Below are 112,075 nucleotides of genomic sequence, written 5' to 3' on the forward strand. Positions count from 1 at the left end.
GCGGCAAGGGTGGGGGCAAGGGTGGAAGCAAGGGGTCAAGTCGTGACGGTGCGATGGAGATCGAAACCGGGCTGATACCCAGTTCAGTCAACGCAACAAACCCTACGCAGGTAAGATCTTTCAAAATTTTCGAAGGCAAGGGATGTCGCCGCGACTACGCACGGTTTTGCCCGACGAAACCGATGGGTAAATGCGACCTTGAAAGCCAGATCGAACGGCTTTCACCTGCGTGCAGAGATTTCGTCGAGAAGCATCGGTGAAGTTGCGTGGCTATTATGCTAATGTAGCTATCTCTCATTCGATGCGTCAGTCTGACGATAGGTCCTCAGCTGACCGTCTGTCGAGCATGGCCGCGGGAAATAAACATCCCTGACCGGAGCCGGTTGCGGGGCCTGTAGCTGGAGGGCCGTCGACGGGCCATGAGGAGAAAAAGGGCGAGAAACCGGGATCGCGACGCAAATCCTATGTCCGACAATCGGAACATTGCCGCTGCGATCGAGGCTTGCTACGACGCCGCGTTCGAGTTTAGGCAGTGGCCCGCAGCGCTTCAAATGCTGGCCCACTCCCTAGCAGCCACAAGTTGCGTTATCCGCACCTGCGATCCAACTCACCCGTTTCGTAGCGATCAGCGATCGCCGACCGCGCTCAGACCCGATTCGACCGAACATGCCGAATTCGCCGCCCTTTGGATCGAAAGAATCGAAGGTGCTCCCGATCCGCATGAACGTAGACCGCGCAAGAGGTTGGCAAAACTGACAGACAGCTTCGTTGTCGAGGATGAGATCACCACTCGTGATGAGCGCGAGGTTCTCCCTTATTACCAAGAAATCGCGCGTCCAGGCGACCGGGAATGGTGGGCTGCAATAGACTTCATGGTGAAGGATCGAAGGTGGATGCTCTCGATGTTTCGTGACGCTCATAAGGGGCCATTCTACCGGAATGAAGCCGAGGATTTCTTGGCGATCGTTCCGTCGATGGTTCGCATCATCAGTGCTGCGGAAAAGGTTTGGGAAACGGCAGTCGAACCGAACCTGGCCATTCTGGATAGGATGGGAAGCGCAGCGCTGTTGCTGAATTGCCGAGGCCGCGTCACCCGCTACAATAAACACGCGGAAGCTCTGCTTGGTACTGGCCTCGTTATCCACGGTGGTCGTCTCCGGGCGGCAGATCGGCCCAGTGATTCACGCTTGCAGAAATTGATCGCAGGCGTGGTCAGCCAATGCGGCGACTTGAGCGACGGGGAGCCCGTTTTGATTGCCCGCGAGGGTTCGCCATGGCTTCTTGCTGAAGCCATGGCGATGACCTCGTTCGTCCATGACCTCTTTAACGGCGGAGACGCGCTCCTCTATTTTACCGATCTTGTGGCCGAACCGGCGCTACCCAAGCAACTGATAAGGCACGCCTTTCAACTAACAGCAGCCGAAACGCGGCTGGCCTGCCGCCTTGCCGATGGCCGAGGTATCGGCGCGGCAAGCTCTGCCCTGGGAATTGGCCGTGAAACCGCCAGAACCCAGCTCCGTGCAATATTCTCGAAAACAAGCACCGGAAGTCAGGCGGAACTCGCGAAGCTCTTGTCCCGATACCAAGGGTCCTCCACGCATTGAAGTCGCGGTGTCACCCGTTCGGGTGAAGCCCTGACGGTCCAAGGGTTGCATTCTGCGCTGAATCGGGGCCGTGGCACTTCACAACAACAGGCGCCGGTCTCGATCCGATACGTCTCAAGCGGGGCGGGCGGTCAGACGATATTTGGTTTTTGCAACGGCGCGTGCCTGAATCCCTCTGGTGTCCGACTAGTGCCTTCGGGCCGAAGAGGTGAGCAGAAAACATCGCGTCCGCTATTACATTAGCAGTAGGAAATATATTGCCAAACGGCGGCGCGAGGCGGATCATCAACGCCCGCACCTCCGATCGAGAATTGGAAAGACAGGGCTGATCGGAGCTTGCCGATCGTACCGAACGCCAGGAGGTTCAGATGAAACTGCGTGCTTGCCTGCCAAGTGCAGGATGGACAGCTATTGCCTTAATGAGTTTCGGCACAGGTGCTGCCATTGCTTACGCCGCGGACAGTCCGTTGCAGTCGCAGCTTGCGGCGCCAAGAGTATCGTTGCCGGGGGAACTCGACATCACACACTGCGTCGCTCTGGCCGCTGCCGGCCAATCACTGGCCCCGCAAGACTTGAAGGCCTACGAGGAGGCCCAGCCGCCATTGTGGGATGACCTGGGCTCCCTGAGCTATCCGATCAGCACAAAGAGCGCCGATGCCCAAAAATACTTTGACCAGGGGCTGCGGTTCGCCACCAACTTCAATCACGCGGAGGCGCGACGCGCCTTCCGCAAGGCACAAAGCCTCGATCCCGACTGTGCGATGTGCTTCCTCGGCGAGGCACAGGTCCTGGGCCCGAACATCAACGTGCCGATGGATCCCACCGCAAATGCACCAGCGATCACTGCTCTTCGAAAGGCGCAGGCGCTTTCATCCGGTGCCACCGAGAAGGAGCGGGGACTGATCGAGGCGGTCGCCACGCGGTATTCCGAAGATCCCAAGGCCGATCGAAACACCCTGAACGCCGCCTTCGCCGATGCAACTGCGGCGCTTTCCGACAAATATCCTGACGATCTCGAACTCGCTGTGCTGGCCGCAGAGGCCGGCATGGACACGCAGCCTTGGGACTATTGGCAGCCGGGCGGCAAGGAACCCAAGGGCCGCACCGCCGACATCCAGAGGCGGCTGGAAGGCGTTCTCGCCAGGAAGCCCGACAATCCGATGGCGATTCACCTCTACATTCATCTTGTTGAGGCCTCGGATCGTCCGGAGCGCGCCGAGCCCTACGCGGACCGGCTAGCAGCGCTGATGCCGGGGGCCGGACACATCGTCCATATGCCGAGCCACATCTACTATCGCGTCGGCCGCTACACGGATTCGCTGAAGTCCAACGAAGCTGCCTCGAAAGTGGACGAGACCTATCTCGCCGAAACCGGCGCTACCGGTGTCTATCCGCTCGGCTACTATTCCCACAACGTGCACTTCGTATTGGTTTCGGCCCAGCTCCTCGGTGACTCGAAGACGGTGCTTGCAGAGGCTGAGAAGCTGGACAAGTTTCTGACTAACGAGGTGGCCACGGCAATACCGATCGTGCAGCCGGTGAAGGCAGCTCCGTATTTCGCCTGGGCGCAATATGCCGAACCCGATGCGATCCTGGCTAAGGCCGAGCCGGCCGGCGCGCCGCCTTACATCACATCGATGTGGCACTATGCGCGCGGCGTCGCCCTGGCCGAGAAGAAGGACGCCTCGGGCGCGCGAGTCGAGGCGGACGCCATCCACAAGATCGCTCAGGAAACCGACTGGTCGGTGCACGATGCCTGGGGAATCCCGGCATTGTCGGTCCTGCAAGTGGCCGAAGATGTCGTACGTGCCCGCGCTGCGCAGGCCGAGAATGACGTCGGCGGCTCGATAGCCTTCTGGAAGAAAGCGGTCGAAACGGAGGACACGATCCCCTACATGGAGCCTCCGTACTGGTATTATCCCGTGCGGCAGTCCCTCGGTGCCGCCCTCCTCAAGAACGGTCAGCCGGCGGACGCGGCGAAGGAGTTTGTGGCGGCGCTCCACCGCGCACGCAGCAGCGCCTGGGCACTGTTCGGGCTGCAGCAGGCGGCGGAAGCCCAAGGCGATACTGCCGCCGCAACGAAAGCCGCGGACGAACTTTCCAAAGCCTGGAAGGGCGATCCGGGCATGCTGACGCTGGAACGGCTCTGAACCTCATCCCGGACGGGACCGCTGCGGTCCGTCGACCGGGCTCCAACCAATCAACCAATTTCCGATTTGTCGGAACGTCTGCAAGCGCTTTTCTGACGTTATTCGAACGGTAGAAATCCGCATGCAGGTTCCGTACAGATGACCGATGCGACCCCAGTGATCGGCTCTGGTTTCAGTCCGATTCAGGTCCGACAGTATCCGGCTTAGCAGCAAAACGTGGTGATCCCGACAGTCCATGGCGAACCAGTCTCCGTTTGAGAATTCCCTGATAACGGGCAAAAACTGGGAGTTCGCGAGAAACGAGCGCTTTGCATGGGGCGGAAAATCAATATTGCATTGCGATGTCAGCTACTTAGCGGAACATTCCCTGCGCGGTGGATCAGGAAAATTCGCCCCGGACATCAGGAAAATCACGCAGCCAGGGATGATTCATCAGGGAAACCGGCTGTCGTTGCGCGGGATCTGATTGCGAGTTCTTGGGATCGAATTGTCGTAGTCCGGGAACGCCTTGCTGTATCGCAGGGAACGTAGGCGCGATTGCAATTGTGAAGTGATAAGGGGTGGCAACGATTTGACGCTTCCCGAAATTTAAATGCGACAGGCTGAGATCTGACTGTCGGATTGGAAGTCGGACGGCAGGAAAAAGAGGGGCGTCTTCGCCCAAGCGTTCCATTGAAAGTCGTCGGCTGGACCTCGCGTGCGCATGCATATCGGTCGCGGAGAACATCGTACAGCTGTGCAAGCCATCGGCACACAATAGCGTTGTTGGGGCGTCTCGGGATCAAGGCAGACTTTGCATGGCTCTGGCCATCGACGAGCCGTTCGCAAATCTGGTCGGTTATCTCCGCAGAACACTTGGTCGGGCCATAGATGTCCTTTTGCGGTCTGGGCGCATGCTTTCATTTTTTGGGCAGCGCCGCCCTACTTGCTCGGCTTCTGCATTGGTGATCTTCTGTCGAAAAATAATGGAGGAATGACCATGTCAGACGCGAGACAAGAACCGTCCCAGTCGACTCAACAAACAGAGGAACAGAAGAGAAGTGCAGGTACTCGCGGAAAATTTTCCGATATTTCTATCAGCGAGCTGAGCTTAGATGAGGCCATAGCACTCAAAGCCTTGCGAAAGTTCGACTTCGAATTCGTCGACTACAATGTCTACGACACGCTTAGTAATTTCGGTGGCGGGACGCTCGTGCTAGTTGAGACTTTTCGGCAACCGGAGAACGAAGTTGGACGAGTGGCTCATGATTATCAAGTGCTTGTAAAAAATGGAAAGGGAATAGTCTACAACGACTACACTCAAGCCTTGCGTCTCGGCTCAGAGCGGGCGGATTTTCTGTCTCGACTGGTTTCCCCGGATACAGTTCTCGCGCTTCTGACCCTTGTTTTGGTGGCAGCGTTCTTGGCGTTCTGGGGGGTTTTCAAAGAAAAGACCCCGGAAGTGTTGGGTGTCGCTCTCACAACGGTCATTGGCTTTTGGTTTGGGCGTCAATCGAGGACAACGTCAAACACAAAATGACCAGATGCAATGCGCCTCACTTTCGGTGGTGTGACTAGCTGAAAAGCGGGGCAAGACATGGGTAGTATGGCACTCACTAAGTCCTTGGAGGAGGACAATGGCATCTCGGGTGACGATCGATGAACAATTGCATGACACAAATGGCGGTGGGACCAGGCGCGATCCTGCACTGAGCCGTCAATTCACTGTAGCATGCCCGCTTGGTACTTGTGTAACGTTCAAGTCGACTATGTATTCATTGACGAACAGGTACTTGTATTTCCTAGTGAATTTATGGTGATCCCGACAGGAATCGAACCTGTGACCTACAGATTAGGAATATGATTCGCGCCAGAAAAACGCAATAAACCAATTGCTTAATGAGCACCTTTTTTATTCTACGGGATTCTACGGAATTGTAGCGTTGTACTAACCAGCGCTGTCCAGATTATCTGGACGTCAATCGCCTATCACGCTCAATGAACGGGGCTCAGGGATAAGACCATGAAGCGCAGCGAGCCGCTGCGAGGAAGGCGAAGGTCGACGCGGGAGCGCCGGCTAAACCCTCACCGCCATCGCAGACGAGATGAACGATAATGACGAGCCAAGACTTCACGGCGAGGCCGGTCGAGCGCCACAGCCAGTGAGGGCTTGGCGAGGTCAGAAGGCGATCTTTCTTCGCAACGGCCTCATGTTGACCAATTGATCCGTCGGGAAACGAGCTAGTGGTCAAAACTTGACGCTTGATACCCGAAACGGAACACCGCTGCCGACCTCCTTACGGTCGTTCGGGATCCTTCTTTCGCCTACTACAACTGCCACTGATCAGTCAGCCGCCGCTGGCAGGGATGCGGAAAACGAACGCATGGTAAAAGTCCAAGCCGCTATCTACAGACTCTCCCTATCCCATCCCGTTTTCCGATGCCATATAGGCGATGAAATAACGGGGGCAACTTTGAAAATAAACGAACTAAAAGGGCGCTCTGCCCATCTCACTAACCTGAACAACATCAACGTAATTATGGGTCGCAACGGCGCGGGAAAGAGCCGCTTCCTTCGTGACATCGAGGAAGCAACCAGCCAGAATAAGCAACTCTTTTATGTTCGCTATGTCAGCCCTGAACGGGCTGGGTCGTTCAAGCGCGATGGTGCCGTCCTCACAAATATGAGTAATGACCCCACTTGGCTGCGGCAAGTACGGGCAGTTAATCAGGCCAACAACTTCAAAGCCGCATCGGCGATGCTGTTCCGCGAAGCCGAGACGCTTTATCTACGTCGCCTAGCCAGCACTCCAGAAATCCGAATGGACCCCACGCGCAACTTCCAGACAGATCGGCTGAGTAAGGTAAATCAGCTGCTCACCAATATCTCGCTTGAGATGGGTAACGCCGATTTCGAGTTTCGTTCGCTGGCCGATGGTCAGCTAGTAATCCCAGATCAAATCAGCAGCGGCGAATCGGAAGCCGTAGCTCTGGCTTCCGAGATTCTCTATTTCTTTGATACGATAGACCCTGCCAAGACGAATATACTGCTCCTTGATGAGCCGGACGTGCACCTTCACCCCGATCTTCAGGCACGGCTGGGTAAACTGATCATCGCCATGCTGGACGAGTTCAAGAGCTACGCGGAAAGCATTGCTGTATGCCTCTCCACGCATAGCAGCCCGCTGGTCTGTTCTCTCGCGGATTCGCAATATGTTTCGATCGGCACCAAGAGCTTCGCGGTCGATACGGTTGAACTCAAACCGACCAGCGCTGAGCTTCGCAAGGTTGCCCCGTTCTTCGGCCACCCCCTTTCACTTTCGCTAAGCGAAGACGCGGCGTTGATCCTCGAAGGCGAGGACGACGAACGCGTTTGGCAGCAGGCTGCGCGAACGTCGCAGGGCCGGATCAAGGTCTTTCCCGTGCTGGCCGGCAGCGTAGACCAGCAGGGCGAACTAGAGACCTTCTGCGTCAATCTGCTCGATACGCTCTACGACAACCCGGTCGCCTTTTCCCTTCGCGACGGCGACGGCGTGGTTGATCAGCCGCTCCAACATCGCCCACCTATCAAGCGCTACCGCCTGCAATGCTATGCAATTGAAAACGCCCTTTTGACTGACCCCTGCCTTGCCGTGATGGGCACGACCTGGGAGGGTTTTGTCGCTGCGGCAACGAAATGGGAGGCTGAAAATCAGGGACACGCAGATAGAACGCTCATTAACGAGCTTGCCGAGTCCAATGATCGGCTGCGGCATAAGAAAATCAAGAAGGTCCGCCAGCTCGTCTGTGCGGTGCTCGAGTGCAAGAAGCCTTGGGAGGTCGTGGTTGGTCAGGCGATCGGAGCGCTAACGAACGAGGATCTCGCAAATTCGAACATGCTGATTGATTTCCTCGGGGCGGAAATGGTCAGCGACATCATCTTCAGGAACGGGGCATGAGCAACATTGAATAGCGCGAGACCTCGATCTTAGCTGCTGTCAAGGATCAGCCAGTGTTGGCTCTCCGCCGCCTGTCCCTACCCGGCGCAATTCGTTGAAGAGATAAACGGCAGCTTTCCCGGCGTAACGGCCCGAAACTTGCGGGTCTGCTCCCACGATGAGCGGGCCTACGGCTCCGGAACCAAGCGTCAGAGTTTGACCACTAGCGACTTGCAAAGGGTCTTCGCACTGGCTGGGCTAATGGTGACGACGCTGGAGCGGGGGAAGGACGCCGTGGTGTCGACTTCGTTGCGTCTCGTGCGAAGTGCCTCGTCAGCGGGACATCGTCGATGACCGGTCGAGACATGCAACTGAAGCTGTCAAACCATGTCAAGCAGTTCTGCGCAAATCCGTAGAATGGGTTCATTCTACGGATTCTTGGTCATGGAAAGTGACGAGATTCACGACTATTCGCGTAGAATGGCGATCGAGCCTTTCGGAGCCGATCACCTAAGTATCTCATCTTGCTTAGTTTTTAGTGGTGATCCCGACAGGAATCGAACCTGTGACCTACAGATTAGGAATCTGCCGCTCTATCCTACTGAGCTACGGGACCACGCGGCCCGACACATAGCCGCTTCCGATCGTTTCGCCAAGAGGCGGGCCGAACACAATCGGCCGGCCCCTGCCGCCGCCAGGCCTCAGGCGGCAAGCGCGGTTTCGGCCAGCTTCACCCAGTAGCTCATGCCGTGCGGGATGGCCTCGTCGTTAAAGTCATAGGCCGGGTTGTGAAGGCCGGCGGTGTCGCCATTGCCAATGAAAATGAAGGCGCCGGGCCTGGCTTCCAGCATGTAAGAGAAGTCCTCGCCGCCCATCACCGGCTGGATGCCGCGGTGGACATGAGCGTCGCCGGCGACGTTTGCCGCGACGTCGCTGGCAAAAACCGTCTCTTCCGCATGGTTGAAGGTTACGGGGTAGTTCGCCTGGTAATCGACCTCGATCTTCGCGCCGAAGGCCGTGGCCAATCCGTCGCAGATGGCACGAATGCGCTCTTCCGACTTCTTGGCGATTTCCTTGCGCAAGGTACGCACCGTGCCTGCGATCTCCGCCGATTCCGGGATGATGTTGTAGGCGTCGCCGGCATGGAACTTGGTCACCGACACCACCACCGCTTCAACCGGGTCGGTGCTGCGCGAGGCGATCGTCTGCAGGGCGCCGACCAACTGGCTGGTGATGACGATCGGGTCGATCGTGCCGTGCGGCATCGCCGCATGGCCGCCGCGGCCTTTCACGGTGATGGTGAATTCCGCGGTCGCCGCCATGATCGCGCCCGGCCGGATGGCGAACTGGCCGACCGGCAGGCCCGGCATGTTGTGCATGCCGAACACTTTCGCGATGTCGAAACGCTCCATCATGCCGTCCTTGACCATCTCGTTGCCGCCGCCGCCGCCTTCTTCGGCCGGCTGGAAGATGACCGCCACCGAACCGGCGAAGTTGCGGGTCTCGGCGAGATATTTCGCCGCACCCAAAAGCATCGCCGTATGGCCGTCATGGCCGCAGGCATGCATCTTGCCGGGAACGGTCGAGGCATAGGGCTTGCCGGTGATCTCGTTAAGCGGCAGCGCGTCCATGTCGGCGCGCAGGCCGATAGTGGCGCCTTCGCCCTGGCGGCCGCGAATGATGCCCACGACGCCGGTCTTGCCCAGCCCCGTCACCACATCGTCGCAGCCGAAGGCCTTCAGCTTCTCGGTGACGAAGGCGGCTGTCTTGAAGACGTCGAAATTCAGTTCCGGGGTCTGGTGCAGATGTCGTCGCCAGCCGGCAACCTCGTCCTGCATTTCGGCGGCACGGTTCAGGATTGGCATGATGGTTCCATCTCGCTGTTGGGGCAGGTCCGCTGCCTTGCAATTGTGATCGTCAGGCACTTTGCCATGTTGACGTCACATAGAGTAAATAGCACCGCAACAATGCGGTCCGTTTTTGAGGGCGGACTCATTTTGCTGGCGATCGCGTAAATCTTACGGAGCCAGGGGCGACTACGGCAAGAGGCGATTTCGGATTCGATCATGCGGCACAGGCATTTCCTCAAACTATTCTGCGCGGGCGCCGTGGCGTTCTCGGCGCTGGCCGGGCCGGCGCTGGCCAATCCGGTCGTGCTGTTCGACCTGAACAGCGGCAAGATCCTCCAGCATCAGGACGCGTTCAAGCGCTGGTACCCGGCATCGCTGAGCAAGCTGATGACGGCCTATGTGACCTTCCGGGCGATCGCGGCCGGCGAGGTCCGGCTCGATTCGCCGATCAAGGTAACGAAACATTCCGCCGCCGAGCCGCCGAGCAAGATGGGCTTCAAGCCAGGCTCGGTGATGCGGCTCGACAATGCGCTGAAGATGATGCTGGTCAAGTCGGCAAACGACATCGCCATGGCCGTCGGCGAGAATGTCGGGGGATCGCAGGCAGCCTTTGCCGAGCGCATGAACGCCGAAGCGGTCCGGCTCGGCATGAACGGAACGCATTTCGTCAATCCGAACGGGCTTTATTCGCCGGACCAGTACACCACAGCGCGCGACCTGGCCGTGCTGGTGACGGCGATCCGCCGCGAGTTTCCGCAATATGCGCCGTGGTTCTCGATCGAGGGGCTTGCTGTGGGCAAGAGGGCGATCCCCAACTACAACCTGTTGATCGGCCGCTATCCCGGGGCCGACGGCATGAAGACGGGCTTCGTCTGCCCCTCCGGCTTCAACATGATCGGTTCGGCGACCCGCAACGGCCGCACGCTGGTGGCGGTGGTGCTCGGCGAGAAGTCGGCGATCACCCGTGCCGAGGCCGCGGCCAAACTGCTCGACCAGGGTTTCGATACGCCTGCCGCCGGCTCAGCCACGATCGCCACGCTGGCGCCATACGGTGATACCATCTCGCCCAACGACGTGCGGGACGAGGTCTGCAAGAAGAAGGCGCCGGCGGAGCAGTCCGAGGCGCCGCCCGCCGTCGCCAAGAACGTGCCGAAATCGCCCTACCAGGAAAAGCTCGACCATGTGCCGACGCTGGTTGCCGTCGGGCTTGGCGGCGCGACCGGCCCGACCCCGCTGGCCATGCTCGCCCAGGGCAGCCAGGAATATGCCGACGTGCCTATTCCGACCTGGCGGCCGGACAGACCGGCGCCCGGCGCCGGCCCGACGGTGGCGGGCTCGGCTGCGCAGGGCGACCAACCCGTCAAGGTTGCGAACTAGGCAATGAGTGGTTTTCCCATCCCTGTTTCCGTGCTGACCGGTTTTCTCGGCGCCGGCAAGACGACGCTGCTCAACCGGCTCCTGAAGGACCCGGCGCTGGCCGACACGGCCGTCATCATCAACGAATATGGCGAAGTGGCGATCGATCACCTGCTGGTGGAACAGGCGTCCGACGGCATCATCCAGCTTTCGGACGGCTGCCTTTGCTGCACGGTACGCGGCGAACTGGTCGACACGCTGGCCGATCTGGTCGACCGGCTGCAGACCGGCCGCATCGCCCGCCTTGCCCGCGTCATTGTCGAGACCACCGGCCTTGCCGATCCGGCACCGGTGCTGCAATCGATCATGGCGCATCCGGCACTGGTCCAGGCTTTCCGGCTCGACGGCGTCATCACCTTGGTCGACGCGGTCAACGGCGATGCCACGCTCGACGCCCATGTCGAGGCGGTCAAGCAGGTCGCCGTCGCCGACCGCATCGTGCTCTCCAAAACCGACCTGGTCGCTGGTCCGGATGGACCGGAAGCGCTGCGGACGCGGCTGCGGCAGATCAATCCGGGCGCCGAACTGCTGGCTGTCGACGATGCGAAAACGAGCGTCGCAGCGCTGTTCGACTGCGGCCTCTATAACCCGGCGACCAAATCAGCCGATGTGCGGCGCTGGCTCGGCGAAGAAGCGATGCATAACCATGATCATCATGATCATGACGGGCATGACCACGGGCATGACCACGGGCACGGCCACGACCACGGGCACCGGCATGATCAGCGCATTCGCACCCACTCCCTGGTGCATGACGGCCCGGTGCCGTTCTCGGCCATCGAGATGTTCCTCGATCTTTTGCGCTCCACGCATGGCGAGCGCCTGCTGCGCATGAAGGGCGTCATCGAACTCGAGGAAGATCCGTCGCGGCCGCTGGTGGTGCATGGCGTGCAGAAAATCCTGCATCCGCCGGCTCGATTGCCGTCCTGGCCGGACGGCCAGCGCGGCACCCGGCTGGTGCTGATCACGCTCGACATGCCCGAAGACTATGTAAGGCGACTGTTTGCCGCCTTCACCAACCGGCCCTCGATCGACACGCCCGACCGCGCGGCGCTGGAGAACAATCCCCTGGCGATCGCGGGACGCTGACCTTTACGACAGCTATTCGCCGCGCTCGACCAGGAAGCGGTGACCGCCTGATATGGCGGATGTCTCTACGAGATGATGACCAGAGTCGGCGCAGAACGCCGGAATGTCGATAACGGCGAGCGGGTCGGTCGTTTCCAGCCAGAGCCGGCTGCGGGGCCGCATCCCGGCCAGCCGCTTCTTCGCCTTCAGCACCGGCAAAGGGCAGTTCAGCCCCTTCAGATCGTAGACGGTGACGTCGGTCACGGCGAAAAATGTCAGCCGCCGAACATGCCGAGCAGCTTGTTCTTCAGCCTCGTCACGCGGCTCTCGTCGGCACTTGCGGCCTGCGTTTCGGCCGGCGGTGCGGGCTCGGCCGGCGCTTCGATCGTCGCGGTGGCGACAGGGGCTTCCTTGGCGGTCTTGGCCGCTTCCTTTTCGGCCAGCGCCTGCGCCTTGGCGGCTTCCTTTTCGGCCAGCGCTTGCGCCTTGGCCTGCTTGGCAGCTTCTATCGCGGCCAGCCGCTGCTCCTCGGCTTTTTGCTTCGCGGCCTTTTCGGCATCGAGCGCGGCCATCTTGCGGCCGGCGGGCGAATCGATGCGGCCCATGCGCGCCGTCTCGGTGACCGAGCCGTCCGAGTTGAGCGATGGCGGGTCGATCGGCACGCGCTCGCCGCGCGCGCGGCGCTTGGACCAGTCGGAGACGATGCTGGCTTCCTTGATGCCGGCGATGGTGGGCTTGGGCGCCGGCGTGCTTGCCTTGAGGGCGCCGTTGAACGCAGCCTCATACGTGCTCTGATAAGCACTGTAGGCGCTTTTCAGCGAATCCGGCTGCGTGGACGCAGGGCAGGGGCCGGTCGGATTGAATGTGGTGCCTTCGGGAGCCACCTGGTTGAAGACGTAGCGCTTCTCGCAGACGTCGACTTTCGGCGGGACCTTGGTGATCTCGAAATTGTCGTAGCCGACCTTCAGCATCTTCCAGAATTCGTAATTCGGGTCGTTGCGGTAGCGCGCCATATTGGCGGCGGTCATGCGGAACGGGAAGGCCTGGATCTGGAACTCGGTCTGGCCGCCCTGGAAGGCATCGCGGCCGAAAGCATAGATCTGCTCGATCTGGGCATCGGTCATCGAATAGCAGCCCGAAGACGAGCAGGCGCCGTGCACCATCAGGTTGGAGCCGGTGCGGCCGTTGGCGCGGTCATAGGCGTTGGGATAGCCGATGTTGAAGGACAGATGATAGTTCGAGCGCGGGTTCATCTGCGCCGGACGCACGGTATAAAAACCTTCCGGCGCCTGGCGGTCGCCCTCGGTGTATTTCGGCCCGAGCTTGCCCGACCATTTGCAGATATCGTAGCTGGCGACCATGTCGTAGCGGCCGTTGGTCTTGGCCTTCCAGATTTCTAGCTTGCCCTCTTCCTTGAAGATGCGCGCCATCACCGAGGAGGTGCGCACCATGCCCTTGGCCCTCATGTCGGCCAGGATCTTGTCGGGCAGAGGCTTGTTGGCCTCCGGGGCAAAATCCTTCATCGACGAATCGTTGCAGCCGGCGACGGCTATCGCGGTGATGAGAATTCCGGTGCGGGCAAGCTTGGCAAACATGGATAAGGCTACGTCTTCTCTTTCGGGCCAATGGCTTCGAAACGGCCGAGCCCGCATGCTGAACACAGACGGACCGTAAGCCCGTTAACCTTGAAAATTCCTTACCGCAAGCCTCGGCCAGCCCTCACGGCAATTCCATTGAACCGAATCCGGCGGCATTTTTGTGGCGAAATTGCTCATCGCCGCCACATTGCCGTGGAGCGTTGCCGTGGAGGCGACTTGCGGCGGCCTGGTTGAGCCGCCAAATCGTGATCAGAGGCTGCGGCCCATTGCCAGATACTTCTCGCGGCGCTGCTCGCGAAAATCCATGTTGGCGCCGGCAAAATCCTTCATCGTCCTGGCGATGAGATCGCCCGTCGCGGCAATCACCGTTTCGGGTGCGCGCTGGGCGCCGCCGATCGGTTCGGGAATGATGGCGTCGATGATCTTCAGTTCCAGAAGGTCCTGGGCGGTGATCTTCATGTTGGTCGCCGCGTCCTTGGAGCGCGTCGTGTCGCGCCACAGGATGGAGGCCGCGCCCTCGGGCGAGATCACCGAATAGATGGCATGTTCCAGCATGTAGACGCGGTTGGCGGTGGCGATGGCAATGGCGCCGCCCGAACCGCCTTCACCGATGACAACCGAAATCGATGGCACCTTGAGCGCAAGGCAGGCCGAGGTCGAACGGGCAATGGCTTCGGCCTGGCCGCGCTCCTCGGCGCCGACGCCGGGATAGGCGCCGGCCGTGTCGACCAATGTCAGCAGCGGGATCTTGAAGCGGTCGGCAAGCTCCATCAGCCGCACGGCCTTGCGATAGCCTTCGGGGCGCACCGAGCCGAAATTGTGCTTCAGCCGGCTCGCCGTGTCGGAGCCCTTCTCCTGGCCGAGGATCGCTACCGGTTCGCCGCGGAACCGGGCAAAGCCGCCGACGATCGCCTGGTCCTCGCCGAAATTGCGGTCGCCGGCGAGCGGCGTGAAATCGCTGAACAGGCCCTTGATGTAGTCGACGCAGTGCGGCCTGTCGGAATGGCGCGCCACCTGCACCTTCTGCCATGGGGTCAATGCCTTGTAGAGATCGCGCAGGGCATCGCGCGACCGCTTCTCAAGCCTGCTGATCTCGTCGGCGACATCGACCGCCTCGCCGTTCTCGGCAAGCTTCTTCAGTTCCAGGATCTTGAGTTCCAGATCCTGCACCGGCTTTTCGAAATCGAGGTAGTTGTACATGCTTGGGCGGACCGATACGTCGGAAGCAAAGACTGGCGGGACCCTGAAATCCGGGGCTCCGGGCGATGGAACGTCGCCCTCACATAGCGATATGAGGTCTAGTCGGCAAGCGGGTGATGATCGTTGACCAGCCGCACCAATCGCTCCTCCAGCACATGGGTATAGATCTGTGTCGTCGATATGTCGGCATGGCCGAGCAGTTGCTGCACGGCCCTGAGATCGGCCCCGTTCTGCAAGAGATGGCTGGCGAAAGCATGGCGAAGCACATGTGGCGAGACCTTGGCCGAGGCGATGCCGGCCCGGGCCGCCAGCCCCTTGAGGTCGCGAGCGAAGACCTGGCGCGAGAGGTAGCCGCTGTCCGACGCGGCAGGAAACAGGAACGGGCTGTCAGCGAAAGCGGGCACCTTGGCCCGGGCGGCGAGCCAGGCTCGCATCGCCGCGCGCGCCTTGGCCGACAGCGGCACCATGCGCTCCTTGTCGCCCTTGCCGCGCACCATGAAGAAACGGTCGTCGCGCTGCGCCACCGTCACCGGCAAACCGACCAGTTCCGAAACGCGCAGGCCTGTCGCATAAAGCACTTCGACCAGCGCGTGCAGACGCAGCGCCGCCAGCCTGTCGCTGTCGCCGAGCCCGGCATCGCCGGCCTCCTGCGCGGCGCGGTCGATCAGCCGGCCGGTGTCGGCCTCGCTCATGGTCTTCGGCAGCGGGCGGCCTTTTTTCGGGCTGTCCAGCGTGCCGGTCGGGTCGTCGCGGCGCAGGCCCTCGGCGTAGAGGAATTTGAAGAACTGGCGGATCGCCGACAATTTGCGTGCCTGCGATGTCGGGGCGAAGCCGCGTGCGGCGATGTCGTCGAGATAGGCGCGGATGTCTTCGGCGCCGGCGCCGGCAAGACCGCCGGGGATTTCCTGCGAAGCGTCATCGAGGTCGCGGCGATAGGAGGAAAGCGTGTTTTCGGCGGCACCCCGCTCGGCGCTCATCATCTCCAGAAAGGCTTCGATGCGGGCAGCGCTGTTCATTTCCTGAAGTTTTTCTTCGGGCTCAGTTTTTCTTTGGGTTCAGCTTTTCCGCAGGGATGCGCACGCTCATTTCCGCCTTTTTCGGCTCGACGAACATCACCAACGCGAACATCGTACCATAGGCGATGCCCGCCAGAATCGCTGTTATCACGACAAGGCGAAACAGTGTCGGCATCAATCTTCGCCCGTCTTCTTGTTCTGCGTTTCCAAACCCTGTGCCCTTATGGGACGCCAATCCGGCCAATTCAAGCAAGAAGCTGAAGCGCGCCGGCAACTTCCAATGCAGCCGGTTCCTCGCTCGCGGGAGGCCAGCCTGCCTCAGTGCGCTTGACGCAACCGGGCTTTTCATGTCGATACGCCGGCAAAGAGGGCTTCGAGGCTGATGAACGCGCTACCAGCAAATCCTCCGGGCGGGAGCCATGCCGCGCTGCTGGGCAGGCTCGGCGGCCGCTCCATCGTCTTTGTCGGCCTGATGGGCGCCGGCAAGACCGCGATCGGCCGCAAGGTCGCCACCGTGCTGGCGCTGCCTTTCATCGACAGCGACCAGGAGATCGAAAGCGTCTCGCGCATGACCGTTCCGGAACTGTTCGAACGCTATGGCGAAACGGAGTTCCGGGCGCTGGAGCAGCGCGTCATCCTGCGCGTGCTGGAAAACGGCCCGCAGGTGCTGTCGACCGGCGGCGGCGCCTTCATGAACGCACAGACGCGCGAGGCGATAGCGGCACATGGCGTGTCGGTATGGCTGAAGGCCGAACTCGACCTTTTGATGGACCGGGTCTCCAAGAAACAGAACCGGCCGCTGCTGAAGAGCCCCGATCCGCGTGGCGTGCTCGAGCGGCTGATGAGTGAACGCTATCCGGTCTATGCGACATCGGACGTCACCGTGCCGACCCGCGACGACCGCAAGGAAGTCATCGCGGCCGAGGTGGTGGAGGCGCTGTGCCGGCATTTCGATATAGCCCAGACAACTCCCGCGGGCGAGGTCGAACCATGAGCGCCGCTGCTGCCGTTACCGTCGAGGTCGGACTTGGCGAGCGGGCTTACGACATCCTGATCGGGCCGGGGCTTTTGTCGCACGCCGGCGCCGAGATGTCGCGCCGCCTGCCGGGCCGACGCGCCGCGGTCGTGACCGACGAAAACGTCGCGGCGGCGCATCTCGATACGCTGAAGGCCGGCTTGCTCGAGAGCGGCATCGAGCCCGCCGTGATCACGCTGCCGCCCGGCGAGAAAACCAAGAGTTTCGCGCATCTCGAAGAGGTGGTGGACGGCGTCCTGGCCGCGAAGTTGGAACGCGGCGACGTCGTCATCGCCCTCGGCGGCGGCGTTATCGGCGACCTGGCCGGCTTTGCCGCCGGCATCGTGCGCCGCGGCATGAACTTCGTGCAGATCCCGACCTCGCTCCTGGCGCAGGTCGATTCCTCGGTCGGCGGCAAGACCGGCATCAACAGCGCGCGCGGCAAGAACCTGGTCGGCGTCTTCCACCAGCCGAAGCTGGTGCTGGCCGATACTGGAGTGCTCGACACACTGCCGATCCGCGAATTTCGCGCCGGCTACGCCGAACTCGCCAAATACGGGCTGATCGACCGGCCCGAATTCTTCGCCTGGCTGGAGAAAAACTGGGCCAGCGTGTTCGCCGGCGGACCGGAGAGGGTAGAGGCCATCGCCGAGGCCTGCCGCGCCAAGGCCGATGTCGTTGCCCGCGACGAGTTCGAGACCGGCGACCGCGCGCTGCTCAATCTCGGCCACACGTTCGGCCATGCGCTGGAGGCCGCCACCCGATATGACGGCGCCCGCCTCGTGCATGGCGAGGGGGTCGCCATCGGCATGGCGCTGGCGCATCGCTTCTCGTCGCGGCTCAACCTGGCCAGTCCTGACGCCGCGGCGCGCGTCGAGGCGCATCTCAACACGGTGGGACTGCCGTGGCGGATGGCCGACATTCCGGGCGAACTGCCCGACGCCGATGCGCTGCTTGGCTTCATCACCCAGGACAAGAAAGTGTCGCGCGGCGCGCTGACCTTCATCCTGACGCGCGGCATCGGAGAGGCTTTCATCGCGAAGGACGTGCCGGCCTCGGAGGTGCTGTCGTTCCTCAGGGAGAACCACCCGAGCGCGACGGAAGGCCGGCAAGGAAGCCGCCGGGATAGGCAAGAGAGCCGTCCGGACAGGCAAGGAAGCCGTCCGAAATGAATGGGGCCGGCTGGATCGTCATCGCTGTCCTTGCCGTCCTCATCGTGTTGGCCGTCGCCATGCGCACGCGCCTGCTTGCCGCTTTCGGCTATGAACTGTCGCGCATCGAGCCGCAGCGTTCGAGCGGGGACGAGCTGCGCGGCGCCGTCGACGATTTCCGCCGTGACGGCCAGGTGGTGCGCGAGGAGCGCGATCGCATCGGCGGGTTGTTCGACCTCGAGGAGCTCGAAGTCTCCGACGTCATGGTCCACCGAACCAATATGCGCTCGGTCAACGCCGACAATGCGCCGGAAGCCGTGGTGCGCGAGATCCTGCAGAGCCCGCACACCCGCATGCCTTTGTGGAAGGGGTCGCTCGACAACATTGTCGGCGTGCTGCACGCCAAGGACCTGCTGCGCGCGCTCAACGATGTCGGCAACGACTTCTCCAGGATCGATGTGATGAAGATCGCGTCAAAGCCCTGGTTCGTGCCCGATACGACGACATTGCAGGAACAGCTCAACGCCTTCCTGCGCCGCAAGGCGCATTTCGCCGTCGTCGTCGACGAGTATGGCGAGGTCGAGGGGCTGGTGACGCTGGAGGACATCATCGAGGAGATTGTCGGCGAGATCGCCGACGAGCACGATGTCGACATACAGGGCGTCAAGCAGGAGGCGGACGGTTCCGTCGTCGTCGACGGAACCGTGCCGATCCGCGACCTGAACCGGGCGCTCGACTGGGACCTGCCGGACGAGGAGGCAACCACCATCGCCGGCCTGGTCATCCATGAGACGCAGTCGATCCCCGAGGAGAAGCAGGCCTTCACCTTCCACGGCAAGCGTTTCATCGTCATGAAACGCGACAAGAACCGCGTCGCCAGGCTCAGGATCAGGCCGGCAGGCGACAGCTGAACGGTCCATCGTGTCGCAGACACGCACAACCGCGTCATCCCTGATGCTCAACAGTCCTTGGTCGAGCGTTCGCCGACCATTGCGTCGGTGTCGGCGTCGACGGCCGCCAGGCTGACTTCATAGCCCCAGAGATGCCGGATGTGGCGAAGGGTCGCGTCGCGGCTGTCATTCTCCAGCACGACCCCATTCTTCACCTTGTGCTGTAGCCGCAAATGCCGGTCGCCGAGCAGGTCCACGTCCACAACCTGGATGTCGGGCCGGCTCGCGCCCACATCATAGCTGTGGGCCAGCGCGGCGCGTATGTTGTTGTAGCCGCGCTCGTTGTGGATCGATGCGACTTCGTAGTGCGGTTGGTCGGCTCCATCGGCCAGGACGAAGAGCCGCCATTTTCGTATCAAGGTCGGGCTGAGATACTGGCGAATGAAGGATTCGTCGCGGTGGTTGGCCCAGGCGTCGAGCAGCGTCTCAAGCCAGTCGCCACGGCCGGCTATGTCCGGGAACCAGTCGCGATCTTCGGCTGTCGGCTCGGTCGAGATGCGCTGAATGTCCTGCATCATGTCAAGCCCGAGCGCGTAGGGGTTGATGCCGGAAAACCGCTGGTCGTCGAAGGATGGCTGGAAGATCACGTTCGAGTGGTTGCGCAGGATTTCGAGCATCGCGCCTTCGGTGATCCGGCCACGGTCGAACAGCATGTTCATGAGCGTGTAGTGCACGAAAGTGGCGCAGCCTTCGTTCATCACCTGGGTTTGCCGCTGCGGGTAAAAATACTGCGCAATGACGCGGACGATCCTGAGGATCTCGCGCTGCCAGGGTTCGAGGACAAGGCTGTTCTTCTCAAGGAAATAGAGCAGGTTTTCCTCGGGCAGATTGAGCGATTTCTTCCGCTCCGACACGCCTTCATCGCCCGCTTCGGAGTTGTCGGCGTCCTGCGCGGGCGGCAGGGTGCGCCATAAGTCATTGTAGGAACGCTCCTCGTATTCGAGGCGCTCGCGAAGTCCCTCGCGCTGCTGCTCCGACGACAGTTTCGGCGGCCGGTGATACCGGAACACGCCTTGCTCCATCAGCGCGTGTGCGGAATCGAGAATGGCTTCCACGGCAGCCAGGCCGTGCCGCTCCTCGCACCGGGCGATGTAGCCCTTGGCAAAGTCCAGATAGCTCAGGATTCCTCCGGCATCCGTCCATTGGCGGAAAAGGTAATTGTTCTTGAAGAAGTGATTGTGTCCAAGTGCTGCATGGGCGGTCACCAAGGCCTGCAGCGCCATGGTGTTTTCCTCCATCAGGTAGACGATGCAGGGATTGGAATTGATGACCAATTCATAGGCCAGCCCGCGACCGCCTTTGCGATAGAGAAGCTCGTTGTAGAGGAAATGCTTGCCGAACGACCAATGCCGGTACATCAGCGGCATGCCGACCGACGAGTAGGCGTCGAGCATCTGCTCGGAAGAGATGACCTCCATCTGCACCGGATAGGTGTCGAGATGAAGCTGGTCGACCGCAATCGCCTCGATCTCCTCATAGACCCGCGACAGCTTTTTGAAATCCCAGTCGGATCCGGAGAAAAGCAACCCCGATTTGTTGGCCTGGCCAGCCATCCGGCACCCCTTACGCGCTCTTGGCCATAGCCGGCTGCCTGGCGAAAAGCTGGCGAAATACCGGGTAGATATCGGCCGGAGCGGCGATGCGCCTCATCTGGAAGTTCGGCCATTTTTGCTCGACGGCGCTATAGGCGCGCCAGAGCGAGGTGCCATTTTCGGTCGAGCCGAAAATATGACTTTCGCGTTCGTCGATGATCTCCACATAGGCGAAATACTGGCACAGGCGCATGAGCTTGCCATGGAGCAGTTCTATGCAGCGCTGCGAGTCGGTGGCGAAATTGTCACCATCCGAAGCCTGGGCGGCATAGATGTTCCACTCCGTGGCCGGATAGCGTTGTTCTATGATGCGTTGCATTTCCTCCAGCGCGGTGGAAACAACCGTGCCTCCGCTTTGCGTGCAGTAGAAGAATGTCTCTTCGTCCACCTCCTGGGCCTCGTGCGTGTGGCGGATGAAGACGATCTCCGTGCGCTCATAGCGTCGGGTCAGGAACAGGTGCAGCAGAACGAAGAAGCGCTTGGCCAAATCCTTCTCGCGCTCGCCCATCGACCCGGAGACGTCCATCAGGCAGAACATGACGGCGCTGGCATTCGGCACCGGCTGCGGGTCGAAGCGATTGAAGCGGATGTCGACGGGATCGACAAAGGCAATACGCTTTCGGCGGCGCTCCAGCCGCTCGAGTTCCTCCCGCAAAGTCAAGATGCGTTCGCGGGTCGCGGCGTTTGGCGGCTTCGATTCCAGTTTGGCGAGCTGCTGGAGGATCGCATCCAGCTCCGGCTGCTTTGGGCGCCCAAGCGCGATACGGCGGGCGTGGCTGTTTCGCATCGTGCGCCCGACATTAATGTTGGTCGGTGATCCTGTTGCCGCGAAACCTGCCCGCCTTGGCTTGAATGCGAGTATCTGCTTGAGATTGAGCTTGACTAGATCCGGCAGTTCGAGATCCTCGAAAAAGAGGTCGAGAACTTCCTCGCGCGAAAGCACGAAGCGAAAGTCGTCCTCGGATGCCGTGTTTCCCGGCGACGAGGAACCTGCGCCGCCCTGCCCGGGTTTGGGCACCAGGTCACCGGGAATGAACGTCCTGTTTCCTGGCAGGATGTGCTGGCGCTGGCCACTGTCCCTGGCATCGCTGAAGGTCGGTTCGCTGGTGCCTCTGTGAGGCATCGGCACGGCATGCCCGCTGTCCACATCGGCGATCCGGCCCGTCCTTATCTGGTCACGGATGCTCCGCTTGAGTTCTTCCCGCGCGCGCCTGAGAAAGCGCTGGCGATTGCCCAGGTTCTTGTCCTTCGGATTGAGGCGGCGGTCGATGAAGATCGGCATGGAACCATCCGGGCTTTTCTCAGCCCGCCTTGTTCACGCGCATGTACCAGTCGACCAGCCGCCGTACCTGCCGCTCGGTGTAGCCGCGTTGCACCATGCGCTGCACGAATTCATTGTGCCGCTTTTCCGTGACGCTGTCCTGCTTGGAGCCGAAACTGATCACCGGCAGAAGATCTTCGACCTGGCCGAACATGCGCTTCTCGATGACCTCGCGCAGCTTTTCGTAGCTTGTCCATGACGGGTTGCGGCCGTGGTTGCGTGCCCGGGCACGCAGCGTGAACTTGACCACTTCGTTGCGGAAATCCTTGGGGTTGGCGATGCCGGCCGGTTTTTCGACCTGCGACAACTCCTTGTCCAATATCTCGCGATTGAGGATCTGGCCCGTATCGGGATCCTTGTAGTCCTGATCTTCGATCCAGGCATCGGCATAGGCGATGTAGCGGTCGAATAGGTTCTGGCCATACTCGCTGTATGATTCCAGATAGGCCTTCTGGATCTCGTGGCCGATGAACTCGGCATAGCGCGTCGCCAGTTCCGACTTGATGAATTCGAGATAGCTCGCTTCCGTCTCCTTTGGGAACTGCTCGCGCTTGATCGCCTCTTCCAGGATGTACATCAGGTGCACGGGATCCGCCGCGACCTCGTTGGTGTCGTAGTTGAATGTCTGCGACAGGATCTTGAAGGCGAAGCGCGTGCTTACGCCGGTCATGCCCTCGTCGACGCCGGCGGCGTCGCGATATTCCTGAACCGACTTGGCCCGGGGGTCGACCTCCTTGAGGTTTTCGCCGTCATAGGCGCGCATCTTGGTGTAGAGCGGCGAATTGTCGTGCTCGGCAAGACGGGTCGAGACCGTGAACCGGCTGAGAATATCCAGCACTTCAGGTGCGCAGGGGCTGCCGGCCAGCTCGCTCTCGCGCAACAGTTTCTCGTAAATATGCCTCTCCTCGGTGATCCGAAGGCAATACGGCACCTTGACCACGAGGATGCGGTCGAGAAAGGCCTCGTTGTTCTTGTTGTTCTTGAACTGTTGCCATTCCGATTCGTTGGAATGGGCAACGATGATGCCCTGATAGGGGAATGCGCCGAAATTCTCGGTGCCGTTGTAGCTGCCTTCCTGGGTCGCCGTCAGCAGCGGATGCAGGACCTTGATGGGCGCCTTGAACATCTCGACGAATTCGAGCAGGCCTTGCGTGGTCCGGTTCAGCCCGCCGCTGTAGGAATAAGCGTCCGGATCGGACTGGCTGAAATCCTCCAATTGCCTGATGTCGACCTTGCCAACCAGAGCCGAGACATCCTGATTGTTCTCGTCGCCAGGCTCAGTCTTGGCTATAGCGATCTGGCGCAGCCGCGAGGGCATCAACTTCACCACGCTGAATTTGGAAATGTCGCCAGACAATTCATCAAGCCGCTTGGCCGCCCAGGGCGAGATAATGCCGTTGAGGCGACGCCGGGCTATGCCGTATTTGTCCTCCAGCAGGTCGCCCATGCGATCGGGATGGAACAGGCCGAGCGGCGATTCGAAAATCGGACTGATCTGATTGCCGGCCTTAAGCGTGTAGATCGGGCGTTCCTCCATCAGTTTCTTCAGCCGTTCGGCCAGGGAGGACTTGCCGCCGCCGACAGGCCCGAGGAGATAGAGGATCTGCTTGCGCTCCTCGAGCCCTTGGGACGCATAGCGGAAATAGCCGGCGATGCGCTCGATCGTATCCTCCATTCCGTAGAAATCGGAGAAGGTGGGATACACCTTGACCGTGCGGTTGGAGAAAATGCGGCCGAGCCGCTCGTCCTTGCTGGTGTCGACCAGGTTCGGCTCGCCGATTGCCTCGACCATCCGTTCCGGCGCCGAGGCATACATTGACTTGTCTTCCCGGCAGGCAAGGAGATACTGCTGGAGGCTTATTTCCTCCTGGCCCGCGTTTGCATAAATCTCCGAAAACAGATCGAAGACGTCGGACTGGTTCTCACCCATGATGGTTGCCCTCAGAGCCATTCTGGCTGCCGCCCGGCTCATCTCATTCAACTACCGGGATGCATTGTGGTTCCCTCCACATTGGAGAGAGCGTGTATCTGCATCGAACTTGGACAGCACACAGTTACAATGCTCGTCTGATATCTCAGGTGGTGATGGCCAGAGGAGACCGTCAAGGGCAAATATCGATTTCGTGAACCGAACGGCAAAGCGAGTGCATTGATGCGGCTGGTACGGTGTTGAATCAGATCGTTGAGCACTCCCAAGTCTAACGGGATGCTCGTGGTGCGTGCGGGCATTCCTCGTCTACATATCGGGCCCAACGATCGGGAGATTGCGATGATCGATCGACGAGGCCTTATTCTGGTCTCCGCGGCGGCGATGTTGCCATTGGGCACATCGGCCGCATGGGGCCAGCGCCAACCCGTGCCGACAACCTTCGATTACGGGCCGGCCAAGCTCGATATCTATGCGCCGGATGGCGCACGCGGATTGCCGGTCGTCTTCTTCGTCCATAGCGGCGCCTGGCGCTCCGGCAAGCGCTCGCAGGTCAACGCGAAGCCGGCCTTCCTGCTCGCCAACGGGTTTTGCCTGGTCTCCATCGACTATCGCATGCTGCCCGAAGCGGAGGTCGCCACCCAGGCCGACGATGTCGAAAAGGCCTATGCCTATGTCCGCGCCAACATTGCCCGGCATGGCGGCGATGCCAGGCGGATCGTGGCCATGGGCCATTCGGCCGGTTGCCACCTCGTTGCGCTGACCGGCATGCGTGGCGGTCTACCGGGTGTCGCCGCGCTGCTTCTCGACGACACCAGGGCCTATGACCTCACCGCGCTTGCCAGGAATGGCGGCATGGCGGGGGCCTATGCGCGGGCCTTCCCCGATCCCGCGCAATGGGCGGCGTTGTCGCCGGCCAGTTATGTAGATGGCCGCAAGCACCCACCGACCTTCATCGCCTACTCAGGCGCTTCGGGCCGGGACGGGGACTCCAAGGCGTTCGCCGAGCGCTTGCGCGCCACCGGCACCAAGGTGACGCTGTTCGACGGCAGCGCCTATACGCACATGTCGATCAACCGCGATTTCGGCGAGGATGGCGACGCCTTGACCGGGGCGGCACTGGCATTCCTGAAATCGGCGGTTGGGTGATTGCGGCATCGAAACGGAGCTCTGAACGTCACCGCGAGGAGCGAGGAGGACCGGCCTACCAGCGCGTCTTTTCGCCGGGAGCCGCCGGTTCGATCGCCAGCGCGTGCAGGCCAGCCTTCAATTCGTCGGCCAAAAGCGCGTTGACCGCGCGGTGGCGCTCGATGCGGCTCATGCCGGCAAAATCCTGCGAAACAATGCGGACGCGGAAATGCGTCTCGCCGGTGCCGTCGAACGTAGCCTGGTGGCCGGATTCCACATGATGATGGCCGGCGTGCAGATGGCTTTCGTTGATGACGACCAGCCGCTCCGGCGAAAATGCCTTGCTCAACTTGTCTTCCATGGTTGCCTGTATGGACATTGCCGTCTCCCTTCACCACATATCGCCAGCGGGATCGCGGAAGCCGAACCGACTTCGTTGCATGTCGCGCTTCAACAAAATCGGTCCTTCGCCTGCTTTATGCCGCGATTCAGCGGTTAGGGCGATCATCGCGAAAATGTCAATTCTTGTTTCGCATCTGCGAACGCCCCATAAATGGGTTAGATGAAGCCGTATCCCAAATATTTCGAGAAGATCCGCATCCGCCAGGAGAAGGACGCGGAGCTGAAGTCGCACGCGCCGATCTGCCAGTGGGATGGCTGCAAGGAGGCGGGCACCCATCGCGCTCCGGTCGGGCGCATGAAGGAGGGCGAGTATTTCCGCTTCTGCTTCGACCATGTGCGCGAGTACAACAAGGGTTTCAACTATTTTTCCGGCGTTCCGGACACCGAGGTCGCCCGTTTCCAGAAGGAGGCGATGACCGGCCATCGGCCGACCTGGAAGATGGGCGTCAACGGCGCCTCGACGCGCTCGTCTCCCGATATGGCGCAGATGCGCTCCGGCCGCGCCGGCTACTACAACCGGATGCGCGACCCGTTCGACCTGTTCAAGGGGCCGAAGGATCCCCGGGAGGTGCGCGAGCGCAAGGCCAAGCCGCTTGAGGCCAAGGCGCTGGAAACGCTTGGCCTTGATACAAAGGCGACTGGCAAGGAGATCAAGGCGCGCTATAAGGAACTGGTGAAGCGTCACCATCCGGATGCGAATGGCGGCGACAGAGGTTCGGAAGACCGGTTCCGCGATGTGCTCCAGGCCTATCGCGTGCTCAAGCAGGCGGGTTTGTGCTGAGCGACCCAACGGTTCGTGTCGTTTTCCAACTTTCATAAGGGTGGAAAAGGCTCTAAGACCGCCCCCGGAGAAAATCGATTGCCGGCGAAATCAGTCGTTTCGCCCGTGGAGACGTGGATAGAGATGAACAAGGTCGATCGCGACATCGCCAACCTGCCCGACACCACGGTGTCGGTGAAGGACAAATTCGGCTTCGACTCCAAGATGGTGGTGCCGGCCTATTCGGTCACCAGCGAACATGTGCCCGACATCGATCCCGACTATCTTTTCGACAAGGCGACGACGATGGCGATCCTCGCCGGCTTCGCCTACAACCGGCGCGTCATGGTCTCGGGCTATCACGGCACCGGCAAATCGACCCACATCGAGCAGGTCGCGGCCCGCCTCAACTGGCCTTGCGTGCGCGTCAATCTCGACAGCCATGTCAGCCGCATCGACCTCGTCGGCAAGGACGCGATCGTGGTCAAGGACGGCTTGCAGATCACCGAATTCCGCGACGGTATCCTGCCTTGGGCTTATCAGCACAATGTGGCGCTGTGCTTCGACGAATATGACGCCGGCCGTCCGGACGTGATGTTCGTGATCCAGCGCGTGCTGGAATCGTCGGGTCGGCTGACGCTGCTCGACCAGAGCCGCGTCATCCGTCCGCATCCGGCGTTCCGGCTGTTCTCGACCGCCAACACGGTCGGGTTGGGCGACACCACCGGCCTCTACCACGGCACCCAACAGATCAACCAGGCGCAGATGGACCGCTGGTCGATCGTCACCACGCTGAACTACCTGCCGCACGACAATGAGGTGAACATCGTGCTGGCCAAGGCCAAGCACTATCGCGACGGCAAGGGCAAGGACATCGTCAACAAGATGGTGCGCGTCGCAGACATGACGCGCTCGGCCTTCATCAATGGCGATCTGTCGACCGTGATGAGCCCGCGTACCGTCATCACCTGGGCGGAGAATGCCGAGATCTTCGGCAATATCGGCATGGCGTTCCGGCTGACCTTCCTCAACAAATGCGACGAACTGGAGCGCTCGGTGGTGGCCGAGTTCTACCAGCGCGCCTTCGGCGAGGATCTGCCGGAGAGCGCCGCCAATGTGGTGCTGGGCTAAGCAGAGCCTCGATGGCGGGTCCGGGCGACAATACGCGCAACAAGTCGAAGACGGGCTCTGAAGCCGACAGCTTCAAGCGTGCTGTCACCGTCTGCATGCGCGCCATCGCCGGAGACAAGGAGCTGGAAGTCGGCTTCGCCAAGGACCGCCCGGCGCTCGCCGGCAGCCGCGCCCGGCTGCCGGAATTGCCCAAGAAAGCGTCCAAGGCCGACATAGCCATCACCCGCGGCCTCGGCGATTCCATGGCGCTCAAGCGCGCCTGCCATGACGTGCGCATCCACAGCAGACTGGCGCCGGAAGGCAAGGCGGCCCGCGCCATCTACGACGCGGTCGAACAGGCGCGCGTCGAGGCGATCGGCAGCCGCGCCATGCAAGGGGTCGCCGACAATATAGGCTCGATGCTGGAGGACAAATACGCCAAGGCCAATCTCGTCGACGTCAAGGACAAGGCCGACGCCCCGATCGAGGAGGCGCTGGCGTTGATGGTGCGCGAGAAACTGACCGGCCGGCCGATCCCCAAGAGCGGCGAGCGGCTGGTCGAGCTCTGGCGCCCCTGGGTCGAGGAAAAGGCGAGCGCCGACCTCGACGGGCTGTCGTCCAAGCTCGACGACCAGCAGGCCTTCGCCCGCGTCGTGCGTGAAATGCTCGCCTCCATGGAAATGGCCGAGGAACTCGGCGACGAGCAGGAGACCGAAGACTCGGAGGACAATGACGATAACCAGCCGCAAGGCGAGGAACAGAGCGAGGAAGGCGGCGAGGACGATTCCGGCTCCGAACAGTCGCAGTCCGAGGATGCCGAGGCTTCCGCTGACGACGAGCAGTCGGCCGAGACCGAAGCCTCCGACGCCACTGCCGACGATTTGTCCGACGACGACGATGCCGATGCCGAGACGCCCGGCGAGGCGCGCCGCAACGACAACCCTTTCACCAACCTGCCGAAGGAGATCGATTACAAGGTCTTCACGTCAGCTTTCGATGAGACGGTGGGGGCGGAGGAGCTTTGCGAGGAAGAAGAACTCGACCGGCTGCGCGCTTTCCTCGACAAGCAACTCGCCAACCTGTCCGGCGTCGTCGGCCGGCTGGCCAACCGTTTGCAGCGCCGCCTGATGGCGCAGCAGAACCGGTCGTGGGATTTCGACCTGGAAGAGGGCTATCTCGACCCGGCACGGTTGGTGCGCGTCGTCATCGATCCGATGCAGCCGCTGTCTTTCAAGCAGGAGCGCGACACCAAATTCCGCGACACGGTGGTGACGCTGGTGCTCGACAATTCGGGTTCCATGCGCGGCCGGCCGATCACCGTGGCCGCCACCTGCGCCGACATTCTGGCGCGCACGCTGGAACGCTGCGGCGTTTCGGTCGAGATTCTGGGCTTCACCACACGCGCCTGGAAAGGCGGGCAGGCCCGCGAGAAGTGGCTGAAGGACGGCAAGCCGCCGAATCCGGGTCGGCTGAACGACCTGCGCCACATCATCTACAAGTCGGCCGACCATCCCTGGCGGCGGGCACGGCGCAATCTCGGACTGATGATGCGCGAGGGCCTGCTCAAGGAAAACATCGACGGCGAGGCGCTGCTGTGGGCGCATAACCGGCTGATCGCCCGGCCGGAGCAGCGCAAGATCCTGATGATGATCTCGGACGGCGCGCCGGTCGACGATTCGACGCTGTCGGTCAATCCAGGCAATTATCTCGAGCGCCATCTGCGCGCTGTCATCGAACTGATCGAGACGCGTTCGCCGGTCGAGCTGCTTGCCATCGGCATCGGCCATGACGTCACCCGCTATTACCGGCGCGCCGTCACCATTGTCGATGCCGAGGAACTGGCCGGCGCCATGACCGAGCAATTGGCTTCGCTGTTCGCCGAGGAAAGCGCACGCGATACGCGGCGCGGCGGCATGCGGCGCGCCGGATGATCTTTTCGCACGGCGGATTTCGACAAGCACTTTTCGCCGCCATCGCCCTGTTTGCCGGTGCAGCCCCGGTGCCATCCAGTTCGGCCGGCGCGACCTCGGTTGAACCGGTCGAGGTCTTAGCCCGCCCGATCACCGAATTCCGTATAGGCCGTGCCGACAAGCAATTCGGTCCGCTCGAATTCGTCGGCGGGCTGGAGATGACGTCGCCGTCGCGCGATTTCGGCGCGCTGTCGGCCTTCCGTTTCCTGAAAGGCGGTCGCGACTTCGTCGGCGTCGCCGATACCGGATTCTGGTTCTTCGGCACCGTGACCCATGATGCGGACAAGCGCCCGTCAGGCATCGGGGACTTCCGCATGGAACAGATGGTCGATGCATCGGGCCAGCCGATCGACGAGAAATCGGAAGTCGATGCCGAGGGGCTTTCCGTCAAGGACGGCATTGCCACCGTGGGTTTCGAGCGCAACCATCGCGTCGCCCAGTTCAAAATTGGCCCCGACGATATGAAGGCGCCGTTCAGGCAGATGGATTTCCTGGTTCCGGCATGGGAGCTGCGCCGGAACCGAGGCTTCGAGACCGTCACCCACGCCAATGCCAATGGCCGCCACCAAGGCGGCCTGGTCGTGGTGTCGGAAAAGAGCTTGGACAAGGCCGGCAACATCTATGCCGCCATCATCGAAGGTCCGCACAAGGGCGTCTTCACCGTCAAGCGCAACGGCGATTTCGATATCACCGATGGGGCTTTCCTGCCGGATGGCGACCTTCTGCTGCTGGAGCGCAGTTTCACGATGGCAGGAGGCCTCAAGATGCGGCTGCGGCGCATTGATGGCGAGACCGTCGAGAAGGGCGCGGTCGCCGACGGTCCGGTGCTGCTGGAAGCCGATATGGGTTACCAGATCGACAATATGGAAGGGCTCGACGTCTGGAAGCGCGAAGACGGCGCGCTGATGGTGTCGCTGATCTCCGACGACAACCACTCGATCCTGCAGCGCAATCTCTACCTGGAATTCATTTTGCACCAGGACTGATTTGGCGCTCCAACTGCGAAGCTGAAGTTGAAGGTATTCAACGCCGGCTTCGATTTGGTCGACTATTCATCAAATGACGGCGTCCGCTCAGGTCGCGAGCCGTTGGTGGCGATCCAGATGACATGGCGCGCGCCGCGCTTGCCGTTGGCGCGCGTGCTCACCTCCTCGATCGCGAAACCTGCCTGCTTCAGCCGCCGGGTGAAGCCGCTGTCCGGCCCTTGCGACCACACCGCAAGCACGCCGCCAGGCTTCAGTGCGATGCGCGCTGCCGCCAGGCCTTGCAGGCTGTAAAGCGCGTCGTTGGATTTGTGAACGATGCCGTCCGGGCCGTTGTCGACATCTAGCAGGATGGCGTCCCATGCCGCGGGCCGGGGTCTTATCAACTGCCCGACATCGGCCTCCCGAACGATGACGCGCGGATCGTCGAGGCAGCCACCAAACAGCTCGGCCATCGGCCCTCGTGCCCACGCGACGACCGCCGGCACCAACTCCGCGACAGTGATTTCGGCATTCTCGCCCAACTCGGCGAGAGCGGCGCGCAGCGTAAAACCCATGCCAAGCCCGCCGATCAGCATTCTCGGCTGTCTGCGGCCGGCGATCCTCCGACAGGAGAGCCTGGCCAACGCTTCTTCCGAGCCGCTGAGGCGGCTGTTCATCAACTCGTTGGTGCCCAGCATGATCGAGAATTCGGAACCGCGCCGCTTGAGCCGAAGCTCCTGCGCGCCATCCGGGGTTTTCGCGGAGTCCAGCTGGATCCAGGGAATCACGGCCTAGACCGCAGCAACAGCCGGCTGGCTCCAGCGGGCGGCGAGCAGCCGATAGGGGATCAGTGCCACGACGGCGATGATCAGCTTCACGCTGAGGTCGCCAAGCGCCCAAGAGACCCAACGCATGGCCTCGACCGGCAGCACGCCCATCAGCGGCGCCGTTTCCAGCGCAAAACTGTCGCTTGGGCCAACGAAGGCGAAAGCCGCGGAGAAAGCGACGCTGAAGAACACGACGGTGTCGAACACCGAGCCGACCAGCGTGCCGACGATCGGCGCCCGCCACCAGCTCTGTCGGCGCAGACGGTTGAACACGGTCACGTCTAGCAATTGCGCGGTGAGGAAGGCCGCGCCGGACGCCGCCGCGATGCGCACCAGCCGGTCGGCGGCGGTCTCGAACTCGATGAAACCATGGCGGAACAGGAAGGGCGGCACGAGGACCGAGCAGACCACCGCCGTCATGAAGCCGACAAAGACGATCCGGCGCGCCACGGCAGGCCCGTAGCGGCGGTTGGCAAGGTCCGTGACCAGAAAGGAGAACGGGTAGGTGAACGCGCCCCAGGTGAGCAGGTCGGCCAGCGACAAGCCGCCGATCCGACCCTGCATCGGGAACTGCACGAGGATATTCGATGCCACGACGACAAGCGCCATGGCGGCCACGAAGGGCAGGTATCGCGAGAAGGAAGTCATTTTTTTATCCTGGGTAATGGAACCAGCGGAGCGTCATGCCGAAACCGGATCGCGCTCGCTTTGTTCGAGCATCGGATTTCCGAAACCGCCTTGCGGACGGCGACCCGATGTCCAAGGCCAACAAGAGGTTGGCCAGGGCGGTTGTCCCCCGCCTGAAGGCAGTTTACGCGGCAGCCTGCTCGGCGAGCTTCTTGGCGATCTGCTTCTTCAAGAGGCGCGCGCGCTGCGACAGCTCCTTGACGTCAGCCTTGGCCAGGAAGGCGTCGAGACCGCCGCGATGCTCGACCGAACGCAGCGCGTTGGCGGAAATGCGCAGGCGCACATTCTGGTTCAGCGCTTCCGAAATCAGCGTCACATTGACGAGGTTCGGCAGGAAGCGACGCTTGGTCTTGTTGTTGGCGTGGCTCACATTGTTGCCGGTCTGGACTGCCTTGGCAGTGAGTTCGCAGGTGCGGGACATGGTTCTAACCTTCAGTTCTCTCGGGGACCTGCCAAACCTTCGTGCCCACGCCGGGTGGCGCGCGGTTCTGGTCAAGCGGCCTTATGGAAAAAGTTGGCGTTCCATAGTTGCATTTCGCCCATGCGTCAAGCTCCAGCCTGGCCCAGCGGCATTTCATACTAAGGCCGGAATTCGTCGTATAAGCGGTTCCATAGGGACATGCCAGACCGGAGTTGTCCGCCTCCGGTTGAAATCAAGGATCCGATCGCGCCATGCTTCGCTTGCCCCATGCCCTTGCCGCCGCGCTGGCCGTCGCCTCGCCGTCGCCTGCGACGGCCGCCTCGCCGCAGTCCTTCAGGGGCGAATACACAGTGTCGTTTCTGGGCCTTTCTATCGCGAAATCAAGCTTTTCAAGCCATTATGAGAACGGCGTCTACTCGATCGACGGCAGCGTTTCCGCGGCCGGTCTCGCCAAGCTGTTCGATGACACGCGCGGCACGATCTCGTCCAAGGGTACGATTTCGGGCCAGAAGATGGTGCCGCAGGCGTTCCGCGCGGACTACACTTCCGGCAAGAAAGCCTCCGCCATCGACATTCGTTTTGCCAATGGCAACGTCATCTCGACGACGGTCGTTCCCGCGCCGGAAAAGCGCGATCCCGACAGTTGGGTGCCGCTTGGCGCCGGCGACCTGGCATCGGTGCTCGATCCGATGGCGGCAACCGTCATCCATGCCGGCAGCCTCGACAAGGTCTGCGGCCGCACCGTGAGGCTGTATGACGGCGAGATGCGCGCCAACCTGACGCTGAGCTACGCTTCAAAAGGGTCGATCTCGGTGCCCGGCTACAAGGGCGACACCGTCACATGCCGGATGGGTTTCGAGCCGGTGGCCGGCTACCGCAAGGGCCGCAAGGCGCTCAACTACCTCAAGAACAAAAGCCGCATAATGGTGACATTTGCGCCGCTCGGCCAAACCGGGGTATATGCGCCGATCCGCGCGACGGTCGGGACGCAGATCGGCACCTTGACCATCAGCGCCAGGCGTTTCGAAGCAATACAATAAGGCGCCACGCGCGCCGCTGGAGACAGAATGGGGCGCGCGACACTGATCGGCTTTTCGGCCGTGGCCATGTGGGCACTGCTGGCGTTGCTTACGGACGCATCCGGCAAGGTGCCGCCGTTCCTCTTGTCGGCGATCACCTTCTCGATCGGCACCGGGGTCGGGCTTTTCGCGCGCCTTTTCATGCCGGCCGCGGATAAAAGCCAGAGGATACCTCGCCAGGTCTGGGTGATCGGCATTGCCGGCCTTTTCGGCTACCACTTTTTCTACTTCACCGCGCTGCGCAACGCGCCGGCGGTGGAGGCCAGTCTGATCGCCTATCTGTGGCCGCTGCTGATCGTGCTCGGCTCGGCGCTGATGCCGGGCGAGCGGCTGGCCTGGAACCATATCGTCGGCGCGCTGCTTGGCCTTGCCGGCACCGTCCTCATCGTCACCAAGGGCGGCGGCCTCGCCTTCGACGCGCGCTATGCCTTCGGCTACGCCATGGCTGCCGTCTGCGCCGTGCTGTGGTCGTCCTATTCGCTCCTGTCGCGGCGTTTCCCGTCAGTGCCGACCAGCATCGTCACTTGGTTCTGCGCGGCGACCGCGCTGTTGTCGCTTGCCTGCCATCTGGCGCTGGAAGAGACGGTGCTGCCCGCGAGTGCCGGGCAATGGCTTGCCGTGCTCGGGCTCGGCCTGATGCCAGTGGGGGCAGCCTTCTATGCCTGGGATGTCGGGGTCAAGCGCGGCAACATCCAGGTGCTGGGCGCGGCAAGCTATGCCGCGCCGCTCCTGTCGACGCTGGTGTTGATCGCGGCCGGCGTCGCCGAACCGTCGCTGCGCATCCTCGCCGCTTGCGTGCTCATCACCGGCGGCGCTGCCCTGGCGGCAAAATCGCTGTTCCTGCGCAAGCCTGCGGCTGCCGAAGGCGGAGCCGGGGCATCCGAAGGCGGAGCCCGGGCATGACGATGCCGTTTCCGGGCGGCATCGACGGCAACGCCAATGCGACGCTGATCTTTTCCCTGGTGGCGGCGGTTGTCTACGCCTTCACATCAGGCATGGCGCCGACGCTCGCCCGTTCGGCGGCAAAAACGCTCGCCGTGGCCATGCTTGCCGTGCTGGCGGCGATGCAGGGCGGGCCGCTGCTGCTGGTCGCCGCCCTTGCACTGAGCGCCATCGGCGACGCCTTCCTGTCGCGGGATGGCGAAAAGATGTTTCTCGGCGGGCTGGGCAGCTTTCTCGCCGCGCATATCGTCTATGTCGTGCTGTTCCTGCGCAGGGGCGAGGGGCTGGGAGTGCTGGGGGCCGAACCCTGGCGCGCGGCAATCGCACTGGCGATGGCGGTATTCGTTATTCTCATGCTGGCGGCGCTGTGGCGCCGCGTCGGCCCGGCCCTGCGAGCGCCGATCGCGGGCTATGTCGCGGCCATCCTCGCCATGGGCATTTCGGCGCTGACGACGAGCAGTGCCGCTGTTATCGGCGGTGCCGTGCTGTTCATGGCGTCCGACGCGCTGCTGGCCACGGAACGCTTCCTGGCGGCCGCCATTTCGCCACATCGCGCCTGGATGCGTTTGGCGGTCTGGGTGCTTTACTACGCCGCGCAGCTCGTGATCACGCTTGGTTTCCTGCTGCGCTAAGGGTTTCCGGCTGCGTCAGAGCTGTTTAGGCCGCCAACCAGGCTCCGCCAGTTCAAACGCCGCAAAGTCGAAGCCCGGCGCCACGGTGCAGCCGACCAGGGTCCACTCGCCCAGGCTGCGCGCCGATTGCCACCAGCCCGCCGGCACGACGATTTGCGGCCGCTCGCCGGCCGCAAGCTCGATGCCGAGCACCTGCTCGATCACCCGGTTAGCCTTTGGGCCGCCTTCTTCCCATATCGACAGCGCCAGCGGCGCGCCGGCGTAGAAGTGCCAGGCCTCGGCTGCATCCCTGACGCGATGCCAGGCGGAAACCTGGACCTGCTCCAGCAGAAAATAGATCGCCGTCGAGTGGCCTCGAGCTCCGCCGCCACCGTCGCGAAAGGTTTCCGTGTACCAGCCGCCTTCCGGATGCGGCTTCATGCCAAGGATGGCGATGATTTCTGCGGAACTCGTCATGGTTTCGACCAGTGTCGCTTGGCCTAGAAATTATCCTTGCGCTTGCGGATCTCGGCAAAAACCTCGACATCCGACGCCTTCTCCATGCCGAGATGCCTGCGGATTGCCGGATCGTGCCAGCGCAGGAAAGGGTTGGTCGACAATTCCTCGCCGATCGTGGTCGGCAGCGTCGGCTTGTTATCGGCGCGCAGCGCTTCAATTTTTGCCGCGCGTTCCTTCAATGCCGAATTGGTCCGGTCGACGCTCAGCGCGAAACGGGCGTTGGCGAGCGTGTATTCGTGCCCGCAATAGATCACGGTCGCGGCAGGCAGTGCCGCGAGCTTCTTCAGGGATCCATACATCACCGGCGGCTTGCATTCGAACAGCCGCCCGCAGCCGAGCGCGAACAGCGTGTCGGCGGTGAACGCCACTTTCGATGCCGGCAGGTGATAGGAGACGTGGCCGGCGGTGTGGCCGGGGGTGGCGATCACTTCGATGCGCTCCTCGCCGAGATGCAGGATCGAACCGTCCTCGACAGTGTCGTCAATGCCGGGAATCTTGGCCTTTTCGGCTTCGGGACCCACGATGCGCAGCTTGAAGCGCTGCTTCAGCGCCAGATTGGCCTCGACATGGTCGGCATGGTGATGCGTGGTCAGGATCATCGTCGGCGTCCAGCCGGTGCGCTTGACCGCAGCCAGGATCGCCGCTTCTTCCGGCGCATCGATAAGCGCGGTCTGACCGCTTTTGGGGTCATGCACCAGCACGCCGAAATTGTCGCTGCGGCACATGAACTGTTCGATTTCGACCGCCATCGCATCTCTCCATCTTTCGCCGCAGACATAGGACGCCGACGCGCGGATGTCATCCCGGAGATGACTAATGTCAGGATGTCATTCGACATCCGGGATCTCGGGACGTCGCGGCCTTTTGTTGAAACCCGCCGATATCGCGGCTACATCCCTGACATGCATTCCGACATCGTCGATCTCCGCTCCTTCTATTCGACAGCGCTCGGTCGCTTCGCCGAGCATTCGATCACCATGGCCTTGTCATCGATATGGGCCACCGTGCCCAATGAGCGGCTTGTCGGGCTCGGCTACACCTTGCCTTGGCTGGAACGGTTCGGCAGCGACGCCGAGCGGGTGTTCGCCTTCATGCCGGCGACGCAGGGCGCCGTGGTCTGGCCGGCGGCGGGACCGACGGCGACGGCTCTGGTTTTCGACGAGGAACTGCCGCTGGTCGATTCCTGCATCGACCGCATGCTGCTCGTGCATTCGCTCGAGCATGTCGAAAACCCGCGCGAAACGCTGAACGAGATCTGGCGCGTGCTGTCGCCGGCCGGCCGGGTGGTCATCGTCGTGCCCAACCGGCGCGGCGTCTGGGCGCGGTTCGAACATACGCCGTTCGGCAATGGCAGGCCCTTCTCGCGCGGTCAGCTCACCGAATTGCTGCGCGAGGCGAATTTCACGCCCGCCGCCTGGTCCGACGCCCTGTTCTTTCCGCCATCGCGGCGGCGTTTCATGATGCGCTTCCACAATATGCTGGAGCGCGCCGGCCGGCGGCTGTGGCCGATCTTCTCCGGCGTCATCGTGGTCGAGGCGCAGAAGCGGCTCTATCAGGGCGTGCCGGCCGCCCAGCGCGCTTCGCGACGCGTTTTCGTGCCGGTGCTTTCGCCGCATGCAGCAACGCGGCTCGGCCGGCGAATAGAGACCGGGGCCACGACATCGCCGAGTCCGCGAATGACACCTTCGTGATCATGCCGGAAACTTGCGCCGGACGGCATTTCGCGACCTATCTGTCGCTGACGGGCTCGCAGCCTGGCTGAGTGACCGGTGGCGTCACTACACTTCATCCGGTTTTCAGCACCGCTTTTGAACGCAAGGACTTCAGCTCATGGCCGATTATCCGGACAATGATGCCTCTGCCCGGCCTATCGCTGCGGTCGAAGCTTCGAGCCTGCGTGATCAGGTGGCGACGATCAAGCTGGCGCTTGCCGGGTCGCCGGTCCGCAAAAGGCTACGCTGGGCCTCCATCGGAATGGTTGCCGTCATTGTCGCGACCTCGATCGGCCAGGTTCTGCTCAACCGCTGGAACCAGCCTTTCTACGATGCGCTTGCACGTCGCGACATGCAGGCCTTCCTGCACCAGCTCGCCATTTTTGCCGCCATTGCCGGTGGGCTTCTTGTGCTCAATGTCGGCCAAACCTGGCTCAATCAGACGATCCGGCTGAAGCTGCGCGAGGCGCTGACGCTCGATCTGATCAATGGATGGATGCGGCCGGCGCGCGCCTTTCGCCTGGCGCATGCGGGCGCCATCGGAGTCAATCCCGACCAGCGCATGCAGCAGGATGCGAGCCATCTTTCCGACCTGTCGACGGATCTTGGCGTGGGTCTGCTGCAATCCTTAATCCTGCTCATCTCCTTCGTCGGCGTGTTGTGGGAGCTGTCCTCGGGCTTCGTCTTCCATGTCGGCGGGACATCGCTCGCCATACCGGGCTACATGGTGTGGGCGGCCATCCTCTATGCCGGAACGGCTTCCTGGCTGAGCTGGCTGGTCGGACGGCCACTGATCCACCTCAACAGCGACCGCTACACACGCGAGGCGGAGCTGCGTTCCTCGATGGTGCGCGTCAACGAGAACATCGATGCCATCGCGCTCGCCCGAAGCGAGCCCGATGCCAGGCGGCGGCTGGAAACCGACCTGGGCACCGTGCTCGGCGCCATGCGACGCATCTATAACGCCCAGATCAATCTCGCCTGGGTGACGGACACCTATGGCTGGATCACCGTGGTGGCTCCCATCCTGGTCGCTTCGCCGGTCTATTTCGCGGGCGATATCAGCTTCGGCGGACTGATGATGGCGGTCGGCGCCTTCAATCAGGTCCATTCTTCATTGCGTTGGTTCATCAACAATATCGGCAGCATCGCCGATTGGCGCGCGACGCTGATGCGCGTCGCCGATTTCCGCATTGCGCTGGATGAGACCGATGTGCTGCACGACCAGGAAAGGCGCATCGAATTCGGCGAGAATGCAAACGGCAAGCTGACCTTCGAGAAACTCGAAGTGGCCTCGCCGGGGGGCTGCACGAGGCTCGCCGACCAGCATGTCGAGATCCACGCCGGCGAACGCGTCATGCTCACCGGCGAGCCTGGCGCGGGCAAGACGCTGTTCTTTCGCGCCATTGCCGGCCTGTGGCCGTGGGGGAGCGGGCGCATCGGCATGCCGGCGGGGGAGGTGCCTATCTTCGTGCCGCGCACGCCCTACTTCCCAACCGCCACGCTGCGCGAAGTGCTCGACCGCGTGGACGGGGTTGCGCCGGCAAGCGATACCGATATCTCGGCCGTGCTGGCCGAGATCGGCCTGGAGCGCCTGTCGTCGTCGCTCGACCGTAGCGCGCGCTGGGAGCATGAACTGGCCGACGACGAACTGCGCCTGCTGGCCTTCGCCCGGCTCGTGCTGCGGCAGCCGAAATGGGTGATCATCGATGAGGCTCTCGATGCCTTCGACGGACCGACACTGCGGCGGGTCCTGTCGACGCTGGAGAAGCGGCTGGGCGGGGCGACGATCCTCAATATCGGCCGCGGGCAGCACAACAATCAGTTCTTCCCGCGCGCGCTGACCATCGTAAAGGCGTCCAGCGTGCCGGCCCTGAAGCCCGCGCGTATAAGGGCAGGCGCGATCGAGCCGCCGCCGGCCGCTCCTCGCCGCAAGAAATAGCACTTCCGGCATCTGTTCGGGCTGGCCCGCGGCACGCCATGCGGCAGCTTTATTTCGCCGTGATCGCGACGGAAGATTGCGGCGGAAACATCGCTTGAGCCGGCCATGCTTGATGCTCTCAGCCTGCTTGCCTGCCTGGCCTGCACCGAGGCCGCCGTGACTGCGCCTGCGCCGGATAGTCTGGCCGTTGATGTCCAACTGGTGCTGGCGGTCGATATCTCATTGTCGATGGACGAGAAGGAGTTCGCCCTGCAGCGCGCCGGCTATGTGGAGGCGCTGCGTCATCCCGACTTCATCAAGGCGGTCCGCGCCGGGAACGCCGGTCGCATCGCGCTCACCTATTTCGAATGGGCCGGCACTGTGCGCGACGACGCGCTCATCGGCTGGCAGGTCATCGACGGCGCCGAGAGCGCTAACGCCTTTGCCGACAAGATAGCGGCTCGTCCGTTCCGCAGCTTCCGCGGCACGTCGATCTCCGGCGCGCTCGCCTTCGGCGCGGGGCTCTTCGACCGCACCGCTTACAAAAGCGAACGCAGCGTCATCGATATTTCCGGTGACGGACCGAACAATATCGGGCCGCCCGTCACCGCCACGCGGGATGCGGCAAACGCCAGAGGCATCGTCATCAACGGCCTGCCGATCCTGATCAATCCATCGCCCACCTTCAGCCACCTCGACCGGTATTACGCCCAGTGCGTCACCGGCGGGCCGGGCTCCTTCGTGCTGCCGATTTATACAGCCGCCGAATTTTCGACGGCAATCCGGCGCAAGCTGATTCTCGAAGTGAGCGGCGTTCAGAACGAGACCAGGATCATTCCCGCCGAAGCCGAGGCTCCGATCGACTGCCTGCAAGGCGAACGCGACAGACGGTTCTTGTCGGATCCGTATTTCCCGGAGCTCGATCGCTGAGCCTTCGCCGGGCTATGCGTTCCAACCTGCTGATGACCTTCGTCGCAGAGATCAGCCTGCAGCTCGACTTCGCCCGAAAAGGGGGTGTCATAGCCACCTCCGGGATGGCCCTTATCGCTTCAACAAGAACACCGCCTGCTGGCCGAAGAAGTTCCAGAACCACCATGGCATCGACAGGCCGATCTTCTGGCCGTTGGCGTCGAGCGCGGTCGCCCTTTCCACGGTCGCGCCAAGCTCCTCGCACAGATTGACGAAGTCGCGGATGGTGCAGAAGTGGATGTTCGGCGTGTCGTACCAGGAATAGGGCAGGTCCTTGGTCACCGGCATGCGGCCCTTGACGAACAGCGACAGGCGCACCCGCCAGTGGCCGAAATTGGGGAAGGAAACGATGGCGTGTTCGCCGATCCTGAGCAGTTCGTCGAGAACGAGCTTCGGGTTGCGGGTCGCCTGCAAGGTCTGCGACAGGACGACGAAATCAAAACCCTTGTCGGGATAGAATTCAAGATCCTTGTCGGCGTCGCCCTGAACGACGGAAAGGCCGCGCGCCACGCATTCGTTGACACCGCGCTGCGACAGCTCCAGTCCGCGGCCGTCGATCTGCTTGGTTTCCTGCAAAAGCTCGAGCAGCGAGCCGTCGCCGGAGCCGACGTCCAGCACCCGCGATTGCGGCGGGATCAGACCGGCGATCACCTCGAGATCGACGCGCTGGGCGCGGTTGACGCTCATGGCTTGCCCCTTGTCGTGGTGCGTGACCCTTGATGGACAGGTCTGCAATTTTGCGGGGTCATGCGCCGAGCCCTCTCGCTCGCGCGGCCGAGCCGATGAAGCCATTGATGGCGGCGAACAGTTCCGGCTCGTCGAGCAGGAAGGCGTCGTGCCCGCGATCGGTCTCGATCTCGACGAAGGACACCGACGCGCCGGCGGCATTCAGCGCATGGACGATCGAGCGGCTCTCCTCGGTCGGGAACAGCCAATCCGAGGTGAACGACACCAGGCAGAAGCGGGTCTTGGTGCCGGCAAAAGCATCGGCCAGCCTGCCGCCGTGGTCGGCGGCGAGGTCGAAATAGTCCATGGACCGCGTCATATAGAGATAGGAATTGGCGTCGAAGCGGTCGACGAAAGTCATGCCCTGGTGACGCAGATAGCTCTCGATCTGGAAATCGGCGTCGAAGCCGAAGGTCAGCGCTTCGCGGTCCTGCAGGTTGCGGCCGAACTTCCGGTGCAAGGCTGCTTCCGACAGGTAGGTGATGTGGGCGGCCATGCGCGCCACGGCGAGCCCCTTTTCCGGGCGTTTGCCGTGGTCGAAATACTTGCCGCCATGCCATTCGGGGTCGGCCATCACGGCCTGCCGGCCGACCTCGTGGAAAGCGATGTTCTGCGAGGAATGCCGCGCGCCGGTGGCGATCGGCAGCGCCGAGAAAACACGCTCCGGATAGCTCGACGCCCATTGCAGCACCTGCATGCCGCCCATCGACCCGCCGAGCACGCAAAACAGTTTTTCGATGCCGAAATGATCGATCAGCATCTGCTGGGCACGCACCATGTCGCGGATGGTGATGACCGGAAGGTCGAGCCCATAAGGCTTGCCGGTGGCGGGATTGGTGGATGCCGGGCCGGTGGAACCGAGGCAGCCGCCGATGACGTTTGAGCAGATGACGAAGAAATGGTTGGTGTCGATGATCTTGCCGGGGCCGATCAGCACTTCCCACCAACCCGGCTTGCCGGTCACTGGATTGGTGCTGGCCACATGCTGGTCGCCGGTCAAAGCGTGGCATACGAGAATGGCGTTGGAACGGGCGTCATTCAGCGTGCCGTAGGTCTGGTAGGCGATCTGGAACGGCGACAGCAGCGTGCCGGCGTCGAGCTTGAGCGGCTTGTCGGCGCCGAAGCGCACGACCGGACTCGACGGTTGGTCTGCCTCGTTGTTGGTTCTGCCAGCGCGCTGAGCGGCCATCTCGTCTCTCTTGCTGCACCCTTGCCTTGCGGAAATCGCTGCCGATCTCCGCGCCGCCGACGCGTTCGTCCGGCCGGCCGCGGACAATAAAAAACCGGCATTGCCTTCGCAAAGCCGGTTACGTCGCGCAAACGGCCCTTTAGCGAATTGTTTAACGTGGCTGCAAGCCGACCGGCCAAATCACCACGGAACTGTCGCTGCCCTTCTAGAACTCACCTGCCTCGCCGTCAATGCCGCCTGCTGGCACCACTGCCACCTCTCGACATTGCCGGCCATGGCTTGTATTTCCGCAGCGGCTTCCAGGACGGAAGCGTTCTCGACGGATTTTGCGATATGAGCCAGACCCCGGACAAGGCACGTCCAACCCCGCGCGCGGGCATCATGGACATCCAGGCCTATGTGCCGGGCAAGAGCTCGGCCCCCGCCGGGGTGGACAAGGTCCACAAGCTGTCGTCGAACGAGAACCCGCTCGGCCCCTCGCCGAAGGCAATCGAGGCCGCGCGCGAGGTCGCCGCGAAGCTCGACGTCTATCCCGACGGCACCGCCCGGCGCCTGCGCGAAGCAATCGCCGAGGTGCATGGTCTGAACGCACAGAACATCATCTGTTCCAACGGCTCCGACGAGATCCTCGGCCTGCTGGCGCAGACTTATCTCGCGCCCGGCGACGAGGCCATATTCACCGAACACGCCTTCATGGTCTACAAGATCTACATCCAGTCGGCGGGTGCGACGCCTGTCGCGGTCAAGGAGACCCAGGAGCGCGCCGACATCGATGCGATCCTGGCGGCTGTCACGCCACGTACGAAGATCGTGTTCCTCGCCAATCCCAACAATCCAACCGGCACTTACGTGCCGTTCCAGGAGGTGCGCCGCCTGCATGCCGGCCTGCCGAAGAACGTGCTTCTGGTGCTCGATGCCGCCTATGCCGAATATGTCAGGCGCAACGACTATGAGGCCGGCATCGAGCTCGCGGGCAGCTCTCAGAACGTGGTCATGACCCGCACCTTCTCCAAGATCGGACTTGGCGGGGCGCGGATCGGATGGATGTATGGGCCGATGCACATCGTCGACGCGATCAACCGCATACGCGGTCCCTTCAACGTCAATGCGACGGCGATCGAGGCCGGCATCGCCGCCGTCCGCGACCGCGCCCATATCGAGCGTAGCGTCGCGCATAACGAGACCTGGCTGGCCTGGCTGAGCGAACAGATGACCGGGCTCGGGTTGCGGGTGACGCCGAGCGTCGGCAATTTCCTCCTCATTCATTTTCCTGACGACGGCAAGCATTCGGCCGCGGCGGCGGACGATTATCTCACCCAGCGCGGCTACATACTGCGGCGTGTTTCGGGCTATGGCTTTCCCAACGCACTGCGTATGACGGTCGGCACCGAAGAGGCCAATCGCGGCGTTGTCGCGGCACTCACGACATTCCTGAAAAGCTAGAACGCCATGGCATCACCGATGTTCGAAAAGATCGCGCTGGTCGGCATCGGCCTGATTGGCTCGTCGCTGGCCCGCGTCATCCGCCGCGAGGGCCTGGCCGGCCATGTCGCCATCTCGACGCGCAGCGCCGCGACGCTGGCGCGGGCGCAAGAGCTTGGGCTGGGCTCCTCCTACGCCATAGATGCCAAGGAAGCGGTCCGCGATGCCGACCTGGTTATCGTCTCGGTGCCGGTCGGCTCGTCCGGCGCGGTGGCGCAAGAGATCGCGCCGGCGCTGAAGAGGGGCGCCATCGTCACCGATGTCGGCTCGACCAAGGCTTCCGTGATCGCACAGATGCAGCCGCATATACCCGGTGGGGTGCATTTCATTCCCGGCCATCCGCTGGCCGGCACGGAGAAATCTGGGCCCGATGCCGGTTTCGCCGATCTGTTCGACAACCGCTGGTGCATTTTCACCCCGCTGCCGGACACGGATCCGGACGCGCTGGAAAGGCTTTCCGAATTCTGGCGCCGTTGTGGCGCCAACATCGACACGATGGATCCGCAGCATCACGACATGACGCTGGCCATCGTCTCGCATTTGCCGCACATCATCGCCTACAACATCGTCGGCACCGCCGATGACCTGGAATCGGTGACCAAGACGGAAGTCATCAAATATTCCGCTTCCGGTTTCCGCGACTTCACGCGCCTCGCCGCCTCCGATCCGACCATGTGGCGGGACGTGTGCCTGCACAACAAGGACGCGATCCTGGAAATGCTGGCGCGGTTCTCGGAGGATCTGGCTTTTCTGCAGCGGGCGATCCGCTGGGGCGACGGCGACAAGCTGTTCGACCTGTTCACCCGCACCCGCGCCGTGCGACGCTCGATCATCGAGGCCGGCCAGGACATCGACGTGCCGGATTTCGGTCGCCAGGCGGTCGAGCATCCGGCGAAAAACTAGGCTCCTTCAGGCCAGGTCGCCGCCATCATCGCCAGTGTCTCGGCACGATCGGGCGCGCCCAGCCTGCCGCCGAAGCGCTGGCATTTGAGCGCTGCGGCCGCGCTGGCAAAGCGTAGCGCCTGCTCGATCGGCATGGCTTGCGCCAATCCGGCTGCGAATGCGCCATGAAAGACGTCGCCGGCTGCCAGCGTATCCACCACCTTGACCTTTGGCGCAGCGACGTGGCGTACGCAACCGGCCTGCCTGTCATGCCACCAGGTTCCAGCCCCGCCGGCGGTTACCGCGACGAAAGCGTCGGTGCGCGACGCAAGGTCGGCGCATGCGGCCTGCGGGTCCAGCGCCTGGCCGCAGACGATGCGCGCCGCCGGTTCGGAGGCGACGATGTGCGAGGCGAGCGGCAACAGCCGCTCCAGCACTGCCAATGGCGCGGTGTCGGCATCGAGGATCCCAGGGCGGCGGGCAGCGCGCGCAGCGCTGAGCGCCAGCGCCGCAGCACCCGGCCAGCGCACATCGACCAGCACGGCATCGAAAGCCGTGAGATCGGCGACCGGCAAGCCGTCGGGATCGGCCTGAGCGCGCTGATCGTAGAAAGGCACGATGATGCGTTCGCCATGGCCGTCGACAAGGATCGCGGCCAGCGCCGAGGACGCTCCGGGGACGCGACGGACGAGGCTGCAATCGACGCCCTCCGCCTCGATGCCCGATATCAGCTGGTTGCCGACCTGATCATCGCCGGCGCTCGCCCAAAGCCACACTTCGGCGCCCAGCCGGCGTGCGGCGCAGGCGGCACTCGTGGCCATGCCGGAAGCGATCTGGACGCCATCGGCGGCCATGAACTTGCCCTGATGGATGGGCAGCGCTTCGACGCGAAGAATGGTGTCGAGCGTCAGCGCGCCGACGCTCAGGAGTTTTGCCGGTCTGTCCATTGGGGATGCTTAGTCGACCGGCTTGATCTTGCCCAGCGGGATAAAGCCGAGCGAGGCCTTGCCCTTGACCACCTTGAGCGGCATCGACGGTTCGTTGCCGAGCAGCGCCAGGGCGGCAAAGCCTTGTTCGATCTGGTTCTTCTGTTCGGGTATGGCGGCCCCGAGAATGGCGGCCACGGCTTTCGGGTCTTTCAGCCTGATCATCAGATCGGCATCGACCAGGCCCTCGGCGTCGACCGACAGCGGCCCGGAAACGGTGACGTGCGCCGTGCCCGACGACAAATCGAGCCTGCGGATCTCGACGGCCTGGCCGCGCAGGCTTTTCAGTTGCGTGCCGATCAGGGCCAGGCCGTTCTTCAGCGTCGCCTCGCCACTGGCGTCGAGCGGCGGCAGGACGCGGCCCCCGATCGCATCGGGGTCGATCTCCAGATCGCCGAAGCTGCCGATATAGTCGATATCCCTGCCGTTCGGCTGCAGCTGGCCCGCCGCCTTGCCGGCGCTGAACAGTTGCACCGGATCGGTGTCGTCGGCCGGATCGGTCTGGCCGGACAGGCCCTCGGCCGTGAGCGAAATGCGTCGCGGCAGCGGCCATGAGAGCTTGACGTTGGCCTTAAGATCATCCCAGTCGATCCACAGCGGCACCATGCCCGGAACCGAGGTCCTGAGCGGACCGCGCAGGTCCGCGACCGGCGACAGCGGCTGGATGATCTGGGCGACGGCGTTGAAGGAGCCGGCAGAGGCGGCAAGGTTCTTGGCGTCGTCCTCATAAGCAAGATTGTCGCAGGAGACGGCGAAGCTCAGGGGATAACCGCTGACCTGGAGATTGGCGCAGCCGGCCTCGATGCCACTCTTGTTGAGCGTGGCGACCGCCTTGTCGGCTTCGCTCCGGACCCTGTCGGCGAGATAGAACCAGCCGCCGCTGTAGATGGCGAACAGCGCGATGACAAACGCTGCAAGCCAGAACAGGCGGCGGCGATGCTTCGGCTGGCGTTCGTCAGTGGACGTCATGCTGCGGTTCTCGTTCACGCATGGGGGCTGTGGGCGGGCTGTCGATTCTGGCAACGACAATAGGTAGACAGAGATGGACGGAAAAAACACCGATTCCGGTGTGGTGTTGCCATTCTTACGCAATCAGGCACGGCGATATGGGCGATTTTTGGGTGTTTGGCTATGGTTCGTTGATATGGCGGCCGGGGTTCGCGCATGTCGAGACAAGGCGGGCGCGCCTGCATGGCTATCGTCGCGCGCTGTGCGTCTATTCCTTCGTGCATCGCGGCACGCGGGAACGTCCGGGGCTGGTGCTCGGCCTTGACCGCGGGGGTTCCTGCGTCGGGCTGGCTTTCCGGGTGCCGGGCGAGTTGCGGGACGAGGTCATCGCCTATCTGCGTGAGCGCGAGCTGGTCACCAATGTCTATCTCGAGCGCATGCTCAATGTCCGCCTTGACGGCGGCGGCACGGTCGAGGCCGTGGCCTATATCGTCGACCGCAATCATGAGCAGTATGCCGGTGCGCTCGATGCGGCCCACGCCGCTGATGTGGTGCGCGGCGCTGTCGGCCAATCCGGCAACAATGAGGACTATGTGTCGAGCACGCTGGACCATCTCCGGGCGCTCGGCATCCGCGATCACTGGTTGGAAGACGTGGCCAGGCGGATCGCGCCTTTGTGAAGCGCTGGCTTGCGGAAAAATCCGGCGAGGTCTTTGACCTCGATGCGGCGAGACCTAGGTTAGGCTCCGACTCTCAACGGGCGATAGCCGCCCAATCCCACCAACACGGAGATCAGCCTTGCAGAAACGCCGTCTCGGTCGCACCGACCTTTCCATCGCGCCGCTGGTTCTGGGCGGCAATGTCTTCGGCTGGACCGCCGACGAGAAGACGTCGTTCGACCTGCTCGACCGCTTCGTCGGCGACGGCCTGAACGCGGTCGACACAGCGGACGCCTATTCGCGCTGGGTGCCCGGCCACGAGGGCGGTGAATCGGAAACCATCATCGGCAAATGGATGAAGGACCGCGGCAACCGCGATAAGGTCGTGGTGATCACCAAAGTGGGCTCAGACATGGGGCAGGGCCACAAGGACCTGTCCGCCGCTTACATCGAAAAGGCCGTCGATGCATCGCTGAAGCGGCTTCAGACCGAGTTCATCGATCTTTATCTGTCGCACTGGCCGGATCCAACCACGCCCTATGAGGAAACCCTCGGCGCCTATGAAAAGCTCCTCGCCAAGGGCAAGATCCGTTATGCCGGCTGCTCGAATCTCGACGCCGGCCAGTTGCGCGCCGCGCTCGACGTGGCAAGCCTGCGCAGCCTGCCGCGCTATGAAGTGCTGCAGCCGGAATACAATCTCTACGACCGCTCGTCGTTCGATGGCCCGCTGCGCGATCTCTGCATGGCGGAGGACATCGGCGTGATCACCTATTTCAGCCTGGCCAAGGGTTTCTTGAGCGGCAAATACCGCAGCGAGGCCGATCTCGGTCAAAGCCCGCGCGGCGGCGGCGTGAAAGATTACCTCAATGCGCGCGGTATGCGCATCCTCGCGGCACTCGACGCGGTGTCCGCCAGGCATTCGGCCAAACAGGCGGAAGTGGCGCTTGCCTGGGTCATTGCCCGGCCGGGCGTCACCGCGCCTATCGCCAGCGCCACCAAGCCTGAACAGATGGACAGCCTGATCAAGGCGGTGTCGCTGGAGCTGAGCGCCGACGACATGGCCGAGCTCGACAAGGCGAGCGGCTGAGCCGTCAGCAGCGCGCACGATCGTCCAAGACGGTCGCCCCGACCTTGCCATACCGTCATTGACGCTTGGCAAGACAGGAGGCGCGGATGGCAGGCCCGCTTTTTTCGCAGCCGGATATGTGGCGTCAGCTCGTTGCGCTGATGCTTGCCGCCACGGCCGTCATGGGCAGCCCGGGACCGGCGACGATAAGCGTCACCGCCGTCGGCGCGGCGTTCGGCCTTCGCCGTTCCCTGAGCTACGCCTTGGGGGTCATCCTGGGCACGATCACCGTGCTTCTGGTCGTGGCAAGCGGGGTGAGCGCCATGCTTGCCGCGATGCCGCGGCTCGCGCCGCTGCTTGTCGCGGCGTCGGCTGCCTATATCCTCCATCTCGCGTTCAAGATTGCCAGCGCGCCGCCCCTGGCGGCGGATGCCGGCGAGGCCGCGCGACCGACATTCACCGGCGGGTTCCTGCTGGCGGTGGCCAACCCGAAGGCTTATGTGGCCATCGCCGCGGTGTTCGCCGGCGCGTCCGCGGATTCGGGCGCCGGCGCCATCGGCACCGGGCCGAAGCTGACCGCTCTCGCATTCATGATCGTCGCCATCCATGCCGTGTGGCTGCTTGCGGGCGCTGCTTTCGCGCGCTTTCTTCGCAGGCCGGTGGCTTCGCGCATCATCAATCTGGTCTTTGCCGCGACGCTGGTGCTGACGACCGCACTGGCTGTGTTCGCTTGAACGTTGCGCGAGCCGCCATCGGCGCGCCGAAGGCCGCACTTCAGGCTTTGGCGCCGAGTTCGCGCAGCCGCTTGACCGCCGTCGGCGGCAAGGCGGGCGGATTGGGTGCACGGGACGCGTCGATGAGGAACTGGTCGCAGGCGGTTTCGGTTTCGCCGATCAGCCGCCGCATGAATTCCTCCTTGTCCAGGCCCGGCGGGATCGGCGGCAGGAAGCGCGCCTTGATGGTGCCGGGATAGCGCAGGAACTTGCGGCGCGGCCAATAGAGGCCGGCAACATGGGCGACCGGCACCACGGGAATGCCGAGCTGCGCATAGATTTCGACGATGCCGTATTTGTAGGCGGGTTCGTCGCCGGGCGCGCGGCGGGTGCCTTCGGGATAGATGATGAGCTGCCGCGGGTTGCGCGCGATTTCTTCCTTGGTCGCCGCAACCACCGCCTTCAGCGCCTTGGAGCGGCTGCCGCGGTCGACCGGGATCATGCGCATTTTCAGGATGTACCAGCCGAAGAACGGAATCCAGGTCAGCTCGCGCTTCAGAATGTAGAGTGGATCCTGGAGATAGGGGAAGAAGGCGATCGCGTCCCAGAAGGACTGGTGCTTGGGCGCCAGGATGAAGGAACCTTCGGGCAGATTTTCCACCCCGGTGATGTCGCTCTTGGTCCCGGCGATCTTGTCGTAGAGCCACATCGAGGTGCGCGACCAGAACTTCGGCACGAACCAGGCGCGATGGCGCGGCGACAGGAAATAATAGGGAGTCCAGAGGATCATCTGGACGATCAGATTGATGTAGAAGACGAAGTTGAACGCCAGCGATCGGACTTGGAGCATTGGGGAGGCCCGGTAAGGAGGTGTGCGTTGGTTACACCAAGCGGGCGCAAAAAGGAAATGGCCGAAGATGCCCCCGAACGGCGCCGAAAGACATTTCGGCTTCGCCCACGGCCCAGCCGCGCTACATCAGCCGCGCCAGCCTTTCTTTCAGGCGCGGGGCGGCGAAGTCAAGAAATGCGCGCAGCTTGACCGGCAGCAAGCCGTGGCCTGCGTGCACCAGGCTTACCGGCCAGGGTTCCGGTTCGAACTCCCGCAGCAGCACGCGCAGCGCGCCTGACCGCACCGCCGCGTCGACCTGGTAGGACAGCACCCTCGTCAGCCCGACGCCGGCGAGCGCGGCATCGATCGCAGCTTCGGCGGTGTTGACCTGAAGCCGCGAGCGGACCCGAATCGGCATCTCGGCCTTCCCGACGGTGAAGCTCCATGTCGAGAGCGCGCCCGGCCCTTCGAAGGTAATGCAGCTGTGGGACTCGAGGTCCGCAAGCGCCGTCGGGGCGCCGCGTTCGGCCAGATAGCCGGGGCTCGCGCAAACGACACGGCGGATCGTACCGATCCGCATGGCGACAAAACTGGAGTTGGGAAGCCGGCCGATGCGGATGGCGAGGTCGAAATGGTCCTCGACCAACTGGGTTATGCGGTCGGCCAGCGTCAGGCGGATGTCTACGTCGGGATAGGCGGCGAGGAAGCCGGTCACGACCGGCAGCACATGCAGGCGGCCGAAGACGACCGGCGCGGTGATGGCCAGTTCGCCCGTCGGGGCGCTGTATTCGCCGGCCGCCATGCGCTCGGCCTCGCCGACCTCGCCCAGGATGCGGCGGCAGGCGGGAAGATACGCCTGGCCCGCATCGGTCAGCGTCAGCCGGCGTGTCGAGCGGTTCAGAAGGCGGGTCTTGAGATGTCGTTCCAGGTCGGAAACCTTGCGGCTGACCGTCGCCAGCGGAATGCGAAAACGGCGCGCGGCTGCAGACAGGCTGCCGGCCTCCGCCGCGGCGACAAAGAGCGACATGGCTTCGAGCCGGTCCATCGATTCTTCCGGAAATTGGAAGGATAGATTACAAATATGGCATCTACATCTGTCTGATGGAAGCCTCCATATTGGCCGTGACGCAGACGACCCGGGTCAAGAAGGAATTGTCATGTCGCAAGAGCGCCCGCCGCTGCCGCCATTCACCGCGGAAACCGCCGCGCAGAAGGCGCGCATGGCCGAGGATGCCTGGAACTCGCGCGATCCAGCCCGTGTCGCGCTTGCCTATACGGTAGACAGCCGCTGGCGCAATCGCGCCGAGTTCCTGCAAGGCCGCGATGCCATCCAGGCTTTCCTGACGCGCAAATGGAGCCGGGAACTCGACTACCGGCTGATCAAGGAGGTCTGGGCTTTCCATGGCAACCGTATCGCGGTGCGTTTCGCCTATGAGTGGCATGACGACAGCGGCTCGTGGTTCCGCAGCTATGGCAACGAGAACTGGGAATTCGACGAACATGGGCTGATGCGGCTGCGCATCGCCAGCATCAACGACCTGCCGATCGGCGCTGCCGACCGTAAATATCACTGGCCGCTCGGCCGACGGCCGGACGACCATCCGTCGCTGTCTGAACTCGGGCTTTAACCTCTCCGGGTAAGAAAGGCTATCGATGGACGCGCATGCTTTTACCAGCGACGTCGCTTTCACGCCGACCGTCAAGGCGATCCAGGCCCGCAAGGGCTCTCGCCAGGCCTATTCCCGGGTCGAGGAACGCGGTGGCTGGCAGTCGGTGATTACATCGGACCTTGCGGCCTTCATCGAGATGCAGACCAGCGTCTTCCTGTCGACGGCCAACGGTGTTGGCCAGCCCTATATCCAGCATCGCGGCGGGCCGGCCGGCTTCCTCAAGGTGCTCGATGAAAAGACGATCGGCTTCGCCGATTTCGCCGGCAACAGACAGTTCATCACCCAGGGCAATCTCGCCGACAATCCGCAGGCCTTCCTGTTCCTCATCGACTATGCCCATCGCCGGCGCGTCAAGATCTGGGGCAGCGCGCGCGTGGTGGAAGGCGACGCCGAGTTGATGGCGAGGCTGATGCCGCGGGATTATGCGGCACGGCCCGAACAGGTCATCCTGTTCACCGTGGCGACCTGGGATGCCAATTGTCCGCAGCACATTCCGCAGCGTTTCGAGGCCGCCGATGTGGCGGCGGCGCTGGCCGAACGGGACAGGCGGATCGAACGGCTCGAACAGGAAGTCGCTCGCCTGCGGCAGGCGCCGGGATCCGTCGTCACCAAATGACGAGCAGGTTCAGCTGCCGGCGACGATCTCGGCCAACGCGATGCCGTCCGGCGTCGGCTTCACCGGAACGATGCCGCGCGCCAATGCGAGCAGATATTTATTGTATTCGGTGAACAGCACGCGCAGCGCCCGCGGCTTGGTCAGCCAGCCGCCATTGTCGAGATTGCTGTTGACCACCGGATAGGGTTCGAGCTTGGCCTTGTGCAGCAGCCGGCCCATTTCCAGCAGGCTGCGCGGCATGTGGTAATTGTTGGTGACGAGGATCACCGTGCCGTAGGCATGGCTCTCGACCCATTTGGCGCTTTCCTCGGCATTGCCGATCGTGTCGAGCGCGGCGCGGTCGATGTCGACGCAGCAGGAAAACAGCCTGATGTCACCGCCGGTCGCGGCCTGAAGCTGACGCCGGCTGGCGGAGGGATGCACACCACTGATCAAAAGCCGCGCGCCCTTGCCGGACGCCAGCAGTTCCATCGCCGCATCGAGGCGCGATTGGCCGCCGGTCAACACGATGATCGCGTCGGCCTTGGCCGGGTTGGCAGGGGTGGTCAGATGGCTGACGGTGTTGGCGAACCAGCCGAAGCCGCCGGCAAACAGGGCGACCAGGGCAAGCAAGGCGAAAGAAGAAACGCGCAGCACGGCCGAAACCCGGCCGCGTCCATGCGGACGCGCCGCCAACGCCGGCATCGGTCCAACGGTACTGGTCGAGTCCCGCACCTCCATCATGACATGGTTAATCCCGAAATGCGGCCTTTGGTAGGTAAAAATCGCAATTTGCGTTACGGCGGTTCTTCATGCGTGATCGATCCTGGTCATTCGACGTCGTCATGCTTCAGGCTGGCGCACGTCGATGTCGCTGAGATAGGCGACGACGGTGGCGTGCGAGGTTGCAGCCGTCAGCGCGCCGATGACCAGCACCATCAGCACGACACCGAGATAGCCGGCCGAGCCGATGGCGAAGTTGCCGAATAGCGCAGTCGCCTGGTCGGCCTGCGGGGTCGCCATGTTGCGCGAGGACCACCAGGAAAAGACGATGAAGACGGCGACCGCGGCGGCTCCGCCGGCGGCCGCGCCCTTCATGCCGGTGATCAGGAAATGGCGACGGAACTCGCGGGCGATGAAACGCGCTTCGGCGCCGACGAAATGCAGCACCTCGATGATGTGGCCGTTGCCGGCCATGGCGCCGCGCGTGGCGAACACCACGGTCAGCACCGTCGCCGAGAGCATCAGCGCCAGCACCGCGATACCGATGGTCACCGTGGTGCGGGCCATGGCCACCAGCCGGTCCACCCAGGTGCGGTGATCGTCAAGCGATGCGCTCGGCAGCTTCGGCGTGATCGCGGCGCGCATGGCGGCGAAATCGGGCGGGTTGCTCTCGTCGATGGTGACGATGATCAGCCGCGGCACCGGCAGTTCGTCGATGTTGAGGCCCGAACCCAGCCACGGCTCCAGCAATCTGGCGGTGGCGTCGCGGTCGATGATCCTGGTCGCCTTCACGCCGGGGAATTCGCCGGCGATCTGCGAGGCCTGGGCAAGGGCTGCCTCCATGTCGAGGCCGTCGACCGGCTTGATCTGGATCGTCGCCTCGCGCGAGATCTGGTTTTCCCAGACCGAGGCGGTGTCGCGCACCAGGGTAACCGCGCCGAAGGTCAGGCAGGACAGGAAGGTCATGATGGCGATGACCAGCACCAGGGCGCGGCCGGCGATGTTCTGCGCCGGCACGATGGGCGCCATCTTGCGCTGGACGCGCGGCCTTGGCGCGGCCGCTTCGTCGGCCTGTGCGTCGAGGTGTTCGGCGGAAAGCTCAGTCATAGATATCAAGCCTCCCGCCGGCCAGGATCATGCGGCGCGCATCGACCTGCTCCATCAGGCCGAGATCGTGGGTCGCGATCACCACGGCGGTGCCCAGGCGGTTGAGTTCGATGAAAAGCCTGAGCAGGCGTCGCGCCAGCGGCGGATCGACATTGCCGGTCGGCTCGTCGGCCAGCAGGATCTCCGGCTGCTCGATCAGGGCGCGGGCGATCGCGGCCCGCTGCTTCTCGCCGCCCGACAGGACCGGCGGCAGCACATGCATGCGTTCGCCGAGCCCGACCCATTTCAACAGCTCGGTGACGTCGGTGCGATAGCTCGCTTCCTCGCGCCCGCGCACGCGCAAGGGCAACGCGACATTCTCATAGGTGGTCATGTGGTCGAGCAGGCGGAAATCCTGGAACACCACGCCGATACGGCGCCTGAGATGCGGCAGTTCGGCGCGCGAGATGCGGGAGCGGTCCTTGCCGAAGATGGTGATCAGCCCACGCGTCGGCTTCAGCGACATGAAGAGAAGCCGCAGCAACGTCGTCTTGCCGGCGCCCGAAGGCCCGCTCAGGAACTGGAACGAGCGCTCCGGTATGTGCAGGGAAATGTCGCGGAGGATTTCCGGACCCATGCCATAGCGGAGGCCGACATTTTCGAAGCGAATCACTTTCGGCGACCTGAAATTCCTAGAGCGTGATGCCGAAAAGTGTGAGGCGGTTTTCGGGCGACATCATGCTCTATCACTCTAATTCGGAGGCGGATTCAGATTTCAGGTCGATTTGACCTGAAATCGGAATCCGTCGGCGGCAAGCCGGCCTGTTCTGGGAAAAGACCATCGGCCGGCATGGTTAACCGGCGGTTAATTAGCGGGTTGTTTCGGCTCGTCACAAGGGCTCCGGTGGGGAAGCGTTAACCATTTGCCTTTACGCAAAAGAAACGAAAAGCGAACGTGCTGCAATGCTGGGGCCATGATGGCTGAGGATCGAACCGCGCGCCCGGTTTCCGGCGAAATCATGACCGACCCGCCGGCAAATGCCGCGCCGGAGCGTATCCTGCGCGCTGGCGCGGCGGATATCGTCGATGCCGACTATGTGGTGGTGCCGCGGGCCATGCCCCATGCCGAAGCCATTTCACCGCGGCGCGTGATGTCCATGCCATCCCTCGAAGGCATGGACATGCTGCGCAAGCCCGAGCCGCCGCCGGTGCGGCCGCCGGCGCCGCGCGGCGGTCCGATCTTCTGGATCGCCGGTGTCGGCGCCGCCTTTGCCGTCTTCTGGATCTCCGGCGGGCATGCACTGGTGCGCCAGGCGCCACCCGCCGCGGGCGGACCGGCCTCGGCGTTGAGCATTTCAGGGGTGACGTCACGCGTGGACGCGTCTGGGGCGAACCCCGTGCTGTTCGTCGACGGCGAGGCCGCCAATGACGGTGCAAGTCCGGCGACGCTGCCGCCTCTCGAGATCCGCGTCACCGGCAATGATGGGCGCACAACGCGCTATACTTTGGGGACATCCAGCCGCTCATTGGCGCCAAGTGAAAGATTCGGCTTTGCCAGCCGGCTCGACGTCCCTAGAAACGGCGTAAGGACGGTGTCGGTCACCTTCGCGGAATAGCATGTGCGACAGGTGAGGCCGGCCCGCAAACGGCTGATGTCAGCGCTTCCGGTGCGCGAAGGCCTTTGAAAATCTTGAAGGGACGAAGAATGCCAGTTGTGCGCGGCAAGGACATCGAGGTCCTGTTTTCGGCGTCGGCCATCGCCCGACGCAATCTCGAACTCGCCAAGGAGATCGCCGGGCACGACTATCACGATCTTCTGGTGATCTCGGTGCTGAAGGGCTCGTTCATCTTCGCCGCAGACCTTATCCGCGCCATGCATGATGTCGGCCTGTCGCCGGAGGTCGAGTTCATCTTCATCTCCAGCTACGGCGCCGGCACCACAAGCGGCGAGGTGAGGGTGCTGCGCGACATCGACAACGAGGTCGCCGGCCGCGACGTGCTTCTGATCGACGACATTCTGGAGTCGGGCAAGACGCTGAGCTTCACCCGCGACCTGATGCTGTCACGCGGCGCCAGAAGCTGCGCCATCGCGGTGCTGCTCGACAAGCGCATGCGTCGCCAGACCACCCTCAATGCCGATTATGTCGGCTTCGACTGCCCCGACTATTTCGTCGTCGGCTACGGCATGGATGTCGCGCACGCCTTTCGCGAACTGCCGTTCGTCGGCGTCGTCAAAGGCGATGCGTGAGGCAGCGGCAAATACTGAAAAAGGCCTTAACGGCTTCAAGAAAATAACCCATGCCGGAGCGCCGGGCCCTTCAGAAAAAGTCAACGTTTGCTCGCCAAACATGCCGGCCATGGCAAAGCTTCTGATCGTTGAGGACGATGAGTCCGTCCGCACCCTCGCAGCCCGGGCGCTCGAACGCGCCGGGCACGCAATCGACATCGCCGCCGACGGCGCGCAAGGGCTGGCGCTGATACGCGCCGCGAAGGGCGCCTATGATCTCGTCGTCTCCGACATCCGCATGCCCGAGATGGACGGCATCGAGATGGCGATTGCAGCTTCGGCATTTTTCCCGTCGATGAAGATACTGCTGATGACCGGCTATGCCGATCAGCGCGAGCGCGCCGAGGAGTTGAACGGCATCATCCTCGACGTCGTGCAGAAGCCGTTCACGCTGGCCGAAATCCGTTCACGCGTCGAACGGGCGCTGAGCATTTTCGCCTGATCAGGCGGGATCGGCAGCGACGAGTACCGGGAGCTTGCGCCGTCCGGTGTTGAGCGCAAGCAGGCCGGCGCCGATGATAAGGGCGGCGCCGATCACGGTCGTCGACCGCGGCACTTCGGCGAAGAACAGAAAACCCCACAGCGGCGACCACAGGATGCCGGTGTATTCGAAGGTGGCGACGCGGTTTGCCGGCGCCATCCGGTAGGCCTGCGACAGCAAGATCATGCCGGCGGAGGCGACGAAGCCGCAGGCGGCCATCTTGAGGAAATCCGGCAGCGTCGGCCACAGCCAGGGCCGCACCAGGAATTCCAGGCTGGGATGGGCGGCATGATTGATGCCGGCAAGCCAGAACAGGCTTGCGACCAGTGCGGCGCCGGCGAGATAGGCACCGTTCTGGTAGAAAGCCATCACGGTCGAAGATTCGGTGTCGCCGATCTTACGCGCCATCAGTTGCGAGAAGCCGTAGAGCACCGCGGAGCCCAGCGACAGCAGCGCCGCCCAGTCGAACAGTCCCGCACCCGGGCGCAGCATCACGACGACGCCAAGCAGCCCGATCAACACGGTCGCCAGCGTCTGCCAGGAGACCCGTTCGCCAAGATAGGGCCCGGCCAGCACCATGATGCAGAGCGGGGCCATGAAATAGAGCGCCACGGCATCGGCCAGGGGCAAGGCGGCGATGGCGAGGTAGTACATGGTGTAGGAGGTGAACTGAATGAAGGCGCGCATGGTCAGCATGCCGAACCGCCGCGACAGGATCGCACGCAGCCCGACATCGGCATGGACGAGCACGATCAGGATCGGCAGGGCGACGACCGCGCGGATGGCCATCACCTCGGTCACGGGGTAGCCGCCCGACACCGCCTTGACCAGCGGGTCCTGCAACGAGAAGACCAACACGCCCAGGCACAGGCTCAGCATGCCGAGCACCATCCGATTGCGCATAAGGATCCCAAGCTCCCGTACCAGGACGCAAGCAAGCTTGCAGCAAGCTAAAAAGAACCCGCCACCGTTTCGGGCAGCGGGCATGAGTGAGGACTGTTGATTGGTCCGTGGCCGAATCCTCAGCCACATATCCAATGGGTGAACCAACTATCATCCCGTGTTTGACATGTTGCAAACGAATTGGAATGATACCAGCAATCAAAATTCCTTATGGCGGACGGGATGCGGCCCACTCTCGACAGCGATCTCCTGCGCACCTTCGTGGCCATTGTCGAAGCAGGCAATTTCACCAAGGCGGCCGAGCAGGCCGGTCGCACCCAATCGGCGGTTTCGATGCAGATGAAGAAGCTCGAAAGCGTCATCGGCGACAGCCTGTTCGAGCGTGGGTCGCGCGGCGTGGCGCTGACGCGGCGCGGCGGCGATCTGATCGTCAATGCCCGCCGCATCGTCTCGCTGCTCGACGAGACGGCAGCGTCGATGGCGGCGGCGCCGCTCGGCGGGCCGGTGCGGATCGGCATTCCGGAGGAATATGGCCATGCCATCCTGTCGCGCGCGCTCGGCGCATTCTCAAAGCGTCACACCAAGGTCGAGGTCACCGTGCGCTATGCCCATTCGGGGGCGCAGATAGCGGCGCTTGCCGCCGGCGAGCTCGATCTTTGCGTGGTGTTCGAATGGCAGGATCCTTCAGGCGGCGAAGTGCTGATGCACGATCCGACGGTGTGGGTGACATCGATCCTGCATAACATGCATGAGGAGCGTCCGGTGCCGATCGCGCTCTACAACCGGGCCGGCTGGTGCAAGGATTTCGCCATCAAATCGCTCGAGCAGCGCGGGCTCGGCTATCGTGTCGCCTACACCAGCGACACGACCGGCGGCCTGAAGCTTGCCGTCACCTCGGGACTGGCGATCGCACCGATTTCGCGCAGCAACATTCCGGACGGCTGCCGCGAGTTGACGTCCGCCGACGGTTTCGGCGACATCGATTCCTCGAATGTGGTGATGCATCGCAACCCGAATGCGTCGGGCGAGGCGATCGACGGCATGCAAGAGGCGATCCGCGAGGCGTTCGTCAACAGGCAGACTCAGCCGGCCGCATCCTCGTAGAAATGCAGCCGGTTGCCGAACGGATCGGCAACCGACACCTCGCGGGTCTTCCACGGCGTCTTTTCCAGGCCCGGCCTGGCGAAACGGTATGCTTTGCCGATCAGCTCGCGATGCAGGGCGGCGATGTCCTCGACCTTGATGCGCATGGCGATGCCGGGCGCGCCGTCGCCATGGTGTTCGCTCAGATGCAGGATGCAGCCGTCACGGCCGACCGCCATGTAAAGCGGCGCGTTGTCGTCAAAGCGGTGCTCCCACAGCACCTGGAAGCCGAGGAAGCCGACGTAAAACTCGTGGGCCTTGGCAATGTCGAAGATGCGCAGGATGGGCGTCACTGTGCCGAGTTTGGGCATGATGTTGCAGCCGCTCCCAGCGGATGCCGCGGCGGCGATCCCTATTTCAGTTCCAGCAGCCGTTCCAGATAGCTGCGCTCGATATCGGGGCTGAGCGCATTGCCGAGCCGCTTGCGGATCGCTTCCAGGATCTGGCGGGCGCGCTGCACGTCGATCTCGTCCGGCACCTTCACCGAATCGCCAAAATCGGGACCCTGGCTGGCACGCGGCCGGCCGAGCGGATCGCGATCGGCGTTCTGCTGGCGACCGCCTTCCTCGCTGCCGCCTTCGTCGCCCTGCATGGCCTGCATCTGCTTCATCATGTCCTTGGCACCCTTGCGCAGCGCCTCCAGAGCGCGGCCCTGGTGGCCAACGGCCTGATCACCTTCACCATCGCCCAGGGCCTGCTCGGCATTGCCCATTGATTTGCCGGCCTCGCCAAAGCCTTCATTGGGCTCCATGCCCATGCCCTCGAGCCCCTTCTTCAACTGCTCAAGGTCGTTCTTCAGCTGGCCCTGGCCTTCCTGCAACTGCTTCAGCGCGTCGGCGAATTCCTGCGGCGTCATCGGCTTTTGCCCGGCGAGCGGATCGCGGTTCTCGCCTGCGCCCGGCTTGTCCTGATCCTCGCCACCGCCTTCGCCGAGCTGTTCATCGCGGTTCTGGCCGCGCTGGCGCTCGCCGCGCTGCATCTGGTCCATGCGGAAGGTATCGTTCATCATCTCCTGCTGGCGCCGCAGGATGTCGCCGAGCTTGTCCATCTGCTGGCGCATCTGGCTGTCCTGCTGGCCACCCTGCTGCTGGCGGCCTGCCTGGAGGTTGTTCATCATGTCCTGCAGCTGCGACAGTAATTGCTGCGCCTTGTCGCGATCGCCGGACTTCGCCAGGTTCTCGATCTGGTCCATCATGCGATCGATGTCGCTCTGGCGCAGTTCCTGGCCGTTCTGCTGCATCTGCGGGGCGTTGGGATTCTGCTTGGCGCGCTCGGCGAATTCCTGCAGGAACTGGTTCATCGCCTCGCGCAGTTCCTTCATCGCCTTTTCGATCTCCGCGTCGCTGGCGCCGTTCTTGATAGCGTCCTGCAAAGCCTGCTGCGCCTGGCGCAGCCGCTTCTCGGCAGCCGAGAGATTGCCCTCCTCGATGCCGAGCGCGATTTCCCAGAGATAGGAGACCTCGTTGCGCAACTGGTCGTCGCTGTCGGCCATCTTCAACCGGCTGCGCGCGCTCATGATGGCGAGGTAGTGGGACATGTTGTCGAACGTGTCCTCGGGCCGCAGCGTGATCGCATCCATCAGGTCGAGCACGCGCGGCTTGGCGTTGGCGTCGAGCGCCAGCAGGCGGCGCTGCTCGATAACGGCTCGCGCCAGCGGATTGGAGAACGGCCGCTCCGGCATCACCAACGTCTTGGTTTCGCTGCTCGCCGTATGCCCGGCATCGTCGGTGGCGACCAGCGTCAGCTTGATCTCGGCGCCAGCCCAGACGTGTTCGGTCAGGTCCTTCGAGGTCCTGGCGGCATTCGCCTTGCCGCCGCGGCGCGGTAGCGTCAGCGGCATGTCAGGCGGACCGTAGAGCGGACGCGCATCGGGAGCCTGCGGATCGGCGAGCGCGAACACGGCCTTGGCGTTGGCGGCGCCATAATCGTCGTCGATCTGGTAGTTGAGCTCGAAAGCGCCGTTGACAGCGCGCTTCGGCTCGCCGACGAAACGGATCTGCGGCGGCTTGTCCGGGATCACCGCGAAGGCCCAACGGCCGAGTTGGTCCTCGCCCGACTTCAGCGTCAGCGTGCCATCGCTCGTCAGCTTGCCGATGAACTGGCGTACTTTGGACTGCGCTGCCGGGCTTGCCGCCGGCTTGGCCGCGGCCGTCTGCGGGTCGGCGGGATCGATGGCGCGGGCATTGCCATTCTTGTCGGCATAGGCAAGCGTCTCCTCGCCCGAGCCGCCGGTGACGCGCAGCGAAACATCACTGCCTTCGGGAACGTGGAAAGCCGGCGCCGCCTGGTTGGCGTCCGCGGTCAGGAAGATCGGCGGCTTGCCGGTATAAACGGGCGGCGTCACCCATGCATCGATGCGCGGCGGCACGGCGTCATGCGCGTCCTGGGCGCGGAACGCGTCGGCTATCCGGCCACCGGTCGGTCCGAAGGAAAAAGCGAAGGCGGTGACCAGCAGAAGCGCCGCCACGGCACGCAACCCCCAGGGATCGCGTTCCGGCACGCGCGTGCGCGGCACGTCGGCGCCGAGGCTGTCGAGCCTGTCGGCCATGCGCTTCTGGTGCTCGCGCCACAGCGCCTGCGAGAAGCTGCTTTCGCGACCACTCGGCCGGTCCGTCTGGGTCTGGACGGGGTGGTGCAGCAAATGGTTGGCCGCCTCGATGCGGCGGTCGATCTCGGCGCCGCCCGGCATGCGGAAAAAGCGTAGCGGGTAGAGCGCGGCCAGTGTCGCGACGCCGAAGGCGGCGACCAGCCCGATGCGCGCGGCATCGGGCAGGCGCGGGAAAAGCCCTAGCCAGGAAATGCTGAGAAACAGGCTGGCGACGACGAGAAGCGGCAGCAGGAGCGGCCAGCCCCGTTCGACCATCATCGACACCCGCGTCGCCAGCCGGCTGAGCGCCAGGCGCCCGGCGAGACCGCGATCGCTGCTGAAGATCGGTCGTTCCGTCATCGGCCCTTCCACGGGAGCGGGCGGGATGGCCCGAACCTCACGACTCGAAGAATACCCAGCAAACGCGGCGAAGGCGAGGCAGTTCCTGAAAAACGTGAAGGAGAGAAAGGCGCAGCGATCAGAATTTCGCCGGGTTTGCGTTCGCGCCGCAGACCAGGACGGCGAGCCGTTCGCCGGGTGCCGGCGCATAGCGGCCGGACAGGATGGCGCCGAACGCCGCGGCGCCACCGGGTTCCGAGATGATCCGCACCCGGTCCCACAGCGCCTTCTGGGCGACGACGATGTCGTCGTCGCTGACCAGGATGGAGCGTTCCACGAAGGCCTCGGCGATCGGGAACATCATCTCGCCGACGCGTTTGGGCGCCAGGGAATCGGCGGCGATGCCCTCGGCCGGCGCATCGACCGGATGGCCGGCCTCGAGGGCGCGATAGAGTGTCGGCGCGCCCTCGGGTTCTACGGCGACGATGCGGATGCGGCCGGCGAACCAGGCGGCGATGCCGCCGATCAGGCCGCCGCCGCCGACGGCGACCAGCAAAGTGTCGATCTGAGGCAGGTCGTTCTCGATTTCCAGCCCGAGCGTGCCTTGCCCGATAAGCGTTTCCTCCTGGTTGAAAGCGTGGACCTGTAAGGCGCCGGTTTGCTCGGCGAAACGTTCGCTGGCGGCCAGCGCCTCGGCATAGCGGGCGCCGCCGACGACCAGCTCGGCGCCGTAGCTGCGAATGCGCTCCAGCTTGGCCGGCGGGCTCACCTCCGGAACGAAGATGGTCGCCCTGTGGCCGAGGCGCATGGCGGCATACGCCACCGCCGCGCCATGATTGCCGCCCGAGGCGGCGACGACACCGGCCCCGGGGACCTGCCGCTCGAGAAGATTGGTGAACGCGCCGCGCGCCTTGAACGAACCGGAATGCTGCAGGCATTCGAGTTTGAGATCGACCGCCAGCGGCGGCCGGTCGAAGTCGGCCATGTCGACGCGCAGCACCGGCGTGTGGCGCACATAGCGACGGATGCGCGGTTCCATCGCGGCGATGCGTTCGCGCGTTATGGTGCTGCCGTTGGTCATGGCCATCTCCTTGGGATTGACAGCAATTAGTAACTTGGCAAAATAGCTAAATGCAAGAGGTTGATGTGTTCAAGGCGATCGCCAACGAACGAAGGCTGCGGATCCTCGACTGGCTGAAGGATCCGCGCGCGCATTTCCCGGCCCAGGCGGATGGCGATCTGGTCGAGGACGGCGTCTGTGCACTGCTGATCGCCGAAAAGCTCGGCATTACCCAGGCGACGCTCAGCGAGCACATGCGTGTGCTCACGCAGGCAGGGCTGTTACGGGCCAAGCGCATCAAGCAATGGACATTCTATCGCCGCGACGAGGACAGGATCGCCGAGACAAGAGCGCTCATCCAGAACCGGCTATAGCTAGGACCGCCTTCGGCGGCTTCTATGCAAGCCAGTCGGGGATCGAATCCAGCCCGATCAGTTCGTCATAGGTCTGGCGCGGGCGCACGACGTGGAAACGATCGCCGTCGACCAGCACTTCCGGCACCAGCAGGCGGGTGTTGTAGGTGCCCGCCTGTACCGCGCCATAGGCGCCGGCGGTGGCGATGGCGATCAGGTCGCCGGACTTGAGCCTTGGCAGGTCGCGGTCGAGGCCGAGATAGTCGCCGGTCTCGCAGACCGGGCCGACGATATCGACCGTCATGCGCGGCGCGTCGGCGGGCGGCAGCACCACCGGTCTTATGTCGTGGAAAGCGTCGTAGAGCGTCGGCCGGATCAGGTCGTTCATGGCGGCGTCGACGACGAGGAAATTCTTGGCATCGCCTTCTTTGGCGAAGATCACTTGCGAGACGAGGATACCGGCATTGCCAACGATCAGCCGGCCCGGCTCGAACATCACCTTCAAGCCAAGCTTGGTGACGTGCTTGCGGACGATCTGCGCGTAGGCGTCGGGGAGCGGTGGCGGGTTGTTGTCGACGCGGTAGGGAATGCCGAGACCGCCGCCGAGATCGACATGCTCGATGGCATGGCCGTCGGCGCGCAGCGCGCCGACCAGTTCCACCAAAAGCGCGAAGGCATCGTCGAAGGGTTGCAGCTCGGTGATCTGGCTGCCGATATGGGTGTCGATGCCGGTGACCTTGATGCCCGGCAATTCAGCCGCGCGCGCATAGACCTGACGCGCCTTCTGCCATGGAATGCCGAACTTGTTCTCGGCTTTGCCTGTCGAGATCTTCTTGTGCGTCCTGGCGTCGACATCCGGATTGATGCGCAGCGAGACCGGCGCCACCTTGCCCAGGGCAACGGCGCGCGACGAGAGCAGTTCGAGTTCGGGCTCGGATTCGACGTTGAAGCACAGGATGCCGGCTGCCAGCGCAAAGTCCATCTCACGCGCGGTCTTGCCGACGCCGGAGAACAGGATCTTGCTGGCCGGGATGCCGGCTGCCAGCGCGCGCCGCAACTCGCCTTCCGACACCACGTCGGCTCCGGCGCCGAGCCTGGCCAGGGTTTTGAGCACCGCCTGATTGGAATTCGCCTTCATGGCGTAGCAGACCAGTGCATCGAGCCCGGCAAATGCCTGGACGAAGACGTGGTAGTGCCTGGTCAGCGTGGCCGTCGAATAGCAGTAGAATGGCGTGCCGACGGTTGCGGCGATGTCCGATATCGCCACGTCCTCGGCATGAAGCACGCCGTCGCGGTAGTCGAAATGGTTCACGAGAGTGGTTCCGAAAAGTTGGAGCAGGGTAGGAGCGGGTTTAGCACTCTAAACCGCTCTGACCGGCTCTAGAGCAGCGGGTCGAGAATGAACTTCTTGTCCGCGACCGGTTTTTCCGGTTCCGGCGGCACGGGTTGGTGTGCCTTCTCGGCGTCCTTGCGCGCCTGCACGGCCGCCTCGTAAGGCGTGTCGAGACCGGACCTTCTGCCGCAAGCCGTAACGGCGGCAACCGCCGCAAGCAGCGTCAGTGTCACCAAAATCCTGCTTCCGGTCATCGATCCATCCGTCCGAAACTTTTTTCCGCCGCTGCTTTTAGCCGAGTTCTCGGCGCATTGCACCCTGGATATTGCCGTTGCAATATCGTGGATATTGGCGGTTGCAATATCCGGGATATGGCTGGCCGCAATGTCCGGCATCACGCCTTGGCCAGCCGCTTTTTCCAGTAGCGGATCTGCTTCCTGACTTCCGACGGTGCGGTGCCGCCGAAGGAGGTGCGGCTCTTCACAGAGTTCTGCACGGCCAGCACCGAAAAAATGTCCTTCGTGATGCCGGGGTGGATCGACTGCAAGTCTTCCAGCGCAAGCTTCTCCAGGCTCAGCTTCTTCTCTTCGGCCAGCGCCACCGCCCGTCCCGTGACATGATGCGCTTCCCGGAACGGCAGGCCGAGCGTGCGCACCAGCCAGTCGGCAAGGTCGGTCGCGGTTGCGTGGCCGGAGCCGGCAGCCTTCTTCATCGCCGCCGCGTTCACCGTCATATCGGAGACCATGCCGGTCATCGCCGCCAGCATCAGGTCGAGCGTCTCGGCGGCATCGAACACCGATTCCTTGTCTTCCTGCATGTCCTTGCCATAGGTCAAAGGCATGCCCTTCATCACCGTCAGCAGGCCGACCAGATGGCCGGTGACGCGCCCGGTCTTGCCGCGCACCAGTTCGGCGGCGTCGGGGTTCTTCTTCTGCGGCATGATCGAGGAGCCGGTGGAGAAGCTGTCCGACAGCCTGATGAAGCCGAATTGCGGCGTTGACCAGATGATGATTTCTTCCGCCAGCCGCGACAGATGCGTGGCGCATATGGCCGCCAGTCCCAGGAATTCCAGCGCGAAATCGCGGTCCGAGACGCTGTCCAGCGAATTGCGCATGGGCTCGCGGAAGCCGAGCGCACTGGCGGTCTGGTGGCGGTCGATCGGAAAGCTGGTGCCGGCAAGGGCTGCTGCACCGAGCGGGCTCTCGTCCATGCGTTCGATGGCGTCGCGCACCCGCGACAGGTCGCGCGAAAACATCTCGACATAGGCCATGCAGTGGTGGCCGAATGTCACCGGCTGCGCCGCCTGCATATGGGTGAAGCCCGGCATCACCGTCGCGGCGTGCTGCTCGGCCCGCTCCAGCAACGCACTGATGAGACCCTTCAAGGCCTCGGCGACGCGAAAGCACTCGTCCTTGACCCAGAGCCGGAGGTCCACTGCAACCTGGTCGTTGCGAGAGCGGGCCGTGTGCAGCCGGCCGGCGGCCGGACCGATCAGCTCGGCGAGGCGGGCCTCGACGTTCATGTGGATGTCTTCCAGCCTGGTCGAGAATTCAAACGTGCCCGCCTCGATCTCTTTCAGGATCGTGTTCAGGCCGTGAGCGATTTTCTCTTGATCGGCCGCCGAAATAATGCCCGTTTGCGCCAGCATCGCGCTATGGGCGATCGAACCTCTGATGTCCTGCGCATAGAGTTTGCGGTCGAACGAGATCGACGCGTTGATTGCTTCCATGATCGCGGCCGGACCCGAGGCAAATCGTCCGCCCCACATCTGGTTGCTGGTCTTCTTGTCGCTCATGGCTATAAAACCCGTGCTCGGAGCAGTTTTGAGAACATGGCAGACGGAAACAGATTTTTCCCGGCCCCGCGCCTGATCCTCGCCGCCCTGGTGGCGGGAGCGCTGGCCGGCGCGGTCGCGGTATATGTCAGCGAGAGCCAGTCTGGCAACAACGCCGCGTCGCAAGTCGCCGTCGGAGACAGCAAGGACGATGTCGCCTGCGCCGCCAAGAGCGAACGCGCCAAGAAGATCGCCGCAGCCGCCACCGGCGAGGTCGCGGCGCTCTTGCCAGCCGATCCGCCGCAATCGATGAAGAGCCTCGCCTTCAACGGCCCGGACGGCAAGCCGATGACCATCGCCGACCATGCCGGCAAGACGGTGCTGCTCAATCTGTGGGCGACATGGTGCGCGCCATGCCGCGCCGAAATGCCGGCGCTGGACGCCTTGCAGAAGGAGAAAGGCAGCGATGCGTTCCAGGTCGTCGCCGTCAACGTCGATGCCGGCGATGACGTGAAGCCGAAGAAGTTCCTCAAGGACACCAGCGTCGAGGCGCTCGGCTATTACAGGGATTCGACGATGGCGCTGTTCAACGAACTCAAGACGCGCGGCCTGGCGCTCGGCCTGCCCGTCACCATGCTGATCGACGGCGAAGGCTGCCTGATCGCCCATATGAACGGCCCGGCCGAGTGGTCGGGGCCGGACGCCAAGCGGCTTGTCGAGGCCGCGCTCGGGTCTTGAAGAGGCTGGGACAAGGCTGGGCGCAAGCGCGGCTTGACCACGCAACGGTTCCGCCCAGCCCATCCGCGGCGGCCTGAGCCGACCCGGTCAATTCGTCGAATGCCTGGATCGGCGCCGGCTTGCCGAGATAGTAGTCCAAGCTCGGCGTCCAGGGACTCACCTTAAGGACATATATGGCGAGCCGTTTGTGCTATCGGCCAGACGAGCCGTTGGTCGGCAGGGGATAGACGCCCTTCAATACTTCGTCGAAGTGATGACTGACCGCCGCATTGCACTCGCAAGCAAGCCACCGCAGGCCGTCGACCTTGCGAACGACGATCCGGGCACGATGGGTCTCAATGAGACCGTGTTCTTTCAGATCGCGTATGACGCGGCTCAAATAGCTCCGGCCGACTCCGAGCATTACGGCGAGCTGTTCTTGTGTCAGCGCCAGATCGGGAGTGCCCGTCCGATCAATGGCGGCCAGCAGCCATTTCGCTGTCCGTTGCTCGATCGAATGCGCGGCATTGCAGGCGACGGACTGGAACATCTGCGCCATCAGGCAGTCCGCGTACCGCGCGAACAGATTCCGTAGCGTCGACGACCTGGACTTCGCCTCTTCAAGGTTAAGCAGGTCGATGCGGAAGAACGAACCTCCCAATTGTACTTCAGCGCGAGCGTAAGCTGGGAGCCTGCCTTGGCTGACAACTCCGCCAATTGCCCCTTCTCGTCCGACCAGAGCCGTCTCGATCGCACGCCCGTCGCTCAGCACGACGAGATAGGAAATCAGGCTGGGACCTCTCGGGAAGTATGCATGGCGAACCGTGTCACCAGGTTCATAAAGCAGTGTTCCGGTGGGGGCCGACCACTCATCCAGCCAAGGCTCGAGGATTGCCCAATCTGCCGCGGTGAGTGCCCGCAGAAGATTGTTGCCGATCATGCCGGAGTCTATGTGGGCGCGGGCTTCCATTTACACTCCTCCGAACGATCGCTTGCGGCCCATATCCCAATAACCGGAGAAATGTCCACTAGTGCGCAGACGCGCAAAGCGCGAATGTCTAAGAAGTGACAGGGGTGCTGATCCAGGCCCCATCGAGCGCGAGCTGTGGCGCGTCGGCTCCAGGCGAAATGCTAGAAGATCGCCCAAGGCGGACAACAAAGCCCTGCGGTTGAATTGCTGGCGTGTCGCGTAGAGCACGTCGATACTGAACCCGTGCAACCAGCGTGAGATATGAACCCGGAACAACCGCCCGCTTCAGGGGCCCATCCCCTTCTCCGGCTCTACATCGCCGGAGACACGCCCGGTGCTCGTCGGGCACTGGAAAGCCGCCTGAAGATAATCGAGGAGATGAGCGCATCCATTGAAATCCAGATCTTCGATATCCTGGAACATCCTCATGAGGCGGAGCGAGCAGGGATACTAGCAACGCCGACGCTCTCCGACGAATCCGCTGATCCCCCGCGCCGTCTGGTGGGCGACATCAGCAATATCGCTCAGGTTCTGGACTATTTCGGTTTTCGCAAGAAGGATGATATTCATGACCGCGACGGATGAGATCTCTATCGACCCGGTTCTTGAACGCGTCAATACAGGGATCGAGGCTTTTGACGACTTGGTGATGGGTGGCTTGCCGCGCGGACGCACCACCATCGTGGGCGGCACGCCCGGTAGCGGCAAGACCGTATTCGCCACGCAGTTCCTGGCGCATGGCATCACCGGTCTCAATGAGGCCGGTGTCTTCGTCACTTTCGAGGAGTCGCCAACCGAGATCGAGGTAAACATGGCGAGCTTCGGCTGGGACATCCGCGGCTGGCGAGCGGCGGACAAGCTTGTTTTCGTCGATGCGAGCCCGCGCGATCAGGACCAGGTGGTTGTGGGCGATTTCGACCTCGCCGGTCTTCTGACCCGCATTCTGCACGCAAGCCGAAGCGCCGGGGCAAAGCGCATCGTGCTCGATTCGGTTACCCAACTTTTCGATCATTTCGTGGCCGAGCAGACGGCAGTGCGCCGCGAACTTCTACGTATTGCGACCGCGCTGAAGAAAGAAGGGCTGACGGTCCTTATGACCGCGGAACGCAACAGTGAATATGGTGAAATCTCCCGTCACCGAATAGAGGAGTTCGTCGCAGACAATGTCGTGATCCTTCGCAATGCCCTTGATCGCGAGCGCCGTCGGCGGACCATAGAAGTCCTGAAAATGCGCGGCAGCCGTCACGTTGAGGGCGAAGTGCCCATAACGCTGGTCGCCGAACAGGGCATCGTAGCTGTGCCTCTGTCATCGTTGCGCCTGGAGCAGCAATCAAGCACGAAACGGGTCACCAGTGGTAATTCCGAACTCGACAAAATGTGCAGCGGCGGGTTCTTTCGCGACAGCGTAACCCTTGTCAGTGGAGCCACAGGCACCGGAAAGACTCTACTTGTCACCAACTTTCTAGCGGGCGGAGTGGCTGCGGGCGAACGCGCCTTGCTCGTCGGCTATGAGGAGAGCCGCGGCCAGCTTTTCCGCAACGCGCGTAGCTGGGGCGTCGATTTCGAAGCGATGGAGGCGGATGGTCGCCTGAAGGTAGTCTGCCTTTATCCGGAAGCGCAGAGTTTGCCGGATCACCTTCTGATGATCCGCGAACTGGTGGCGGAGTTCAAACCCGATCGCATGGCAATCGACAGCTTGTCGGCATTGGAGCGCATCGCGCCAGAAACCGGGTTTCGTGAGTTCTTGATCAGCGTCACCTCCTTCATAAAGAAGCGCGAAATTGCCGGCCTTTGCACCGCTACCAACAAATCGCTTGTCGGAGGCCAGAGCGCTAGCGAGCAGCATATTTCCACACTCACCGATTCGATCATTCTGTTGCGCTACATTCAGCAGGAAGAATTCATGCATCGCGGCATGATGGTGCTGAAAATGCGCGGCAGCGAACACGACAAACAGATACGGCGCTTCACCATCGACAGTGGCGGTATGCATCTTGGAAAGCCCTTTGACAGCGCGCCTGATGTGTTCGGCGACTCCGCCGTGGACAACACGTCGACATGAAGAGCGCCTTGAATACGGCGCAAAACGCCGCCGAAATGCTGGAATCGCCCGGAGATACATCTCCGGCTGGCATCAGCCAGCTCAGCTTTCGCCAGTTGATCGAAAATACCGCCGACGGGATGCTGGTGGTCGATTTGGACGGAACAGTGCTCTATGCCAATCCTGCGGCAGCCGTAATTTTTGGACAGCCGCTTGACGAACTCCTCCACGTTCCGCTCGGCCGTCCGGTCGTCTCCGGAGAGATCGCCGAGATCACCGTTCACCGTTCCGGCCGCAAGCCGGCAGAAGTGGAAATGCGTACGGTCGAGGTTACCTGGGACAGCAGGCCTGCATTGCTTGCCAGCCTGCGCGATGTCTCGGCCCAGCGATCAAGAGAAGAAAACGCACGCCAGTCACAAAAGCTCGAGGCCATTGGACGCCTCGCAGCTGGCATTGTCCATGACTTCAACAACCTACTCGCCGTTTTCGGGTCTGGCCTTCGGCTTCTGGAGAAACAGATCGCTAAAGATCCTGCGGATGAGAAAGTCGCTCTGCTGGTCGAGGAGATGTTCAGGCGGATCGAAAATGGAGGAGCGCTAACACAGCAACTGCTTGCCTTTTCGCGACGCCAATCCCTGGCCCCGGAACAGATTGATCTCAATGAACGTATCAAGGGGCTGACGACGCTGCTGGAACGGACGTTGGGGAGCGGTATCCGGGTGCAATGCAATCTGGATCCAGCCTTGGACCCTATCCTTATCGATGCCAACCAGCTCGACATCGCCGTTCTTAACCTTGCGGTGAACGCCAGAGATGCAATGAAAGGCAGTGGCACCCTCACGATTGAGACCAGCAATTTTCCAAATGATCTGGAGGATTTGCGTTCAGCGGCGGCTTCATTTGTTCGCGTGACTGTACGCGATACCGGCTGTGGAATGAGCAAGGACACCCTGGCGCGCGTTTTCGAGCCGTTCTTCACAACAAAATCGGAAGGGCAGGGTACGGGACTCGGGCTAAGCCAAGTTTACGGCTTCATCAAGCAATCCGGTGGGCATGTCCGAATCGATAGCGAAATCGGTCAGGGAACAAGCCTGCATCTCTACTTGCCGCGCGCTTCTGGAACCCAGCGGCAGCAGAACTGAGCGGCGGCAGACCCATTCCCGGCCAGCAGACTGATTGGCCGATGTCAAATCCGTCAGGCTGAGCGCGGGACGGGAATTTCCACGCATCGACCGAGCAAACCGACGCCTTTTTCAGCGTTGTCATGTCAGCGTTGTCATGTGCTGTTAGACGCCGTTCGTCGGTGAGGTCGCTGACCGTCTCGAGACAGGTCCCTGGTACATCAATTCAAGCAGCAAGCCGCTATGCAATCCTTTTCCGGGTCACTTTCATCCGGAAGTGAACGCTACTTTAGCCGGACATGAAGTGCGCCTGCCCGCAACAAAACCGTTGTCCGCTGCGCGCGAACGACACATAGTGCCATTGCGGGAGTGCCCCTTTCGCCAATGACAAGCAATGAGAACGGGAGACGAAACATGAAGTTCTTTGGCTTCGCGGCCGGTGTCGCCGTGACCCTGCTTTCCACAACCTCCGCCTTCGCCGTCACGCACATCAGCTGGTGGCACGCCATGACCGGCGCCAACGCAGAGGTCGTCGACAAGATTTCCAAGGATTTCAACGCCAGCCAGGGCGACTACCAGATTGTTCCGGTTTTCAAGGGCACCTATCCCGAAACGCTGAATGCCGGCATCGCCGCCTATCGCGCCGGCCAGTCGCCTGACATCATCCAGGTGTTCGATGTCGGCACCGGCGTGATGATGGCGGCCCGGGACGCGATCAAGCCAGTGGCCGAGGTGCTGACCGGCGCCGGGATGAACTTTGACAAGAGCCAGTATCTGCCAGGCATCGTCGGTTATTATTCGACGCCGGACGGCACCATGCTGTCCTTCCCCTACAACTCCTCCTCGCCGATCCTCTACTACAACAAGGACATCTTCCAGAAGGCGGGGCTCGATGTGAACAACCCACCCAAGACCTGGAACGAGGTGTGGGAGGATGCCAAAAAGATCAAGGCGAGCGGCGCCGCCGCTTGCGGCTACACCTCGACCTGGCTGACCTGGATACACCTGGAAAACTTCGCGGCGTGGAACGATGTGCCGTGGGCCACGCAGCAGAATGGCCTGGCCGGCGGTGATGTCGAACTCAAGATCAACTCGCCGATCTTCGTCAAACATTTCCAGGCGCTCGCCGATCTGGCCAAGGACGGCACCTTCAAATATGGCGGGCGCACCTCCGAAGCCAAGCAGATATTCCTCGCCGGCGAATGCGGCATCTTCACCGAATCCTCGGGCGGCCTAGGCGACATCGTCAAGTCGGGCATGAACTACGGCATTGGCCAGTTGCCCTATGACAGCGACGCCAAGGGCGCGCCGCAGAACACGACGCCGGGCGGTGCCAGCCTTTGGGTCTTCGGCGGCAAGTCCGACGAGGAGTACAAAGGCGTCGCGGCTTTCTTCGCCTATCTGTCCAAGACCGATGTGCAGGAATATCTGCACCAGAAATCGGGATACCTGCCGGTGACGCTCGCCGCCTATGAGGCGACGAAAAAGTCCGGCTTCTACGACAAGAATCCCGGTCGCGAGACGCCGATCCTGCAGATGACGGGCAAGGCGCCGACCGACAATTCGAAGGGCGTGCGGTTGCCGAACCTGCCGCAGGTGCGCGACATCCAGAACGAGGAGTTCGAAAAGATGCTTGCCGGCCAGGAAACCGCCCAGCAGGCGCTCGACAATGCGGTCACGCGTGGCAACGCGGCGATCAAGGAAGCGCTGGGGAATTAGGGCGCGTCCGAACCTATCGAGTTATAGTCCTTGCTCTACGAGGCCCCCCTCTGCCCTGCCGGGCATCTCCCCCTGAAGGGGGGAGACTGGCTGTCGCGACCGTTTTCGGCGATTGTCAAAGCTGGAGAATGGCAGCTGCCGCAGGAACTGCCAATCTTCCTCCAAGAGGGGGAGATGCCCGGCAGGGCAGCGGTGAGCGCCGTAGAGTGCCGCTCGGCTTTCCACGCCGGAGCGGCGCATTGACCCCGCGCGTCGTCTTTCCCAACAAAGTCTTGCCATACCTCCTGGTGGCGCCGCAACTTGCCATCACGCTGGTGTTCTTCTACTGGCCGGCCGGGCAGGCGCTCTACCAGTCGATGCTGAGGCAGGACCCGTTCGGGCTGAGGAGCAGGTTCGTCTGGTTTGCCAATTTCCGCAAAGTGCTTGCCGACCCGGCCTATCTCAACTCGATCAAGGTCACAGTGGTGTTTTCGCTCGCGACCGTGATCGTTGCCATGGGCGTGGCCCTGCTCCTTGCCGTGATGGCGGAAAAGGTGGTGCGCGGCAAAGGCCTCTACCGCACGCTGATGATCTGGCCCTACGCGGTGGCGCCGGCGATTGCAGGCATGCTGTGGCTGTTCCTGTTCAATCCATCGATCGGCTCGCTGTCTTATCTGCTGAGACGTTTGGGCGTCGCCTGGGATCCGCTGCTCAACGGCACCGACGCCATGATCCTTCTGGTGGCGGCGGCCGCCTGGAAGCAGATCAGCTATAATTTCCTGTTCTTCGTCGCCGGGCTGCAGGCGGTGCCGAAAACGCTGATCGAGGCGGCGGCGATCGACGGCGCCGGCGAAACCAAGCGCTTCTGGACCATCGTCTTCCCGCTTTTGGCGCCGACGACGTTTTTCCTTTTGGTCGTCAATACCGTCTATGCGCTGTTCGACACGTTCGGCATCGTCCACGCCGTCACCGGCGGCGGGCCGGGCAAGGCCACCGAGACACTGGTCTACAAGGTCTACAATGACGGCTTCGTCAATCTGATCCTCGGCGATTCGGCGGCGCAGTCGGTCATCCTGATGGTCATCGTCATCGCGCTCACCGCCATCCAGTTCCGCTACGTGGAACGGAAGGTTCATTACGGCTGAGGAGCGCGATGATCGGTCAATCCCCGTTTCGCATTTTCCTTGCACATGCCGTGCTCATCCTCGGCATACTGATCGTGGCCTTTCCGATCTACTACACTTTCGTTGCCTCGACGCAGACGCTGCAAACCATCCTTAGGCCGCCACTGCCTTTCCGGCCGGGCAGCGAGTTCTGGAACAATTACGGCGAGGCGCTGTTCGGCGGCGTCGGCCGCATCGGCGGGCTCGGCGTCGGCAGGCTGCTCCTCAACTCCACGATCATGGCGCTCGGCGTTGCGGTCGGAAAGATATTCATCTCGATCCTGTCGGCCTATGCGATCGTCTTCTTCCGTTTTCCGCTGCGCATGACTTTCTTCTGGCTGATCTTCATCACCCTGATGCTTCCCGTCGAGGTGCGCATCCTGCCGACCTACAAGGTAATGGTCGACCTCGGTATGATCGACACTTATGCCGGACTGATCATCCCGCTGATCGCCTCGGCCACCGCAACGTTGTTGTTCCGCCAGTTCTTCATGACCATCCCGGGCGAGTTGGTCGAGGCGGCGCGCGTCGACGGCGCCGGTCCATGGCGGTTCTTTTTCGATATCCTGTTGCCATTGTCGCGCACCAATATCGCGGCGCTGTTCGTCATTCTTTTCATCTACGGCTGGACGCAGTATCTGTGGCCGCTGCTGGTCACCAACAGCAACGATATGAACACCATCGTCATCGCACTGAAGAAGATGGTCTCCTTCGCCGATGCCGACACCCAATGGCATTTGGTCATGGTCACGGCGATCCTGGCAATCTTGCCGCCAATCCTGGTTGTGGTGCTGATGCAGCGCTGGTTCGTGCGCGGACTGGTCGACACCGAAAAGTGAGAAGCCGATGGCGACGGTCGATCTGAGGGACGTGAAGAAAGTATATGCCGGCGGCGTCGAAGCCGTGAAGGGCGTCTCCATTGCCATTCCCGACAAGGAACTCTGTGTGCTGGTCGGGCCGTCCGGCTGCGGCAAGTCCACGCTTTTGAGGATGATCGCCGGGCTGGAGACCATTTCTTCCGGCACGGTCGCTATCGACGGCAAGATCGTCAACACGATCGGCCCGACCGAGCGCGACATCGCCATGGTGTTCCAAAACTATGCGCTCTATCCGCATATGAAAGTCTACGACAACATGGCTTACGGGCTACGCAATCGCGGTACGCCCAAGGACGAGATCGACAGCAGGGTTCGTTTGACCGCCAAGGTGCTGGAGCTTTCAGCGCTGCTTGACCGGCGCCCGCGCGAGCTTTCAGGCGGTCAACGCCAGCGCGTCGCCATGGGCCGCGCTATCGTGCGCAATCCGAAAGTCTTCCTGTTCGACGAGCCACTCTCCAATCTCGATGCCAAGCTGCGCGGCCAGATGCGGGTCGAAATCAAGAACTTGCAGCGCTCGCTCGGTGTCACCTCGGTCTACGTCACCCATGACCAGTTGGAAGCGATGACGTTGGCCGACATCCTTGTCGTCATGAATGGCGGATTGGTCGAGCAGGCGGGCGCGCCACTCGACATTTACGAAAAGCCGGCCTCGACGTTCGTCGCCTCTTTCATCGGCGCACCGCCGATGAATCTTCTGTCCCTTTCGGGTCCGGCGCTGACCGGCAGCAAGACGAGCGACTTTGCGCCTGCGAATGCCGTCACGCTTGGCTTCCGCCCCGAGGATGCCGATGTCACTTTCGCGGCCGAGGCACCGTCCGGCGCGCTCGTGCTGCCGACAATGGTGGAGGCGGTCGAGCCGGTGGGAGCGGACAGCTTTCTTCACTGTGCGGCAGGAGGCGACCGCATCGTCGTGCGTGTGGCCGCGCGCGCAACAGCCAAGCCCGGCGACCAGTTGCGCGTCGTGGCCAAGGCCGAGAAACTTCACTGGTTCGATCAGGCTGCAAAGAGGGTCGACTGACGCCAATCTTGCATGCTGATCAGCGAGCCGCGAACCGTCGGCCGGTCAGGCGAATACATGCGCCTGTCCCGACACGGTGAGCCGGACGATCTCACCGACCGCCGGCGCGTCCATGCCGGACTTGCGCAGGATCAGCGGCGTGCTGCCGATGGCGGCGGCGTCCGGCGGGTCGGGGCTGTTGAGCAACCGCACCGCGACCGTGCAGGTCGAGCCGGCGAATTCGGATTCCGTTACCTCGCCAAACAGCATGTCCGGCGTGCCGGACATGCCCTCGCGCGATGTCCGCTTCAGTCCGATCTGCTCCGGCCGCAACATGATGCGGGCGACATCGCGGCTGTCCGATGTATCCACGGCGATGCGGCCAAGCGGCGACGTGGCGAAACCACCCGCTATCTTCGCCGGCAGGATGATGGCGTCGCCAAGGAACTCGGCAATCATCCTGTCCTTCGGCTTGAGATAAAGTTCGCGCGGCGTGCCGACCTGCGAGAATCGGCCCTCGCGCATCACAGCGACCTGGCTGGCGAAGGACAGCGCCTCGGCCTGATCGTGCGTCACCAGGATGGTGGTGATGCCGGCGGCTTCGAGCAGTTCCGCCACGGCCTTGCGCATGGAGGCGCGCAGGCCGGTGTCGAGCGCCGAGAACGGTTCGTCGAGCAGCATCAGCCGCGGCTTCATCGCCATGGCGCGGGCGAGCGCCACGCGTTGCTGCTGACCGCCGGAGAGTTCGTGCGGGCGGCGCTTCAGGATCGCCTTGTCCAGCCCTACTATATAGGCCAGTTCGACGATGCGTTCGGAGCGTTTGTCCAGCCTGCGGTCCATCCCGAAACCGATATTGTCGCCAATCGTCAGGTGCGGAAACAGGGCGCCGTCCTGTGCAACCAGGCCGATACCGCGGCGGTGCGCCGGAACGGCGCCGCCGCTGTCGGCCAGCATCTTTCCGTCAAGCACAATGCTGCCCTGGTCGGGCGCCTCGAAACCGGCGATCAGCCGCAGCAAGGTGGTCTTGCCGCAGCCGGACGGCCCGACGATGGCCGTGCGGCTGCCGCTGGCGATGTCGAGATCGATGCCGGCAAGCGCCGCGACCGGGCCGTAATGCTTGTGCAAGCCCCTGAGTTCGAGAAAGCTCATCGTCCAGCCATCCGTTTTGACTGGACATAGAGCAGCCAGGTCAGGGGCAGCGACATCGCCACCATGATGAAGGCGTAAGGTGCTGCCGAAGCGTAGTCGATCTCGCCGCTGTAGGACCAGAACGCCATCGCCAGCGTGCGGGTGCCGTTCGGCGCCAGCATCTGGGTCGCGGTCAGCTCGTTCATGATGCCGAGCGCCACCAGCGCCATGCCGGCGGCGGCACCCGGCGCCGACAGGCGGATCGTCGTCGACCACAATGCATGGAGCGGCGACCGCCCGAGGCTGGACGCGGCGCGCTCGAGCTCGACCGGCGCCTGCGCGATCGACGCCCGCAGGCTGATCAGGGCGCGGGGCAGGAACATCAAGGCATAGGCAACCAGGATGGTGAACAGGGTCTGGTAGAGCGGCAGGGCGATGCGCACGGTGATGGTGACCAGCGCCAGTGCGATCACGACCCCGGGCAGCGATCCGACGATGTAGTTGCAGCCCTCCAGCAAGCGCTGCAGAGGCCCCGGCGCGCGGATCGAGATCCAGGCCATCGGCATGGCGGCGACGGTGGCGAGCAGCGCGCCGGCGAGCGCCAGGAACAACGTCTGGCCGAGCGCCAGGCCGATCTCGTCGAGCCGCCAGACCTCGGCGCCGCCGGCGGCAAGCCAGCGTCCGATGGTGACGAACGGTACGCCGAGCGCCAGAAGCGTGGTGGCGGCAAGCAGCAGCAGGCAAGGCACGGTCGCCCGGCCGAGCGGCGCGCGCTGCTGGTGGCGCGCGGCGCCCGAACCGACGCGGGCATAGCGCTCTTCCCCGCGCACCAGCACCTCCAGCCCGAGCAGCACGAAGCAGCAGCTCACCAGCACGCCGGCCAGCATATTCGCGGCCGGCCCGTTGAAGGTCGACTGGAACTGGTCGACGATCGCCGTGGTGAAGGTGTCGAAGCGGATGAAGACGTAAAGGCCGTATTCGGCCAACAGGTGCAGGCCGACCAGCAATGCGCCGCCACAGATGGCAAGCCTGAGCTGCGGCAGCACGACGCGCCAGAACACACGCCAGGGACCAAGGCCGAGTGCGGCCGCGGCGTCTTCGAGCGCCGGATCGAGCCGGCGCAGGGCCGCCGATACCGGCAGATAAAGGAACGGGAAATACGCTATGACAGAGACAAGCACGCCGGCCCACAAGCCATGCAGCCCGGGCACCATGGTGATCCAGGCATAGCTGTGCACGAAGGCGGGAATGGCGAGCGGCGCCACGCATAGCCAGGCCCACAGCCGGGCGCCGGGCAGGTCGCTGCGTTCGGTCAGCCAGGCCAGCGCCACCGACAGGATGATGGCGATCGGCACGGCGAGCGCGACAAGCAGGACGGTGTTGGCCAGAAGCTCGCCGACACGCGGCCGGAAAACCAGCGCCGAGACGGTTTCCCAACCGGTCTGCACGGCAACCCAGACGATGAAGGCAAGCGGCAGCAGGGCCAGCAGCGAAACGAAGATAGCGGCGGCAACGATCCACGACGCAGCGCGCCGGCGCGCCCTGCGGCGCGTCCTCGGCGGCAGGCCCGGGCTTGCGATGTCGGCCGCGAACTGCATCGGCTCAGACTTCGCGCCCTTGCCGCCCGGCGGCGGCAATCGAAAGACCACGATCATGGTCGGGAATACAGCGTGTCGTCATCGACGAATGCCATCTCGAAAAAACAAAACGCTCCCGCGGAATTCCCGCGGGAGCACGGCCGGTGTCCTTATTAGGACGAACGGCAACTAAAGCAAGCCGGCCGCCGTCATCAGGTCGGTGGCCTTCTTGGAGTTCAGCGTCGCGGCATCGATCTTCGGCGCCTGCAGGTCGGCCAGCGGCACCAGCTTCGGATTGGACTCTGCGCCCTTGCCGACCGCGTATTCGAAGGACGTTCCGTTCTTCAGCACGTCCTGGCCGCCCTTGCCGGTCACCCACTTCAGGAAAGCCTGGGCTTCCTTGGGATGCTTGCTCGAAGCCAGCACGCCACCGCCGGAGGTCGAGACGAAGGCGCCCGGATCCTGGTTTTTGAAATAATGCAGCGCAACGTTCTTGCTGTTCTCGCCGGTCTTGGCCTGATCGCCGAAGTAGTAGTAGTGATAGATCACGCCGCCTTCGATCTCGCCGGCGTTGACCGCCTTCATCACGGTGCTGTTGCCCTTATAGGCGGTGAAATTCTGCTTCATCGCCTTCAGCCAGTCCGCTGTCGCGGCTTCGCCCTTGAGCTGCAGCAGCGCGCTGACGATAGCCTGGAAATCGGCGCCCGACGGCGAGGCGGCCCAGCGGCCTTTCCAGCTCGGATCGGCAAGGTCGAGCAGCGACTTGGGCAACTGGTCGGCCTTGAGCTTGGTGGTATTGTAGGCAAAGACGGTGCTGCGGGCGGCAACGCCGACCCATTTGCCGCTCGCTGCCTGATAATCCTGCGGAACCTGCGCCAGTGTGTCGGCGTCGACCGGCGCGAACAGGCCGGCACTCTCGACCAGCACCATGGCCGGCGAATTCTCGGTCAGGAACACGTCGGCGGGCGAGGCGGTGCCCTCCGCGACGATCTGGTTGGAGAAATCGCTGTCGCCGCCATTGCGCAACGTGACCTTGATGCCGGTTTCCTTGGTGAAGCCGTCGGCCCATTCCTTGGCGAGGCTCTCGTGCTGGGCATTGTAGACGATGATGCCTGTATCCTCAGCCATCGCCTGGCCAGCCATCAGGCTGACCGCCACCACCGCGGCGCCGGCAAGGGTGGAAAGAGCGTATTTCATGGGCGTCGTCCTCGATCTCGTTGAACTGGCACGCAGCACCTATCGATACATGACAGGTGTAGTCAACATTTTTGGCCTGCTTCAATCGGCCGCTGGCGGCATAGGCCCATGCCAGGCGGACAATTCCGCGTGATGGCCGCGCGCGACCGACGGTCCAGGACACAGTCGCCGTCGACGAGCCCAAGTTCGCGTTCGCCCGCAATCTTTCGTGACTTGCCGGTAGTTTGCCTTGGACATTATTTCGCCGGCCACGTAACAAATCAGCGCCGAGGCGCGAAGATCGGGGAGTGAACTCTTGTGAGCGGCAAGGACGAGGCCGAGCTTTCCCGGCTGATGCGAGCCGCGATCGCGGGAGATGAAAGGGCCTATGCCGACTTTCTGCACCGGACGGCCGCTCTGGTTCGCGGTTTTGCCAGGCGCAAGATCGTCAAAGGCGGGGTCGATCCCGAGGATGTCGTGCAGGAAACCTTGCTGGCCATTCATGTGAAACGGCACACCTGGCGCCAGGACGCACCTGTGCTGCCCTGGGTCTATGCCATCGCGCGCTTCAAGTTGATCGACGCGTTCCGGCGGCGCGGACGGCGCATCGAGATCGATGTCGACGATATCGCCGAAACCTTCGCCGAGCCGGAAACGGAAACCGTCAGCGAACGCGACATCAGCCGGGCGCTCGACGGCCTGCCGCCGGCACAGCGCTCCGTGGTGTCGTCCGTGTCGGTGGAGGGGCGCTCGATCGGCGACACGGCAGCCAAGTTCGGCATCAGCGAAACAGCGGTGCGGGTTTCCTTGCATCGCGGACTTGCAGCCATTGCCAAGCGGTTCGGGCAGGGGCGGTTTGGGCGGGAATGACATGAGGACCGAGGATCTCATCAAGGCGCTTGATGCCGACGCCCGCAGCAAGGCGATGCCGCTGCGCTCGGCCTGGTGGCTGGCTGCCGGCGTGGCCGCCGTGATCGCGGGCGCGGTTTTCATGATGACGATCGGTCCGCGCCCCGACTTCATGGCTGCCGCACATACGATGCGCTTTCTTTCGAAGTTCCTGTTCACCATCGTGCTCGCCGCCAGCGCCTTCGCCTTCGTCAGGGCATTGTCGACACCGGGAGCATCGACAGGCAAGGCGGCGGCCTGGATGGCGGCTGCGCCCGTGCTCGTGGCAGTGGCCGTGGTGCTGGAGCTTTACGCCGTGCCCGAGGCCGACTGGGGCAGGCGTCTCGTCGGTTCCAACATGATGGTCTGCATGGGGCTCATCCCGCTGATCGGCATCGGCCCGCTTGCCATCTTCCTGTGGATGCTGCGCTATGGCGCGCCGACACGGCCGGTGCTGGCCGGCACGGCCGCGGGCCTGCTCGCCGGCGGGCTGGCGGCAACCTTCTATGCCGCGCATTGCTTTGATGATTCGCCGCTTTTCGTCGCCACCTGGTATACGATCGCGATCGCCGCGCTGGCGCTGCTCGGCGCGCTCGGCGGCCGGTTTTTCGTGCGCTGGTAGCGCGACGCCCGCTGCTGCATCCCGCGCGCATACCGATCCTTAATCATGCCGGCAAATGTTTGCCGGCCGGCGGCATCGCCGATACCCGACGCAACCTTTCCTTAAAATCGATCCGTCAGGATTTTCACGGGAAATGCGATTGCCCACGGGGTGGTACAAATCGTGGCAATGCGAAGGATCATCGGGCCGGCGCCGCACAGACGTGCGGGGTTGGCTCTGCTCGTGGGCGGGACAGCGGCGATGACGGCATCGATCCTGCTGTCGCGGCTGGATCCCGGCGCCGAGACGCTCGAATTATGTGTGCAGGCGTCGGTCGGTGTGGCAGCCGGCGCACTTCTCCTGGCCTGCATGTTCGCGCGCGTCATCCGCAAGGACCGCCGCCAGATCGCCGAGAGCGAGCAGCGCTTCCGCCGTGCCATGGAGGATTCCTCCATCGGCGTCGCCATCGTCGGCCTCGACGGGCGCATTCTTGAGGCCAACCCGGCTTTCGCTGCCATGCTCGACTACCGCCGCGACGAGATCGAGGCGTTGACCTTCTTCCAGCTCACGCATGCCGACGATCTGGAGATCGGGCGGGAGACGATGGAAGACCTGAAGGCCGGCAAGATCGATTCCTTTCATTTCGAGAAGCGCTATCTCAAGAAGGACGGCACGCCCGTCTGGGCCCGGCTGGCCGGCTCCGTCATTCGCGACGGGAATAGCGGCCGGCCGCTGTATCTCGTCTCGCAGATAGAGGACATCGATGCGCGCAAACAGGCCGAGGCGCGGATCGCCGAAGCCGAAACGCGCTGGAACTTTGCGTTGGCCGGCGCCGGCCAGGGCGTCTGGGACTTCGACAAGCGCAGGGGCGGCACCAACTATTCCTCGACCTGGGTCAAGATGCTGGGTTATGCCGACGGGGAACTCGACGGTGACCCCGATCACTGGCTGGCGATGATACATCCCGACGATCGCGAAGCCGTGGCCGAGGCGGACCGCGCCCATCTCGAAGGCCGCACGCCGTTCTTCGAGGCCGAATTCAGGATGCGCCACAAGGATGGCCGCTGGCTCTGGTTCCTCGACCGCGGCAAGGCGATCGAGCGCGACGAAGAGGGGCGGCTGATCAGGGCGATAGGCAGCCTGACCGACATCACCCGGCGCAAGCAGGCGGAGGAGCGCCTCGCCGTGTCGGCGGCCATGCTGGCCGACGAAAAGGAGCGCCTCAAAGTGACGCTCCAGTCGATCGGCGATGCCGTCATCTGCACCGATGCCGCCAACCGCGTCACCTTCATGAATCCTGTCGCCGAAAAGCTGACCGGTGTCTCTTGCAATGATGCCCTCGGCAAGACGCTCGGCCATGTCTATTGGGCGGTCGACGAGGAGACCGGCCACAGGATCGGCGTGGCGCGGCCTGCGATCGGCGGCCAGGGAGCCGATGACCAGAACAGCCGCGCCGTCCTCATCCGGCGCGACGAGACGCGCTGCAGCATCCGGCAGGTCGTGTCGCCGATCATGAACGAACGCAACGAATTCTGCGGACTGGTCATCGTCTTTCAGGACTTCACCGATGCGCGGGCGCTGCAGCGCCAGCTTGCCCACGCCGCCGCGCATGATGCGCTGACCGGCCTTGCCAACCGCGCGAGTTTCATCCGCGCCATGGAAGAACTGGTCGATCAGGCCCGCAAGGAGGGGATCGGACATCAGTTCATGTTCATCGACCTCGATCATTTCAAACTGGTCAACGACACAGGCGGCCACGCGGCGGGAGACGCATTGCTCAAGCGCGTTGCCGAGGCCGTGCGTGGCGTGCTTGGTCCGCAGGACATGGTCGCGCGTCTGGGCGGCGACGAATTCGCGGTCATTCTGAAGTCGGGCTCGGCTGCCGGGGCCAGAATCGCGGCGCGATCCATCATCGATGCGATACAGGGCCTCGACTTCACCTGGGAAGGCCGTCCTCATTCGATCGGCGCCAGCATCGGACTGGCTCCTATCAACGCAGATTGCGGCGCGGTCGACGAGATCATCGCCAGGGCAGACGCCGCCTGCTACGTGGCCAAGGCTGCCGGTCGCGGATGCGTGTCCATGGCGCCGGAGACCGATGCGAAGGACGACAGGGTCGAAATCGAGACGCCCACGCCCCTGGCCGCCGCGTCGTAAACCCGCGCGGCCAGGCCGTGATCAGTCTGGCGGGTCAGCGTGTCGGAACCGGATGCTCGCCGCGATAATCGTAGAAGCCGCGGCCGGTCTTGCGGCCGAGCCAGCCGGCCTCGACATATTTGACCAGCAACGGGCAGGGGCGGTACTTCGAATCCGACAGGCCGTCATGCAGCACCTGCATGATTGACAGGCAGGTGTCCAGGCCGATGAAATCGGCCAGCTGCAGCGGCCCCATCGGATGGTTGGCGCCGAGCCGCATGGCGGTGTCGATCGCATCGACCGTGCCGACGCCTTCATAAAGCGTGTAAATCGCTTCGTTGATCATCGGCAAAAGGATGCGGTTCACGATGAAGGCCGGAAAATCCTCCGAGACCGTGATCGTCTTGTCGAGCTGCTTCACATAGGTCTTCGCCGCCTCGAAGGTCTGGTCCTCGGTGGCGATGCCGCGCACCAGTTCGACCAGCTTCATCAGGGGAACCGGATTCATGAAGTGGATGCCGATAAAGCGCTCGGGGCGGTCGGTCTGCGCGGCTAGCCGCGTGATCGAGATCGACGAGGTATTGGTCGCCAGTATGGCCTCGGGATTGAGCTGCGGACAAAGCTGGGCGTAGATCTTGCGCTTGACCGTCTCGTCCTCGGTCGCTGCCTCGATGACCAGGTCGGCACCGGCGAGATCGGCCATGGATGGCGCCGCCGCGATGCGCGCCATCGCCTGGTTGCGGAGCTTCTCGTCGAGCTTGCCGGACCCCACCTGGCGGGCCATGTTGCCGCTGACAGTGGCGATGCCCTTCTCGATACGGTCGGGCGATATATCGTAGATCAGCACCTTGTAGCCCGAAAGTGCGGAGACATGGGCGATGCCGCCGCCCATCTGGCCCGCGCCGATGATGCCGATCGTTTCGATCTTGCTCATTACACCGATCCCGTCGAAAAAGGCCTTTGCGGCCTGCTTTTTGTGCGGTGCAAACTAAAAGGGTGGGGCGACTTCGTCTACCCCACCCCTCACAATTTAATACGCTTTGCGGCAGGGCGTCAAAGCGCCTTCTGCAACTCCGGCAGGACAACGAACAGATCGCCGACGAGGCCATAGTCGGCAACCTGGAAGATCGGCGCTTCCTCGTCCTTGTTGATGGCGACGATGATCTTCGAATCCTTCATGCCGGCGAGGTGCTGGATGGCGCCGGAGATGCCGACGGCGATGTAGAGGTCGGGGGCGACGACCTTGCCGGTCTGGCCGACCTGCCAGTCATTCGGCGCATAACCGGCATCGACGGCGGCGCGGGATGCGCCGACGGCAGCGCCGAGCTTGTCGGCGACCGGCAGGATGACCTCCTGGAACTTCTCCGAGGAGCCGAGCGCGCGGCCGCCCGAGATGATGATCTTGGCCGACGTCAGTTCCGGACGATCGGTCTCCGATAGCTTGTTTTCGACGAAGGAGGAGAGGCCAGGATTGGCCGCAGCGCTGACGGTTTCGACAGCGGCCGAACCGCCCTCGGGCGCCGCCTGGAAGGAGGCGGTGCGCACGGTAATGACCTTCTTGGCATCGGTCGACTGTACCGTCTGGATGGCGTTGCCGGCATAGATCGGCCGCTTGAAGGTGTCCGGCGAGACCACTTCGATGATCTCGGAGACCTGCGCCACGTCGAGCAAAGCGGCTACGCGCGGCGCGACGTTCTTGCCCGACGAGGTTGCCGGCGCGACGATGGTGTCATAGGAGCCGGCCAGCGACACGACGAGCGCCGCGGTCGGCTCGGCGAGACGCTCGGCAAGCTCGTCGGCTTCGGCCAGCAGCACCTTGCTCACGCCCTTCAGCTTGGCGGCGGCATCAGCTGCGCCCTTGGCGTTCTTGCCGGCCACCAGCACATGCACGTCCGAGCCGATCTGCAGCGCGGCCGACAGCGCCTTGGCGGTCTGGTCGGAAAGGGTTGCGTTGTCGTGTTCGGCGATGAGGAGAATGGTCATTTATCTGTTCCTTCCGATCTCAGAGCACGCCGGCTTCGTTCTTCAGCTTGTCGATGAGCTCGGCGACGCTCTTGACCTTGACGCCCGCCTTGCGGCCGCCCGGCTCTTCGGTCTTGATGACCTTCAGCCGCGGCTTGACGTCAGCGCCGTAGTCGGCCGGGCTCTTCTCGTCGAGCGGCTTCTTCTTGGCCTTCATGATGTTGGGCAGCGATGCATAGCGCGGCTGGTTGAGGCGAAGGTCGGCAGTGACGATCGCCGGCATCTTCAGCTCAACCGTCTGCAGGCCGCCGTCGACCTCGCGCGTCACCCTGGCCTTGTCGCCCTCCAGCACCACCTTGGAAGCAAACGTGCCCTGCGCCCAGCCGAGAAGGGCTGCGAGCATCTGGCCGGTCTGGTTGGAATCATCGTCGATCGCCTGCTTGCCGAGGATGACAAGGCCGGGCTGCTCGGCCTCGACCACGCCCTTCAGCACCTTGGCGACGCCCAGTGGCTCTGTCTGCTCGTCGGTCTTGACCAGGATGGCGCGGTCGGCGCCCATGGCGAGCGCGGTGCGAAGCGTCTCCTGCGCCTGCTGCGGGCCGATCGACACGACGATGATCTCTTCGGCCTTGCCGGCTTCCTTGAGCCGGATCGCCTCTTCCACCGCGATCTCGTCGAATGGGTTCATCGCCATCTTGACGTTGGCCAATTCCACCGCCGAACCGTCAGCCTTGACGCGAACCTTCACATTCGCATCCACAACCCGCTTTACGGGCACAAGGATCTTCATTTTCCTGTCACCTCTCTTGAGATAGTTGGGGCGCGCTATACCAGCGTGAACCCTGTCAGAGTTGTCGAAAGCCGACATTCCGGATGGAAATTCTGCTCTTCAACCGCCAAAGGCGGGCGGAAACGCTTCCGTAGTTGCGGCGAACCCGCACGTCAATATGCCACGGCGTCGGGCAATTCACTCAATCGGTTCAGTCGGGGCCGGGGGCACTTCCCCGACCCCAGCGTGGCACGGGCTGCGCGGCAATCGGCTCGTTTACGGCCGGATCTACGGCGATGGCGGGCTGGTCGGCGGGTGCGGCCTCTTCGTCCGCGCCCGCAAAAAGCGGCACGCCGCGGCTGCGCAGCACGAGCACCAGCACGGCGCCGGCGATGATGCCGCCTATGTGGCAGGCCCAGGAAATCTGGTCCTCGCCACCGGCGGCGAACATGACGATCTGGAACAGCACCCACAGGAGGAGCGGGATGAAGGCCGGGATGCGCAGCGGAATGCGGGCAAAGGCCAGCACCCAGACCTTCACCCTGGGATAGAGGATCAGGTAGGCGACGACCACGCCGGCGATGGCGCCGGAGGCGCCGATCAGCGGCACCTGCGAGTCCCACGCGATGAGGCCCTGGAAGGCGGCTCCGGCGATGGCGCACAGGAGGTAGAAGATGAGATAGCGGATATGGCCGAGCGCGTCCTCGACATTGTCGCCGAACACCCACAGGAACAGCATGTTGCCGCCAAGGTGGAAAATGTCGGCATGCAGGAATGAGTAAGTGAGATAGCTCAGGCTTTCGGGAATGACGATAAAGCGCGGGTCGAGCTCTGCCGTGTCATGCACCACGGAGGGGATGAAGCCGAGGCCGAGCACGGCGGCATTGGTGAAATTCTCGCCCCCGAGCGCGGTGGCGCAATAGACCAGCGCGTTGGCCAGGATCAGGGCGATCGTCACATATTGCAGCCTGATGTGCCGCAGCCTGTTGGTGTCGTAGAGCGGGATGAACATAGGTGCCTGGCCTCTCCCGCCTTGGCATAGTTCAGCGGTTCTTGCCAGGAACCCATAACACGTCGGCATTTCCATTGTCATTGACCGCCCTGGCGGCGACGAACAGGAAATCGGAGACGCGGTTGATGTATTTCAGCCCGTCGCGGTTGACGTGCTCACCAGGATGCTGTGCGAGCGCCACCATCAGCCGCTCGGCCCGCCGCGCCACCGTGCGGGCGAGATGGAGCGCAGCGGCGGCCGGCGTGCCGCCGTTCAGCACGAAGGATTTGAGCGGCTGGAGGTCGTTGTTGAGGAGATCGATGTCGTGTTCGACGCGCTCGGTCTGCGCGGCAATGATGCGCAGCGGTTCGTAGCCGAGCGGCTTGCCGTCGTCGGGCACAGCCAGATCGGCGCCGAGGTCGAAGAGATCGTTCTGGATGCGGGCAAGCATGGCGTCAATCGCCGGGTGGCTTGGGGCGGTGTGAACACGAGCCATGCCAATGCAGGCGTTGGCTTCGTCGACAGTGCCGTAGGCGTCCACCCTGAGATCGGACTTCAGCCGCCGCTCACCCGTGCCGAGCCCGGTGGTGCCGTTGTCGCCGGTGCGGGTGTAGATCTTGTTGAGCTTGACCACGTCGCCTCCCGAACGGCCGGTGTCCTCATTTGCGGGTGAAATACACGGCCAGCAGGATCAGCGCCAGCGCCACGGCCTGCAGCACGACGCGCGTCTGCATCAGCTTGTTGGAGGTCATGCCGGAACCGCCGCGCATCATGTTGATCAGGCCCCGGACCAGCACGATCACCACGGCGACCATGACCAGGATGGCAAGGATGTTGAAGACGGATGCCATTTTGCGTTTCCAGTCCTTTTCTTGTTCAGGCGCGTTTGGCGAGCAGGCGGTAAAGCATCGATGCCGGCAGGATGCGTTTGAGCGTGGCGCCGACCTTGGCCGGCACTGTTACCACATAGTGCGGGCGCGGGCGCCGCGACAGAAGTGCATGGCGAAGCGCCTTGTGGACCACTTCCGGCCCGGGCTTCAGCGCCGATTGGCTGCCGCCGGTGCGCATCCGTTCCAACTGCGCCTCATAGTCCGCGCGGTGCACGGAATTCTCATGGTCGATATTCCTGAGAAACCAGGCGAGGCCATTGCTGGCGATCTTCGATTTCACCGGCCCCGGCTCGATCAGCGAGACATGCACGCCGCTGCCGGCCAATTCCTGGCGTTGACAGAGCATCAGCGCCTCCAAAGCGTTTGGATGCCGAATAGGCGCCGCGAAAACGTACCGGCACCAGGCCAAGGATCGACGAGCAATGAACGATCCGGCCACCGCCCTGGCGGCGCATCACCGGCACGAGCCGGCGGGTCAGGTCGTGCCAGCCGAAGAAATTGGCCTCGAACTGCTCGCGCAAGGCGGCCACCGGCAGATCCTCGACCGCGCCCGCTTGCGCATAGGCGCCATTGTTGAACAGAGCATCGATCCTGCCGCCGGTCCGCTCCAGCACTGAAGCCGCAGCCGCCTCGATGGAGGCAGGTTCGCGATAGTCCAGATAGAACGCCTCGATGCCCTCCTTTTCCAGGGCCGCGATGTCTTCGGGCTTGCGCGCCGTGGCGAACACCCGCCAGCCTTCCGCCTTGAGCGCCCGCGCGCAATAAGCGCCTATGCCGGACGACGCGCCGGTGACGATGATGACGCGCAACGCGCGTGCCGACGGATTCGTCTTATGACCAAGGGTTGCCATTTGCCGCATTCCCTTCCCATATTCGCGGCGTCGAGACAATCGAAGGGGAGCGCGGTTCTTGTTGCGGAATATCGTCGCCCTGCGCCGCGTGCTCTACGACGCGATCGGTCATTTCAACACCGATGACGGCTGGGCGATGGCCAGCCATCTGGCAATCACCTCGCTGATGGCGCTGTTTCCGTTCCTGATCTTCGCCACCACGCTGGCGAGCTTCCTCGGCGCGCAAGCCTTCGCCGACACGGCCGTGCACCTGGTCTTCGACACCTGGCCGGAACAAATCGCCAAACCGATCGCGCGAGAGGTGCTGAACGTGCTCACCGTGCGACGATCGGATCTGCTCACCTACGGCGTGCTGCTGGCCGCCTATTTCGCCTCGAACGGCATCGAGGCGCTGCGCACCTCGCTCAACCGGGCCTATCGCGTCACCGAGACGCGCGGCATCATCTATCGCCGCGTGCAGAGCATCTTCTTCGTGCTGATCGCCACGGCAGGCTTCCTGGCGATCAGCGTGCTCCTGGTCTTCGCGCCATTGCTGGCGCGGCTGGCCGAGGCGCATTTCGAGTGGATAAAACCCTATACGGGCACCATCACGCTGTGGCGCTACGTCATCGCCTCGACCGTCATCGTCGGCGGTCTGTTTTCAGTGCATTACTGGCTGCCGGCCGGCAAGCGCCGTTTCGTCTCGCTGATCCCCGGCATCGTCTTCACGCTCGCCGCATGGCTGATCGGCTCGACCATTTTCGCCACCTATCTCGACCATTTCTCGTCCTATGTGACGACCTATGCCGGGCTTGCCTCGATCATGATCGCGGTGGTCTTTCTCTACATCGTGTCCGCGATCTTCATTCTCGGCGGCGAACTCAACGCAGCAATCAGCCGCTATCTCGAGGCACGCGCGCGGGTGGGATGACCGGCTGAATTGAAGAACTGGAGAATTGGAGAATTGGAGAATTGAAGAAGAAGCCCCCAGCGCCAGATGGCACCATTTTCCTCAATTCCTCAATTCCTCATTTCTACAATTCTTCCCTTGGTCTGCCGCGCCGTTGCCAGACCGACACCGAAGGTCGTGATCGCCATGCCGGCAATCTGAAGCGCGTTGAGCTGCTCGTCGAACAAGGCCCAGGCGATGACGGCCGTCACCGCCGGCACCAGATAGAACAGCGAAGCGACCTTCGACATCTCGCCGTCGCGGATCATCACCATCAGAAGGAAGATGGCGCCGATCGACAGCACCAGCACCAGCCAGGCCATGGCGAAGATCAATTCGCCGTTGATGACGACCGTGTGGGTCTCGAAGGCCAGTGAAGCCAGGATCATCACCGAAGCGCCGCCGACATATTGCCACATGGTCGCGGCGACGAGGTCGCCGCCGGAAGCAAAACGCTTCTGCCATATCGTGCCAGCGCTCATGCCGAGCACCGAGACGAGCGAAGCCGTCAACGTGGCTGACGTCACGCCGCCGCCGAGCGCGCCGAGCTTTGGCCAGAGCACGATGACGACGCCGGCCAGGCCGACCGCGAGGCCGGCCCAATGGCGCGGCAGGATCGCCTCGCCGAGAAACTTGCCGGCGAGCACCGCCGTGATCAGCGGCTGCAGGCCGACAATCAGCGCCGACAGCCCGGCGGGCATGCCCCTGTGGATAGCCCAGAAGACCGCGCCGAGATAGACGCCATGCATCAGAATGCCGGCCCCGGTGGCGTGCAATGCCTCTTCGCGGGAGGCTCTCTTGGAGCCAAGCACGACCACCAGGCCGGCGAACAACGCCGTCGCCAGGACGAAGCGCGCAGCCAGGAACGTAAACGGTTCGGCCCACGGCATGGCATAGCGGGCGCCGATGAAGCCGGTCGCCCACAGGACGACGAAAGTGGCGGGGATGAGCCGCTTGACGCTGTGCATTTTCCGGGGACCGCGCTTGATGAGAATTGAGCCGTGGCGAAGCTCTAGTCCGGTTCAAGCCGGCGCGCAAAACGAAACGATTGATCCATGCATCACCGGAATTCAACCAGCCGCCTTTTCTGCAAGCTGTCTCTTCGGCCTTCGCCTGCGTCAGAGACCGACCATCCGCCTGACATCGTGAGCCGACACGCCCGCTTCGCGCAAGACGGCAAGGCCGGTGTCCTTCAGGCTTTTCGACAGCTTGCGCCCGTCGGGTCCCAGGATCAGCCGGTGATGGAAATAGGCTGGCTGCGGCAGGCCAAGCAGTTCCTGAAGCAGCCGCTGTACCCCGGTGGCGGAATAAAGATCCTGGCCGCGCACGACATGGCTGACGCCCTGCAGCGCATCGTCGACCACGACGGCGAGATGATAGCTGATCGGGATTTCGCGGCGCGCCACGATCACGTCGCCCCAATCGCGCGGGCGGGCCTCGACGACGCGCGTCGCGGAAAGCGATTCGTCTGAAAATTCGTTCCATGACAAATCCTTGCCGACGCGTGCCATCGCCGCATCGACATCCAGCCGCCAGGCGAAGGGAGCGCCCTCGGCAATGCGGCGCCGGCGTTCCTTCGCCGGCAGAGCCTTGTCGACGGCGGGATAGACCGGCACGCCGTCGGGATCGCGCGGCCAGTCGCGCTTTTCGCTGTCGGCGATGAAAGCCCCGATTTCGCTTCTGCTCATGAAGGCGGGATAGACGAGGTCCTCCCGGATCAGCCGGTCAAGCACCGTCTCATAACAGGCGAAGTGCTCGGATTGCCGTCGTACAGGCTGTTCCCAGGCAAGACCGAGCCATTTCAGGTCGGCAAAGATGCCCGCCTCGAATTCCGGCGAGCAGCGCGTGGTGTCGATATCCTCGATGCGCAGCAGCAGGCGGCCGCCGACCGCTCGCGTCAGTTTCTGGTTGAGCAGCGCCGAAAAGGCATGGCCGAGATGCAGTTCGCCATTGGGACTGGGCGCGAAACGGAATGTCAGGAGTGTCATCTCTTGAGCGGCAATCGGGTTGTGCGGCGGTTTTGCCAATTGCTACCGTGCGGCCGGTTCAGGGACAAGAAAGCATGCAACGTATCGCCACATTGGACGACATCGCCCGGGGACTCGACGCGCTTTGCGCGATCGACCCAAGGCTGGAAAAGATCCGCCGCATGGCGGGCGAGGTGCCGCTACGGCTGTCCCAACCGGGATTCTCGAGCCTTGCCTCGATTATCGTCTCGCAGCAGGTGTCGCGCGCCAGCGCCGATGCGATCTTCGGCCGGCTGACGAAACTGGTCGACCCGTTGACGCCGCTGGCGATCCTTGCCGCCGGCGAGGACATGTTTCGCGAGGCGGGCCTGTCGCGACCCAAGCAACGCGGCCTCCTCGCCGCCGCCCAGGCGGTGGCGGACGGCCTCGATCTTCGTCATTTGTGTTCGCTTGACGCCGGCGAGGCAATCACGACCATGACGGCCGTGCCCGGTATCGGTCCGTGGACGGCGCAGGTGTATCTGCTGTTCGCCGCAGGCCATCCCGACATCTTCCCGGCGCGCGATGTCGCGCTCCAGACCGCCGTCGGCCATGCGCTCGGCATCGACCCGCGTCCGCAGGAGAAAACACTGATCCAACTCGCCGAATCATGGAGCCCATGGAGAGGTGTCGCATCGCGGCTTTTCTGGTCCTATTATCGCGAATTGAAGGGCAGGGATGCCGCACCCCCTGCCTGAAAGCGCGAAAAAGCATCAAAATCTCGTTTTTTTGTGCCTTCGGACGCGTGACAATCCGCTTCACATCCCTGTCATGTCGGGCTTACAGTATCCGCGCCATTCAGGTTAGAGAACCAAGGAGGCCAACGACGTGACGGTTGCCGTATCTCCGGATGGGCTTCCAGCGCTGGTGCTGAATGCGGATTACCGTCCGCTCAGCTATTACCCCCTGTCGCTCTGGTCGTGGCAGGACGCCATCAAGGCGGTGTTCCTCGAACGGGTGAACATCGTCGCCGAATACGAGCACGCGGTGTCCTCGCCGACCTTCTCGATGAAGCTGCCGAGCGTCGTCAGCCTGAAGGCCTATGTGAAGCCGTCGCGGCATCCCGCCTTCACACGCTTCAATGTCTTCCTGCGTGACCGCTTCCAGTGCCAATATTGCGGCACGCCCGACGATCTGACCTTCGATCACGTCATCCCCCGCCACCGCGGGGGTGCTACGACGTGGGAGAATGTCGTGGCCGCCTGTTCCCCCTGCAATCTCAGGAAAGGTGGCATGATGCCGGCCCATGCCAAGATGTGGCCGTTGCAGAAGCCCTACCAGCCGACGGTGCACGACCTGCACAATAACGGCCGTCTGTTCCCGCCCAACCATCTGCATGAAAGCTGGATGGATTATCTGTACTGGGATGTCGAACTCGAACCCTGAGATCGTCCGAGAATTCGGGACGCTGGCCGTCTGAAGCGATTGTCTCCATGATAGTCTGACATACCCTGATATCGGACCAGCTCGGCCGCGCTCACTTATCAGCGGCTTCGCGTTTTGAGGACCGGCTTCCCCCACTCCGTCGCTGCTTCGCAGCGCCACCTCTCCCCCCTCCGGAGGGAGAGGAAAGGAGCCTGAGGCAATAGGTTCGCGCCATTCCTCTCCCCCGTCGATCGGGGGAGAGGTGGCTCGGCGAAGCCGAGACGGAGTGGGGGTCGACCTGGCTCGGACGTCGAAAGCCGCGCTATCCGACTCGGCCCGCCGGATTTCTGCTCGAACTCTTGTCGTGCCGTTCGGTTGAACTCAGTCGCGCGAAAGAGCGCTGCGGAAGGCCACGGCCGCGAGGACAAGGCTGGCGATGGCGTTCCAGCCGGCGAGCGACAGGCCGAGGATGCGAAGCGCGGCCTTGTCGCAGGAGGGGGGCACGAATTTGTCGAGCGCGTCGAGCACGCCTTTGCCGCCGGTGTCGACCGGGCCTCCGCCCGCGGTGCAATCGGCCGGGCCCTGCCACCAGGCCCACTCCACGCCGGCGTGATAGATGCCGAGATACAGCCCATAGAGCATCAGCAGGCCGCCGATGGCCAGCAAGCCGCGCACCACCCATGCCGGCGCGTGCAGCGCCGATGCAAGCAGCGCCAGCAGCATCAGCGGCACGCCGATATAGTAGGGCGTGCGCTGTTCCAGGCAGAGATGGCAAGGGATGTAGCCGCCAATGTACTGGAAGGCGAGCGCGGAGCCGACAGTGGCGGCCATGGCTACGGCAAGGAACAGGGCCGTCATGGTCCGCTGGCGTCCGGTGTTGGCAGTCATGGTCGCAGTCATGGGGTCTTTCGTCCGTTATGTTCGCCGCTCGCCCGGTCTTGTGGTCCATGTCGCCACGCCGCCGCGCGGTTTGGGCGACATGAATCAGAAGGCGTATTTGACCAGGATATAGAGCAAAATCAGGGCGGCTGCCGCCGCACCCGCGATCAGGCCGAGGCGCTTTTCGATGAACTCGCGGATCGGCTCGCCATAGCGGCGCAGCAGCCAGGCCAGAAGCAGGAAGCGCCCGCCGCGCGCCACGATTGCCAGTGCGATGAACAGCAAAAGATTGACGCCGATGACCCCCGAAAGGATCGTCACCACCTTGATCGGCGGCAGATGGGCGGCGCCCGAGGTGATCAGCATCAAGATGATGAAGCCGATGCCCGAAGAGACGCGCAGCGCCTCGAACTCGTCATACTTGCCGTAGAATTCGAGGATGGGCCGCGCCAGCGCGTCGTAGGCGTAGTGGCCGATGAACCAGCCGGCGATGCCGCCCAGCACGGAGGCGACGGTGGCGATCAGCGCATAGCGATAGGCGCGATCAGGCCGCGACAGTGCCATCGGCAGATAGAGCACGTCGGCCGGCACCAGGAACACGGAACTCTCGACGAAGGCGATGAAGGCCAGCCACCATTCGGCGGATTTGCGCGCCGCCAGCGACAAGGTCCAGTCGTACAGTCCGCGAAGCATCGGCTCTCCTAATGTCGTAAATGCCTACCGCACGGCGCCCACATGCACGGCGTGGCCGGCATAAGGGCAGGCAGAAAACCAGGGGCATGGATGAAACAGGTGCATGCGTGAAACCAAGACCCGAAGCGCGCCGCGTTCCTTCTTCCGGACGCCAGGCGCTTCGACACGACGCCTGTCTAGAAAGATTTTCCGCGCCGCACAATGGCAGTGCCCGCAGGAAACCGAAAGGGGCGGTTTGGTCGCGGCTCCGCAGGCTATCGGCAACAGGCCAGTTGACGAACAGGCCTCCAACCGTATAGTCCGCGCCATCCAGGCCGCCCGGCCTGAGCCCCTATGGCGGAATTGGTAGACGCGCTCGACTCAAAATCGAGTTCCGCAAGGAGTGCTGGTTCGATCCCGGCTAGGGGCACCATTTCAGTCGCCGCTTCGATACGTCTGCCGCTAATTCCCGATCGGCGTTTCGGCAAATGCGGATATGGTGTTCGAGTTTGTCGTGCGCCGTTTAAAGCCGATATCGCAAGAGCGACATCCGGGAGCGGCTCGCCGGGTGCAGGACTGCATCTTCGGCCTGTCCAATGCGGTAGCCGCTTTCACGCTTCAGGACCTATGTTGGCCGCCTGACCGTTCCTCGGTGTGGATATATCAGGGCTTGAGATTGCCCCTTGCATCAGTTGTTGCTTATTTATCTGAAAGGGAGGAACTCATGCCGATTCGTCAGAAAGCTCAGGAGGCTGGCGTCTTCGATTCCTCCGAAGTGGCCCTGCTTGGCCGCGTGTTCGACAGGCTGAAGCTCGACGCCCGATCGGCCCAGCAACGCGAAGCGATTTCATCCCGCATAATCGCGAATTACATGGCCGGGATCAGGGACGAAGACGAATTGGTTTCAGCATCCAGACAGCCGCTGGGACGCTAGCGCAATTCTGGTGCAAGTCGGGTCAAAACGGTTTCATCGACGAGCTTCGGAATCCACGTGAAAACAAACGGTTAGGGTGAGCCGGCGGTTCCATCAACGCCGAACCGCGCCAATGGGTCGGCGTAGACACCGGCCATAGTCGCAAGAAACGCCACTCGTGCCGTCCCATCCGACGACATCCGGGTTCAACAAGGAAATCCCGCGAAGCTGAATTCGGCGACCGTGCCGTCCTCCGATCTGGTGACCCGAACGAACAGCGCGCCTGGAATGCGGGGTTGCATCGGATGACCGGTTGCCCGTCTGGCAGCCCCTGCGGGACTTGAAGCCGCCACCTCGTGCGTGCCGATAATTCTCTCGCCCAGGATTTCCTCCACCTTGTAGCTGGTCATTTTCCCCGTTGGGCGACGATCTTGACTATCGACAGAAGGAGCCCGGCCTGCTTTTGGCGGTAGGTTCGGCACTTGGCGAGCAGGCCGGGCTGTGCTCCCGGCTGTCAGGTACCTTGGTGGAGGGCTTAGCCGGTGCGAAAGGCAGACTGTCTCCTTCTCCTCGGACCCGCAATTGGGACTGAAGTCCGAAGCATCGACGCATTGGTCCTAAACCCTGAACATAAGCCGCCGTTCCTCATTGGCGTGGAAGCCGTCGAGTAAAGTCCCTTCATCGACGGTCCCTGGACGCCCGCCGTTGCTGCGAGCGGCGGGTGTCCGACTTCGGGGAGAAAGAGATGCAGCTTGGCGAGATCATCGCGAACACCTTCGCCGTCCTGCTGCTGATTTGTTTTCTCGCGATCGTGTTCTTCCTGTTTGGAAAGCCGCTGTGGCCGGACCACTATGCTCGCATGTCGATTATTCTCCCGGTCGACGCGATGACCACGGCTTCGGTGAGACGGACCGGCGCGCATCCTCACCTGCCGGACACTTTCGACATGGCGCTCGCTCGCCCAAGACCGTCCCCGTAGGGCTCCGTGGCGGGCTTCTACGCGTCCAGGATTCTGGCGCCGGCAGCTTTCCCATGGCGGCTCACCCGCTGGTTCCGGCAGGTGGATTTCTCGCGTTCAGCGCCTGTTCCTCGCAATCCGCGCGCCACCGCCGAAAGCGCCGTGGAAGAAAGAGGACGAGTGGCTCAAGTTAGATCTGGTCGGCCGTTTCAAGTTCCTGAAGAGCAATGAAGATTAGCCTCATGCTCGCTGCCGGATTTCGTGAATGCGGACCAAAGTCCCAGGGTTTGGTCCCAAAGGTCTTATGTTACCACTTAAGTTCCGTGAATGTCCTTTATATGTTCGAATGAATTAGCTAATTCTGATGTCCGCCACGAGGAAAAGCGCTCAAGAAAAACGGATGCGCCGCCGGCAAGCGACATGAATTATACCCAAAATCGTATCACCTTTGTCGCGCTTTGTTGAAAGATTGTGACTGTTGCTCAAGCAGGCGCTGGCGAATAAACGCTATCAATACAGTGACTGTTTATCCCATGAAGCAACCAAATGCTCAGGCTTGAAGCAAGCATCCACGCGCTCCAGAAGATGCGAGCGCGTCTATCGTCTCTTGAGCAGGCTCTTCATCCGGTTGCGCAGCAGGCGGGCCATGTTGCGGGTCTCCCGGTAGAGATGCAGTTGCGAGGCCGCCTGGCGGGCGAGACGGTCGGCGTCCGGCGTCAGGCCGATCACCAGCGTGCCCATCGGCTTGCGCTCGGTCCACAGCCTGCTCATCACCGGATGGTCGGGCACGGCACAGGAATCGGTCATCATGATGTTGGGGTCGTCGAGATGCTGCCTGGTCACCTCGATCATCAGCAGCGTGCCTGGCGAATAGCCGGCCAGAGTTTCGTCGTAGGCCGTCTTCCAGGTGTAGGCAACGCCGGCTTCGACGAAGACGATCAGGCACGCAATGGTGCGGCCGTCGAGCGTCAGCGAATGGATGCGGCACAGGTCCTGCTCGGCCAGCCTGTGCACGGCCTCGCGGGCGAAGGCGGCGCGGTAGCGGTCGATCGCCATGGCCGTGCGCTCGCGGCCCTTCCAGCCGGCCGCCTCCAGCGTCAGGAAGCTCTCGATGGCGTGACGGATCTCGTCGGGGCCGCGCGCCACGACATGTTCAAGCTTGCCGAGGTCGCCCAGCCGCCGCTTGAGGCGGCGGAACTCGCGGTAATGGTGCGCGCGCAGCGAAGCCTTCAGATAGTCCTCGGCGTCGCGTTCGCTCTCCAGCAGCGGACGCTGGGCGTGACCGGTGGTGACCAACATCAGGCCACGCGTTTCGGCCACAGTGGCAACCAGGCTCGCCACCGCGCCGTCGAGCCTGATGTCGGGCAGGACGAACACTTTCGGCAGCTTCAGATGCGGGCGCGACAGCATCGAGAAGAAATCCTCGAGGACACCGACCGGATCGTCGCGGTCGACCAGCGGGGTGCCGAGCGGGCCGAACGGGCTCGACCATGTGCGCATGACCGGAACCCCGAGCGGCACCACCGGCCGCTCCACCGAGAACGGCACCAGAAGGCGTAGCCGGTTGCGGTATTCATCGCCGTCACGGATGACGGCCAGACGCACCTCGCGGTCTTCCAGCCGGGGCATTGCGGGCGCGAGGAAACGCGGGTTGAAGAAGACGTTGGGCTCGATGGTGCGGGCGCACAGATAATCCAGCTCCTCGACGAGGTCGAACCCGGCCGACGCCGGATAGATGGCCAGTTTCCGCTCGGGCCGGTTGTTGGCGAGGATCTCGATATGGGCCGGGTCGGTGTCACGCCCCAGTCCGGCAAGGCCGGACACCATGGCGCCGGCGGGGCCGCCGCTGGTTTCCTCGAGCAAGGGGATGGCGGCCATCACGCGGCTCCTTTGGCTGGCACGAAGATCGCCATGACGATGCCGAGCTTGCGCCAGACCGTGAAGGACAGCGCGCCGGCCTCGAAGATCATGGCGAAGGCGGTGGCCATTGCGGCGCCCCACAGGCCGAAGAGCGGGATCAGCACCACGTTCAGGCCAATGTTGAAGGCCAGCGTCATGGCATAGACGGCGGCGCAGACATTCTGGTTGCCGCTCATGGTGAGCAGGCTTTCGCACGGGCCCACGGCGGCGCGCGCCACGACGCCGAAGACGAGCAGGAACAGAAGCGGATAACCCGATGTGAATTCGGGACCGAACAGCATCAGCATCGGTTTGCCAAGCGCCAGCACCAGCAGCGCCATGGCGAGCGATGGCCAGAAGGTCCACGACACCGTCTCGCGGGCGAAGGCGGCGAGCTTTTCCGGCTCGCCATGGGTGAACTGGGCATAGCGCTGAGCGACGCCTGCCTTGACGGCGAAGTAGACGAAATGCACCAGCGCCAGTGTCTTGACCGTGGCGAAATAGACGGCGACGTCGTTGGGGTCCATATAGGCGCCGACCATCAGCACGTCGGCATTGGTGAGCAGGAAAAAGAAGCTTTCGACCAGGAAGATCGGCAGCGAGACAATGAACCATTGTGCGAAATGCACCTTCAGCGGCCCGGCCGGAATCTGCTTTTCCATGCGCCGGGTGACGCCGATAAGCTGGGCGAGCGTGGTGACGTAAGTGGCGGCGATCGAGGCGAAGATCGCGGTCTTCGCGTCGGGCGCGTAGCCGGCGAAAAGCATCAGCGCCATGAACAGCAGGATCAGCACGGGCCGTATCAGATAGGTCGGCGCCAGGGCGAACAGCGCCCAGCTGTTCGCCCTGGCCTGGCCTTGCAGCAGGTCCGACAGCGCTATCATCGGCAGGCAGATGACGCCGAGGATGAACGGCAGGACATAGTAGTTTTCAGTCCATGACGAAGCGAGCCACACGCCGAGTGCGCCGAGCCCGGCGATGACCGTCGAAGCGATCAGGACGAACAGGCGGCTGGCCACGACGATACCGCGCAACTCGTCGATGAGGCCGCGCTCGCGGTATTCGGGAATGAAGCGGATAACCGAGGTGTGGAAGCCGAGGCAGGCGAGATTGCCGACGATGACCATGGTCACCCAGACAAGGACGAAGATGCCGTATTCGAACGAGCCCATCCAGCGTGCCATCAACACCTGGCTGACGAAGGCGATGACGGCGCTGACGATGCGGATGGAAAAGGCAATGACCGACATGCGGCCGGCCTCGCCGCGCTCGTCGGCGGTGAACAGCACGGCGTCGACGCGGCCAAGCAACGGCTCCACGCGCAGCGCCAAACGCTGCGGCAAGAACCGCCCGGCTGTCGTGGCCGCGGAAAAGCGCACCCCGATTGTTCTCCGTTTTCCGCTTCTTTTCAGGCTTTGGTGTAGCGGAGACACCTTAAGAAAGGGTGGGTGGAAGAGGCATGCACAATGGCAGAGAGGCCAGCGAGGACGACCGGTGTGGGTTCCATGCCGCAAGCAGGAGACAGGCGCTCTGTCGTTCCCAGCCAAGCCTAAGAGCGGCGCGCTTCGCCGTGAGTTGCGACATAGTCGATCTCGGAACGGCTGATGCCGATGTCTTTCAGCATGAAATCGGGCATGGCCTCCAGGTGACGCCGCTCATGTCGGAGGCGCCGTCCGCGCGCCAGCCAAGCGAGGATGGCCATCAGCCGCCATGGTGGGGCGCGCAGCCTTGCCAGGAAGATAGCTATCTCGGGCACGGTTTCTCCTCGCGACGCGTAAAAGGCCTGCCGGCACTGTTCCGGCAGGCGGTGCCGTCAGTCGGCCTTTTTCATGGCGTCGCATGAGACATTCGGGTTCATGTCGGCGAAGGCGCCGGTCGGGTTCTGCTTCCAGGCCCAGACATGAAGTTCGTAGAAGGGGCCGAGGCCATAGCGGTTGGGGGCGCTGTCGAAGTTGAACAGCTGGCCTTCGAGCGACGCGGGACCCTTCGCAGTGATATATTCGACGGCCACCAGCTTCAGCTTGCCATCGGCCATCGGCTCGTACATCACGGCCTCCGGCTTGGCGAGGTCGACGGCATCATCCTTGAGATAGGCGCCGTTGACGTAGTGAATGCCCATCGCGCCGCCGGTGATGCCGCTGGCGCAGGGAATCGGCGCATAGCCCTCGGCGGTGGCCGCCGCGACATTCACGAAGCGGCCGTTGGCCGCCCGCACCTCGGCGGCCAGCCGATTGCCACTCTCCGCAGATGCGGCAGTGGCGGTGATCGCCATGATGGACAGCGCGGCAAGGCGCCAGAAATTGACGTTCATTTTATTCTCCATTGGTTGTTGGTGACGCGCAGGCGGCAGGACCGGCCTGTAAGGCCCTGCTGCCATGCCTGCGCGTTGGATCGTCAGTTGCGGGACGGGTCCGATCCGTCCGTCTCTAGCCGGGCGGCGGTCTCATTGATGCCACCACCAATATTCCCAGTAGTCCCGCCGCATCTCGTGCTCCGGCAGGCCGACGTCCCGCCTTAAATAATCGTCTTGCGGTGGCAGGCGCCTGCGCCGGCTTCGCAATGGCGCGAGCAGCGCGGAGACAATCCGCGATGCGAGACCACGCCGGGAGGGTGCATGGTCGAACGCCACGACGGCGGCTGCCGTTTCGGGAGGAAACAGCACGGAAAGCCGACACCCATCGCTGCCCAGGACGATCTCACGCTCATTGTTCCATCCTTGGTCCATAGGGTCAGCGATAAAAGTAAGGGTCCAGGACCCTCACCTCCGTGATCTTGTCCACCGGTAGCGAATTCTTCTGCGCCGTGCTGCGGATCGCCTCCGGCGAGGGGGCGTCGTAGATGCAGAAACTCTTGTTCCTGTCGGGCGACACGAAGGAGTGCAGCCAGGTGACCCCCTTCTCGGCGTTGCGCATGATGATGCCGCCGAGCGCCGTCGCGCCGACGTCGTTCGTCGGCACGTTGAGCCCGTCGGGGAATGTCCGTTCGATCAGATAGCGAGGCATGGAGTGGCTTCCTTTTGTGACTGATTCACGCTCGAAATGAGCGCGGTTGGAGAAAAATCACGATCGTCGAAAGCGCACATCGGAGCCTTTCCCCATATTGCGCGGGACGATTCCCTATGTTTTCGACGTTTGGTCTGGGAGCCACACTGCGGATACCGAAGCGGGGGTATTTTGGAGAAGGGTCGAGGGACGACGATACTTATGGGCCAGTGACGATGCTTCTGGAACGGCAGGCACAACTCGATCAGTTGGAGGAACTGCTCGCGGAGGCCGCGCGCGGTCGCGGCCGCGTGGCGGCATTGCTGGGCGAGGCCGGCGCCGGCAAGACGGCACTCGTCGAGGCGTTCGTAACCCGTGCCGGGCAGCACGTTTCCATATTCCGCAGCGCTTGCGAAGACCTGTCGATTCCCGATCCGCTGGGACCGCTCTATGATCTGGCCCGGGACGCGCAGTGGGCACTGCCCCGGGCAATCGACGACCGCCAAGGTCAGCGGCTGCCCCTGTTTTCAGACGCTCTCGAGGTTTTCGAGGCGAGGTCTCGGCCGGGTTTGCTGGTCATCGAGGATATGCACTGGGCCGACGACGCGACCCTGGATTTCGTCCGTTTCCTGGGCCGGCGCATCACCAACACGCATATGCTGGTGCTGTTCACGGCACGCACCGACCGCAGCGAAGGGCAGATGCGTGCGCGCCGGGTGCTCGGCGAAATTCCAGCCGGCAACGTCCAGCGCATCGAAGTGCCACTGCTCAGCGAGGCGGCGGTGTTGTCGCTTGCCGAAGCAGCCAACCGCGACGGCAGCGCAATCTATCGCGCCACCGCGGGCAACGCCTTCTTCGTCACCGAATTGCTGGCTGCCGAAAGCGAGATGATCCCGCCGGCCAGCGTCCGCGACGCCGTGCTGGCGCGTGCCGAGCGCCTGTCGCCGGGAGCGCGCTCGATGCTCGACGCGGTGTCTGTGTTTCCACGCCGCGCCGATGCCTGGGCGCTGCGCGGCCTCTGTGGCGTCGCCAGCGCCGGCCAGCTGGCGGAATGTGTCTCGAATGGCTTGCTCGACGATCTCGGCGATGGCTACGCCTTCCGGCACGAGATCGCCCGTCGCGCCATCGAGATGGCGCTGACCTCGAGCCGTCGGCGCGAATTCAACCAACGCGCGCTTTCCGCACTGCAGGAAAACGCCGAGGTGACTACCGCAAGGCTCGTGCACCATGCTGTGGAGGCCCAGAATCTTGAGGCGGTGCGCGAGCTTGCCCCGCTCGCAGCGCGCGAGGCTTCCCGCGTCGGCGCGCATCGCGATGCCGCCGGCTACTACGAGGTCGCCTTGCGGCATGCCGACAGCCTGCCGATGAGCGACCGGGCGAGGCTTTACGAAGGATATGCGTTTGAATGCCATCTGATCGGCCGCATCGATGCGGCCATCGAGGCGCAGAGCCAGGCGCGCCGGCTACAGCAGGCGCTGGGCGACACGCTCAGGGAGGGCGACAGCCTCAGATGCCTGTCGCGCTTCGCCTATCTGGTGGGTGACCGCGAACAGGCGGACCTGTTCGGGGCCCAGGCAGTGGAACTGCTGGAACAGGCGCCTGCCAGTCCGGAGCTTGCCATGGCCTATTCCAATCTCTCGCAGCTGGCGATGCTGGCCGAGAAGCTCGATGAGACGTTGCTGCTTGGCGGCAAGGCAGTCGCTCTGGCCGAACGGTTGAACAAGCCGGAGATAATCTGCCACGCGCTCAACAATCTTGGCTCGGCCGAGCAGTGGCTTGACCTGGCCAAAGGCCGGTTTCACCTCGCCCGCAGCCTTGAAATCGCGCTCGTGCAGAATTTCCAGGAGCACGCGGCACGCGGCTTCACCAATTGCGCCTGCGCCGAAATGAACCAGCTCGATCTTGTGCGCGCGCAATCCTTTCTCGACCGCGGCATTGCCTATTGCGTTGAGAACGACCTCGCGACCTGGCGCGACTATATGCGGGGCGTGCAGGCGCAGCTGCTTTTGCGACGCGGCCTTTGGGACGATGCGGCGGCCATGGCTCTCGACGTCATCGACGATGCTGCAACGACAGCCCTGGTGCGTTACCCATCCCTGGTCGCGCTGGCGAAACTGCGCATAAGGCGAGGCGATCCGGCTGGGCCGGTGCTGGAGGAAATGAAGCGGTTCCTGGACAGGGGAATGGAGCTGCAGCGGCTGGTGCCTTACACGGCGTCGATGGCCGAACTGGCATGGCTTGGGCAAGGCGACGCCAGTGAGGCGCTTCGCCTGATCGAGCTGGCAGAAAGCCTGTCGCCGACGAGGGCGATGTTCGCCGAACTGGCCGTCTGGCGGCTGCTCTTGTCGCCTGAAAGCGACCCTGGCGATACGACCGGCATGGCGGAGCCCTATCGCCTGCTGCTCGCCGGCGATTGGCACGGTGCCGCGACGCTGTGGGCCCGGCTGGGTGCTCCGTTCGAGCAGGCGCTCGCCCTGCTGCGCGGCGACGAGCCGGCCCTGCGCCTGGCCCTGGATATATTCGAGGGGCTCGGTGCCCGGCCGGTCGCCCAGCACGTCCGCGCCGTCATGCGGCAGAATGGCGTCAATAACATTGCAAGGGGACCGCGGCAGAGCACGCGCGCCAATCAAGCTGGCCTGACGCTGCGCCAGATGCAGGTCCTGCAACTGATCGAACGCGGTTTTTCCAACAAGAGAATAGCCGAGCACCTGACCATCTCACCGAAGACCGTCGATCATCATGTCTCGGCGGTGCTGGGCAAGCTGGACGCCATTTCGCGTGGCGAGGCGACCGCCGCCGCGCGCGATTCCGGGCTGATCTGAGCACGTAGGAATCTCGCCCGGATCAGAAATCCGGGAATGTGAGCCCTGCAGGTTTTCCTTACGCGAAAGCGCCGTGGCAGTGCTTGTATTTCTTGCCGGAGCCGCAGGGGCACGCTTCGTTGCGGCCGACCTTGCCCCAGGTGGCGGGGTTGTTGGGGTCGCGGTCTTCGGGGGCGACGATGGCGTTGCTTTCCTGGCGCACCAGAAGGGCGGTTTCGCCGCCTTCGAAATCGTTCTCGCCGGTGGTACCGTCAATATGCGTGCCGAACATGTCGGGGGCTTCCGGCGGCGGGGCCTCGGCAGCCTGGCGGACCAGTTCGACGCGCATCAGCTGCGCGGTGACGGCCTGGCGCAGATTGCCCAGCATCGCCTGGAACAGCTCGAACGCCTCACTCTTGTATTCCTGCAAAGGATCGCGCTGGGCGTAGCCGCGGAAGCCGACAACCGAACGCAGATGGTCGAGATTAACGATGTGCTCGCGCCACAGATGGTCGAGCGTCTGCAGCACCACGGAGCGCTCGACATAGGTCATCACCTCGGGCCCGAAGCGCTCGGCGCGCTCCTTGGCGGCGGCGTCGGCGGCTTGCGTGATGCGCTCGCGAATGTCGTCCTCGGCGATGCCTTCTTCCTTGACCCATTCCTCAATCGGCAGGTCGAGATTGAGGAACTCGGCGACCTCGGCCTTCAACCCGGCGACATCCCACTGCTCGGCATAGGCGTTCTCGGGAATGGCCTTGGCGACGATCTCGTCGATAACGCCTTCGCGCATCTCGGCAATGGTCTCCGACAGGCCTTCGCCGTCCATCAGCTCGATGCGCTGTTCGAACACGACCTTGCGCTGGTCGTTGGAAACGTCGTCATATTTCAGAAGATTCTTGCGGATGTCGAAGTTGCGCGCCTCGACCTTCTTCTGCGCCTTTTCCAGCGCCTTGTTGATCCAGGGATGGATGATGGCCTCGTCTTCCTTGAGGCCGAGCTTCTGCAACATGCCGTCCATGCGCTCGGAGCCGAAGATGCGCATCAGATCGTCCTGCAGCGACAGGAAGAATTTCGAGCGGCCGGGGTCGCCCTGGCGGCCGGAGCGGCCACGAAGCTGGTTGTCGATGCGGCGTGACTCGTGGCGTTCGGTGGCGAGCACGTAGAGGCCGCCGGCAGCCAGCGCCTTTTCCTTCAGGCGCTCGACGTCGGCATAGATTTCCTTTTCCCGCGCCTCGCGCTCGGGCCCTTCGGGCATGTCGCCCAGTTCCTCGGCGATGCGCATCTCGGCATTGCCGCCGAGCTTGATGTCGGTGCCGCGGCCGGCCATGTTGGTGGCGATGGTGATGGCGCCGGGCTTGCCCGCCTGGGCGACGATCGCCGCCTCGCGCTCGTGATGGCGGGCGTTCAGCACCTCGAAATCCTTAAAACCTTCCTTGCGCAGCCGCTCGGCCAATTGCTCGGACTTCTCGATCGAGGTGGTGCCGACCAGCGTCGGCTGGCCCTTGGCGCTGGCTTCGCGGATCTCCTTGACGATCGCCTTGTATTTCTCCTCGACCGTCCGGTAGACCTCGTCGTCCTCATCCTTGCGGATGACCGGCAGGTTGGTCGGGATCTCGGTGACTTCGAGGCCGTAGATGTTGCCGAATTCCTCGGCCTCGGTCAGCGCGGTGCCGGTCATGCCGGAAAGCTTCTTGTAGAGGCGGAAATAGTTCTGGAAGGTAACGGAGGCGAGCGTCTGGTTCTCCGGCTGGATTGCCACATGCTCCTTGGCTTCAAGCGCCTGGTGCAGGCCTTCCGAGTAGCGGCGGCCGGGCATCATGCGGCCGGTGAACTCGTCGATGATGACGATCTCGCCGTTGCGCACGATATAGTCCTTGTCGCGCTGGAACAGGCGGTGCGCCTTCAGCGCATTGTTGACGTGATGGACGATGGCGACGTTCTCGACGTCATAAAGCGACTCGCCCTTGAGCAGGCCGGCGTCGCGCAGCAGGTTCTCGAGCTTCTCGGTGCCTTCCTCGGTGAAGATGGAGGTCTTCTGCTTCTCGTCGATCTCATAATCCTGCGGCTGCAGCTGGATGATGAAAGTGTCGATGGTGTTGTACATTTCCGAACGGTCCTCGAGCGGACCGGAAATGATCAGCGGCGTGCGCGCTTCATCGACCAGGATGGAATCGACTTCGTCGACGATCGCGTAGTTGTGACCGCGCTGCACCATCTGGGCGCGCTCGTACTTCATGTTGTCGCGCAGATAGTCGAAGCCGAGTTCGTTGTTGGTGGCATAGGTGACGTCGGCGGCGTAGGCGACGCGGCGCTCCTCGTCGGACAGGCCATGGACGATGACGCCGACCGAGAGGCCGAGGAACTTGTAGACACGGCCCATCCATTCGGAGTCGCGGGTGGCGAGATAATCGTTGACGGTGACGACGTGGACGCCATTGCCGGCCAGTGCATTGAGATAAACGGGCAAGGTCGCGACCAGCGTCTTGCCCTCACCGGTGCGCATCTCGGCGATGCCGCCATTGTGCAGCACCATGCCGCCGATCAGCTGGACGTCGAAGGGGCGCATGCCGAGCACGCGGCGCGCCGCCTCGCGGGCGGTGGCGAAGGCCGGGATCAGCAGGTCCTCGAGGCTGGCGCCGTTGACGATGTCTTGGCGGAACTTTTCCGTGCGGCCGGCGAGCTCTGCATCGGAGAGCGCCCGCATCTCGTTTTCCATGGCGTTGATCGCCTCGACACGGGGCCGGGTCGACTTGACCCTGCGGTCGTTGGAGGAGCCGAAAACCTTACGGGCGAGACCGCCGAGACTGACCATCCAATGGTCCTTTCGATAGAATTCTCAAACTGAGACGAGCGCCGGCCGGCCCCATCAAATCCACGTGAATGCGCCGCCTGTATACGGGCAACGCAAAAAGCGCCCGGAAAACGGTTCTGGACGCAAAGTCGTTGGACAGATAAGAGGGGGCTCAACTGATGTCAACGCCGCGCTGGCCCTGCCGGTCGCGCCAAATTCGGCCACAATCTGGCTGATCTGGAAGCCTCCCGTCCTTCACATCCTCATCGGAGTCATCTTAATGTCCTTGTTGTTCCGCCGTGCGTCGCTCGCCAGCCTCGGCCTGGCCGTCGGCCTGTCGGCTCTTTGCCTGTCGCCGCTGATGGCGCAGGAAACCGCACCAGCCCAGCCGGCACCACCAGCGGCACCGGCCGCACCGGCGGCACCGGTCGATCCGAATACAGTGGTTGCCACCGTCAACGGCCAACCCCTCACCGAAGCAGATCTCGTGCTTGCCGAAGGCGAGCTGTCGCAGCAGTTCGCGCAACTCCCGGCCGAGCAACGCCGCGCCGCGGCGCTTTCGGCCGCAATCGAGATCCGCGTCATGGCCGCCCAGGCCGTCTCGACCGGTCTCGACAAGGATCCCGATTTCCAGCGCCGCATGGCCTTCCTGCAGCAGCGCGCGCTGCATGGCGAGATGGTCGAGAAGGGCGTCGTTGACAAGGTCACCGACGCCGAGATCCGCGCCCGCTACGACCAGGAGATCGCCAACACGCCGCCGGTCAACGAGGTGCATGCCCGTCACATCCTCGTGAAGACGAAGGAAGAGGCCGAGGCGATCATCAAGCAACTCGACGGCGGCGCCGATTTCCAGAAGCTCGCCAACGAGCACACCTCGGATCCGAGCGGCAAGACCAGTGGCGGCGATCTCGGCTGGTTCGGACCTGGCCAGATGGTGCCGGAATTCGACAAGGCCGCTTTCGCGCTCGAGGTCGGCAAATACACCGAGCAGCCGGTGCAGTCGCAGTTCGGCTGGCATGTGATCAAGCTCGAGGACAAGCGCACCAAGCAGCCGCCGGCCTTCGACGACGTCAAGGACCAGGCCAAGCAGGCGGTCATCCGCGACAAGTATTTCGCGCTGGTCAAGTCGCTGCGCGCCGATGCCAAGGTCGAAATTCCCGACGCCAATTTGAAGAAGGCCGTCGATACGCTGGAAAGCGCCAAGTAAACCAGAACGGTTTCGAAAAAGGGGCGCGGTGGCCAAAGGGCGCCGCGCCCTTGTTGCGTCAGTTCAGCCGTCGGGCCCCTCTATGCCTCGCAGGAGGTAGCGGACCACCTTGCGGATCGTCGCCTCGTCTTCGTCGAGCCGGTTGGTCAGGAGCTGCCGCCAGGCATAGGAAGCCACCAGGTCAGCGGCCACAGCCGGATCGACATCGGCCGCGACCTCGCCCCTTGCCCTGGCGCGCTCGATGATCTGGCCGGTGTGGGCCCGGCGCCCGCCTGTATAGCCGGCAAGGGCCGCGGCCGCCGTTTCGTCCGACTGCGCCTCGGCGATCAGCGACCTGAACACGCTGCCCGACGACGTCTCGCGCCAGTGCGCGAACAGGTTCTTGAGGAAGCCGACGAGATCCTCTTCCAGTCTTCCCGTATCGGGAACATCGACGCGTTTCTGGCGCTGGTAGACCTCCAGCAGCAGCGAGGCCTTGCTCGGCCACCAGCGATAGATGGTCGGCTTGCCGGCACGCGCCCGCCGCGCCACGGCCTCGATCGAGAAGCCGGCATAGCCGGCCTCGACCAACACCGCCTCGGCGGCATCGAGAATGGCTTCCGCGCTGTCGGGATTGCGCCGCGCACCGATGGATTTACGCGCCGTATCCGCCACTTCGGCCATCCTGTCGCCCTCGCCGTCGGTTTAGGCCGGCAATATAAGTGATCCGGCGATGAAACGAAACGGCCCGTTCTTGGCGGCTGAGGCAAGAGACATTTTGCCTGCCATGTCCCCCGCACGATGCGCAGGCGGTCATCGGTGCTGACCAACTCCGCCCGCGCGCCCGCGCCGAGTCGCAACGGTCCCCAGAAATACCAGGGCCAGGGTCAGCTGCCCTCGGGAGAGATCGCAACCTGGGCAGGGCGGCGCCAACGAACTGCGACGGAGCCGGCTGCGAACCGGTCAGGGCCAATTCCGGTTCTCACGCGGCCACCAAAACGCCTTGCGCGGGCGCTCCGTATCGGGCAAACCGGCGTTTCTCCGCCGATTTTTCCCGTCCGAGGTTCCATGTCCACGACGATTTCGCCGCTCGCGCCGAAGAAATACCCCAAGATGCCTGAGATCGAGGGGGTGCGCATCGCCACCGCCGAAGCAGGGATAAAGTACAAGAACCGCACCGATCTGCTCACCATGGTCTTCGAGCCCGGCACGGCGGTCGCCGGCGTGTTCACAAAGTCGAAATGCCCCTCGGCGCCAGTCGATTTCTGCCGGCAGAACCTTGCCGCGGGCAAGGCCCGGGTGCTCGTCGTCAATTCCGGCAACGCCAATGCCTTCACCGGCAAGAAGGGCCGGGACTCCACCGCGCTGACGGGCGAAGCGGCAGCCAAGGCTGCCGGCTGCACGCCAGGCGAGGTGTTCCTGGCCTCGACCGGCGTCATCGGCGAGCCGCTTGACACAACCAAGTTCAGCCATCTGTTGGCTGGTCTGGTCAGCAACGGCAAGCCCGACCTGTGGACCGAGGCGGCCAAGGCCATCATGACCACGGACACTTATCCGAAGGTGGCGACGCAGACCGTCAAGCTCGGTGACACCGATGTCACCATCAACGGTATTTCCAAGGGCGCCGGCATGATCGCACCCGACATGGCCACGATGCTGTCCTTCGTCGCCACCGATGCGCCGATCGCTGCCCCCGTGCTGCAGGATCTGCTGTCGCGCGGCACGGCCAAGACCTTCAACGCGGTGACCGTCGACAGCGACACCTCCACCAGCGACACGCTGCTGCTCTTCGCCACCGGAAAGGCCGCCAAACGCGGCGCGCCGGAGATAACCGATCCCAAGGATGCCCGTCTGGGGGCGTTCCGCCGTGCGCTCGGCAAAGTGCTGAAGTCGCTGGCGCTGCAAGTGGTGCGCGACGGTGAGGGCGCCCGCAAGCAGGTCGAAGTCACCGTTACCGGCGCGAAATCGGCGCGTTCGGCCAAGCGCATCGCACTCTCGATCGCCAATTCGCCGCTGGTCAAGACCGCGGTCGCCGGCGAGGACGCCAATTGGGGCCGCGTCGTCATGGCCGTCGGCAAGGCCGGCGAGCCGGCTGACCGCGACCGCCTGTCGATCTGGTTCGGCGACAACAGGCTGGCGCATGAGGGCGAGCGCGATCCGGCCTATTCGGAGGACGCGACCTCGGCGTATATGAAGCGCGACGACATCCGCATCCGCGCCGATATCGGCATCGGCCGCGGCAAGGCGACGGTGTGGACCTGCGACCTCACCAAGGAATACGTCGCCATCAATGGCGACTACCGGAGCTGACGACTTGGTTTCCAAACATCCGGCCAGCATGCTGGCGACAGTGCGCCGCTATGAGGCGGCCGGGTTCCGCGCCTGGCCCGCGGCGGCAGTCCATTATGACGGCACCTGGGTGGTGCGGCTGACGGCCGGACATCCGGCCAAGCGGCTGAATTCGGTCAATCCGCTCGATCCCGGCGACACCCAGCACATCGCTGACCGCATCGGCCGCGCCAGCCGCCGTTTCGATGCCTATGGCAGGCCGCTGACCTTCCGCATGTCGCCGCTATCGGGTCCGGATCTCGCCAGCCATCTCGACCGCGAGGGTTGGAGTCGGTTCGACGAATCGCTGGTGATGCGGCTGCCGCTGGCCGATGCCCAGCTCGACGCCGCCATGGACCAGATCCCGTTGAAGGACATCAGCCGCTTCATCGGCGCGTCGCTCAAGGTCAGCGGCTCGGACGCGTCGCTGCGGCCAGGCCTGTCGGAGATCATCGGCGCCATCCAGCCCGAGGCCGGGCTGTTCGCGCTCGAGGCTGGAGCGGAACCACTGGCGACGCTGATCTGCGTCCATGACGGCGATCTCGCCGGCCTGTTCGAGGTCGCCACCGACAAGTCGGCACGCAACAAGGGCCACGGCCGAAACCTGATCCTGTCGGCGCTGAAATGGGCGCGGCTGCGCGGCGCGCGGGAAGCCTGGCTGCAGGTCGAGGCCGGCAATGTGCCGGCGCTGGCGCTCTATCATTCGCTCGGGTTCGACGAGGTCTATCGCTACCACTACCGCCGGCCGCCTGTTCATGGGTGAAATCGGGCATGAATGATGTGACGATCGCCGGCAAGCGCCTGCTCCTGGTCGCCGCCTGCGCCCTGGTCGACGCCGACGGGCGCGTGCTCCTGGCGCAGCGGCCCGAGGGCAAGCAGCTTGCCGGGCTCTGGGAGTTTCCCGGCGGCAAGGTCGAGCCCGGCGAGACGCCGGAGCAATGCCTTATCCGCGAACTCTATGAGGAGATCGGGATCGAGACCGACATCCCGTGCCTGGCACCGCTCACCTTCGCCAGCCATAGCTACGACGATTTCCATCTTTTGATGCCGCTCTTCATCTGCCGCCGCTTTCGCGGCATCGCCCAGCCGAAGGAGGGGCAGGCGCTGAAATGGGTGCGGCCCAAGCAGATGCGCGACTACCCGATGCCGCCGGCCGACGCTCCGCTGATCCCGTTCCTGATCGACCTTCTGTAGGCGAAACAGAACCGCTAGCGGCCTGTGGCTGAGCGGAGCTGCGGGGCGCATAAGCCAGCATTAATGGAAGATTTATCTCATCATGAAAAGTTGATGCAAGGCTGCCTCGTCGCGGCCGTGCCGGCGATTTTCTGGGGAGCGACAGCATGAGCCTAGACAGGGATTGGGATTCGATCCGGCCCGACCGCAGTTTTCGCGCCGCGGATGCGGGCATGGGCGTGCTGCGCGTCACGCTGCTGTTCGGTTCGGCCGCGGTGGCGCTGGCCCTGATCGCAACGCCCTTCCTCGACAGCCAGGCGCGCTCGCAATCGGCTCGGAATTTTGCCAGCGGTCTCGACATGACTGCCACTGGTTCGATCACTCGTCGCGATACCTATACGGTGCGCCGCAGCGTGCTTCAGCCGCAGCCCGATTCGGTCTGCATCATCCGATCCGACGGCCGGACCAGCGGCGACTGCTGATCGGGTCCAAGACATTTTCAGAGGCGGCGGTTTCATCGCCTATTAAGCCTGTGCCGTTAACCTTTCTTAACAGGTCGGCGGTATGGTTCCGGCAAGAGGGATCGACGTGATGAAAACAGTGCTGCTGCGTTTCCTGAACGATGAAAAGGGCGCCACGGCCGTCGAATACGGCTTGATCGTCGCCGTACTGTCGCTGACGATCGTCGGCGGCATCAGCCAGGTCTTCAACGCGATCACCTGGCTGTTCAGCGACAATGGCAGCAGGCTTGCCAACGCTTTCGCACCCTGATCTGGCTGTCCGCGTCCGCGGACACTGTCATTGCCCCTTGGGCTGCTCCAACACAGTCTTCAGCGAGATCTTGGCCGAACCCGGCTTGAGCGGCTTTTGCTGCGATGCATCGGGCGCCCAGCCGGACATCCAGACCATCGAAAAGCTTGCGCGGATGCGGCCGTCGGGATCCGAAAACCGCTCGGCGTAGATTTGCGCGGCGCGGGCGAACAGCTGGCGTGTGCCCGGCCGCCGGCTGCGATCGGCAAGCGCGCTGGTTTCGCCCATGGCGCGCAAATC

At 63.2% G+C, this 112,075-nt stretch carries 112 protein-coding genes, 2 tRNA genes, 1 pseudogene and 1 riboswitch (1 of these 116 cut by a window edge); of the genes and pseudogenes, 58 read left to right on the forward strand and 57 right to left on the reverse strand.

Going from position 1 to position 112,075, the window contains the following annotated elements; translation table 11 throughout:
- From LB547_RS27525 to LB547_RS27540, 4 genes are all read left to right on the forward strand, one after another.
- The coding region (locus tag LB547_RS27525) for a hypothetical protein (protein ID WP_210239552.1) at positions 1–260 on the forward strand (260 nt) is incomplete at its 5' end.
- Positions 261–464: 204 nt separating this feature from the next.
- Positions 465–1,604, forward strand: a complete 1,140-nt coding sequence (locus LB547_RS27530; protein ID WP_140763167.1) for a helix-turn-helix transcriptional regulator — start codon at positions 465–467, stop codon at positions 1,602–1,604.
- Between the two features lie 419 nt (positions 1,605–2,023).
- A complete protein-coding gene (locus tag LB547_RS27535; protein WP_224702985.1) occupies positions 2,024–3,754 on the forward strand; it encodes a hypothetical protein in 1,731 nt (576 codons plus the stop codon).
- A gap of 235 nt (positions 3,755–3,989) precedes the next feature.
- Positions 3,990–4,220, forward strand: coding sequence for a hypothetical protein (locus LB547_RS27540; protein WP_140565821.1), 231 nt, complete (start codon positions 3,990–3,992; stop codon positions 4,218–4,220).
- Here LB547_RS27540 and LB547_RS32765 read toward each other — a convergent pair.
- Complete coding sequence (locus tag LB547_RS32765) at positions 4,165–4,626, reverse strand: hypothetical protein (RefSeq protein ID WP_411970483.1); 462 nt, start codon at positions 4,624–4,626, stop codon at positions 4,165–4,167. The genes LB547_RS27540 and LB547_RS32765 overlap by 56 nt on opposite strands.
- 107 nt (positions 4,627–4,733) lie before the next feature.
- Here LB547_RS32765 and LB547_RS27545 point away from each other — a divergent pair, with 107 nt between their 5' ends.
- Both LB547_RS27545 and LB547_RS27550 read left to right on the forward strand, forming a co-directional pair.
- Positions 4,734–5,273, forward strand: coding sequence for a hypothetical protein (locus LB547_RS27545; protein ID WP_140525777.1), 540 nt, complete (start codon positions 4,734–4,736; stop codon positions 5,271–5,273).
- A gap of 934 nt (positions 5,274–6,207) precedes the next feature.
- Positions 6,208–7,671 carry an AAA family ATPase gene (locus tag LB547_RS27550; RefSeq protein WP_224655980.1) on the forward strand — a complete coding sequence of 488 codons (1,464 nt, stop codon included), beginning with the start codon at positions 6,208–6,210 and terminating at the stop codon, positions 7,669–7,671.
- A gap of 518 nt (positions 7,672–8,189) precedes the next feature.
- On the opposite strand, the gene LB547_RS27555 is transcribed toward LB547_RS27550, so the two are convergent.
- Positions 8,190–8,266 (reverse strand) — tRNA-Arg (locus tag LB547_RS27555).
- A gap of 85 nt (positions 8,267–8,351) precedes the next feature.
- Positions 8,352–9,515: a M20 aminoacylase family protein gene (locus tag LB547_RS27560; RefSeq protein ID WP_140500746.1), complete on the reverse strand. Its 1,164-nt coding sequence runs from the start codon at positions 9,513–9,515 to the stop codon at positions 8,352–8,354.
- 201 nt (positions 9,516–9,716) lie between these two features.
- On the opposite strand from LB547_RS27560, the gene LB547_RS27565 reads away from it, so the two are divergent.
- The gene (locus LB547_RS27565) at positions 9,717–10,877 is read left to right on the forward strand and encodes a D-alanyl-D-alanine carboxypeptidase family protein (RefSeq protein WP_140625657.1); all 1,161 of its coding nucleotides are present in this window, start codon (positions 9,717–9,719) and stop codon (positions 10,875–10,877) included.
- A gap of 3 nt (positions 10,878–10,880) precedes the next feature.
- Positions 10,881–12,005, forward strand: coding sequence for a CobW family GTP-binding protein (locus tag LB547_RS27570; protein WP_140676387.1), 1,125 nt, complete (start codon positions 10,881–10,883; stop codon positions 12,003–12,005).
- A 12-nt stretch (positions 12,006–12,017) separates the two neighbouring features.
- Here LB547_RS27570 and LB547_RS27575 read toward each other — a convergent pair whose 3' ends face one another.
- The 5 genes from LB547_RS27575 to LB547_RS27595 form a co-directional block, all read right to left on the reverse strand.
- The gene (locus LB547_RS27575) at positions 12,018–12,248 is read right to left on the reverse strand and encodes a sulfurtransferase TusA family protein (protein WP_181165390.1); all 231 of its coding nucleotides are present in this window, start codon (positions 12,246–12,248) and stop codon (positions 12,018–12,020) included.
- Between the two features lie 11 nt (positions 12,249–12,259).
- Entirely contained in the window at positions 12,260–13,579 is a 1,320-nt protein-coding gene (locus tag LB547_RS27580; RefSeq protein ID WP_140500750.1) for a L,D-transpeptidase family protein, read from the reverse strand.
- Between the two features lie 252 nt (positions 13,580–13,831).
- Positions 13,832–14,782: an acetyl-CoA carboxylase carboxyltransferase subunit alpha gene (locus tag LB547_RS27585; protein WP_140500751.1), complete on the reverse strand. Its 951-nt coding sequence runs from the start codon at positions 14,780–14,782 to the stop codon at positions 13,832–13,834.
- Positions 14,783–14,880: 98 nt separating this feature from the next.
- On the reverse strand, positions 14,881–15,798 hold the full coding sequence (locus tag LB547_RS27590) for a site-specific tyrosine recombinase XerD (protein ID WP_140513912.1): 918 nt from the start codon (positions 15,796–15,798) through the stop codon (positions 14,881–14,883).
- A 22-nt stretch (positions 15,799–15,820) separates the two neighbouring features.
- The gene (locus LB547_RS27595; protein WP_140513945.1) at positions 15,821–15,973 is read right to left on the reverse strand and encodes a histidine kinase; all 153 of its coding nucleotides are present in this window, start codon (positions 15,971–15,973) and stop codon (positions 15,821–15,823) included.
- A 207-nt stretch (positions 15,974–16,180) separates the two neighbouring features.
- Here LB547_RS27595 and LB547_RS27600 point away from each other — a divergent pair, with 207 nt between their 5' ends.
- The 3 genes from LB547_RS27600 to LB547_RS27610 are packed head-to-tail and all read left to right on the forward strand — an operon-like array spanning position 16,181 to position 18,875.
- Positions 16,181–16,792 (forward strand): shikimate kinase, encoded by a 612-nt coding sequence (locus tag LB547_RS27600; protein ID WP_140525769.1) that lies wholly within the window; start codon positions 16,181–16,183, stop codon positions 16,790–16,792.
- Positions 16,789–17,985: a 3-dehydroquinate synthase gene (aroB, locus tag LB547_RS27605; protein WP_224655979.1), complete on the forward strand. Its 1,197-nt coding sequence runs from the start codon at positions 16,789–16,791 to the stop codon at positions 17,983–17,985. The genes LB547_RS27600 and aroB overlap by 4 nt, the downstream gene beginning before the upstream one ends.
- Positions 17,982–18,875, forward strand: coding sequence for an HlyC/CorC family transporter (locus LB547_RS27610; protein ID WP_140558088.1), 894 nt, complete (start codon positions 17,982–17,984; stop codon positions 18,873–18,875). Before aroB ends, LB547_RS27610 begins: the two co-directional genes overlap by 4 nt.
- A gap of 47 nt (positions 18,876–18,922) precedes the next feature.
- Here the strand turns inward: LB547_RS27610 and LB547_RS27615 are convergent, their stop codons facing one another.
- From LB547_RS27615 to LB547_RS27625, 3 genes are read right to left on the reverse strand one after another with little or no spacing between them, the layout of a single operon-like run.
- Complete coding sequence (locus tag LB547_RS27615; RefSeq protein ID WP_140500756.1) at positions 18,923–20,467, reverse strand: SpoVR family protein; 1,545 nt, start codon at positions 20,465–20,467, stop codon at positions 18,923–18,925.
- A gap of 10 nt (positions 20,468–20,477) precedes the next feature.
- Entirely contained in the window at positions 20,478–21,788 is a 1,311-nt protein-coding gene (locus LB547_RS27620) for a YeaH/YhbH family protein (RefSeq protein ID WP_140500757.1), read from the reverse strand.
- 19 nt (positions 21,789–21,807) lie between these two features.
- Entirely contained in the window at positions 21,808–23,757 is a 1,950-nt protein-coding gene (locus LB547_RS27625) for a PrkA family serine protein kinase (protein ID WP_140500854.1), read from the reverse strand.
- A gap of 339 nt (positions 23,758–24,096) precedes the next feature.
- Between LB547_RS27625 and LB547_RS27630 the strand changes: the two genes are divergently transcribed.
- Positions 24,097–24,903 carry an alpha/beta hydrolase gene (locus LB547_RS27630; protein ID WP_140763173.1) on the forward strand — a complete coding sequence of 269 codons (807 nt, stop codon included), beginning with the start codon at positions 24,097–24,099 and terminating at the stop codon, positions 24,901–24,903.
- Positions 24,904–24,958: 55 nt separating this feature from the next.
- Here LB547_RS27630 and LB547_RS27635 read toward each other — a convergent pair whose 3' ends face one another.
- On the reverse strand, positions 24,959–25,261 hold the full coding sequence (locus LB547_RS27635; RefSeq protein WP_140560160.1) for a BolA family protein: 303 nt from the start codon (positions 25,259–25,261) through the stop codon (positions 24,959–24,961).
- A gap of 183 nt (positions 25,262–25,444) precedes the next feature.
- Here LB547_RS27635 and LB547_RS27640 point away from each other — a divergent pair, with 183 nt between their 5' ends.
- From LB547_RS27640 to LB547_RS27655, 4 genes are all read left to right on the forward strand, one after another.
- Positions 25,445–26,065 carry a J domain-containing protein gene (locus LB547_RS27640; RefSeq protein WP_140500760.1) on the forward strand — a complete coding sequence of 207 codons (621 nt, stop codon included), beginning with the start codon at positions 25,445–25,447 and terminating at the stop codon, positions 26,063–26,065.
- 123 nt (positions 26,066–26,188) lie between these two features.
- Positions 26,189–27,175 (forward strand): cobaltochelatase subunit CobS, encoded by a 987-nt coding sequence (gene cobS, locus LB547_RS27645; protein ID WP_140500761.1) that lies wholly within the window; start codon positions 26,189–26,191, stop codon positions 27,173–27,175.
- Between the two features lie 11 nt (positions 27,176–27,186).
- Positions 27,187–29,085, forward strand: a complete 1,899-nt coding sequence (gene cobT, locus LB547_RS27650) for a cobaltochelatase subunit CobT (protein ID WP_140560161.1) — start codon at positions 27,187–27,189, stop codon at positions 29,083–29,085.
- Entirely contained in the window at positions 29,082–30,110 is a 1,029-nt protein-coding gene (locus LB547_RS27655; protein WP_140500763.1) for an esterase-like activity of phytase family protein, read from the forward strand. Before cobT ends, LB547_RS27655 begins: the two co-directional genes overlap by 4 nt.
- A 62-nt stretch (positions 30,111–30,172) precedes the next feature.
- Here the strand turns inward: LB547_RS27655 and LB547_RS27660 are convergent, their stop codons facing one another.
- From LB547_RS27660 to rpmB, 3 genes are all read right to left on the reverse strand, one after another.
- Positions 30,173–30,877, reverse strand: coding sequence for a spermidine synthase (locus LB547_RS27660; RefSeq protein WP_140763176.1), 705 nt, complete (start codon positions 30,875–30,877; stop codon positions 30,173–30,175).
- 3 nt (positions 30,878–30,880) lie between these two features.
- A complete protein-coding gene (locus LB547_RS27665) occupies positions 30,881–31,564 on the reverse strand; it encodes a queuosine precursor transporter (protein ID WP_140500765.1) in 684 nt (227 codons plus the stop codon).
- Positions 31,565–31,727: 163 nt separating this feature from the next.
- Positions 31,728–32,024 (reverse strand): 50S ribosomal protein L28, encoded by a 297-nt coding sequence (gene rpmB, locus LB547_RS27670; RefSeq protein ID WP_140500766.1) that lies wholly within the window; start codon positions 32,022–32,024, stop codon positions 31,728–31,730.
- 251 nt (positions 32,025–32,275) lie between these two features.
- On the opposite strand from rpmB, the gene LB547_RS27675 reads away from it, so the two are divergent.
- Genes LB547_RS27675 through LB547_RS27685 form a run of 3 tightly spaced genes read left to right on the forward strand, consistent with a single transcriptional unit; the run spans position 32,276 to position 34,677 of the window.
- Positions 32,276–33,064 carry a DUF3108 domain-containing protein gene (locus LB547_RS27675; protein WP_140500767.1) on the forward strand — a complete coding sequence of 263 codons (789 nt, stop codon included), beginning with the start codon at positions 32,276–32,278 and terminating at the stop codon, positions 33,062–33,064.
- 27 nt (positions 33,065–33,091) lie between these two features.
- Positions 33,092–34,006, forward strand: a complete 915-nt coding sequence (locus LB547_RS27680; protein ID WP_140525410.1) for a DMT family transporter — start codon at positions 33,092–33,094, stop codon at positions 34,004–34,006.
- Positions 34,003–34,677, forward strand: coding sequence for a lysoplasmalogenase family protein (locus LB547_RS27685; protein ID WP_140525411.1), 675 nt, complete (start codon positions 34,003–34,005; stop codon positions 34,675–34,677). Before LB547_RS27680 ends, LB547_RS27685 begins: the two co-directional genes overlap by 4 nt.
- Before the next feature lie 15 nt (positions 34,678–34,692).
- On the opposite strand, the gene LB547_RS27690 is transcribed toward LB547_RS27685, so the two are convergent.
- The gene (locus LB547_RS27690) at positions 34,693–35,133 is read right to left on the reverse strand and encodes a cupin domain-containing protein (protein ID WP_140584031.1); all 441 of its coding nucleotides are present in this window, start codon (positions 35,131–35,133) and stop codon (positions 34,693–34,695) included.
- A 23-nt stretch (positions 35,134–35,156) separates the two neighbouring features.
- On the reverse strand, positions 35,157–35,924 hold the full coding sequence (gene gloB / locus LB547_RS27695) for a hydroxyacylglutathione hydrolase (protein WP_140560165.1): 768 nt from the start codon (positions 35,922–35,924) through the stop codon (positions 35,157–35,159).
- Between the two features lie 153 nt (positions 35,925–36,077).
- Here gloB and LB547_RS27700 point away from each other — a divergent pair, with 153 nt between their 5' ends.
- The 3 genes from LB547_RS27700 to LB547_RS27710 all read left to right on the forward strand — a co-directional run bounded on the left by LB547_RS27700 (position 36,078) and on the right by LB547_RS27710 (position 39,738).
- Positions 36,078–36,866, forward strand: coding sequence for a class I SAM-dependent methyltransferase (locus tag LB547_RS27700; protein ID WP_140500772.1), 789 nt, complete (start codon positions 36,078–36,080; stop codon positions 36,864–36,866).
- 139 nt (positions 36,867–37,005) lie between these two features.
- Positions 37,006–38,829: an ABC transporter ATP-binding protein/permease gene (locus LB547_RS27705; protein ID WP_140584033.1), complete on the forward strand. Its 1,824-nt coding sequence runs from the start codon at positions 37,006–37,008 to the stop codon at positions 38,827–38,829.
- 105 nt (positions 38,830–38,934) lie between these two features.
- Complete coding sequence (locus LB547_RS27710) at positions 38,935–39,738, forward strand: DUF1194 domain-containing protein (protein WP_140633307.1); 804 nt, start codon at positions 38,935–38,937, stop codon at positions 39,736–39,738.
- Positions 39,739–39,849: 111 nt separating this feature from the next.
- Here the strand turns inward: LB547_RS27710 and metW are convergent, their stop codons facing one another.
- Together metW and metX are read right to left on the reverse strand one after the other, a co-directional pair.
- Positions 39,850–40,464: a methionine biosynthesis protein MetW gene (gene metW, locus LB547_RS27715; protein ID WP_140500775.1), complete on the reverse strand. Its 615-nt coding sequence runs from the start codon at positions 40,462–40,464 to the stop codon at positions 39,850–39,852.
- A gap of 58 nt (positions 40,465–40,522) precedes the next feature.
- Positions 40,523–41,692 (reverse strand): homoserine O-acetyltransferase MetX, encoded by a 1,170-nt coding sequence (gene metX / locus LB547_RS27720; protein WP_140763179.1) that lies wholly within the window; start codon positions 41,690–41,692, stop codon positions 40,523–40,525.
- A 119-nt stretch (positions 41,693–41,811) separates the two neighbouring features.
- Positions 41,812–41,889: riboswitch (SAM riboswitch) on the reverse strand.
- A gap of 136 nt (positions 41,890–42,025) precedes the next feature.
- On the opposite strand from metX, the gene hisC reads away from it, so the two are divergent.
- On the forward strand, positions 42,026–43,135 hold the full coding sequence (hisC, locus tag LB547_RS27725; RefSeq protein ID WP_140584036.1) for a histidinol-phosphate transaminase: 1,110 nt from the start codon (positions 42,026–42,028) through the stop codon (positions 43,133–43,135).
- 6 nt (positions 43,136–43,141) lie between these two features.
- Positions 43,142–44,077, forward strand: a complete 936-nt coding sequence (locus tag LB547_RS27730; RefSeq protein ID WP_181167284.1) for a prephenate/arogenate dehydrogenase family protein — start codon at positions 43,142–43,144, stop codon at positions 44,075–44,077.
- Here the strand turns inward: LB547_RS27730 and LB547_RS27735 are convergent.
- The gene (locus LB547_RS27735; RefSeq protein WP_140625647.1) at positions 44,074–45,003 is read right to left on the reverse strand and encodes a sugar kinase; all 930 of its coding nucleotides are present in this window, start codon (positions 45,001–45,003) and stop codon (positions 44,074–44,076) included. The two genes, LB547_RS27730 and LB547_RS27735, sit on opposite strands and share 4 nt — an antisense overlap.
- A 9-nt stretch (positions 45,004–45,012) precedes the next feature.
- On the reverse strand, positions 45,013–46,011 hold the full coding sequence (locus LB547_RS27740; protein ID WP_140763182.1) for a DUF2125 domain-containing protein: 999 nt from the start codon (positions 46,009–46,011) through the stop codon (positions 45,013–45,015).
- 137 nt (positions 46,012–46,148) lie between these two features.
- Here LB547_RS27740 and LB547_RS27745 point away from each other — a divergent pair, with 137 nt between their 5' ends.
- The 3 genes from LB547_RS27745 (at position 46,149) to LB547_RS27755 (ending at position 48,449) form a co-directional block, all read left to right on the forward strand.
- Entirely contained in the window at positions 46,149–46,670 is a 522-nt protein-coding gene (locus tag LB547_RS27745; protein WP_140500781.1) for a gamma-glutamylcyclotransferase, read from the forward strand.
- A 118-nt stretch (positions 46,671–46,788) separates the two neighbouring features.
- The gene (locus LB547_RS27750) at positions 46,789–47,736 is read left to right on the forward strand and encodes an aldo/keto reductase (protein WP_140763185.1); all 948 of its coding nucleotides are present in this window, start codon (positions 46,789–46,791) and stop codon (positions 47,734–47,736) included.
- An 86-nt stretch (positions 47,737–47,822) separates the two neighbouring features.
- Entirely contained in the window at positions 47,823–48,449 is a 627-nt protein-coding gene (locus tag LB547_RS27755; RefSeq protein WP_140500783.1) for a LysE family translocator, read from the forward strand.
- A 40-nt stretch (positions 48,450–48,489) separates the two neighbouring features.
- On the opposite strand, the gene LB547_RS27760 is transcribed toward LB547_RS27755, so the two are convergent.
- Together LB547_RS27760 and LB547_RS27765 are read right to left on the reverse strand one after the other, a co-directional pair.
- Positions 48,490–49,278, reverse strand: coding sequence for a lysophospholipid acyltransferase family protein (locus LB547_RS27760; RefSeq protein WP_140525420.1), 789 nt, complete (start codon positions 49,276–49,278; stop codon positions 48,490–48,492).
- 121 nt (positions 49,279–49,399) lie between these two features.
- Entirely contained in the window at positions 49,400–50,302 is a 903-nt protein-coding gene (locus tag LB547_RS27765; protein WP_140560174.1) for a LysR family transcriptional regulator, read from the reverse strand.
- Positions 50,303–50,414: 112 nt separating this feature from the next.
- Here LB547_RS27765 and LB547_RS27770 point away from each other — a divergent pair, with 112 nt between their 5' ends.
- Together LB547_RS27770 and LB547_RS27775 are read left to right on the forward strand one after the other, a co-directional pair.
- Entirely contained in the window at positions 50,415–50,885 is a 471-nt protein-coding gene (locus LB547_RS27770; protein ID WP_140500786.1) for a DUF1348 family protein, read from the forward strand.
- A gap of 25 nt (positions 50,886–50,910) precedes the next feature.
- Entirely contained in the window at positions 50,911–51,543 is a 633-nt protein-coding gene (locus LB547_RS27775; RefSeq protein ID WP_140560175.1) for a pyridoxamine 5'-phosphate oxidase family protein, read from the forward strand.
- A 9-nt stretch (positions 51,544–51,552) separates the two neighbouring features.
- Here the strand turns inward: LB547_RS27775 and LB547_RS27780 are convergent, their stop codons facing one another.
- From LB547_RS27780 to ftsE, 3 genes are all read right to left on the reverse strand, one after another.
- On the reverse strand, positions 51,553–52,266 hold the full coding sequence (locus LB547_RS27780; protein ID WP_140763188.1) for a YdcF family protein: 714 nt from the start codon (positions 52,264–52,266) through the stop codon (positions 51,553–51,555).
- Between the two features lie 99 nt (positions 52,267–52,365).
- Positions 52,366–53,352 carry a cell division protein FtsX gene (locus tag LB547_RS27785; protein WP_140500789.1) on the reverse strand — a complete coding sequence of 329 codons (987 nt, stop codon included), beginning with the start codon at positions 53,350–53,352 and terminating at the stop codon, positions 52,366–52,368.
- A complete protein-coding gene (gene ftsE, locus LB547_RS27790; protein ID WP_027023302.1) occupies positions 53,345–54,004 on the reverse strand; it encodes a cell division ATP-binding protein FtsE in 660 nt (219 codons plus the stop codon). The genes LB547_RS27785 and ftsE overlap by 8 nt, the downstream gene beginning before the upstream one ends.
- A 301-nt stretch (positions 54,005–54,305) precedes the next feature.
- On the opposite strand from ftsE, the gene LB547_RS27795 reads away from it, so the two are divergent.
- The 3 genes from LB547_RS27795 to LB547_RS27805 all read left to right on the forward strand — a co-directional run bounded on the left by LB547_RS27795 (position 54,306) and on the right by LB547_RS27805 (position 56,060).
- Positions 54,306–54,947 (forward strand): hypothetical protein, encoded by a 642-nt coding sequence (locus LB547_RS27795; RefSeq protein ID WP_140500790.1) that lies wholly within the window; start codon positions 54,306–54,308, stop codon positions 54,945–54,947.
- An 89-nt stretch (positions 54,948–55,036) separates the two neighbouring features.
- Positions 55,037–55,579, forward strand: a complete 543-nt coding sequence (hpt, locus tag LB547_RS27800; protein ID WP_023677924.1) for a hypoxanthine phosphoribosyltransferase — start codon at positions 55,037–55,039, stop codon at positions 55,577–55,579.
- Between the two features lie 109 nt (positions 55,580–55,688).
- The gene (locus tag LB547_RS27805; protein ID WP_181165388.1) at positions 55,689–56,060 is read left to right on the forward strand and encodes a response regulator; all 372 of its coding nucleotides are present in this window, start codon (positions 55,689–55,691) and stop codon (positions 56,058–56,060) included.
- On the opposite strand, the gene LB547_RS27810 is transcribed toward LB547_RS27805, so the two are convergent.
- Positions 56,061–57,002: a DMT family transporter gene (locus tag LB547_RS27810; protein WP_181165387.1), complete on the reverse strand. Its 942-nt coding sequence runs from the start codon at positions 57,000–57,002 to the stop codon at positions 56,061–56,063.
- 222 nt (positions 57,003–57,224) lie between these two features.
- On the opposite strand from LB547_RS27810, the gene LB547_RS27815 reads away from it, so the two are divergent.
- Complete coding sequence (locus LB547_RS27815) at positions 57,225–58,106, forward strand: LysR family transcriptional regulator (RefSeq protein ID WP_140500792.1); 882 nt, start codon at positions 57,225–57,227, stop codon at positions 58,104–58,106.
- Here LB547_RS27815 and LB547_RS27820 read toward each other — a convergent pair.
- The 3 genes from LB547_RS27820 to LB547_RS27830 form a co-directional block, all read right to left on the reverse strand.
- The gene (locus LB547_RS27820) at positions 58,085–58,456 is read right to left on the reverse strand and encodes a glyoxalase superfamily protein (RefSeq protein WP_140500793.1); all 372 of its coding nucleotides are present in this window, start codon (positions 58,454–58,456) and stop codon (positions 58,085–58,087) included. The genes LB547_RS27815 and LB547_RS27820 overlap by 22 nt on opposite strands.
- Before the next feature lie 41 nt (positions 58,457–58,497).
- Positions 58,498–61,092, reverse strand: coding sequence for a TIGR02302 family protein (locus LB547_RS27825; protein WP_140763191.1), 2,595 nt, complete (start codon positions 61,090–61,092; stop codon positions 58,498–58,500).
- 118 nt (positions 61,093–61,210) lie between these two features.
- Positions 61,211–62,152, reverse strand: a complete 942-nt coding sequence (locus LB547_RS27830) for a threonine/serine dehydratase (RefSeq protein ID WP_140763194.1) — start codon at positions 62,150–62,152, stop codon at positions 61,211–61,213.
- A gap of 50 nt (positions 62,153–62,202) precedes the next feature.
- Between LB547_RS27830 and LB547_RS27835 the strand changes: the two genes are divergently transcribed.
- Complete coding sequence (locus LB547_RS27835; protein ID WP_140513877.1) at positions 62,203–62,505, forward strand: ArsR/SmtB family transcription factor; 303 nt, start codon at positions 62,203–62,205, stop codon at positions 62,503–62,505.
- A gap of 22 nt (positions 62,506–62,527) precedes the next feature.
- Here LB547_RS27835 and lysA read toward each other — a convergent pair whose 3' ends face one another.
- The 3 genes from lysA to argH form a co-directional block, all read right to left on the reverse strand.
- On the reverse strand, positions 62,528–63,796 hold the full coding sequence (lysA, locus tag LB547_RS27840) for a diaminopimelate decarboxylase (RefSeq protein ID WP_140650947.1): 1,269 nt from the start codon (positions 63,794–63,796) through the stop codon (positions 62,528–62,530).
- Positions 63,797–63,864: 68 nt separating this feature from the next.
- The gene (locus LB547_RS27845) at positions 63,865–64,071 is read right to left on the reverse strand and encodes a lipoprotein (RefSeq protein ID WP_140500798.1); all 207 of its coding nucleotides are present in this window, start codon (positions 64,069–64,071) and stop codon (positions 63,865–63,867) included.
- Between the two features lie 140 nt (positions 64,072–64,211).
- Entirely contained in the window at positions 64,212–65,612 is a 1,401-nt protein-coding gene (argH, locus tag LB547_RS27850) for an argininosuccinate lyase (protein WP_140513875.1), read from the reverse strand.
- Positions 65,613–65,648: 36 nt separating this feature from the next.
- On the opposite strand from argH, the gene tlpA reads away from it, so the two are divergent.
- Positions 65,649–66,329, forward strand: a complete 681-nt coding sequence (tlpA, locus tag LB547_RS27855) for a thiol:disulfide interchange protein TlpA (protein ID WP_140584044.1) — start codon at positions 65,649–65,651, stop codon at positions 66,327–66,329.
- A 190-nt stretch (positions 66,330–66,519) separates the two neighbouring features.
- Here the strand turns inward: tlpA and LB547_RS27860 are convergent, their stop codons facing one another.
- Positions 66,520–67,278: a Crp/Fnr family transcriptional regulator gene (locus tag LB547_RS27860; protein ID WP_140513873.1), complete on the reverse strand. Its 759-nt coding sequence runs from the start codon at positions 67,276–67,278 to the stop codon at positions 66,520–66,522.
- A gap of 261 nt (positions 67,279–67,539) precedes the next feature.
- Here LB547_RS27860 and LB547_RS27865 point away from each other — a divergent pair, with 261 nt between their 5' ends.
- The 7 genes from LB547_RS27865 to LB547_RS27895 all read left to right on the forward strand — a co-directional run bounded on the left by LB547_RS27865 (position 67,540) and on the right by LB547_RS27895 (position 75,197).
- Positions 67,540–67,863 carry a circadian clock KaiB family protein gene (locus tag LB547_RS27865; RefSeq protein WP_140500802.1) on the forward strand — a complete coding sequence of 108 codons (324 nt, stop codon included), beginning with the start codon at positions 67,540–67,542 and terminating at the stop codon, positions 67,861–67,863.
- Complete coding sequence (gene kaiC, locus LB547_RS27870; RefSeq protein WP_140500803.1) at positions 67,847–69,340, forward strand: circadian clock protein KaiC; 1,494 nt, start codon at positions 67,847–67,849, stop codon at positions 69,338–69,340. The genes LB547_RS27865 and kaiC overlap by 17 nt, the downstream gene beginning before the upstream one ends.
- Positions 69,337–70,461 carry a two-component system sensor histidine kinase NtrB gene (locus tag LB547_RS27875; protein ID WP_140763197.1) on the forward strand — a complete coding sequence of 375 codons (1,125 nt, stop codon included), beginning with the start codon at positions 69,337–69,339 and terminating at the stop codon, positions 70,459–70,461. The genes kaiC and LB547_RS27875 overlap by 4 nt, the downstream gene beginning before the upstream one ends.
- 393 nt (positions 70,462–70,854) lie before the next feature.
- On the forward strand, positions 70,855–72,159 hold the full coding sequence (gene ugpB / locus LB547_RS27880) for a sn-glycerol-3-phosphate ABC transporter substrate-binding protein UgpB (RefSeq protein WP_140763200.1): 1,305 nt from the start codon (positions 70,855–70,857) through the stop codon (positions 72,157–72,159).
- A gap of 239 nt (positions 72,160–72,398) precedes the next feature.
- Positions 72,399–73,283 carry a sn-glycerol-3-phosphate ABC transporter permease UgpA gene (ugpA, locus tag LB547_RS27885; RefSeq protein ID WP_140513871.1) on the forward strand — a complete coding sequence of 295 codons (885 nt, stop codon included), beginning with the start codon at positions 72,399–72,401 and terminating at the stop codon, positions 73,281–73,283.
- An 8-nt stretch (positions 73,284–73,291) separates the two neighbouring features.
- Positions 73,292–74,140 carry a sn-glycerol-3-phosphate ABC transporter permease UgpE gene (gene ugpE / locus LB547_RS27890; protein WP_140500807.1) on the forward strand — a complete coding sequence of 283 codons (849 nt, stop codon included), beginning with the start codon at positions 73,292–73,294 and terminating at the stop codon, positions 74,138–74,140.
- Positions 74,141–74,147: 7 nt separating this feature from the next.
- Positions 74,148–75,197: a sn-glycerol-3-phosphate import ATP-binding protein UgpC gene (locus LB547_RS27895; RefSeq protein ID WP_140763203.1), complete on the forward strand. Its 1,050-nt coding sequence runs from the start codon at positions 74,148–74,150 to the stop codon at positions 75,195–75,197.
- A gap of 45 nt (positions 75,198–75,242) precedes the next feature.
- Here the strand turns inward: LB547_RS27895 and LB547_RS27900 are convergent, their stop codons facing one another.
- The 3 genes from LB547_RS27900 to LB547_RS27910 all read right to left on the reverse strand — a co-directional run bounded on the left by LB547_RS27900 (position 75,243) and on the right by LB547_RS27910 (position 79,078).
- Entirely contained in the window at positions 75,243–76,325 is a 1,083-nt protein-coding gene (locus LB547_RS27900; RefSeq protein ID WP_140500809.1) for an ABC transporter ATP-binding protein, read from the reverse strand.
- Positions 76,322–77,902 (reverse strand): ABC transporter permease, encoded by a 1,581-nt coding sequence (locus LB547_RS27905; RefSeq protein WP_181165391.1) that lies wholly within the window; start codon positions 77,900–77,902, stop codon positions 76,322–76,324. Before LB547_RS27905 ends, LB547_RS27900 begins: the two co-directional genes overlap by 4 nt.
- 168 nt (positions 77,903–78,070) lie before the next feature.
- Complete coding sequence (locus LB547_RS27910) at positions 78,071–79,078, reverse strand: iron ABC transporter substrate-binding protein (RefSeq protein WP_140584047.1); 1,008 nt, start codon at positions 79,076–79,078, stop codon at positions 78,071–78,073.
- Positions 79,079–79,375: 297 nt separating this feature from the next.
- Between LB547_RS27910 and LB547_RS27915 the strand changes: the two genes are divergently transcribed.
- The 3 genes from LB547_RS27915 to LB547_RS27925 all read left to right on the forward strand — a co-directional run bounded on the left by LB547_RS27915 (position 79,376) and on the right by LB547_RS27925 (position 82,703).
- Positions 79,376–79,927 carry a sigma-70 family RNA polymerase sigma factor gene (locus tag LB547_RS27915; RefSeq protein ID WP_140500812.1) on the forward strand — a complete coding sequence of 184 codons (552 nt, stop codon included), beginning with the start codon at positions 79,376–79,378 and terminating at the stop codon, positions 79,925–79,927.
- A 1-nt stretch (position 79,928) separates the two neighbouring features.
- Complete coding sequence (locus LB547_RS27920; protein ID WP_140500813.1) at positions 79,929–80,567, forward strand: NrsF family protein; 639 nt, start codon at positions 79,929–79,931, stop codon at positions 80,565–80,567.
- Positions 80,568–80,807: 240 nt separating this feature from the next.
- Positions 80,808–82,703, forward strand: a complete 1,896-nt coding sequence (locus tag LB547_RS27925) for a PAS domain S-box protein (RefSeq protein WP_224655978.1) — start codon at positions 80,808–80,810, stop codon at positions 82,701–82,703.
- Positions 82,704–82,737: 34 nt separating this feature from the next.
- Here the strand turns inward: LB547_RS27925 and LB547_RS27930 are convergent, their stop codons facing one another.
- From LB547_RS27930 to LB547_RS27960, 7 genes and pseudogenes are all read right to left on the reverse strand, one after another.
- A complete protein-coding gene (locus LB547_RS27930; RefSeq protein ID WP_140500869.1) occupies positions 82,738–83,616 on the reverse strand; it encodes a 3-hydroxybutyryl-CoA dehydrogenase in 879 nt (292 codons plus the stop codon).
- A gap of 119 nt (positions 83,617–83,735) precedes the next feature.
- Positions 83,736–84,665 carry an electron transfer flavoprotein subunit alpha/FixB family protein gene (locus LB547_RS27935; RefSeq protein ID WP_140763206.1) on the reverse strand — a complete coding sequence of 310 codons (930 nt, stop codon included), beginning with the start codon at positions 84,663–84,665 and terminating at the stop codon, positions 83,736–83,738.
- 19 nt (positions 84,666–84,684) lie between these two features.
- Complete coding sequence (locus LB547_RS27940) at positions 84,685–85,434, reverse strand: electron transfer flavoprotein subunit beta/FixA family protein (protein WP_140525441.1); 750 nt, start codon at positions 85,432–85,434, stop codon at positions 84,685–84,687.
- A gap of 190 nt (positions 85,435–85,624) precedes the next feature.
- Positions 85,625–86,425 carry a rhomboid family intramembrane serine protease gene (locus LB547_RS27945; protein WP_140500872.1) on the reverse strand — a complete coding sequence of 267 codons (801 nt, stop codon included), beginning with the start codon at positions 86,423–86,425 and terminating at the stop codon, positions 85,625–85,627.
- A 31-nt stretch (positions 86,426–86,456) separates the two neighbouring features.
- Entirely contained in the window at positions 86,457–87,038 is a 582-nt protein-coding gene (locus LB547_RS27950) for a cob(I)yrinic acid a,c-diamide adenosyltransferase (protein ID WP_140500873.1), read from the reverse strand.
- A 25-nt stretch (positions 87,039–87,063) separates the two neighbouring features.
- Positions 87,064–87,255, reverse strand: coding sequence for a twin transmembrane helix small protein (locus LB547_RS27955; RefSeq protein WP_140500874.1), 192 nt, complete (start codon positions 87,253–87,255; stop codon positions 87,064–87,066).
- Positions 87,256–87,280: 25 nt separating this feature from the next.
- A pseudogene (locus LB547_RS27960) lies at positions 87,281–88,145 on the reverse strand (SDR family oxidoreductase).
- Between the two features lie 58 nt (positions 88,146–88,203).
- Between LB547_RS27960 and LB547_RS27965 the strand changes: the two are divergent.
- Complete coding sequence (locus tag LB547_RS27965; protein ID WP_140500876.1) at positions 88,204–89,055, forward strand: YihY/virulence factor BrkB family protein; 852 nt, start codon at positions 88,204–88,206, stop codon at positions 89,053–89,055.
- A gap of 89 nt (positions 89,056–89,144) precedes the next feature.
- On the opposite strand, the gene LB547_RS27970 is transcribed toward LB547_RS27965, so the two are convergent.
- Together LB547_RS27970 and gluQRS are read right to left on the reverse strand one after the other, a co-directional pair.
- Entirely contained in the window at positions 89,145–90,041 is an 897-nt protein-coding gene (locus LB547_RS27970) for a DMT family transporter (RefSeq protein WP_140558139.1), read from the reverse strand.
- 150 nt (positions 90,042–90,191) lie between these two features.
- Complete coding sequence (gene gluQRS, locus LB547_RS27975; protein WP_140763208.1) at positions 90,192–91,061, reverse strand: tRNA glutamyl-Q(34) synthetase GluQRS; 870 nt, start codon at positions 91,059–91,061, stop codon at positions 90,192–90,194.
- 74 nt (positions 91,062–91,135) lie between these two features.
- On the opposite strand from gluQRS, the gene LB547_RS27980 reads away from it, so the two are divergent.
- Together LB547_RS27980 and LB547_RS27985 are read left to right on the forward strand one after the other, a co-directional pair.
- The gene (locus LB547_RS27980) at positions 91,136–91,777 is read left to right on the forward strand and encodes a DNA-3-methyladenine glycosylase family protein (RefSeq protein WP_140763210.1); all 642 of its coding nucleotides are present in this window, start codon (positions 91,136–91,138) and stop codon (positions 91,775–91,777) included.
- A 130-nt stretch (positions 91,778–91,907) separates the two neighbouring features.
- Complete coding sequence (locus LB547_RS27985) at positions 91,908–92,465, forward strand: HNH endonuclease (RefSeq protein WP_023677956.1); 558 nt, start codon at positions 91,908–91,910, stop codon at positions 92,463–92,465.
- A 360-nt stretch (positions 92,466–92,825) separates the two neighbouring features.
- Here the strand turns inward: LB547_RS27985 and LB547_RS27990 are convergent, their stop codons facing one another.
- Together LB547_RS27990 and LB547_RS27995 are read right to left on the reverse strand one after the other, a co-directional pair.
- Positions 92,826–93,344: a disulfide bond formation protein B gene (locus LB547_RS27990; RefSeq protein WP_140513858.1), complete on the reverse strand. Its 519-nt coding sequence runs from the start codon at positions 93,342–93,344 to the stop codon at positions 92,826–92,828.
- Between the two features lie 84 nt (positions 93,345–93,428).
- Positions 93,429–94,016, reverse strand: coding sequence for a YqaA family protein (locus tag LB547_RS27995; RefSeq protein ID WP_140500881.1), 588 nt, complete (start codon positions 94,014–94,016; stop codon positions 93,429–93,431).
- Positions 94,017–94,343: 327 nt separating this feature from the next.
- Here LB547_RS27995 and LB547_RS28000 point away from each other — a divergent pair.
- Both LB547_RS28000 and LB547_RS32575 read left to right on the forward strand, forming a co-directional pair.
- Positions 94,344–94,428, forward strand: a tRNA-Leu gene (locus LB547_RS28000).
- A 63-nt stretch (positions 94,429–94,491) separates the two neighbouring features.
- The gene (locus tag LB547_RS32575) at positions 94,492–94,929 is read left to right on the forward strand and encodes a hypothetical protein (RefSeq protein WP_318013596.1); all 438 of its coding nucleotides are present in this window, start codon (positions 94,492–94,494) and stop codon (positions 94,927–94,929) included.
- A gap of 185 nt (positions 94,930–95,114) precedes the next feature.
- On the opposite strand, the gene LB547_RS28010 is transcribed toward LB547_RS32575, so the two are convergent.
- On the reverse strand, positions 95,115–95,318 hold the full coding sequence (locus LB547_RS28010) for a hypothetical protein (protein ID WP_140500899.1): 204 nt from the start codon (positions 95,316–95,318) through the stop codon (positions 95,115–95,117).
- 335 nt (positions 95,319–95,653) lie between these two features.
- On the opposite strand from LB547_RS28010, the gene LB547_RS28015 reads away from it, so the two are divergent.
- Positions 95,654–95,887, forward strand: coding sequence for a polymerase (locus LB547_RS28015; protein WP_140500900.1), 234 nt, complete (start codon positions 95,654–95,656; stop codon positions 95,885–95,887).
- Between the two features lie 576 nt (positions 95,888–96,463).
- Here the strand turns inward: LB547_RS28015 and LB547_RS28020 are convergent.
- From LB547_RS28020 to LB547_RS28040, 5 genes are all read right to left on the reverse strand, one after another.
- On the reverse strand, positions 96,464–97,744 hold the full coding sequence (locus LB547_RS28020; RefSeq protein WP_140525444.1) for a GNAT family N-acetyltransferase: 1,281 nt from the start codon (positions 97,742–97,744) through the stop codon (positions 96,464–96,466).
- Entirely contained in the window at positions 97,744–99,144 is a 1,401-nt protein-coding gene (locus LB547_RS28025) for a lipopolysaccharide biosynthesis protein (protein WP_140633257.1), read from the reverse strand. The genes LB547_RS28020 and LB547_RS28025 overlap by 1 nt, the downstream gene beginning before the upstream one ends.
- Before the next feature lie 170 nt (positions 99,145–99,314).
- Complete coding sequence (locus LB547_RS28030; protein WP_140525446.1) at positions 99,315–99,521, reverse strand: DUF1127 domain-containing protein; 207 nt, start codon at positions 99,519–99,521, stop codon at positions 99,315–99,317.
- Between the two features lie 57 nt (positions 99,522–99,578).
- Positions 99,579–100,076 carry a hypothetical protein gene (locus LB547_RS28035; RefSeq protein ID WP_140500907.1) on the reverse strand — a complete coding sequence of 166 codons (498 nt, stop codon included), beginning with the start codon at positions 100,074–100,076 and terminating at the stop codon, positions 99,579–99,581.
- A gap of 418 nt (positions 100,077–100,494) precedes the next feature.
- Positions 100,495–100,767, reverse strand: a complete 273-nt coding sequence (locus LB547_RS28040) for a DUF4242 domain-containing protein (protein ID WP_140500909.1) — start codon at positions 100,765–100,767, stop codon at positions 100,495–100,497.
- 215 nt (positions 100,768–100,982) lie between these two features.
- Between LB547_RS28040 and LB547_RS28045 the strand changes: the two genes are divergently transcribed.
- On the forward strand, positions 100,983–103,568 hold the full coding sequence (locus tag LB547_RS28045) for a helix-turn-helix transcriptional regulator (protein ID WP_140650953.1): 2,586 nt from the start codon (positions 100,983–100,985) through the stop codon (positions 103,566–103,568).
- 58 nt (positions 103,569–103,626) lie between these two features.
- Here LB547_RS28045 and secA read toward each other — a convergent pair whose 3' ends face one another.
- The gene (gene secA / locus LB547_RS28050; RefSeq protein WP_140763212.1) at positions 103,627–106,359 is read right to left on the reverse strand and encodes a preprotein translocase subunit SecA; all 2,733 of its coding nucleotides are present in this window, start codon (positions 106,357–106,359) and stop codon (positions 103,627–103,629) included.
- A 259-nt stretch (positions 106,360–106,618) separates the two neighbouring features.
- Here secA and LB547_RS28055 point away from each other — a divergent pair, with 259 nt between their 5' ends.
- Positions 106,619–107,545: a peptidylprolyl isomerase gene (locus tag LB547_RS28055; protein ID WP_140558156.1), complete on the forward strand. Its 927-nt coding sequence runs from the start codon at positions 106,619–106,621 to the stop codon at positions 107,543–107,545.
- A 63-nt stretch (positions 107,546–107,608) separates the two neighbouring features.
- Here LB547_RS28055 and LB547_RS28060 read toward each other — a convergent pair whose 3' ends face one another.
- Positions 107,609–108,208 carry a TetR/AcrR family transcriptional regulator gene (locus LB547_RS28060; protein ID WP_140672135.1) on the reverse strand — a complete coding sequence of 200 codons (600 nt, stop codon included), beginning with the start codon at positions 108,206–108,208 and terminating at the stop codon, positions 107,609–107,611.
- A 384-nt stretch (positions 108,209–108,592) separates the two neighbouring features.
- On the opposite strand from LB547_RS28060, the gene argJ reads away from it, so the two are divergent.
- The 5 genes from argJ (at position 108,593) to LB547_RS28085 (ending at position 111,796) form a co-directional block, all read left to right on the forward strand.
- Positions 108,593–109,834, forward strand: a complete 1,242-nt coding sequence (argJ, locus tag LB547_RS28065) for a bifunctional glutamate N-acetyltransferase/amino-acid acetyltransferase ArgJ (protein WP_140672134.1) — start codon at positions 108,593–108,595, stop codon at positions 109,832–109,834.
- A gap of 28 nt (positions 109,835–109,862) precedes the next feature.
- Positions 109,863–110,615 (forward strand): GNAT family N-acetyltransferase, encoded by a 753-nt coding sequence (locus LB547_RS28070; RefSeq protein WP_140500961.1) that lies wholly within the window; start codon positions 109,863–109,865, stop codon positions 110,613–110,615.
- A gap of 8 nt (positions 110,616–110,623) precedes the next feature.
- Complete coding sequence (locus LB547_RS28075) at positions 110,624–111,046, forward strand: (deoxy)nucleoside triphosphate pyrophosphohydrolase (RefSeq protein ID WP_140672132.1); 423 nt, start codon at positions 110,624–110,626, stop codon at positions 111,044–111,046.
- 146 nt (positions 111,047–111,192) lie between these two features.
- Positions 111,193–111,507 (forward strand): hypothetical protein, encoded by a 315-nt coding sequence (locus LB547_RS28080; RefSeq protein WP_140672130.1) that lies wholly within the window; start codon positions 111,193–111,195, stop codon positions 111,505–111,507.
- 109 nt (positions 111,508–111,616) lie between these two features.
- Positions 111,617–111,796: a Flp family type IVb pilin gene (locus LB547_RS28085; RefSeq protein WP_140500916.1), complete on the forward strand. Its 180-nt coding sequence runs from the start codon at positions 111,617–111,619 to the stop codon at positions 111,794–111,796.
- A gap of 27 nt (positions 111,797–111,823) precedes the next feature.
- Here the strand turns inward: LB547_RS28085 and LB547_RS28090 are convergent, their stop codons facing one another.
- Positions 111,824–112,075: the final stretch of a methyltransferase domain-containing protein gene (locus LB547_RS28090; RefSeq protein ID WP_140672128.1), read on the reverse strand. 621 nt of this gene lie beyond the right edge of the window; only the last 252 of its 873 coding nucleotides appear in the window; the start codon falls outside the window, past its right edge; it ends in the stop codon at positions 111,824–111,826.

This window comes from Mesorhizobium sp. B264B1B, from assembly GCF_020165765.1.
Lineage (GTDB): Bacteria > Pseudomonadota > Alphaproteobacteria > Rhizobiales > Rhizobiaceae > Mesorhizobium.

Coding starts and splice junctions, on each gene's coding strand:
- LB547_RS27530 (WP_140763167.1), top strand. CDS start 465: ATGTCCGACAATCGGAACATTGCCGCTGCGATCGAGGCTTGCTACGAC.
- LB547_RS27535 (WP_224702985.1), top strand. CDS start 2,024: ATGAGTTTCGGCACAGGTGCTGCCATTGCTTACGCCGCGGACAGTCCG.
- LB547_RS27540 (WP_140565821.1), top strand. CDS start 3,990: ATGGCGAACCAGTCTCCGTTTGAGAATTCCCTGATAACGGGCAAAAAC.
- LB547_RS27545 (WP_140525777.1), top strand. CDS start 4,734: ATGTCAGACGCGAGACAAGAACCGTCCCAGTCGACTCAACAAACAGAG.
- LB547_RS27560 (WP_140500746.1), bottom strand. CDS start 9,515: ATGCCAATCCTGAACCGTGCCGCCGAAATGCAGGACGAGGTTGCCGGC.
- LB547_RS27565 (WP_140625657.1), top strand. CDS start 9,717: ATGCGGCACAGGCATTTCCTCAAACTATTCTGCGCGGGCGCCGTGGCG.
- LB547_RS27570 (WP_140676387.1), top strand. CDS start 10,881: ATGAGTGGTTTTCCCATCCCTGTTTCCGTGCTGACCGGTTTTCTCGGC.
- LB547_RS27580 (WP_140500750.1), bottom strand. CDS start 13,579: ATGTTTGCCAAGCTTGCCCGCACCGGAATTCTCATCACCGCGATAGCC.
- LB547_RS27585 (WP_140500751.1), bottom strand. CDS start 14,782: ATGTACAACTACCTCGATTTCGAAAAGCCGGTGCAGGATCTGGAACTC.
- LB547_RS27590 (WP_140513912.1), bottom strand. CDS start 15,798: ATGAACAGCGCTGCCCGCATCGAAGCCTTTCTGGAGATGATGAGCGCC.
- LB547_RS27595 (WP_140513945.1), bottom strand. CDS start 15,973: ATGCCGACACTGTTTCGCCTTGTCGTGATAACAGCGATTCTGGCGGGC.
- LB547_RS27600 (WP_140525769.1), top strand. CDS start 16,181: ATGAACGCGCTACCAGCAAATCCTCCGGGCGGGAGCCATGCCGCGCTG.
- aroB (WP_224655979.1), top strand. CDS start 16,789: ATGAGCGCCGCTGCTGCCGTTACCGTCGAGGTCGGACTTGGCGAGCGG.
- LB547_RS27610 (WP_140558088.1), top strand. CDS start 17,982: ATGAATGGGGCCGGCTGGATCGTCATCGCTGTCCTTGCCGTCCTCATC.
- LB547_RS27615 (WP_140500756.1), bottom strand. CDS start 20,467: ATGGCTGGCCAGGCCAACAAATCGGGGTTGCTTTTCTCCGGATCCGAC.
- LB547_RS27620 (WP_140500757.1), bottom strand. CDS start 21,788: ATGCCGATCTTCATCGACCGCCGCCTCAATCCGAAGGACAAGAACCTG.
- LB547_RS27625 (WP_140500854.1), bottom strand. CDS start 23,757: ATGGGTGAGAACCAGTCCGACGTCTTCGATCTGTTTTCGGAGATTTAT.
- LB547_RS27630 (WP_140763173.1), top strand. CDS start 24,097: ATGATCGATCGACGAGGCCTTATTCTGGTCTCCGCGGCGGCGATGTTG.
- LB547_RS27635 (WP_140560160.1), bottom strand. CDS start 25,261: ATGTCCATACAGGCAACCATGGAAGACAAGTTGAGCAAGGCATTTTCG.
- LB547_RS27640 (WP_140500760.1), top strand. CDS start 25,445: ATGAAGCCGTATCCCAAATATTTCGAGAAGATCCGCATCCGCCAGGAG.
- cobS (WP_140500761.1), top strand. CDS start 26,189: ATGAACAAGGTCGATCGCGACATCGCCAACCTGCCCGACACCACGGTG.
- cobT (WP_140560161.1), top strand. CDS start 27,187: ATGGCGGGTCCGGGCGACAATACGCGCAACAAGTCGAAGACGGGCTCT.
- LB547_RS27655 (WP_140500763.1), top strand. CDS start 29,082: ATGATCTTTTCGCACGGCGGATTTCGACAAGCACTTTTCGCCGCCATC.
- LB547_RS27665 (WP_140500765.1), bottom strand. CDS start 31,564: ATGACTTCCTTCTCGCGATACCTGCCCTTCGTGGCCGCCATGGCGCTT.
- rpmB (WP_140500766.1), bottom strand. CDS start 32,024: ATGTCCCGCACCTGCGAACTCACTGCCAAGGCAGTCCAGACCGGCAAC.
- LB547_RS27675 (WP_140500767.1), top strand. CDS start 32,276: ATGCTTCGCTTGCCCCATGCCCTTGCCGCCGCGCTGGCCGTCGCCTCG.
- LB547_RS27680 (WP_140525410.1), top strand. CDS start 33,092: ATGGGGCGCGCGACACTGATCGGCTTTTCGGCCGTGGCCATGTGGGCA.
- LB547_RS27685 (WP_140525411.1), top strand. CDS start 34,003: ATGACGATGCCGTTTCCGGGCGGCATCGACGGCAACGCCAATGCGACG.
- LB547_RS27690 (WP_140584031.1), bottom strand. CDS start 35,133: ATGACGAGTTCCGCAGAAATCATCGCCATCCTTGGCATGAAGCCGCAT.
- gloB (WP_140560165.1), bottom strand. CDS start 35,924: ATGGCGGTCGAAATCGAACAGTTCATGTGCCGCAGCGACAATTTCGGC.
- LB547_RS27700 (WP_140500772.1), top strand. CDS start 36,078: ATGCATTCCGACATCGTCGATCTCCGCTCCTTCTATTCGACAGCGCTC.
- LB547_RS27705 (WP_140584033.1), top strand. CDS start 37,006: ATGGCCGATTATCCGGACAATGATGCCTCTGCCCGGCCTATCGCTGCG.
- LB547_RS27710 (WP_140633307.1), top strand. CDS start 38,935: ATGCTTGATGCTCTCAGCCTGCTTGCCTGCCTGGCCTGCACCGAGGCC.
- metW (WP_140500775.1), bottom strand. CDS start 40,464: ATGAGCGTCAACCGCGCCCAGCGCGTCGATCTCGAGGTGATCGCCGGT.
- metX (WP_140763179.1), bottom strand. CDS start 41,692: ATGGCCGCTCAGCGCGCTGGCAGAACCAACAACGAGGCAGACCAACCG.
- hisC (WP_140584036.1), top strand. CDS start 42,026: ATGAGCCAGACCCCGGACAAGGCACGTCCAACCCCGCGCGCGGGCATC.
- LB547_RS27730 (WP_181167284.1), top strand. CDS start 43,142: ATGGCATCACCGATGTTCGAAAAGATCGCGCTGGTCGGCATCGGCCTG.
- LB547_RS27735 (WP_140625647.1), bottom strand. CDS start 45,003: ATGGACAGACCGGCAAAACTCCTGAGCGTCGGCGCGCTGACGCTCGAC.
- LB547_RS27740 (WP_140763182.1), bottom strand. CDS start 46,011: ATGACGTCCACTGACGAACGCCAGCCGAAGCATCGCCGCCGCCTGTTC.
- LB547_RS27745 (WP_140500781.1), top strand. CDS start 46,149: ATGGGCGATTTTTGGGTGTTTGGCTATGGTTCGTTGATATGGCGGCCG.
- LB547_RS27755 (WP_140500783.1), top strand. CDS start 47,823: ATGGCAGGCCCGCTTTTTTCGCAGCCGGATATGTGGCGTCAGCTCGTT.
- LB547_RS27760 (WP_140525420.1), bottom strand. CDS start 49,278: ATGCTCCAAGTCCGATCGCTGGCGTTCAACTTCGTCTTCTACATCAAT.
- LB547_RS27765 (WP_140560174.1), bottom strand. CDS start 50,302: ATGGACCGGCTCGAAGCCATGTCGCTCTTTGTCGCCGCGGCGGAGGCC.
- LB547_RS27770 (WP_140500786.1), top strand. CDS start 50,415: ATGTCGCAAGAGCGCCCGCCGCTGCCGCCATTCACCGCGGAAACCGCC.
- LB547_RS27775 (WP_140560175.1), top strand. CDS start 50,911: ATGGACGCGCATGCTTTTACCAGCGACGTCGCTTTCACGCCGACCGTC.
- LB547_RS27780 (WP_140763188.1), bottom strand. CDS start 52,266: ATGATGGAGGTGCGGGACTCGACCAGTACCGTTGGACCGATGCCGGCG.
- LB547_RS27785 (WP_140500789.1), bottom strand. CDS start 53,352: ATGACTGAGCTTTCCGCCGAACACCTCGACGCACAGGCCGACGAAGCG.
- LB547_RS27795 (WP_140500790.1), top strand. CDS start 54,306: ATGATGGCTGAGGATCGAACCGCGCGCCCGGTTTCCGGCGAAATCATG.
- hpt (WP_023677924.1), top strand. CDS start 55,037: ATGCCAGTTGTGCGCGGCAAGGACATCGAGGTCCTGTTTTCGGCGTCG.
- LB547_RS27805 (WP_181165388.1), top strand. CDS start 55,689: ATGGCAAAGCTTCTGATCGTTGAGGACGATGAGTCCGTCCGCACCCTC.
- LB547_RS27810 (WP_181165387.1), bottom strand. CDS start 57,002: ATGCGCAATCGGATGGTGCTCGGCATGCTGAGCCTGTGCCTGGGCGTG.
- LB547_RS27815 (WP_140500792.1), top strand. CDS start 57,225: ATGCGGCCCACTCTCGACAGCGATCTCCTGCGCACCTTCGTGGCCATT.
- LB547_RS27820 (WP_140500793.1), bottom strand. CDS start 58,456: ATGCCCAAACTCGGCACAGTGACGCCCATCCTGCGCATCTTCGACATT.
- LB547_RS27825 (WP_140763191.1), bottom strand. CDS start 61,092: ATGACGGAACGACCGATCTTCAGCAGCGATCGCGGTCTCGCCGGGCGC.
- LB547_RS27830 (WP_140763194.1), bottom strand. CDS start 62,152: ATGACCAACGGCAGCACCATAACGCGCGAACGCATCGCCGCGATGGAA.
- LB547_RS27835 (WP_140513877.1), top strand. CDS start 62,203: ATGCAAGAGGTTGATGTGTTCAAGGCGATCGCCAACGAACGAAGGCTG.
- LB547_RS27845 (WP_140500798.1), bottom strand. CDS start 64,071: ATGACCGGAAGCAGGATTTTGGTGACACTGACGCTGCTTGCGGCGGTT.
- argH (WP_140513875.1), bottom strand. CDS start 65,612: ATGAGCGACAAGAAGACCAGCAACCAGATGTGGGGCGGACGATTTGCC.
- tlpA (WP_140584044.1), top strand. CDS start 65,649: ATGGCAGACGGAAACAGATTTTTCCCGGCCCCGCGCCTGATCCTCGCC.
- LB547_RS27860 (WP_140513873.1), bottom strand. CDS start 67,278: ATGGAAGCCCGCGCCCACATAGACTCCGGCATGATCGGCAACAATCTT.
- LB547_RS27865 (WP_140500802.1), top strand. CDS start 67,540: ATGAACCCGGAACAACCGCCCGCTTCAGGGGCCCATCCCCTTCTCCGG.
- kaiC (WP_140500803.1), top strand. CDS start 67,847: ATGACCGCGACGGATGAGATCTCTATCGACCCGGTTCTTGAACGCGTC.
- LB547_RS27875 (WP_140763197.1), top strand. CDS start 69,337: ATGAAGAGCGCCTTGAATACGGCGCAAAACGCCGCCGAAATGCTGGAA.
- ugpB (WP_140763200.1), top strand. CDS start 70,855: ATGAAGTTCTTTGGCTTCGCGGCCGGTGTCGCCGTGACCCTGCTTTCC.
- ugpE (WP_140500807.1), top strand. CDS start 73,292: ATGATCGGTCAATCCCCGTTTCGCATTTTCCTTGCACATGCCGTGCTC.
- LB547_RS27895 (WP_140763203.1), top strand. CDS start 74,148: ATGGCGACGGTCGATCTGAGGGACGTGAAGAAAGTATATGCCGGCGGC.
- LB547_RS27900 (WP_140500809.1), bottom strand. CDS start 76,325: ATGAGCTTTCTCGAACTCAGGGGCTTGCACAAGCATTACGGCCCGGTC.
- LB547_RS27905 (WP_181165391.1), bottom strand. CDS start 77,902: ATGCAGTTCGCGGCCGACATCGCAAGCCCGGGCCTGCCGCCGAGGACG.
- LB547_RS27910 (WP_140584047.1), bottom strand. CDS start 79,078: ATGAAATACGCTCTTTCCACCCTTGCCGGCGCCGCGGTGGTGGCGGTC.
- LB547_RS27920 (WP_140500813.1), top strand. CDS start 79,929: ATGAGGACCGAGGATCTCATCAAGGCGCTTGATGCCGACGCCCGCAGC.
- LB547_RS27925 (WP_224655978.1), top strand. CDS start 80,808: ATGACGGCATCGATCCTGCTGTCGCGGCTGGATCCCGGCGCCGAGACG.
- LB547_RS27930 (WP_140500869.1), bottom strand. CDS start 83,616: ATGAGCAAGATCGAAACGATCGGCATCATCGGCGCGGGCCAGATGGGC.
- LB547_RS27935 (WP_140763206.1), bottom strand. CDS start 84,665: ATGACCATTCTCCTCATCGCCGAACACGACAACGCAACCCTTTCCGAC.
- LB547_RS27940 (WP_140525441.1), bottom strand. CDS start 85,434: ATGAAGATCCTTGTGCCCGTAAAGCGGGTTGTGGATGCGAATGTGAAG.
- LB547_RS27945 (WP_140500872.1), bottom strand. CDS start 86,425: ATGTTCATCCCGCTCTACGACACCAACAGGCTGCGGCACATCAGGCTG.
- LB547_RS27955 (WP_140500874.1), bottom strand. CDS start 87,255: ATGGCATCCGTCTTCAACATCCTTGCCATCCTGGTCATGGTCGCCGTG.
- LB547_RS27970 (WP_140558139.1), bottom strand. CDS start 90,041: ATGCACAGCGTCAAGCGGCTCATCCCCGCCACTTTCGTCGTCCTGTGG.
- gluQRS (WP_140763208.1), bottom strand. CDS start 91,061: ATGACACTCCTGACATTCCGTTTCGCGCCCAGTCCCAATGGCGAACTG.
- LB547_RS27980 (WP_140763210.1), top strand. CDS start 91,136: ATGCAACGTATCGCCACATTGGACGACATCGCCCGGGGACTCGACGCG.
- LB547_RS27990 (WP_140513858.1), bottom strand. CDS start 93,344: ATGACTGCGACCATGACTGCCAACACCGGACGCCAGCGGACCATGACG.
- LB547_RS27995 (WP_140500881.1), bottom strand. CDS start 94,016: ATGCTTCGCGGACTGTACGACTGGACCTTGTCGCTGGCGGCGCGCAAA.
- LB547_RS32575 (WP_318013596.1), top strand. CDS start 94,492: ATGGTGTTCGAGTTTGTCGTGCGCCGTTTAAAGCCGATATCGCAAGAG.
- LB547_RS28010 (WP_140500899.1), bottom strand. CDS start 95,318: ATGACCAGCTACAAGGTGGAGGAAATCCTGGGCGAGAGAATTATCGGC.
- LB547_RS28015 (WP_140500900.1), top strand. CDS start 95,654: ATGCAGCTTGGCGAGATCATCGCGAACACCTTCGCCGTCCTGCTGCTG.
- LB547_RS28020 (WP_140525444.1), bottom strand. CDS start 97,744: ATGGCCGCCATCCCCTTGCTCGAGGAAACCAGCGGCGGCCCCGCCGGC.
- LB547_RS28035 (WP_140500907.1), bottom strand. CDS start 100,076: ATGAACGTCAATTTCTGGCGCCTTGCCGCGCTGTCCATCATGGCGATC.
- LB547_RS28040 (WP_140500909.1), bottom strand. CDS start 100,767: ATGCCTCGCTATCTGATCGAACGGACATTCCCCGACGGGCTCAACGTG.
- LB547_RS28045 (WP_140650953.1), top strand. CDS start 100,983: ATGCTTCTGGAACGGCAGGCACAACTCGATCAGTTGGAGGAACTGCTC.
- secA (WP_140763212.1), bottom strand. CDS start 106,359: ATGGTCAGTCTCGGCGGTCTCGCCCGTAAGGTTTTCGGCTCCTCCAAC.
- LB547_RS28055 (WP_140558156.1), top strand. CDS start 106,619: ATGTCCTTGTTGTTCCGCCGTGCGTCGCTCGCCAGCCTCGGCCTGGCC.
- LB547_RS28060 (WP_140672135.1), bottom strand. CDS start 108,208: ATGGCCGAAGTGGCGGATACGGCGCGTAAATCCATCGGTGCGCGGCGC.
- argJ (WP_140672134.1), top strand. CDS start 108,593: ATGTCCACGACGATTTCGCCGCTCGCGCCGAAGAAATACCCCAAGATG.
- LB547_RS28070 (WP_140500961.1), top strand. CDS start 109,863: ATGCTGGCGACAGTGCGCCGCTATGAGGCGGCCGGGTTCCGCGCCTGG.
- LB547_RS28075 (WP_140672132.1), top strand. CDS start 110,624: ATGAATGATGTGACGATCGCCGGCAAGCGCCTGCTCCTGGTCGCCGCC.
- LB547_RS28080 (WP_140672130.1), top strand. CDS start 111,193: ATGAGCCTAGACAGGGATTGGGATTCGATCCGGCCCGACCGCAGTTTT.
- LB547_RS28085 (WP_140500916.1), top strand. CDS start 111,617: ATGAAAACAGTGCTGCTGCGTTTCCTGAACGATGAAAAGGGCGCCACG.